106 protein-coding genes, 6 tRNA genes and 1 pseudogene (2 of these 113 running past the window's edge) are annotated in these 111,926 nt (G+C 66.4%); 67 read left to right on the forward strand and 46 right to left on the reverse strand.

Going from position 1 to position 111,926, the window contains the following annotated elements:
* Positions 1-154, forward strand: the 3' portion of a protein-coding gene (locus ACYKG1_RS07760) for a hypothetical protein (protein WP_262084672.1). 83 nt of this gene lie to the left of the window's left edge; the window shows 154 of its 237 coding nt (coding positions 84-237); its start codon lies beyond the left edge, outside the window; its stop codon occupies positions 152-154.
* Positions 155-163: 9 nt separating this feature from the next.
* On the opposite strand, the gene ACYKG1_RS07765 is transcribed toward ACYKG1_RS07760, so the two are convergent.
* Positions 164-1,207 carry a 4Fe-4S dicluster domain-containing protein gene (locus tag ACYKG1_RS07765; RefSeq protein ID WP_478472301.1) on the reverse strand — a complete coding sequence of 348 codons (1,044 nt, stop codon included), beginning with the start codon at positions 1,205-1,207 and terminating at the stop codon, positions 164-166.
* Between the two features lie 2 nt (positions 1,208-1,209).
* Positions 1,210-1,494 (reverse strand): hypothetical protein, encoded by a 285-nt coding sequence (locus ACYKG1_RS07770; protein WP_100471886.1) that lies wholly within the window; start codon positions 1,492-1,494, stop codon positions 1,210-1,212.
* Positions 1,495-1,673: 179 nt separating this feature from the next.
* On the opposite strand from ACYKG1_RS07770, the gene ACYKG1_RS07775 reads away from it, so the two are divergent.
* From ACYKG1_RS07775 to ACYKG1_RS07785, 3 genes are all read left to right on the forward strand, one after another.
* Positions 1,674-2,114: a group III truncated hemoglobin gene (locus ACYKG1_RS07775; protein WP_100471887.1), complete on the forward strand. Its 441-nt coding sequence runs from the start codon at positions 1,674-1,676 to the stop codon at positions 2,112-2,114.
* Positions 2,115-2,158: 44 nt separating this feature from the next.
* Positions 2,159-3,568 (forward strand): oxygen-independent coproporphyrinogen III oxidase, encoded by a 1,410-nt coding sequence (gene hemN, locus ACYKG1_RS07780; RefSeq protein ID WP_262084428.1) that lies wholly within the window; start codon positions 2,159-2,161, stop codon positions 3,566-3,568.
* A gap of 214 nt (positions 3,569-3,782) precedes the next feature.
* A complete protein-coding gene (locus tag ACYKG1_RS07785; RefSeq protein WP_100471888.1) occupies positions 3,783-4,253 on the forward strand; it encodes a GNAT family N-acetyltransferase in 471 nt (156 codons plus the stop codon).
* A gap of 514 nt (positions 4,254-4,767) precedes the next feature.
* On the opposite strand, the gene ACYKG1_RS07790 is transcribed toward ACYKG1_RS07785, so the two are convergent.
* Positions 4,768-4,854 (reverse strand) — tRNA-Leu (locus ACYKG1_RS07790).
* A 131-nt stretch (positions 4,855-4,985) separates the two neighbouring features.
* Between ACYKG1_RS07790 and ACYKG1_RS07795 the strand changes: the two genes are divergently transcribed.
* The 4 genes from ACYKG1_RS07795 (at position 4,986) to ACYKG1_RS07810 (ending at position 9,013) form a co-directional block, all read left to right on the forward strand.
* Positions 4,986-5,420: a BLUF domain-containing protein gene (locus ACYKG1_RS07795; protein WP_100471889.1), complete on the forward strand. Its 435-nt coding sequence runs from the start codon at positions 4,986-4,988 to the stop codon at positions 5,418-5,420.
* A 143-nt stretch (positions 5,421-5,563) separates the two neighbouring features.
* The gene (locus ACYKG1_RS07800; protein WP_478472303.1) at positions 5,564-6,850 is read left to right on the forward strand and encodes a nucleotide sugar dehydrogenase; all 1,287 of its coding nucleotides are present in this window, start codon (positions 5,564-5,566) and stop codon (positions 6,848-6,850) included.
* A gap of 55 nt (positions 6,851-6,905) precedes the next feature.
* A complete protein-coding gene (locus ACYKG1_RS07805) occupies positions 6,906-8,528 on the forward strand; it encodes an FMN-binding glutamate synthase family protein (RefSeq protein WP_478472304.1) in 1,623 nt (540 codons plus the stop codon).
* Between the two features lie 23 nt (positions 8,529-8,551).
* Positions 8,552-9,013: a GNAT family N-acetyltransferase gene (locus ACYKG1_RS07810; RefSeq protein WP_478472305.1), complete on the forward strand. Its 462-nt coding sequence runs from the start codon at positions 8,552-8,554 to the stop codon at positions 9,011-9,013.
* A gap of 78 nt (positions 9,014-9,091) precedes the next feature.
* Here ACYKG1_RS07810 and ACYKG1_RS07815 read toward each other — a convergent pair whose 3' ends face one another.
* Together ACYKG1_RS07815 and ACYKG1_RS07820 are read right to left on the reverse strand one after the other, a co-directional pair.
* Positions 9,092-10,339 (reverse strand): TIGR03862 family flavoprotein, encoded by a 1,248-nt coding sequence (locus ACYKG1_RS07815; protein WP_478472306.1) that lies wholly within the window; start codon positions 10,337-10,339, stop codon positions 9,092-9,094.
* The gene (locus tag ACYKG1_RS07820) at positions 10,326-10,760 is read right to left on the reverse strand and encodes an FKBP-type peptidyl-prolyl cis-trans isomerase (RefSeq protein WP_100471893.1); all 435 of its coding nucleotides are present in this window, start codon (positions 10,758-10,760) and stop codon (positions 10,326-10,328) included. The genes ACYKG1_RS07815 and ACYKG1_RS07820 overlap by 14 nt, the downstream gene beginning before the upstream one ends.
* Positions 10,761-10,830: 70 nt before the next feature.
* Here ACYKG1_RS07820 and ACYKG1_RS07825 point away from each other — a divergent pair, with 70 nt between their 5' ends.
* From ACYKG1_RS07825 to ACYKG1_RS07840, 4 genes are all read left to right on the forward strand, one after another.
* Complete coding sequence (locus ACYKG1_RS07825; protein WP_100471894.1) at positions 10,831-11,196, forward strand: DUF6164 family protein; 366 nt, start codon at positions 10,831-10,833, stop codon at positions 11,194-11,196.
* A gap of 348 nt (positions 11,197-11,544) precedes the next feature.
* On the forward strand, positions 11,545-12,312 hold the full coding sequence (locus ACYKG1_RS07830) for a sulfurtransferase (protein WP_478472307.1): 768 nt from the start codon (positions 11,545-11,547) through the stop codon (positions 12,310-12,312).
* Positions 12,313-12,464: 152 nt separating this feature from the next.
* The gene (locus tag ACYKG1_RS07835) at positions 12,465-13,460 is read left to right on the forward strand and encodes an LLM class flavin-dependent oxidoreductase (protein WP_100471896.1); all 996 of its coding nucleotides are present in this window, start codon (positions 12,465-12,467) and stop codon (positions 13,458-13,460) included.
* 68 nt (positions 13,461-13,528) lie between these two features.
* Positions 13,529-14,026, forward strand: coding sequence for a pyridoxamine 5'-phosphate oxidase family protein (locus ACYKG1_RS07840; RefSeq protein WP_100471897.1), 498 nt, complete (start codon positions 13,529-13,531; stop codon positions 14,024-14,026).
* A gap of 88 nt (positions 14,027-14,114) precedes the next feature.
* On the opposite strand, the gene ACYKG1_RS07845 is transcribed toward ACYKG1_RS07840, so the two are convergent.
* Positions 14,115-14,774 (reverse strand): exopolysaccharide biosynthesis protein, encoded by a 660-nt coding sequence (locus ACYKG1_RS07845; protein ID WP_262084424.1) that lies wholly within the window; start codon positions 14,772-14,774, stop codon positions 14,115-14,117.
* Positions 14,758-16,062: a hemolysin family protein gene (locus tag ACYKG1_RS07850; RefSeq protein WP_100471899.1), complete on the reverse strand. Its 1,305-nt coding sequence runs from the start codon at positions 16,060-16,062 to the stop codon at positions 14,758-14,760. Before ACYKG1_RS07850 ends, ACYKG1_RS07845 begins: the two co-directional genes overlap by 17 nt.
* A 292-nt stretch (positions 16,063-16,354) precedes the next feature.
* Between ACYKG1_RS07850 and ACYKG1_RS07855 the strand changes: the two genes are divergently transcribed.
* Together ACYKG1_RS07855 and ACYKG1_RS07860 are read left to right on the forward strand one after the other, a co-directional pair.
* Positions 16,355-16,981, forward strand: a complete 627-nt coding sequence (locus tag ACYKG1_RS07855) for a DUF47 domain-containing protein (protein WP_004152833.1) — start codon at positions 16,355-16,357, stop codon at positions 16,979-16,981.
* Positions 16,982-16,994: 13 nt separating this feature from the next.
* On the forward strand, positions 16,995-18,116 hold the full coding sequence (locus tag ACYKG1_RS07860) for an inorganic phosphate transporter (RefSeq protein WP_014036730.1): 1,122 nt from the start codon (positions 16,995-16,997) through the stop codon (positions 18,114-18,116).
* A 310-nt stretch (positions 18,117-18,426) separates the two neighbouring features.
* On the opposite strand, the gene ACYKG1_RS07865 is transcribed toward ACYKG1_RS07860, so the two are convergent.
* The 3 genes from ACYKG1_RS07865 to parE form a co-directional block, all read right to left on the reverse strand.
* Positions 18,427-19,923, reverse strand: a complete 1,497-nt coding sequence (locus tag ACYKG1_RS07865; protein WP_262084423.1) for a S10 family peptidase — start codon at positions 19,921-19,923, stop codon at positions 18,427-18,429.
* A 110-nt stretch (positions 19,924-20,033) separates the two neighbouring features.
* Positions 20,034-20,612, reverse strand: a complete 579-nt coding sequence (locus ACYKG1_RS07870) for a GNAT family N-acetyltransferase (RefSeq protein ID WP_262227069.1) — start codon at positions 20,610-20,612, stop codon at positions 20,034-20,036.
* Between the two features lie 127 nt (positions 20,613-20,739).
* A complete protein-coding gene (parE, locus tag ACYKG1_RS07875) occupies positions 20,740-22,629 on the reverse strand; it encodes a DNA topoisomerase IV subunit B (RefSeq protein ID WP_478472309.1) in 1,890 nt (629 codons plus the stop codon).
* Positions 22,630-22,801: 172 nt separating this feature from the next.
* Between parE and ACYKG1_RS07880 the strand changes: the two genes are divergently transcribed.
* The 10 genes from ACYKG1_RS07880 to truD all read left to right on the forward strand — a co-directional run bounded on the left by ACYKG1_RS07880 (position 22,802) and on the right by truD (position 30,695).
* Positions 22,802-23,035, forward strand: a complete 234-nt coding sequence (locus ACYKG1_RS07880) for a hypothetical protein (protein ID WP_478472310.1) — start codon at positions 22,802-22,804, stop codon at positions 23,033-23,035.
* 400 nt (positions 23,036-23,435) lie between these two features.
* On the forward strand, positions 23,436-25,100 hold the full coding sequence (locus tag ACYKG1_RS07885; RefSeq protein ID WP_478472311.1) for a CTP synthase: 1,665 nt from the start codon (positions 23,436-23,438) through the stop codon (positions 25,098-25,100).
* Between the two features lie 89 nt (positions 25,101-25,189).
* Positions 25,190-26,020: a 3-deoxy-8-phosphooctulonate synthase gene (gene kdsA / locus ACYKG1_RS07890; RefSeq protein ID WP_100471903.1), complete on the forward strand. Its 831-nt coding sequence runs from the start codon at positions 25,190-25,192 to the stop codon at positions 26,018-26,020.
* Positions 26,017-26,364, forward strand: a complete 348-nt coding sequence (locus ACYKG1_RS07895; RefSeq protein WP_100471904.1) for a hypothetical protein — start codon at positions 26,017-26,019, stop codon at positions 26,362-26,364. Before kdsA ends, ACYKG1_RS07895 begins: the two co-directional genes overlap by 4 nt.
* Positions 26,364-26,693 carry a hypothetical protein gene (locus tag ACYKG1_RS07900; protein WP_478472312.1) on the forward strand — a complete coding sequence of 110 codons (330 nt, stop codon included), beginning with the start codon at positions 26,364-26,366 and terminating at the stop codon, positions 26,691-26,693. Before ACYKG1_RS07895 ends, ACYKG1_RS07900 begins: the two co-directional genes overlap by 1 nt.
* A gap of 96 nt (positions 26,694-26,789) precedes the next feature.
* Positions 26,790-28,082 (forward strand): phosphopyruvate hydratase, encoded by a 1,293-nt coding sequence (gene eno, locus ACYKG1_RS07905; RefSeq protein WP_100471906.1) that lies wholly within the window; start codon positions 26,790-26,792, stop codon positions 28,080-28,082.
* Between the two features lie 4 nt (positions 28,083-28,086).
* Positions 28,087-28,440, forward strand: a complete 354-nt coding sequence (ftsB, locus tag ACYKG1_RS07910; protein ID WP_100471907.1) for a cell division protein FtsB — start codon at positions 28,087-28,089, stop codon at positions 28,438-28,440.
* Complete coding sequence (gene ispD / locus ACYKG1_RS07915; protein WP_100471908.1) at positions 28,437-29,135, forward strand: 2-C-methyl-D-erythritol 4-phosphate cytidylyltransferase; 699 nt, start codon at positions 28,437-28,439, stop codon at positions 29,133-29,135. Before ftsB ends, ispD begins: the two co-directional genes overlap by 4 nt.
* Before the next feature lie 34 nt (positions 29,136-29,169).
* Positions 29,170-29,667 (forward strand): 2-C-methyl-D-erythritol 2,4-cyclodiphosphate synthase, encoded by a 498-nt coding sequence (ispF, locus tag ACYKG1_RS07920; protein WP_094000066.1) that lies wholly within the window; start codon positions 29,170-29,172, stop codon positions 29,665-29,667.
* On the forward strand, positions 29,664-30,695 hold the full coding sequence (truD, locus tag ACYKG1_RS07925) for a tRNA pseudouridine(13) synthase TruD (RefSeq protein ID WP_478472313.1): 1,032 nt from the start codon (positions 29,664-29,666) through the stop codon (positions 30,693-30,695). Before ispF ends, truD begins: the two co-directional genes overlap by 4 nt.
* Positions 30,696-30,764: 69 nt before the next feature.
* Here the strand turns inward: truD and ACYKG1_RS07930 are convergent, their stop codons facing one another.
* Positions 30,765-31,304, reverse strand: a complete 540-nt coding sequence (locus ACYKG1_RS07930; RefSeq protein WP_014036743.1) for a Smr/MutS family protein — start codon at positions 31,302-31,304, stop codon at positions 30,765-30,767.
* 219 nt (positions 31,305-31,523) lie between these two features.
* Here ACYKG1_RS07930 and surE point away from each other — a divergent pair, with 219 nt between their 5' ends.
* The 6 genes and pseudogenes from surE (at position 31,524) to ACYKG1_RS07960 (ending at position 35,656) form a co-directional block, all read left to right on the forward strand.
* Positions 31,524-32,303: a 5'/3'-nucleotidase SurE gene (surE, locus tag ACYKG1_RS07935; RefSeq protein ID WP_010485979.1), complete on the forward strand. Its 780-nt coding sequence runs from the start codon at positions 31,524-31,526 to the stop codon at positions 32,301-32,303.
* Positions 32,300-32,977: a protein-L-isoaspartate(D-aspartate) O-methyltransferase gene (locus ACYKG1_RS07940; protein WP_100471910.1), complete on the forward strand. Its 678-nt coding sequence runs from the start codon at positions 32,300-32,302 to the stop codon at positions 32,975-32,977. Before surE ends, ACYKG1_RS07940 begins: the two co-directional genes overlap by 4 nt.
* 18 nt (positions 32,978-32,995) lie before the next feature.
* Positions 32,996-33,610 carry a YqaA family protein gene (locus tag ACYKG1_RS07945; RefSeq protein WP_100471911.1) on the forward strand — a complete coding sequence of 205 codons (615 nt, stop codon included), beginning with the start codon at positions 32,996-32,998 and terminating at the stop codon, positions 33,608-33,610.
* Entirely contained in the window at positions 33,607-34,392 is a 786-nt protein-coding gene (locus ACYKG1_RS07950) for a peptidoglycan DD-metalloendopeptidase family protein (RefSeq protein WP_100471912.1), read from the forward strand. Before ACYKG1_RS07945 ends, ACYKG1_RS07950 begins: the two co-directional genes overlap by 4 nt.
* Positions 34,393-34,737: 345 nt before the next feature.
* A pseudogene (locus ACYKG1_RS07955) lies at positions 34,738-34,839 on the forward strand (peptidoglycan DD-metalloendopeptidase family protein); the annotation flags it as partial.
* A 328-nt stretch (positions 34,840-35,167) separates the two neighbouring features.
* Complete coding sequence (locus ACYKG1_RS07960; RefSeq protein WP_478472315.1) at positions 35,168-35,656, forward strand: hypothetical protein; 489 nt, start codon at positions 35,168-35,170, stop codon at positions 35,654-35,656.
* A gap of 27 nt (positions 35,657-35,683) precedes the next feature.
* Here ACYKG1_RS07960 and ACYKG1_RS07965 read toward each other — a convergent pair whose 3' ends face one another.
* Complete coding sequence (locus ACYKG1_RS07965) at positions 35,684-36,058, reverse strand: Mth938-like domain-containing protein (RefSeq protein ID WP_100471914.1); 375 nt, start codon at positions 36,056-36,058, stop codon at positions 35,684-35,686.
* A gap of 13 nt (positions 36,059-36,071) precedes the next feature.
* Positions 36,072-36,377 carry a ribosome assembly RNA-binding protein YhbY gene (yhbY, locus tag ACYKG1_RS07970; RefSeq protein ID WP_004152868.1) on the reverse strand — a complete coding sequence of 102 codons (306 nt, stop codon included), beginning with the start codon at positions 36,375-36,377 and terminating at the stop codon, positions 36,072-36,074.
* A gap of 65 nt (positions 36,378-36,442) precedes the next feature.
* Between yhbY and rlmE the strand changes: the two genes are divergently transcribed.
* The 15 genes from rlmE to ACYKG1_RS08045 all read left to right on the forward strand — a co-directional run bounded on the left by rlmE (position 36,443) and on the right by ACYKG1_RS08045 (position 51,669).
* Positions 36,443-37,075: a 23S rRNA (uridine(2552)-2'-O)-methyltransferase RlmE gene (gene rlmE / locus ACYKG1_RS07975; RefSeq protein WP_005409014.1), complete on the forward strand. Its 633-nt coding sequence runs from the start codon at positions 36,443-36,445 to the stop codon at positions 37,073-37,075.
* 69 nt (positions 37,076-37,144) lie between these two features.
* Complete coding sequence (gene ftsH, locus ACYKG1_RS07980) at positions 37,145-39,079, forward strand: ATP-dependent zinc metalloprotease FtsH (protein ID WP_478472316.1); 1,935 nt, start codon at positions 37,145-37,147, stop codon at positions 39,077-39,079.
* Between the two features lie 102 nt (positions 39,080-39,181).
* Complete coding sequence (locus ACYKG1_RS07985; RefSeq protein WP_100471916.1) at positions 39,182-39,367, forward strand: hypothetical protein; 186 nt, start codon at positions 39,182-39,184, stop codon at positions 39,365-39,367.
* Positions 39,368-39,832: 465 nt separating this feature from the next.
* Positions 39,833-40,729: a dihydropteroate synthase gene (gene folP / locus ACYKG1_RS07990; RefSeq protein WP_478472318.1), complete on the forward strand. Its 897-nt coding sequence runs from the start codon at positions 39,833-39,835 to the stop codon at positions 40,727-40,729.
* On the forward strand, positions 40,729-41,682 hold the full coding sequence (gene miaA / locus ACYKG1_RS07995) for a tRNA (adenosine(37)-N6)-dimethylallyltransferase MiaA (protein ID WP_100471918.1): 954 nt from the start codon (positions 40,729-40,731) through the stop codon (positions 41,680-41,682). The genes folP and miaA overlap by 1 nt, the downstream gene beginning before the upstream one ends.
* A 96-nt stretch (positions 41,683-41,778) precedes the next feature.
* Complete coding sequence (hfq, locus tag ACYKG1_RS08000; protein ID WP_004152891.1) at positions 41,779-42,054, forward strand: RNA chaperone Hfq; 276 nt, start codon at positions 41,779-41,781, stop codon at positions 42,052-42,054.
* A gap of 14 nt (positions 42,055-42,068) precedes the next feature.
* Positions 42,069-43,379 (forward strand): ribosome rescue GTPase HflX, encoded by a 1,311-nt coding sequence (gene hflX / locus ACYKG1_RS08005; RefSeq protein ID WP_478472320.1) that lies wholly within the window; start codon positions 42,069-42,071, stop codon positions 43,377-43,379.
* Between the two features lie 103 nt (positions 43,380-43,482).
* Positions 43,483-43,977, forward strand: coding sequence for a CinA family protein (locus ACYKG1_RS08010; RefSeq protein ID WP_005409020.1), 495 nt, complete (start codon positions 43,483-43,485; stop codon positions 43,975-43,977).
* Between the two features lie 34 nt (positions 43,978-44,011).
* Positions 44,012-45,694 carry a 2-polyprenylphenol 6-hydroxylase gene (gene ubiB, locus ACYKG1_RS08015; protein ID WP_478472721.1) on the forward strand — a complete coding sequence of 561 codons (1,683 nt, stop codon included), beginning with the start codon at positions 44,012-44,014 and terminating at the stop codon, positions 45,692-45,694.
* Positions 45,695-45,906: 212 nt separating this feature from the next.
* On the forward strand, positions 45,907-46,542 hold the full coding sequence (gene lexA / locus ACYKG1_RS08020; protein ID WP_005412936.1) for a transcriptional repressor LexA: 636 nt from the start codon (positions 45,907-45,909) through the stop codon (positions 46,540-46,542).
* 204 nt (positions 46,543-46,746) lie between these two features.
* Positions 46,747-47,784: a recombinase RecA gene (gene recA, locus ACYKG1_RS08025; protein WP_100471920.1), complete on the forward strand. Its 1,038-nt coding sequence runs from the start codon at positions 46,747-46,749 to the stop codon at positions 47,782-47,784.
* Between the two features lie 110 nt (positions 47,785-47,894).
* On the forward strand, positions 47,895-48,386 hold the full coding sequence (recX, locus tag ACYKG1_RS08030) for a recombination regulator RecX (protein WP_100471921.1): 492 nt from the start codon (positions 47,895-47,897) through the stop codon (positions 48,384-48,386).
* A 112-nt stretch (positions 48,387-48,498) separates the two neighbouring features.
* Positions 48,499-51,147, forward strand: a complete 2,649-nt coding sequence (gene alaS, locus ACYKG1_RS08035) for an alanine--tRNA ligase (protein WP_478472322.1) — start codon at positions 48,499-48,501, stop codon at positions 51,145-51,147.
* 147 nt (positions 51,148-51,294) lie between these two features.
* Positions 51,295-51,498, forward strand: coding sequence for a carbon storage regulator CsrA (gene csrA / locus ACYKG1_RS08040; protein ID WP_004152909.1), 204 nt, complete (start codon positions 51,295-51,297; stop codon positions 51,496-51,498).
* 78 nt (positions 51,499-51,576) lie between these two features.
* Positions 51,577-51,669, forward strand: a tRNA-Ser gene (locus ACYKG1_RS08045).
* Between the two features lie 119 nt (positions 51,670-51,788).
* Here ACYKG1_RS08045 and ACYKG1_RS08050 read toward each other — a convergent pair.
* A complete protein-coding gene (locus ACYKG1_RS08050; RefSeq protein WP_478472324.1) occupies positions 51,789-54,119 on the reverse strand; it encodes a TonB-dependent receptor in 2,331 nt (776 codons plus the stop codon).
* 141 nt (positions 54,120-54,260) lie between these two features.
* Between ACYKG1_RS08050 and ACYKG1_RS08055 the strand changes: the two genes are divergently transcribed.
* A complete protein-coding gene (locus ACYKG1_RS08055) occupies positions 54,261-54,503 on the forward strand; it encodes a hypothetical protein (protein WP_478472325.1) in 243 nt (80 codons plus the stop codon).
* A 17-nt stretch (positions 54,504-54,520) separates the two neighbouring features.
* Here ACYKG1_RS08055 and ACYKG1_RS08060 read toward each other — a convergent pair whose 3' ends face one another.
* The 4 genes from ACYKG1_RS08060 to ACYKG1_RS08075 all read right to left on the reverse strand — a co-directional run bounded on the left by ACYKG1_RS08060 (position 54,521) and on the right by ACYKG1_RS08075 (position 60,722).
* On the reverse strand, positions 54,521-55,615 hold the full coding sequence (locus tag ACYKG1_RS08060) for a YdcF family protein (protein ID WP_478472327.1): 1,095 nt from the start codon (positions 55,613-55,615) through the stop codon (positions 54,521-54,523).
* An 11-nt stretch (positions 55,616-55,626) separates the two neighbouring features.
* Positions 55,627-58,122 (reverse strand): TonB-dependent receptor, encoded by a 2,496-nt coding sequence (locus tag ACYKG1_RS08065; protein WP_478472328.1) that lies wholly within the window; start codon positions 58,120-58,122, stop codon positions 55,627-55,629.
* An 87-nt stretch (positions 58,123-58,209) separates the two neighbouring features.
* Positions 58,210-59,367, reverse strand: a complete 1,158-nt coding sequence (locus ACYKG1_RS08070) for an ROK family protein (RefSeq protein ID WP_478472330.1) — start codon at positions 59,365-59,367, stop codon at positions 58,210-58,212.
* Positions 59,364-60,722: an MFS transporter gene (locus tag ACYKG1_RS08075; RefSeq protein ID WP_478472331.1), complete on the reverse strand. Its 1,359-nt coding sequence runs from the start codon at positions 60,720-60,722 to the stop codon at positions 59,364-59,366. The genes ACYKG1_RS08070 and ACYKG1_RS08075 overlap by 4 nt, the downstream gene beginning before the upstream one ends.
* A gap of 61 nt (positions 60,723-60,783) precedes the next feature.
* Here ACYKG1_RS08075 and ACYKG1_RS08080 point away from each other — a divergent pair, with 61 nt between their 5' ends.
* Positions 60,784-61,266 (forward strand): LuxR family transcriptional regulator, encoded by a 483-nt coding sequence (locus ACYKG1_RS08080; RefSeq protein WP_100471929.1) that lies wholly within the window; start codon positions 60,784-60,786, stop codon positions 61,264-61,266.
* Positions 61,267-61,317: 51 nt separating this feature from the next.
* Here the strand turns inward: ACYKG1_RS08080 and aceE are convergent, their stop codons facing one another.
* Together aceE and ACYKG1_RS08090 are read right to left on the reverse strand one after the other, a co-directional pair.
* A complete protein-coding gene (aceE, locus tag ACYKG1_RS08085; RefSeq protein ID WP_478472333.1) occupies positions 61,318-63,990 on the reverse strand; it encodes a pyruvate dehydrogenase (acetyl-transferring), homodimeric type in 2,673 nt (890 codons plus the stop codon).
* A gap of 244 nt (positions 63,991-64,234) precedes the next feature.
* Positions 64,235-64,534, reverse strand: a complete 300-nt coding sequence (locus tag ACYKG1_RS08090; protein WP_100471931.1) for a hypothetical protein — start codon at positions 64,532-64,534, stop codon at positions 64,235-64,237.
* Between the two features lie 139 nt (positions 64,535-64,673).
* Between ACYKG1_RS08090 and ACYKG1_RS08095 the strand changes: the two genes are divergently transcribed.
* From ACYKG1_RS08095 to ACYKG1_RS08110, 4 genes are all read left to right on the forward strand, one after another.
* A complete protein-coding gene (locus ACYKG1_RS08095) occupies positions 64,674-65,189 on the forward strand; it encodes an RNA polymerase sigma factor (RefSeq protein WP_262227053.1) in 516 nt (171 codons plus the stop codon).
* A complete protein-coding gene (locus tag ACYKG1_RS08100) occupies positions 65,186-66,208 on the forward strand; it encodes a FecR family protein (protein ID WP_100471933.1) in 1,023 nt (340 codons plus the stop codon). The genes ACYKG1_RS08095 and ACYKG1_RS08100 overlap by 4 nt, the downstream gene beginning before the upstream one ends.
* A gap of 141 nt (positions 66,209-66,349) precedes the next feature.
* Positions 66,350-69,283, forward strand: coding sequence for a TonB-dependent receptor (locus ACYKG1_RS08105; protein WP_478472335.1), 2,934 nt, complete (start codon positions 66,350-66,352; stop codon positions 69,281-69,283).
* A gap of 10 nt (positions 69,284-69,293) precedes the next feature.
* Complete coding sequence (locus ACYKG1_RS08110) at positions 69,294-70,889, forward strand: alkaline phosphatase D family protein (protein ID WP_478472336.1); 1,596 nt, start codon at positions 69,294-69,296, stop codon at positions 70,887-70,889.
* A gap of 53 nt (positions 70,890-70,942) precedes the next feature.
* On the opposite strand, the gene ACYKG1_RS08115 is transcribed toward ACYKG1_RS08110, so the two are convergent.
* From ACYKG1_RS08115 to ACYKG1_RS08130, 4 genes are all read right to left on the reverse strand, one after another.
* Complete coding sequence (locus tag ACYKG1_RS08115) at positions 70,943-73,051, reverse strand: phosphocholine-specific phospholipase C (protein WP_478472337.1); 2,109 nt, start codon at positions 73,049-73,051, stop codon at positions 70,943-70,945.
* Between the two features lie 8 nt (positions 73,052-73,059).
* Positions 73,060-75,438 carry a TonB-dependent receptor gene (locus tag ACYKG1_RS08120; RefSeq protein WP_478472338.1) on the reverse strand — a complete coding sequence of 793 codons (2,379 nt, stop codon included), beginning with the start codon at positions 75,436-75,438 and terminating at the stop codon, positions 73,060-73,062.
* Positions 75,439-75,553: 115 nt separating this feature from the next.
* Positions 75,554-76,480, reverse strand: coding sequence for a c-type cytochrome (locus ACYKG1_RS08125; protein ID WP_478472339.1), 927 nt, complete (start codon positions 76,478-76,480; stop codon positions 75,554-75,556).
* The gene (locus tag ACYKG1_RS08130; protein WP_478472340.1) at positions 76,477-77,823 is read right to left on the reverse strand and encodes a c-type cytochrome; all 1,347 of its coding nucleotides are present in this window, start codon (positions 77,821-77,823) and stop codon (positions 76,477-76,479) included. The genes ACYKG1_RS08125 and ACYKG1_RS08130 overlap by 4 nt, the downstream gene beginning before the upstream one ends.
* A gap of 185 nt (positions 77,824-78,008) precedes the next feature.
* Here ACYKG1_RS08130 and ACYKG1_RS08135 point away from each other — a divergent pair, with 185 nt between their 5' ends.
* Positions 78,009-79,127 carry an alpha/beta fold hydrolase gene (locus tag ACYKG1_RS08135; RefSeq protein ID WP_478472341.1) on the forward strand — a complete coding sequence of 373 codons (1,119 nt, stop codon included), beginning with the start codon at positions 78,009-78,011 and terminating at the stop codon, positions 79,125-79,127.
* Between the two features lie 82 nt (positions 79,128-79,209).
* Here the strand turns inward: ACYKG1_RS08135 and ACYKG1_RS08140 are convergent, their stop codons facing one another.
* Both ACYKG1_RS08140 and ACYKG1_RS08145 read right to left on the reverse strand, forming a co-directional pair.
* On the reverse strand, positions 79,210-80,349 hold the full coding sequence (locus ACYKG1_RS08140; RefSeq protein ID WP_100471941.1) for an MFS transporter: 1,140 nt from the start codon (positions 80,347-80,349) through the stop codon (positions 79,210-79,212).
* A 288-nt stretch (positions 80,350-80,637) separates the two neighbouring features.
* On the reverse strand, positions 80,638-81,339 hold the full coding sequence (locus tag ACYKG1_RS08145) for a pirin family protein (RefSeq protein WP_049461316.1): 702 nt from the start codon (positions 81,337-81,339) through the stop codon (positions 80,638-80,640).
* 140 nt (positions 81,340-81,479) lie between these two features.
* Here ACYKG1_RS08145 and ACYKG1_RS08150 point away from each other — a divergent pair, with 140 nt between their 5' ends.
* Positions 81,480-82,400, forward strand: coding sequence for a LysR family transcriptional regulator (locus ACYKG1_RS08150; protein ID WP_100471942.1), 921 nt, complete (start codon positions 81,480-81,482; stop codon positions 82,398-82,400).
* Positions 82,401-83,072: 672 nt separating this feature from the next.
* Here ACYKG1_RS08150 and ACYKG1_RS08155 read toward each other — a convergent pair.
* The 10 genes from ACYKG1_RS08155 to ACYKG1_RS08200 all read right to left on the reverse strand — a co-directional run bounded on the left by ACYKG1_RS08155 (position 83,073) and on the right by ACYKG1_RS08200 (position 88,992).
* Positions 83,073-83,149 (reverse strand) — tRNA-Arg (locus ACYKG1_RS08155).
* Positions 83,150-83,181: 32 nt separating this feature from the next.
* A tRNA-Arg gene (locus tag ACYKG1_RS08160) sits at positions 83,182-83,258 on the reverse strand.
* A 69-nt stretch (positions 83,259-83,327) separates the two neighbouring features.
* Positions 83,328-83,404 (reverse strand) — tRNA-Arg (locus ACYKG1_RS08165).
* Positions 83,395-84,321 (reverse strand): alpha/beta hydrolase family protein, encoded by a 927-nt coding sequence (locus ACYKG1_RS08170; RefSeq protein WP_478472343.1) that lies wholly within the window; start codon positions 84,319-84,321, stop codon positions 83,395-83,397. The genes ACYKG1_RS08165 and ACYKG1_RS08170 overlap by 10 nt, the downstream gene beginning before the upstream one ends.
* Positions 84,318-85,127 carry a bifunctional hydroxymethylpyrimidine kinase/phosphomethylpyrimidine kinase gene (thiD, locus tag ACYKG1_RS08175; protein WP_478472344.1) on the reverse strand — a complete coding sequence of 270 codons (810 nt, stop codon included), beginning with the start codon at positions 85,125-85,127 and terminating at the stop codon, positions 84,318-84,320. The genes ACYKG1_RS08170 and thiD overlap by 4 nt, the downstream gene beginning before the upstream one ends.
* A 64-nt stretch (positions 85,128-85,191) precedes the next feature.
* Positions 85,192-85,860, reverse strand: a complete 669-nt coding sequence (locus ACYKG1_RS08180; RefSeq protein WP_049447181.1) for a YoaK family protein — start codon at positions 85,858-85,860, stop codon at positions 85,192-85,194.
* A 12-nt stretch (positions 85,861-85,872) separates the two neighbouring features.
* Entirely contained in the window at positions 85,873-86,379 is a 507-nt protein-coding gene (locus tag ACYKG1_RS08185; RefSeq protein ID WP_075674768.1) for a hypothetical protein, read from the reverse strand.
* Positions 86,376-87,776, reverse strand: coding sequence for a PhoH family protein (locus ACYKG1_RS08190; RefSeq protein WP_005416112.1), 1,401 nt, complete (start codon positions 87,774-87,776; stop codon positions 86,376-86,378). Before ACYKG1_RS08190 ends, ACYKG1_RS08185 begins: the two co-directional genes overlap by 4 nt.
* 84 nt (positions 87,777-87,860) lie before the next feature.
* Positions 87,861-88,340: a peroxiredoxin gene (locus ACYKG1_RS08195; RefSeq protein WP_262227042.1), complete on the reverse strand. Its 480-nt coding sequence runs from the start codon at positions 88,338-88,340 to the stop codon at positions 87,861-87,863.
* Positions 88,341-88,431: 91 nt separating this feature from the next.
* Positions 88,432-88,992 (reverse strand): glycine cleavage system transcriptional repressor, encoded by a 561-nt coding sequence (locus ACYKG1_RS08200; RefSeq protein ID WP_005409051.1) that lies wholly within the window; start codon positions 88,990-88,992, stop codon positions 88,432-88,434.
* Positions 88,993-89,155: 163 nt separating this feature from the next.
* On the opposite strand from ACYKG1_RS08200, the gene dapA reads away from it, so the two are divergent.
* The gene (gene dapA, locus ACYKG1_RS08205; RefSeq protein ID WP_478472346.1) at positions 89,156-90,049 is read left to right on the forward strand and encodes a 4-hydroxy-tetrahydrodipicolinate synthase; all 894 of its coding nucleotides are present in this window, start codon (positions 89,156-89,158) and stop codon (positions 90,047-90,049) included.
* A gap of 32 nt (positions 90,050-90,081) precedes the next feature.
* On the forward strand, positions 90,082-90,597 hold the full coding sequence (locus ACYKG1_RS08210) for a hypothetical protein (RefSeq protein WP_100471947.1): 516 nt from the start codon (positions 90,082-90,084) through the stop codon (positions 90,595-90,597).
* 119 nt (positions 90,598-90,716) lie between these two features.
* On the opposite strand, the gene fdxA is transcribed toward ACYKG1_RS08210, so the two are convergent.
* The gene (gene fdxA / locus ACYKG1_RS08215) at positions 90,717-91,040 is read right to left on the reverse strand and encodes a ferredoxin FdxA (protein ID WP_005409054.1); all 324 of its coding nucleotides are present in this window, start codon (positions 91,038-91,040) and stop codon (positions 90,717-90,719) included.
* A gap of 188 nt (positions 91,041-91,228) precedes the next feature.
* Between fdxA and ACYKG1_RS08220 the strand changes: the two genes are divergently transcribed.
* The gene (locus ACYKG1_RS08220) at positions 91,229-92,653 is read left to right on the forward strand and encodes a sugar porter family MFS transporter (RefSeq protein ID WP_100471948.1); all 1,425 of its coding nucleotides are present in this window, start codon (positions 91,229-91,231) and stop codon (positions 92,651-92,653) included.
* Positions 92,654-92,933: 280 nt separating this feature from the next.
* On the opposite strand, the gene ACYKG1_RS08225 is transcribed toward ACYKG1_RS08220, so the two are convergent.
* A tRNA-Glu gene (locus ACYKG1_RS08225) sits at positions 92,934-93,008 on the reverse strand.
* Between the two features lie 52 nt (positions 93,009-93,060).
* Here ACYKG1_RS08225 and pcnB point away from each other — a divergent pair.
* From pcnB to pgi, 7 genes are all read left to right on the forward strand, one after another.
* A complete protein-coding gene (gene pcnB, locus ACYKG1_RS08230; RefSeq protein WP_262083952.1) occupies positions 93,061-94,440 on the forward strand; it encodes a polynucleotide adenylyltransferase PcnB in 1,380 nt (459 codons plus the stop codon).
* Positions 94,441-94,443: 3 nt separating this feature from the next.
* Positions 94,444-94,929 carry a 2-amino-4-hydroxy-6-hydroxymethyldihydropteridine diphosphokinase gene (folK, locus tag ACYKG1_RS08235; RefSeq protein ID WP_100471950.1) on the forward strand — a complete coding sequence of 162 codons (486 nt, stop codon included), beginning with the start codon at positions 94,444-94,446 and terminating at the stop codon, positions 94,927-94,929.
* Between the two features lie 34 nt (positions 94,930-94,963).
* Positions 94,964-95,779, forward strand: a complete 816-nt coding sequence (gene panB, locus ACYKG1_RS08240; protein WP_478472348.1) for a 3-methyl-2-oxobutanoate hydroxymethyltransferase — start codon at positions 94,964-94,966, stop codon at positions 95,777-95,779.
* Positions 95,776-96,615, forward strand: a complete 840-nt coding sequence (panC, locus tag ACYKG1_RS08245; protein ID WP_087922225.1) for a pantoate--beta-alanine ligase — start codon at positions 95,776-95,778, stop codon at positions 96,613-96,615. The genes panB and panC overlap by 4 nt, the downstream gene beginning before the upstream one ends.
* Positions 96,616-96,836: 221 nt before the next feature.
* Positions 96,837-97,052, forward strand: coding sequence for a hypothetical protein (locus ACYKG1_RS08250; protein ID WP_478472350.1), 216 nt, complete (start codon positions 96,837-96,839; stop codon positions 97,050-97,052).
* A gap of 87 nt (positions 97,053-97,139) precedes the next feature.
* Positions 97,140-97,520 (forward strand): aspartate 1-decarboxylase, encoded by a 381-nt coding sequence (gene panD / locus ACYKG1_RS08255; RefSeq protein ID WP_006432456.1) that lies wholly within the window; start codon positions 97,140-97,142, stop codon positions 97,518-97,520.
* Positions 97,517-99,031 carry a glucose-6-phosphate isomerase gene (pgi, locus tag ACYKG1_RS08260; protein ID WP_478472352.1) on the forward strand — a complete coding sequence of 505 codons (1,515 nt, stop codon included), beginning with the start codon at positions 97,517-97,519 and terminating at the stop codon, positions 99,029-99,031. The genes panD and pgi overlap by 4 nt, the downstream gene beginning before the upstream one ends.
* A gap of 35 nt (positions 99,032-99,066) precedes the next feature.
* Here pgi and ACYKG1_RS08265 read toward each other — a convergent pair whose 3' ends face one another.
* The gene (locus ACYKG1_RS08265) at positions 99,067-99,636 is read right to left on the reverse strand and encodes a response regulator transcription factor (RefSeq protein ID WP_478472353.1); all 570 of its coding nucleotides are present in this window, start codon (positions 99,634-99,636) and stop codon (positions 99,067-99,069) included.
* Complete coding sequence (locus tag ACYKG1_RS08270) at positions 99,633-100,859, reverse strand: ATP-binding protein (protein WP_478472355.1); 1,227 nt, start codon at positions 100,857-100,859, stop codon at positions 99,633-99,635. Before ACYKG1_RS08270 ends, ACYKG1_RS08265 begins: the two co-directional genes overlap by 4 nt.
* A gap of 114 nt (positions 100,860-100,973) precedes the next feature.
* Here ACYKG1_RS08270 and ispG point away from each other — a divergent pair, with 114 nt between their 5' ends.
* The 3 genes from ispG (at position 100,974) to ACYKG1_RS08285 (ending at position 103,818) form a co-directional block, all read left to right on the forward strand.
* Positions 100,974-102,239 (forward strand): flavodoxin-dependent (E)-4-hydroxy-3-methylbut-2-enyl-diphosphate synthase, encoded by a 1,266-nt coding sequence (gene ispG / locus ACYKG1_RS08275; protein WP_087922229.1) that lies wholly within the window; start codon positions 100,974-100,976, stop codon positions 102,237-102,239.
* Positions 102,220-102,969: a phosphatase PAP2 family protein gene (locus tag ACYKG1_RS08280; protein WP_100471956.1), complete on the forward strand. Its 750-nt coding sequence runs from the start codon at positions 102,220-102,222 to the stop codon at positions 102,967-102,969. The genes ispG and ACYKG1_RS08280 overlap by 20 nt, the downstream gene beginning before the upstream one ends.
* A gap of 201 nt (positions 102,970-103,170) precedes the next feature.
* Positions 103,171-103,818, forward strand: a complete 648-nt coding sequence (locus ACYKG1_RS08285) for a response regulator (protein ID WP_005416124.1) — start codon at positions 103,171-103,173, stop codon at positions 103,816-103,818.
* Between the two features lie 324 nt (positions 103,819-104,142).
* Here the strand turns inward: ACYKG1_RS08285 and ACYKG1_RS08290 are convergent, their stop codons facing one another.
* The 5 genes from ACYKG1_RS08290 to zwf all read right to left on the reverse strand — a co-directional run bounded on the left by ACYKG1_RS08290 (position 104,143) and on the right by zwf (position 110,145).
* On the reverse strand, positions 104,143-104,802 hold the full coding sequence (locus tag ACYKG1_RS08290; RefSeq protein WP_262227035.1) for a bifunctional 4-hydroxy-2-oxoglutarate aldolase/2-dehydro-3-deoxy-phosphogluconate aldolase: 660 nt from the start codon (positions 104,800-104,802) through the stop codon (positions 104,143-104,145).
* Positions 104,803-105,007: 205 nt separating this feature from the next.
* Positions 105,008-106,924: a phosphogluconate dehydratase gene (edd, locus tag ACYKG1_RS08295; RefSeq protein ID WP_262083924.1), complete on the reverse strand. Its 1,917-nt coding sequence runs from the start codon at positions 106,922-106,924 to the stop codon at positions 105,008-105,010.
* A gap of 58 nt (positions 106,925-106,982) precedes the next feature.
* Positions 106,983-107,708: a 6-phosphogluconolactonase gene (gene pgl, locus ACYKG1_RS08300; RefSeq protein ID WP_100471959.1), complete on the reverse strand. Its 726-nt coding sequence runs from the start codon at positions 107,706-107,708 to the stop codon at positions 106,983-106,985.
* Entirely contained in the window at positions 107,705-108,712 is a 1,008-nt protein-coding gene (gene glk, locus ACYKG1_RS08305; protein WP_100471960.1) for a glucokinase, read from the reverse strand. Before glk ends, pgl begins: the two co-directional genes overlap by 4 nt.
* Positions 108,709-110,145, reverse strand: coding sequence for a glucose-6-phosphate dehydrogenase (gene zwf, locus ACYKG1_RS08310; RefSeq protein WP_049423530.1), 1,437 nt, complete (start codon positions 110,143-110,145; stop codon positions 108,709-108,711). The genes glk and zwf overlap by 4 nt, the downstream gene beginning before the upstream one ends.
* Before the next feature lie 352 nt (positions 110,146-110,497).
* Between zwf and ACYKG1_RS08315 the strand changes: the two genes are divergently transcribed.
* Entirely contained in the window at positions 110,498-111,580 is a 1,083-nt protein-coding gene (locus ACYKG1_RS08315) for an ABC transporter ATP-binding protein (RefSeq protein WP_100471961.1), read from the forward strand.
* Positions 111,581-111,699: 119 nt separating this feature from the next.
* Here ACYKG1_RS08315 and ygfZ read toward each other — a convergent pair whose 3' ends face one another.
* A protein-coding gene (ygfZ, locus tag ACYKG1_RS08320) for a CAF17-like 4Fe-4S cluster assembly/insertion protein YgfZ (RefSeq protein WP_478472357.1) crosses the window boundary here: on the reverse strand, positions 111,700-111,926 show its end. Its footprint extends 649 nt past the window's final position; 227 of the gene's 876 nt are visible here — the last part of the coding sequence; the start codon falls outside the window, past its right edge — the gene reads right to left on this strand; it ends in the stop codon at positions 111,700-111,702.

A 111,926-nucleotide genomic window follows, 5' to 3' on the forward strand; every position in this document is an offset into this window, starting at 1 on the left:
GTTCTGGGACACCTACCAGCAGGTGCTGGACCGCCTGGTCCCGCAGGGGACCGAGCGTACCGACGTCACCAATGAAATGGCGCTGATCATCGAGCAGCTTGGCATTGTCCGACGTGCGCAGCTTGTACCGCCGCACGCCAACGGGCCGCGCTGATCCGTTGATTCAAAGCAGGCGCCAGGCGCCACAGGCCAACAGCGCCAGCAGTATCGAAAGCAGTGCCAGGGTCCGCGGTCGCCACCATTGCCGCGGTTGGCCGGCCATGGCCTGCGGGCTGCAGTAGCGCACCAGCCCCGAGCCGAAACCGGCCTGGTGCTGCTGCCGGGAGCAGGCATCCAGACAGGCACCGCAGGCCAGGCAATCGGCGTGCGGTCCCTGGCGGATGTCCAGCTGCATCGGGCAGGCGCTGACACACGCTGCGCAATCGGTGCAGTCGCCCAGGCGATCAGCGCTGAAAGTGGGCATCTGTCCGGCCAGCAGCGGATGCGCCGCACGGAATACGTAGTCCTGCGCGGTGGTCGGGTCGAGCAGGCCGCGGCCGCGGCCGAGCACGCCACCCAGGCCCGACGGGCGCATGCCGCGCGGTTCGCCGCGGCGCGCGTCGTACAACATGCGGGGCGTGTGCGGATCGGTCAGCAGCGGCTGCATGCGTGCGAACGGGCACAGCGAACGGCACACCTGTTCGCGCAGCAAGCCGGCATTGGCCCAGGTCGTTATGGCATAGAACACTACCCAGAATGTTTCCCAGCCACTCCAGCCGGCGTTCGGCGCTGCGTCCACCAGTTCTCTGATCGGGCTGAACAGGCCGACGAAGGTGATGCCGGTCCACAGCGACAGCAACCCCCAGGCCACTTGAGTGGCAGGGCGCACAGCTGGCACTGGCAAGAGCCGGGCCATGCCGTGCGCGATCCAGTCGAAGGCGCGCCGCCACAGCGTCTGCGGGCAGGCGTGGCCGCACCAGACGCGGCCGGCGAGGTGCGTGAGCAACGCAAGGCCGACGGCCAGCACCGCCAGCAGGCCGATCAGTACACCGACGTCGCCGGGCCACAGTGTCCAGCCGAACAGGTCGAAGCGTCGTGCGTTGATGTCCAGCAGCAGGGCCTGCTGCCCGTTCCAGCGCAGCCATGGCAACGCATAGAGCAGCGCCAGCAGGAGCACGTTCAGCGCGCCGCGCCAACGCCAGGAGCGTGGAATTCCAGTGCGGGGCATGCTCATCCCAGCGGCAGCTCGTCGTCGTCACCGGGTATCGGGCGCTGCAGGTACCAGGTGACCGCGCTGGACAGTGCTGTCACCGACCAGAACATGAAAAAGCCTGCCGTGTAGCCCAGCTCACGACTGATCGGTGTGCCCGGGAAACTGATCGCCTGCAGCCGCAGCGGGTCGACGAAGGCGAAGAACACCACGCTGGCCAGGCCCGCGGCAATGAAGCTGGGCCAGAGGATGGCGCCCCAGTGCTGGATCAGCTGCTGGCGGCGGCTGGGAGAGGGTCTGTTCATGCTGTCCCGGATCGGAATGAGGGCGGCGCGTATACTCCGCCGAGGCCGGCGCAGCATCCGCAGGGCATGCTTCCTGCAAGCGTGCCAGCCTAGGTGCAGCGGACCGCGCCGACATTGATCTGGATCAACGGCGGTGCGGCCCGGCTGGGACACACTGCCGGCACGCTTTGGGTACCCCGATGAACGCAACACCTCCGCCTGCTCTTCCCGTCGCCTCGCCCGAGTTGTGCACCGAGCAGGAAGTGACCCGCCTGGTCCACGACTTCTACGCGCGCGTGCGCGAAGAAGAGCGGTTGGGGCCGGTGTTCGAGGCGCACGTCCACGACTGGACGGAGCACCTGGCGCAGCTGGTCGACTTCTGGTCGGCGATGCTGCGCGGCACCCGCCGCTTCAAGGGTTCGCCCATGTCCAAGCACATGGCCATCGAACTGGACAAGGACCTGTTCGACCGTTGGCTGGTGCTGTTCCGGATCACCACCGCCGAGTGCGGCAACCCGCCCATGCAGGAGCTGGCCAACGACGTGGCTGCGCGCATCGGTGACACGTTCTGGAAGCGCTACCAGATGCTGCGCTGGCCGCAGGTCGGCCTGCCGGTGCTGGGAATCCCCACCCGGGATTGATCTGGGTCAAGGCGGTCACGGCCGCCCGGCGCGATGCTGGCGGCATGGACACGTTCTCTCCCGCCGCCGGTGGCCTGGCCTGGAACTTCGACCCCGACCTGCTGCGCCGGCATGACCGGCCGGGGCCGCGCTACACCTCGTATCCGACCGCGCCACATTTCCATGATGGCTTCGACGCGCCGGCACTGCGCCAGGCGATCGCTGACAGCAACCAGCTGGCCCGGGCGCTGTCGCTTTACGTGCACGTGCCGTTCTGTTCCAGTCCCTGCTTCTATTGCGGCTGCAACCGGGTCATCACCCGTGATCGTGGCCGTGGCCACAGCTACGTCTCGCGCGTGCTGGCCGAGGCCGACCTGCTGGCGCCGCAGTTCGAGGATGGCCGCGAAGTCATCCAGCTGCATCTGGGCGGCGGCACGCCAAATTTCCTCGATGCCGAGGCGATGACCACGCTGGTGGAGGGGCTGCGCCGGCGCTTCGATTTCAGCGATTCGCCACAGCGCGACTTCTCGATCGAACTCGACCCGCGCTTCATCGATACCCGCGACGTCGCCATGCTGGCGCGGCTGGGCTTCAACCGGGCCAGCCTGGGCGTGCAGGATTTCGATCCGCAGGTGCAGGAATCGATCAACCGCATACAGGGCGTGCAGCAGACGCTGGATATCCTGCGCGCGTGCCGCGACAGCGGCATGCGTTCGGTCAACGTCGACCTGATCTATGGGTTGCCTGGGCAGAGCCTGGAAGGCTTCGGCCGCACCCTCGAACGGGTGCTGGCGCTGCGCCCGGATCGCCTGGCGGTCTACGGCTACGCGCACCTTCCGCACCTGTTCCGCGCGCAGAAGCAGATCGACGAAAGCCGGCTGCCCTCACCGGAAGAAAAGCTGGCGCTGCTGGGGCTGGCGGTGGAGCGGCTCTCTGCCGCAGGTTACCAGTACATCGGCATGGATCATTTCGCGTTGCCGGAAGAGGACCTGTCGCGTGCGCAGCGTGCGGGGCAGCTGCATCGCAACTTCATGGGCTACACCACCCATGCCGATACCGATCTGCTCGGCCTGGGCGTGAGTGCGATCAGCCACATCGGTGCCACCTACAGCCAGAATCCGCGCGACCTGCCATCGTGGGAAGACGCGGTGGACCAGGGCCAGCTGCCCGTCTGGCGCGGCGTAGCACTGAGCGCCGACGACCAGCTGCGTGCGGAACTGATCCAGCAGCTGATGTGCCAGGGCGAGGTGGATGGCACCGTGCTGGGCCAGCGCCATGGCATTGATTTCGAGCAGTACTTCGCCGAAGACCTGCACTCGGTGCAGCAGCTGCAGGAAGATGGGCTGGCCGAATACCGCGATGGTGTAGTGCGCGCCAGCGAGCCTGGGCGGCCGCTGCTGCGGCTGCTGGCGATGTGCTTCGATCCGTACCTGCGCGCCGCCCACGAGCAGCCGCGTTACTCGCGTGCGATCTGACGCTTCAGCATTTCTTGCCGAAGCCGCGCTCCCGATGCCGGGCCGCCACGCCACCGCTGGCGGTGGAGCGTTCGCGGGATATGGGGTCGCGTTTGCGCCTGATTGCTGTGGCCGCCTGTGTCATTCACCCGGGCCCCCAGGCCGGCTCATGCGCGGAAACAGATAAGATTGGGGCTGAATCCTTAAAGCGTAGATGGACGGTATGAAGCAATCAATGCAGTTCATCCCACTCAATCGAAGCAACGTTGATGAGTTGTCCGAACTTGCGGTTCGAGAATCCGAGCAGCACTTGATCTGCTCGAACCCCGAGTGGCTTGCGCAAGCGGCATTCGTTGCGGAATCCCTGACGTTCGGCATCTTCAAGGAAGGTCGACCCGTTGGAGTTATCTCCTTCATCGATCCTCGCCTGGTGGATGAGGATGACGAGGACCATGATCACTATCAGGAGAATTGCCTGTACGTGTGGAGGGTGATGGTCGACAAGAGTTCCCGGGGCGCCAACGTTGGCGTTCAGGCGATCGAGTTCGCCTTGGGTTACGCCAGGCTTGTGGGATTGCAGGGTGTCTCCCTGACAACGATGGATCGAGAAGCCGGCAATGCGCTTCCCTTCTACGAGCGGCTCGGGTTTTCGGCTACGGGCCGTCGATTGGACGACGAGGCGGAACTTGTCTTCCGATTCGGTTGAGTGGAGCAAGCTGTCAGGCATTTCGCGTGCGACCGTTCCGACCTTGACCTGCTTCAGCCTTCTCGCCAAGCGATGAGGTCTGAATTGTTGACTGTCGCAATTCGCCTGTCCAAACGGTGCAGTGATCGTTCCCAGGCTGCGATGCGGACCGACGCCCACCGCTCGCCCATTCGCTTGGACGCCTCCCGTTGACCTGGCGGCACATCGCTTTGCGTAGCGACCAATCTGGCGGTTTTCGATCACGCCGCTCAGCTTCGCGCTCACGAGTCCACTTCGCAGCGTTCTGCTGCGCATGCTTGGTGGTGGAGTCGTGAACGCCGGCTGCGTACACCTGTACGCGCCACTTGTTCCCTGATCGTTGGATGCTGGCCGTGGCCGCAGCATATGGGGAGTTCTTGGGAAGACTGGCCGGGCAAGTCCGGGCAAATCGTCGTGATCGCGAAAATCCAGATCACCCCAAGTGTCTGATTCGCGCCGAATCGTGGCGAACACGTTGGCGCCCCAAAACATGCGATGGTGCCCGGAGCCGGAATCGAACCGGCATGGGGTTGCCCCCGGCGGATTTTAAGTCCGATGCGTCTACCAGTTTCGCCATCCGGGCCTGCAGCGCGGCGCCGATTGTAGCCCACCTTCAGAACAGAGGCTGGTTTGCGCCAGGAGAGCGGCGTGCTTAACTGTCGTCCCTGTTCATGTCATAGTCCATGCCATCGTTCCCAGGGGGGGAGCCACCTGATGTCGCTGCACGCGATTGCCTATGCCAGTGAGGCCCGCGCCGATCTGCAGACAACCGATCTTGACCGCCTGCTGGCCGATGCCACGGCTTTCAACCGTGTAGCGGGTGTCACCGGTGTGCTGATGTTCGATGGCAGCCGTTTCCTGCAGTATCTGGAAGGTCCGGAGGATGGCGTCGATTCGGTGTATCAGCGCATCGTCAACGCGCGCAGCCATGGCCAGCTGAGAGTGCTGTGCCACGCGCCAGTGGCGCAGCGGGCGTTTCCGCGTTGGTCGATGGGAACCCGGCGCATCGATGCGGACCTGCTGGCACAGATCGTCGACGCGGCGTGGCCGGGCTTCCTGCTTGGCAGTGGTGGTTTCGAGCGCCTGCTGCAGGCCTGGACCGGCGCTGATGGTGAACTGGAACCGGCCGCGGTCGCGCTGGGCTCCTGACCCCACCTTGGCGGCCGGGCACCCGGGCCGTTAGGCTGTAGCCTTTCTGGTGTGGATTTGCCCGGAGTGGTGCAGCAAATGAGTAGGTTGGCCGAAGCCAAGGCAGCACGCATGCAATTTCATCCGTTGCGCAGGACGTGCCGGTGAGCGCATCCCTTGCTGCAGCGGAGACCCCTCGCTTCGCGGTGATCGGGCTGGGCTACGTCGGCCTGCCGCTGGCGGTGGCCTTCGGCAGGCACTGGCCGACGCTGGGCTTTGACATCGATGCCGATCGCATCGCCGAGCTGCGTGATGGCCGGGACCACACGCTGGAAGTGGAGGCCGACGAGCTGGCCAGTGCACTGCAGCTGCGGTATGGCAGCGATCCGGCCCTGCTCGATGCGTGCAACGTCTACATCGTCACCGTGCCCACCCCGATTGATGCCTACGAGCAGCCCGACCTGGAGCCGTTGCGTTCGGCCACGCGGCTGATCGCCAGCCACCTGCGCGCGGGTGACCTGGTGATCTACGAATCCACGGTGTACCCCGGGACCACCGAAGAGGTCTGCGTACCGTTGCTGGAAGAAGGCTCGGGCCTGTGCTTCAACGAAGATTTCTACTGTGGCTACAGCCCGGAGCGGGTCAGTCCCGGCGACCGCCAGCGGCGCCTGGCCGACATCCGCAAGATCACCTCGGGGTCGACTGCGGAAGTGGCGGCGGTGATCGATGGTCTGTACCAGCGCATCATTGCCGCCGGTACCTTCCCGGCGCCGTCGATGCGAGTGGCCGAAGCGGCCAAGGTGGTCGAGAACATCCAGCGTGACGTCAACATCGCGCTCGTCAATGAGTTGGCGCTGATCTTCGACCGCCTCGGCATCGATACCCAGGATGTGCTGGATGCGGCTGGCAGCAAGTGGAATTTCCTGCCCTTCCGGCCGGGCCTGGTCGGTGGCCACTGCATCGGCGTGGACCCGTACTACCTGCTGCACAAGTCCGAGAGCGTGGGCTACCACCCGGACCTGATCCACACCGCGCGGCAGGTCAACAACCGCGTTGGTGAGCATGTGGCGTCGCGGGTGCTGGCGATGCTCGCCGAACGCGGTCGCGCACCTGCGCAGTCGCGCATCCTGGTACTCGGTGTGACCTTCAAGGAAGATTGCCCGGACCTGCGCAACAGCCGTGCGCTGGAACTGGCGCAGCGCCTGCACGATGCCGGTGCACAGGTCGAGGTCAGTGATCCCTGGGTCGGCCCGGCGGCATTGGCCGATGAGGGCGTGCATTGGCTGGCCGAACCCGTCGCAGGTGCCTATGACGCAGTGGTGCTGGCGGTGGCCCATGCCCGCTTCAAGGCGATGGACGAGGCCGGCATCCGGTCGCTGCTGGCGCCGGGTGGCCTGGTCTACGACGTGAAATCAACCTGGCCACGCAACGTGGTTGACGATCGCCTGTAAACCCGGGCGGCGGGCAGCGCGTTAGACTCGCAGGCAGTTGCAACCAAGGAACGCCATGCACCGGTATATCGTCTACCTGCTCGCCATCCTGATGTTCCCCATCTGCCTGTGGTTGGCCACGATCTGGCCGGCCTGGTATTGGGGCGTCGGCCTGACTGCCGCGATGGTGGCGCTGGGGACCTGGGATCTGCTGCAGAAGCGCAGCACGCTGCGCCGGAACTATCCGGTGATGGCGCACTTCCGCTACGGCCTGGAATCGATCGGCCCGGAGATCCGCCAGTACTTCGTGCAGAGCGACCTGGAGGACGTGCCATTCTCGCGCCAGCAGCGTGCGCTGATCTACCAGCGCGCCAAGAACGAGATGGACACGGTGCCGTTCGGCACCCTGCGCAGCACCTATGCTGTCGATTACGAGTGGATCAATCACTCGCTGGCGCCGACCGCCATCGCCAAGCATGATTTCCGCGTATTGGTTGGCGCCAACTGCGCCAAGCCCTATTCGGCCAGTGTGTTCAATATATCGGCGATGAGCTTCGGTTCACTGTCGGCCAATGCGATCCGCGCCCTGAACGAGGGCGCGCGACGCGGCGGCTTCTATCACGATACCGGCGAAGGTTCGATTTCGCCGTACCACCGTGAGATGGGGGGCGATCTGGTCTGGGAGATCGGATCGGGCTACTTCGGTTGCCGTGACGAGAAGGGCGGTTTCAGTGAAGAGCGCTTCGTCGCCAACGCCACCCATGACCAGGTCAAGATGATCGAGATCAAGTTGTCGCAGGGCGCCAAGCCCGGCCACGGCGGCGTGCTGCCGGCGCCGAAGGTGACCGCGGAAATTTCAGTGACCCGTGGCGTGCCGATGGGCGTGGACTGCGTATCGCCGTCGCGTCATTCGGCATTCTCGACGCCGGTCGAACTGCTGCAGTTCGTGGCCCGGCTGCGCGAGTTGTCCGGTGGCAAGCCGGTCGGTTTCAAGCTGGCCATCGGCCACCCGTGGGAGTGGTTCGGCATTGCCAAGGCGATGCATGAAACCGGCCTGCTGCCGGACTTCATCGTGGTCGACGGTGCCGAGGGCGGCACCGGCGCAGCGCCGGCCGAATTCGTCGATCATGTCGGCGTGCCGATGCACGAAGCGCTGCTGCTGGTGCACAACACCCTGGTTGGCCTGGATCTTCGCGAGCGCATCCGCATCGGAGCCGCCGGCAAGATCACCAGCGCATTTGATATCGCGCGCACCATCGCGCTCGGTGCCGACTGGTGCAATGCCGGCCGTGGCTTCATGTTCGCGCTGGGCTGCATCCAGTCGTTGAGCTGCCACACCGACAAATGCCCAACCGGCATCGCCACCCAGGATCCGGCGCGCTGGAAGCACCTGGATGCACCGGACAAGGCCACCCGCGTGTACAGCTACCATGAGCACACGCTGCATGCCTTGAAGGAACTGCTGTGTGCCGCCGGCCTGAACGATCCGGCCGAGCTGGGGCCGGAGCACATCCTGCGCCGCGTCTCGCCGGTGGAAATCCGTTCGCTGGCGTCGCTATACCGCTACCTGGAACCGGGCGAGCTGCTGCACAAGGTGCCGGACCATGCGGTGTTCCACGCGTTCTGGGCCGATGCACGCAGCGATTCGTTCCAGCCGCCGCCGAAGATCCAGTCGCTGCGCGCCAGCAAGTCGCGATAACCGTTGTTGTAGAGGGGGAATTCATGCAGTTCAGGACCGGCACCATCAACGACGTGGCCACACTGTGGGCCCTGCGCACGCGCTGCGTGCGCGAGACCTGCAGCAGCCACTATCCGGCGGAGGTCATCGCACCGTGGTCGGCCTCGCCGCCACCGTCGCAGTACGCACGGCTGCTGGGGCAGGGCGGTTGCGTGGTGGCCGAGGACGATCAGGGACGCCTGCTCGGTTTCGGCGTGTTCGATGCCAACGCCAATGAAGTCGATGCGCTGTTCGTCGATCCGGATCGTGGCGGCAAGGGGATCGGCCAGGCGCTGATGCAGCGATTGCTGGCGATGGCCGATCGCGAGCGTGAGGTGGTGCTGTCGGCCTCGCTCAATGCCGTGCCGTTCTATCAACGGCAAGGCTTTGTCAGTGTGCGCGAGGAAGCCTATGCGCATCCCAGCGGTGTGGCATTGGCCTCGGTGAGCATGCGCAGGCCGTGGTGAGCATCCGGCATTTGTAGCGCCGAGCCTGCTCGGCTGCTTCTGGAGAGTCGAGCAAGGCTCGACTCTATAACGCAGGCGTCACTGCTCCGCCAACCACCCGATCACGCCCTCGGCAGCACGCAGGCCGCTGGCGTAGCACGCCGTCAGCAGGTAGCCACCCGTGGGTGCCTCCCAGTCCAGCATCTCGCCGGCACAGAACACGCCAGGCACTGCCCGCAGCATCAGGCGGTCATCCACTGCATCCAGGCGCACGCCGCCGGCGGTGCTGATCACCTCGGCCATCGGCCGTGGCCGTTGCAGGCGCAGTGGCAGGCGCTTGAGCGTGGCGGCCACCGCAGGCAGGTCGTGGCCGGCTTCCCTGCCGAGAATCTCGAACACCAGCGCGGCCTTTACCGCATCCAGGCCGGCCTGGCGGCGCAGGTGTTCGCCGAAGCTGCGACCCTTGCGCGGGCGCGACAGATCGGCCAGCAGGCGTGCTTCATCGCGTCCCGGCACCAGGTCCAGCCACAGCATGGCGTGGCCATCACGGTTGATGGCCTCGCGCAGGTCTGCGGCCAACGCGTAGATCAGGCTGCCTTCGATGCCGTACTCGCTTGCCACGCATTCGCCTTGCAGCGACTGCGGTTGTCCAGCCAGGTCGAGCCAGTGTGCGACCACCGGCTTCAACGGCGCGCCTGCATTGCGTTGGGCGAAGAACGGCGTCCAGTCGATGTCGAAGCCGCAGTTGGCCGACTGCAGCGGTGCGATGTCCACGCCTCGTGCCTGCAAGGGGGCGATCCAGGCGCCGTCGCTGCCCAGCTGCGGCCAGCTGCCGCCACCCATCGCCAACACGGTGGCATCGGCGTGGACTCCGATCTCGCCCGCTTCGGCGGCGAAGCGCAGCGCGCCGTCGTCGCCCCAGCCGATCCAGCGGTGGTTGGCGTGCAGGCGCACACCCTGTTCTTTCAGGCGGCGCACCCAGCCGCGCAGCAGCGGGGCGGCCTTGCGGTCGACCGGGAACACGCGGCCGGAACTGCCGACGTAGGTTTCCACGCCGAAGCCGGCGGCCCAGTCACGCAGCGCCTGCGCGTCGAAGCCATCCAGCCAGTGGCCAACGGCTTCGGCCTGCTCGCGGTAGCGGCTGTCGAACAACGGGCGCGGGTCGGAATGGGTAAGGTTGAGGCCACCCTTGCCGGCGATCAGGAACTTGCGGCCGGGTGAACCCTTGGCCTCGTACAGGTCCACGTCCAGCCCCGCGGCGCGCAGGCGCTCGGCGGCGAACAGGCCGGCCGGGCCACCGCCGATGACGGCGACCCGATGGGGCGTTGCGGTATTACGGTTTGACATCGAGCAGCTCGACATCGAACACCAGCGACGAGCCGGCCGGAATCGTGCCGGCCCGGCGGTCGCCGTAGCCGTAGTCCGGCGGGATCATCAGCGTGCGCTTGCCGCCGACCTTCATGCCGGCCACGCCTTCATCCCAGCCGCGGATGACCTGGCCGGCGCCGAGCGCGAAGGTGAACGGTTCGCCACGGCCGACCGAACTGTCGAAGGTCTTGCCATGCTTGGTCTCGGTGCGGTTGTCGTAGATCCAGCCGGTGTAGTGCACGGTGACCTTGCTGCCGGGGACGGCCTCGGCGCCGGTGCCGGGAAGGGTATCGATGCGTTCGAAGGTGGTCAGCGTACCGCCCGGCGGCGGGCCGGCGGGCTCGCTCGAGCAGCCAACGGCGGCGAGGGACAGCAGCAGGGGGAGCAGCAGGCGGCGCATCGGGCGTCTCCGGTAGGGCGCAGGGCGAGGGCGGCAAGGGTAGCGCATCGGCGCCGGGTATCATGGGTACATGGCAAAACTCCTGCTCAATCTGCGCAATGTCGGCGACGACGAATATGCCGATGTCTGCACGCTGCTCGACCAGCACGGCATCGCCTGGTATCGCACCGAACCCAGCCCCTGGGGCATTTCCAATGGCGGCCTGTGGCTGCGCGAGGATGCTGATCATCCGCGTGCGAAGGCGCTGATGGCCGAGTACCAGGCGGCGCGCGGCATACGCGTGCGGGCCGAGCGCGAGCAGGCGCTGCGCGACGGCACGGCGGAGACGTTCGGCAGCCTGTTCCGGCGGCGGCCGGTGTTCGTGGTGCTGGTACTGCTGGGAATGGCAGTTGCGGCGGCGCTGGTGCTGCTGCCGTTCATGCTGTTGCGGGGGTAGGTGGCTTCTGGCCGGGTTGCACCCGGCACCCGCAGAGGCAACGACAACGGCAAAAGCTGGTTTCCGTGGGATGGCGTGGCGGTGTGGGCAGGCGGGGGACGGCAAAAACTGCTCCTGCGTGCCTCGTAGAGCGCCTTGCTCGTGTGCGCTGTCCTGCGCATACGGCAAGACCGGGGTTGGGCGTCCTGCCCAACCCGCCCGGCGCATGCCCCGGGCCCATGGCGCTCTGCGCCCCCGCCTGCCCATACCGCCACGCCTCTGACAGGTTCATGAGCTCTGTAGATCCACGCCATGCGTGGATGAACGGGCAAGTCTGCTCCTGGGGTGGTCTGGCGCTAAAATAGCGGGATGATCGCCAATACCGCTGCCTACCATTTCGCCGTCATCGACGCCCCCCAGGCCCTGTGCGACCAGTTGCTGGCGCGCGCCGAGGCGGCGGAGCTGCGCGGCACGATCCTGGTGGCCGGCGAGGGGCTGAACCTGTTCCTGGCCGGTGCGCCGGAGGCGGTCGAGGGCTTCTACGCCGCGTTGCATGCCGATGCGCGTTTTGCTGATATGCGGGTCAAGACCAGCCTGAGCGAGCATCATCCCTTCGCGCGGCTGAAGGCCAAGGTGAAGGACGAGATCATCAGCTTCCGTCGCGATGACGGCCAGCCGCTGGACTATCCGCGTGCACCGGCGGTCGATCCGGCCACCGTGCAGCGTTGGTTGCGGCAGGGACATGACGACGCCGGCAAGCCGGTGGTGATGCTCGATACCCGCAACCTGCAGGAAGTGGAGTACGGCACCTTCAAGGATGCGCTGGTATTGCCCATCCACAAGTTCACCGACCTGCCCGAGGCGCTGGCGCCACACCGCGACGCGCTGAAGGGCAGCACTGTGGTCAGTTTCTGCACCGGGGGCATCCGCTGCGAAAAAGCAGCGTTGTGGATGGTCAACGATGGCATGGACAACGTGCTGCAGCTCGACGGCGGCATCCTCGGCTACTTCGAGGAAGTGGGGGGCGAGGGCTACGAGGGTCGTTGCTTCGTGTTCGACGAGCGCGTCGCGCTGGATGCCGAACTGAAGCCGATGGTCGACCAGCCGCTGCCGGAGCCGCGCCCCAGCGCGTTCTGACGCGGTCGCGCCGGGCCATGCCTGGCGGAAGTATCGAATCAAGCGCGGCCAGCCCTGAACCCGTCCCGCGGGAATCAGCATCCCGCCACCGTCACTGGCCGCCGCGCCTGGACGACCCCATGCATGGGGGATCCTGTAACGGAAAACCGCTGATGATCCCGTTGTCGATCCTTGACCTGGCCCCGGTCTGCGAGGGCAGTGACACCACCGCCGCGTTCGCCAACATGCTGGAACTGGCGCAGCACGCCGATGCGCTGGGCTACCGCCGGTACTGGCTGGCCGAACACCACAACATGCCCGGCATCGCCAGCGCGGCCACCGCCGTGCTGATCGGCCATGTGGCGGGCGGCACCACGCGCATCCGCGTCGGCGCAGGCGGCATCATGCTGCCCAACCATGCGCCGCTGCAGGTGGCCGAGCAGTTCGGCACGCTGGCCTCGCTGTATCCGGATCGCATCGACCTCGGCCTGGGCCGTGCCCCGGGCACCGACCAGCCGACCGCGCGTGCCCTGCGCCGCTACTTCGACAGCGCCGACCAGTTCCCCCAGGACGTGCGCGAGCTGCTGCACTACTTCGAGCCGGTGCAGCCCGGGCAGGCGGTGCAGGCCGTTCCCGGTGGCGGCCTGCGGGTGCCGACCTGGATCCTCGGTTCGAGCCTGTTCGGCGCGCGCATGGCCGCCTCGATGGGCCTGCCGTATGCGTTCGCCTCGCACTTCGCGCCCGACGTGATGGACGAAGCGCTGGCGGTCTATCGCCGCGAGTTCCGCCCCTCGGCCACGCTGAAGCAGCCCCACGCGATGCTGGCGCTGAACGTCGTTGCCAGCGACAGCGAAGCGGAGTCGCGCCGCCTGTTCACCAGCCAGCAGCAGAGTTTCGTGAACCTGCGCCGTGGTCGACCGGGCAAGATCCCGGCACCGATCGACGATATCGATACTTTCTGGGAACCGCATGAAAAGCTGGGTGTGGAGCGGGCATTGGCCTGCACCGTGCTGGGTGATCCTCAGCAGGTGGCCGACGGTATCGCCGCCTTTGTCGAGCGGCACCAGCCCGACGAGCTGATGCTCACCGCCAACCTGTATGACCACCGCGCGCGACTGCGTTCGTTTGAACTGGCCATGCACGCCTGGCATGCCCGCCACGCGGGCTGAACAATTGCGTCACGGCCCATTGCGGCCAAACCGCGTCTGATGGGGGCTCACACCGATGGAGCCCCCACATGGCTGATACCCGCGCCGAACACATCGCCCAGCTGGCCGAGCTGATCAAGGACGTGGAGGTGGCGATGTTCACCACGACCGGCGTCGATGGACGACTCTACAGCCGGCCGCTGGCTACCCAGCAGGTCACCTTCGATGGTGATCTGTGGTTCGTCATCACTGCCGACAGCCCCAAGGTCGCCGAGATCGCGCTGGATCCCTACGTCAACGTGGCCTATGCCTCGCCTTCGAAAAACACCTATGTGTCAGTGGCAGGGCGTGCGTGCATCGTCGACGACCGCGCGAAGATCGAGGAGCTGTGGTCGCCGGCGATGAAGTTGTTCTTCCCGGGCGGCAAGGACGACCCGAACCTGCGCCTGATCCAGGTGCGCGCCGACTCGGCCGAGTACTGGGATGGCCCGGGCACGCTGCTGGGGACGGCGCTGAGTTTCGTGCTGTCGGCAGTGCAGGACGAGCCCGCGCCGTTGGCTGACAATGGCTTCATCGACCTGCGCTGATCGTTCCATCCACGCGTGGCGTGGATCTACTGCATCCCGGTAGATCCACGCCATGCGTGGATGGGGTAACCCCGATGAGTTCCGGTGCTCAGAACCAGCGCTGGAACAGCTCCACCGTGTAGCCCACCAGCTGCCCCGAACTGAAGCCGAAGAACGCGATCGCCGCCAACGCCGCGATCCAGTTGAACAGCATCAGCGCACCGTCGCGTTCCAGCAGCGCCAGCGAGAACAGCAGCAGCTGGAAACCGAACAGGAAATTGGTGAACGGAATCGGCAGCGACAGCAGCGCGCCCAGCAGCACCAGCAGCAGGCCGGTGAAGGCATGCGCCGGCAGCGGTGTCAGCAGCTGCGGCAGGCGCGGCTTCAGCATCTTGTCCAGGCGCCGCAGCGGGCGATCGATGCGGTCCAGGAAACGGTGCATGGTGCTGCGCTTCGGTCCGCGTCGGGCAATGAAGCCAGGCAGCCAGGGCCGGCGAAGGCAGCACAGCATCTGCAGGCCGATCAGCATCACCAGCGGGCCGCTGACCGCGCCACCCATGCCCGGAATAGGAATGAACGAGGGCAGGATCGCCACGAACAGGAACACGCCGAACGCGCCCTGCTGCAGGTTGCACAGGATCTGGCCGAGCGGCATGTGCTCGGCCGGGTCGCCGGAGGCGAACATCTCCAGCAGGGTCCTGATGCCCTCGTTACGGTAGGCCGGGCGCTCCGCGCCCGGACCCTGGCCGGCCTCAGGCGGTGAGCTCATCGGCGTGCTCGTCGGACAACGTACGCAACAGCAGCTTGTCCACCCGCGCACCGTCCAGGTCGACCACCTCGAAGCGCCAGCCGGCCCAGTCGAAATACTCGCCCGCGTGCGGGATGCGGCCGAAGTAGTGGATGCACATGCCGGCCAGCGTGTAGTAGTCGCCGTCCTCGGCATCAGGCAGGTCGTTGCTGCCGATCAGCTCGCGCAGGTCCTCGATCGGCAGCGAACCGTCCACCAGCAGTGAGCCGTCTTCGCGGGTCACTACCAGCGCATCCTCGTCGGCGTTCTCCACCGCCTGCAGGCGGCCGACCACGGCGCCCATCAGGTCGCTGATGGTCACCAGGCCCTGGATCTCGCCGTACTCGTCCACCACCAGCGCCATCGACTGCTGTTCCTCGCGGAAGATCTCCAGCAGCTTCATCGCGTGGGTCGATTCAGAGACGTACAGCGGTTCGCGCAGGGTCTGGAACAGCGCGTTGTCACCGCGCGCCATGCGCGTGGCCAGCGATTTCAGTTCAAGCACGCCGACCACGTCCATGTCGTTGTCGCGGTATACCGGGTACCGCGAGAACTCGTGCTCGGCCATGATTTCCAGGTTGCGCTCAAGCCCGGCCTGGGTATCGAGCCAGGCGATGCGGTTGCGCGGGGTCATCAGGCTGTCGGCGGTGCGGTCGCCCAGGCGCATGACGCGGTTCATCATGTCGCGCTCGTGGGCGTCGATCACGCCGGCCTCGTGGCTCTCGGCCACCAGCATGCGGATCTCTTCTTCAGTCACCGAGGCCACTTCATCCTTGCCCAGGCCGAACAGGCGCAGCACCAGCTGGGTGGTCCTGGACAGCAGCCAGACGAAGGGCAGGGCCAGCTTGGCCAGCCAGCTCATCGGCATCGCGACCAGGCCGGCAATGGCTTCCGAGCGGGTCAGCGCCAGGCGCTTGGGCACCAGCTCGCCGAAGATCAGCGTGATGAAGGTGATCAGGCTGACCGCCAGCGCGGTACCGATGTTGCCGGCGTAGGCAAAGCCGGGCATCAGGCCCTGGATCCAGCCGGCGAAGGCCTCGCCCAGCGCTTCTCCGCCGAGGTAGCCGGTCAGCACGCCGATCACGGTGATGCCGATCTGCACGGTGGACAGGAAGCTCTCCGGCTTCTCCGACAGCTCCAGTGCCTTGGCGGCGCGCTTGGAGGTGGCGGCCATCTGCTTCAGGCGGCTCTTGCGCGAGGTCATGACCGACATCTCGGACATGGCAAAAAAGCCGTTCAGCAGAACAAGCGCGAAGACAATCAGGATCATTTCAAACACGGGCGTCGTCCCCGGTTGGTGGCAGGGAGGGCGGGTGCTTGCGATGGCGGCAGGCGCTCAGGAGCAGGGTCCGGCGCGGCGCAGGGGGATAAGGGTCGTCGTCCATAAGGTGCGCCCGGAGGCGCGCTGGCATCTTAGCAAAGGGGCGTGGCAGGGTGGCAACCGCCTGTTCAGGTTGGGGGTTCCAAGCCCTTGAAAGGGGGCAGGGATACCCGAGATGGTCATCTAGCCGTCATAATTCCGTCTGGTGCCGTCCTTCCCGCGACGGCTGACAGGTTTCTCAATGTTCTCTCTGCAGACCATTTTCGGTTCCGGCAAACAGTTCTACACCCTGCTCGATGAGGCTGCCGTCGCGGCTTCCGATGCTGCCAAGGCGCTGCATTCCATGTTGCGCGAGGCCGACCGCCAGCCTGCGCTGGATGCTTTCAAGCTGGCCCGCCTGCGCGAACGCGCGGCCTCGGACAAGATCAGCCAGGCGCTGGTGGACAGCTTCATGACCCCGATCGAGCGCGAAGACATCGAAGCGCTGGGCTCGGCGCTGTACAAGATTCCCAAGCAGATCGAGAAGTTCGCCGATCGCTATTCGCTGGCCACGACCCACCTGGAGCACATCGACTTCGCGCCGCGCGCGGCGATGCTGGAACAGGCTGCCGGCGTGGTGGTGGAGATGGTGGCCGACCTGCGCCACATGAACCTGGACCGGATGACCGCGCTCAACGAGAAGCTGCGCTCGCTGGAGAACGAAGCCGACCGCCTGATGCTCGAGCTGTACCGCGACATCTATTCGGGCCGCCTGGACAACCTGCAGATGTTCCTGCTGAAGGAATTCTTCGAGATCCTGGAAAAGGCCATCGACCGTTGCCGCGAGGCCGGCGTGGTGGCGTACCAGATCGTGTTGAAGAACAGCTGACGGACGCCGCCGCATGTTGACCCTTGTCCTGGTGGTGATCCTGGCCGCGCTCGTCTTCGAGTTCATCAACGGCTTCCACGACACCGCCAACTCCATTGCCACCGTGGTGGCGACCAAGGTGCTCTCGCCCGGCTGGGCGGTGATGCTGGCCGCCTTCATGAACCTCATCGGTGCACTGACCGGTACCGCGGTGGCGCTGACCATCGCCTCGGGCCTGCTCAACACCAACGTGGTCGACGTCACCCCGCAGGTGATCCTGTGCGCCCTGCTGGGCGGCATCATCTGGAACCTGATCACCTGGTGGAAGGGCCTTCCGTCCTCGTCCTCGCACGCACTGATCGGTGGCCTCTGCGGCGCCGGCCTGGCCGCCGCCCACAACAACTGGGACGCACTGATCTGGTCCGAGCGCCTGGGCAGCTGGGCACAGAACAAGGGCCTGCTGTGGAAGGTGTTCGTGCCGATGATCACCTCGCCGATCGCCGGTTTCCTGCTTGGCATCGTGGTGATGGTGCTGCTCTGGGCGCTGATCGCCGGCCTGGCCAAGATCGGTGGTGCCATCGGTCGCCTGGCCCGTCCGCGCATCGTCAATGCCTTCTTCGGCAAGGCGCAGATCGCCTCGGCGGCCTACATGGGCTTTGCCCACGGCCACAACGACGCGCAGAAGACCATGGGCATCATCGCCATGACCCTGATCGGTGCCGAAGCGACCGGCGCACTGAATGACCTGCCGTCCTGGCTGGCCTTCATGCACCCGGACGCGCATGCCGGTGACGGCATCGCCATGTGGATCGTGCTGACCTGTGCGGTGGTGATGGCCGCCGGTACCGCATCGGGCGGCTGGAAGATCATCAAGACCCTGGGTCACAAGATGGTCAAGCTGCACCCGATCCACGGCTTCGCTGCGGAGACCAGCTCGGCCACCATCCTGACCCTGGCCGCCCACTTCGGCATGCCGGTCTCGACAACGCACAGCATTTCCACCGCGATCATGGGCGTTGGCTTCGCCAAGAACCCGCGCTCGCTGAAGTTCGGCGTGATCGAGCGCATCGTCTGGGCCTGGATCCTGACCATCCCGGCGGCAGGCGGCTGTGCCTACCTGATCCTGAAGCTGTTCGAACTGTTCGGCTGGACCTGATCGCCACGCCAAGGTTGCAACCGAAAAAGCCCGCCGGATACCGGCGGGCTTTTTTCATGGCCAGAGAATTTTCCGCATCCAGCATGCTGACCAACGGTCGGCACCCACCAACAGCAGCAGGAACCTGTCAGCGGCGGGGTGGGGTGGGGATGCAGGACCGTTGGCGCCATGGATGGCGCCATCGAGCCCCCAGGGATGGGTTTACGGCGTGTCCTGCATCCCCACCCCGCCTCGCCAGCGCATGGAAACCCGGATTTTGACGTTGCCGTTGATCCAGCGGGTGCCGGGCCGCAGGCCCGGCCGCACCCCCTCAATTACGCTGGAACAACGCCTGCACATCCCTGCGGAACGCCGCCTGGCTGTCGGCCCGGCTGTAGAACATGTGCCCCCCCGGATAGCTGCGTACCTGCACCCGGTCCGGATTGCTGCCCATCGTCGGCATCTGGTCCACCGTCAGGATCGAGCCCATGAACGGGCACGACAGGTCGTTCCAGCCATGCACGATCAGCACCTGCAGGTGCGGATCGATCGCCACCGCCTGGCGCAGCTGGGTCACCGCGCCCTGGCGCAGCTCGCCATTGCGGTCCCACAGCCGGTTCACGTCGTAGTTCAGCGCCTGGTAGCGCGCATCCACTTTCCAGCCAACCACCCGCGTCACGAAGTCGACCATCGCCGTGGTGGTCGGCGCAATGATGCTGTCCAGCAGCGGATCGTTGGCGCGCTGCTCCGGATCGTTCGGGAACGGATCGAATGCGGTCACGTTGGAGTCGTAGCGGCTGCCCAGCGTGCCCTTGTCGCGGAACACCTCACGCAAATAAGCCTGGGTTTCCAGGCGCCCGCCGGCACGGCGCACGAACTGCGGGTCCAGCCCGGTCAACTCGGTCACCCGGCGCAGCATCGCCTCGGTCGCCTGCGGATCGCTGCGGCCCTTCATCAACGCGGTGGCGTAGTCGCCACGGGTGTAGTCCACCACCTCGCGCATCGCCGCATCGGTCAGCTTGCCCTGGCGCTCCAGGTGCGCTGCAGCGATCGACGGCAACGTCTGCATCCACGCCATCGGCGAGACGTCGGCGTTGTCTTCCAGGGTCGGGCTCAGGTAGGGCGACACCAGCACCAGGCCGTTCATCGCCACGCCCAGCCGGGTCTGCAGGAAGTGCGTGATGCGTGGGCCACGGTAGCCACCGTAGCTCTCGCCAGTCAGGTACTTGCGCGAGGCCATGCGCTGGTTGCGAAGCAGCCAGTCGTAGATCGAGCGCGACAGGTACTCGATGTCGGCGCTGGGGTTGTAGAGCGCCTTCTTGGCTTCATCGTCGCCGATGCGCGCGCGGCTGAAGCCGGTACCGACCGGGTCGATGAACACCAGATCGGTGAAGTCCAGCCAGGTGCCCGGGTTGTCGTGCAGGGTGGCCGGCGCCGAGGCGCTGTCACCCTCGGAGCCGAAGGTCACCACCTTGGGCCCGATCGCGCCCATGTTGAGGTAGACCGACGACGCACCGGGGCCACCATTGAGCGCGAAGGTCACCGGCCGGTCCTTGCCCGGCATCGTGTAGGCGGTGAACACCACGTCGGCGATCATCTTGCCCTTGGCATCGCGTACCGGCAGGGTGCCGACGGTGGCGGTGTAGTCGAGGGTGCGGCCGGCCAGGCGCATGCTCTGGCGGGCCGACGCATCGGCGGGTAGCGCGGGCGCTTCGGTCTTGTCGTCTTTCGGATCGGGCTTGGCCTCGGCGTCAGGCGCGGCCAGCGCGCTGGCGGGGGCGATGAGCAGGCCGACGCAGAGCGCGGCAGTATGCAGCAGGGACTTCATGGCACCGGATCGGCAGCGGAAGGGGGTTCCGATGCTAGGTCGGTTGCGGCCCATGCCGTATGTGTCCAAAGGCATGGCCGGGCGTTGAGGCCGCTAATGGCCAGATCGGGTCAAGCGGGCAGGGTGGTTGCCGCTTCGTCATCGGCCAGCAGGCCATAGACGGCCGAGTCGGCCAGTTGCCCCTGGATGCGCCAGCGCTGGCGCAGCACCCCCTCGCAGTGGAAGCCCAGGCGTTCGAGTACGTGCGCGGAGGGCGCATTGCGCGGGTCGATCTCGGCTTCCACGCGATGCAGGTGCAGGGTGCGGAACAGGTAGGCCAGTACCCGTTGCAGGGCCTCGTGCATGTAGCCCTGGCCCTGGTGATCGGGTGCCAGCAGATAGCCGATCTCAGCGCGCGCTGCATCGCGGTCGAGCGCGAATACCACGCAGATGCCCAGCAGCGGACCTTCCAGCGATTCGCGCACCGCCAGCTTCAGCTGGGAGCCGATGGCATGGGCGGCGAGGTCATCGTCGATCTGTTCGCGTGCCTCGGCCTGCCGCGTCCAGGCTGGATGGTTCCACCAGCGCATCACGTCCGGGTCGGACTGCAGCGTGAACAGCGCGGCAGCGTCGTCACGGCGGATCGGGCTCAGGACCAGCCGTGCACTGTGCAGCGGCAGGCCGGGGAACAGCAGCGAGTGGCTGGCCAATACGGTGATCCACACGGATGGACGCGCATTATGCCGCCGCTGGGTTTGCCGATGGGGGCGTAATGCCCCGGGGCGCATGGGGTCGGACCCGTTTCCGCAGGAAAGGGCTCCGACCCCACGCCGGGGATCAGACCTCCAGCGAAGCAAGGTCGCCCTTCGACTCCAGCCAGCCCTTGCGGTCGGAGGCGCGCTTCTTGGCCAGCAGCATGTCCATCAGCGAGCGGGTCTGTTCGCCATCGTCCACGGTCAGCTGCACCAGGCGGCGCGTATCCGGGTGGATGGTGGATTCACGCAGCTGCGGCGGGTTCATCTCGCCCAGGCCCTTGAAGCGGGTCACGTTGATCGCGCCCTTGATCTTCTCGCGCTCAATCCTGTCCAGCATCGTGCGCTTCTCTTCCTCGTCCAGGGCGTAGAACACCTGCTTGCCCACGTCGATGCGGAACAGCGGCGGCATCGCCACGAACACATGCCCGGCATCGACCAGCGCGGGGAAATGCTTGAGGAACAGCGCGGTGAGCAGGGTGGCGATGTGCAGGCCGTCGGAGTCCGCGTCGGCCAGGATGATGACCTTGCCATAGCGCAGGCCGGTGATGTCGTCCTTGCCGGGATCGCAACCGATGGCGATGGCCAGGTTGTGCACTTCTTCCGAGGCCAGCACGCTGTTGGACGAGACTTCCCAGGTGTTCAGGATCTTGCCGCGCAACGGCATGATTGCCTGGAAATCCTTGTCCCGTGCCTGCTTGGCGCTGCCACCTGCCGAGTCACCTTCCACCAGGAACAGTTCGGTGCGCGACAGGTCCTGGCTGATGCAGTCGGCCAGCTTGCCGGGCAGGGCAGGGCCTTGCGTGACCTTCTTGCGGACGACCAGCTTCTCGGTCTTCAGGCGCGCACTGGCGCGTTCGATGGCGATCTGCGCGATCTTCTCGCCCAGTTCCACGTTCTGGTTCAGCAGCAGGCTGAAGGCATCGTGCGCGGCGCCCTCGACAAAGCCGGCGGCCTGGCGCGAGGACAGGCGTTCCTTGGTCTGGCCGCTGAACTGCGGGTCGGTCATCTTCAGCGACAGCACGAACGACACACGGTCCCACACGTCTTCCGGAGCCAGCTTGACGCCGCGCGGCAGCAGGTTGCGGAAGTCGCAGAACTCGCGCAGTGCCTCGGTCAGGCCGGTACGCAGGCCGTTGACGTGGGTGCCATGCTGGGCGGTGGGAATCAGATTGACGTAGCTTTCCTGGACCAGCTCACCTTCCGGCAGCCAGGCCACGGCCCAGTCCACCACTTCGGTGTCCTTCTTCAGGTTGCCGACGAACAGGTCGACCGGCAGCGATTCGCGCTCGCCCAGTTCGAGCTTCAGGTAATCGCGCAAGCCGTCTTCGTAGTACCAGGTATCGACTTCACCGGTGGCTTCGTCGGTCAGCTTGACGGTCAGGCCCGGGCACAGCACGGCCTTGGCGCGCAGCAGGTGCTTCAACGCGCGCACCGCGAACTTCGGCGTATCGAAGTACTTCGGGTCCGGCCAGAAGCGCACGCGGGTACCGGTGTTCTTCTTGCCGACGGTGCCGACCACTTCCAGCGGCGTGGCGCGGTCGCCATTGCGGAAGGTGATGCGATGTTCGGCACCTTCGCGCTTGATGTGCACTTCCACCAGCGTCGACAGCGCGTTGACCACGCTGACACCGACGCCGTGCAGGCCGCCGGAGAAGGTGTAGTTGTTGTTGCTGAACTTGCCGCCGGCATGCAGGCGGGTCAGGATCAGCTCGACGCCCGGGATCTTCTCTTCCGGGTGGATGTCCACCGGCATGCCGCGTCCGTCATCGCTGACCTCCACGCTGCCGTCCTTGTACAGGGTGATCTCGATCGAGCGGGCGTGGCCGGCGAGGGCCTCGTCCACCGAGTTGTCGATCACTTCCTGCGCCAGGTGGTTCGGGCGCGCGGTGTCGGTATACATGCCGGGACGGCGCTTGACCGGGTCAAGGCCGGACAGGACTTCAATATCGGCGGCGTTATAGCGGGCGTTCATCTATCTTCTAAAGCGCGGAGCGACGCGCAAGTGTGCGGTCTGGACGGCGAATTTGCACGCCTGCGGTTCAGCCTCGGCGCCGGGGAGGGGGTAAAATGGCAACCGCTGGAATCTGAACGCCGGCGACCCCCGTTGGATTGAAACGTCCAAGCCATACCGCGAGGAGGACTCCATGAAGAAGTTGCTGACCATTGCAATCCTGGCCACTGCCGCTGTTGCAGTGCCGCTGGTGGTGGCGCAGAACGCCGGCCAGCCGGCCCCGCAGCAGGGTGACCAGGCCGACAAGGCGCAGGCCGAGGCCGATGCCAAGGCCAAGCGTCGTGCCCAGGCCAATGCCGAGATGAAGGCGCAGGGCCAGCCGGCCCCGCAGAAGGAAGAAGAGGAAGAGGCGCGGAAGAAGCGCTGATCCCGCAACCTGCCAGGCGCCCTTGCCACAAGGGTTGCGCACCGGAACGCCCCGCCCAGCGGGGCGTTTTTTGTTGGATCGGCCGTACAAGCCCCTTGGGTTGGCGGCCATCAATCTGTAAACTATGGCTTTCCGGGAGTAAGTGCGTGTCCACCATTTGCGAATGGGCTGGAGCGGCCAAGCGTGGCTTCCAGCATGGCGGGTCGCAGGTGACGGTCGATTTGACCGGCACGGTCGCCCCGACCTCGCACGATGGTCCCCGTCCGGCGCCTGCCGCCGCACGGATCGGCACCTCCCTCGCTGTCCCAGCGAACCGGAAAACCCCTTCCGAGCACCATGCCCGCCCCCTGGGTGCGCGTGGTGCTGCCGTTTTCCATTTCCAGACAGGATGCTTGCAGCCATGACTCCCTTGATTTTCGTAACCGGCGGCGTGGTGTCCTCGCTCGGCAAAGGCATTGCCGCCGCGTCGCTGGCCGCCATTCTCGAAGCCCGTGGCCTGAAGGTCACGATGATGAAGCTCGACCCGTACATCAACGTCGATCCGGGCACCATGAGCCCGTTCCAGCACGGTGAGGTCTATGTAACCGACGACGGCGCCGAGACCGACCTCGACCTTGGCCACTACGAGCGCTTCGTGCGCACCCGCCTGAGCCGCAAGAACTCGGTCACCACCGGCCGCATCTACGAGAACGTCATCCGCAAGGAGCGCCGCGGCGACTACCTGGGCGCGACCGTGCAGGTCATTCCGCACATCACCGATGAGATCCGCCGCTGCATCGATGAAGCCACTGAAGGCTATGACGTGGCGCTGGTCGAGATCGGTGGCACTGTCGGCGACATCGAGTCGCTGCCGTTCCTGGAGGCGATCCGCCAGGTGCGCACCGAGCGTGGCCCGGAGAAGGCGCTGTTCATGCACCTCACCCTGGTGCCGTACATCGGCGCCGCCGGCGAGCTGAAGACCAAGCCGACCCAGCACTCGGTGAAGGAACTGCGCTCGATCGGCATCCAGCCGGACGTGCTGCTGTGCCGTTCCGAGCAGGCGGTGCCGGACTCGGAGCGCCGCAAGATCGCCCAGTTCACCAACGTTTCCGAGCGCGCGGTGATCAGCGTGCCGGACGTGGACGTGCTGTACCGCATTCCGTCGGGCCTGCACGCGCAGGGCCTGGACGAGATCGTGGTCAACCAGCTGAAGCTGGCCGACAAGGCTGGCCCGGTCGATCTGTCGATGTGGGAAGACGCAGTCGATGCGACCCTGCACCCGCTGGACGAAGTGACCATCGCCGTGGTCGGCAAGTACGTCGACCACCAGGACGCCTACAAGTCGGTCGGCGAAGCACTGAAGCACGGCGGCCTGCGCCAGCGCACCAAGGTCAACCTGAAGTGGCTGGAAGCACAGGACCTGGAAGGCACCGACATGGCCGCACTGGCTGATGTCGACGGCATCCTGGTGCCGGGTGGCTTCGGTGACCGGGGCTTCGAAGGCAAGGTGCTGACCTCGAAGTTTGCCCGCGAGCAGCGCGTGCCGTACTTCGGCATCTGCTATGGCATGCAGGCGGCGGTGGTCGATTACGCGCGCAACGTGGTCGGCCTGGAAGGCGCCAACAGCACCGAGAACGACCGCCAGTCGCCGAACCCGGTGATCGGCCTGATCACCGAATGGCGCACCGCCACTGGCGATGTCGAAAAGCGTGACGACAAGAGCGACCTGGGTGGCACGATGCGCCTGGGCCTGCAGGAGCAGCGCCTGAAGCCGGGCACGCTGGCCCGTGAGCTGTACGGCAAGGACGTGGTCGCCGAGCGCCACCGCCACCGTTATGAGTTCAACAACCGCTACCGCACCCAGCTGGAAGATGCGGGCCTGGTGATTGCCGGCAAGTCGATGGACGACACCTTGGTGGAAGTGGTCGAGCTGCCTCGCGATGCGCATCCGTGGTTCCTGGCCTGCCAGGCGCACCCGGAGTTCCTGTCCACGCCGCGTGATGGCCACCCGCTGTTCATCGGTTTCATTCGTGCCGCGCGCGAGCGCAAGGCCGGCGGCAAGCTGCTCCAGGAAGCCCGCGCCTGACTTGTGATGGGGGCCGCCGGCCCCCATCTTGCACGCTTCAACCCCCAGCGCGCCGGCCCGGCCGGTGCCGCGGACAACAAGGAAACGCCATGAAACTGTGTGGATTCGAGGTCGGGCTGGACCAGCCCCTGTTCCTGATCGCCGGCCCCTGCGTGATCGAGTCGATGCAGCTGCAGCTCGATACCGCCGGCAAGCTGAAGGAAGTCACCGGCAAGCTCGGCGTCAACTTCATCTTCAAGTCCAGCTTCGACAAGGCCAACCGCACCTCGGGCACCGCGTTCCGCGGTCCGGGCATGGAAGAGGGCCTGAAGGTCCTGGCCGAGGTCAAGAAGCAGATCGGCGTGCCGGTGCTGACCGACGTCCACGAATACACCCCGATGGACGAAGTGGCTTCGGTGGTGGACGTGCTGCAGACCCCGGCGTTCCTGGTCCGCCAGACCGACTTCATCCGCAAGGTGTGCTCGGCTGGCAAGCCGGTCAACATCAAGAAGGGCCAGTTCCTGGCGCCGTGGGACATGAAGCCGGTGGTGGAGAAGGCCAAGGCCACCGGCAACGAGCAGATCATGGTCTGCGAGCGCGGTGCCAGCTTCGGCTACAACAACCTCGTCAGTGACATGCGCTCGCTGGCGGTGATGCGCGATACAGGTTGCCCGGTGGTGTTCGACGCCACCCATTCGGTGCAGCTGCCAGGCGGGCAGGGCACCAGTTCCGGTGGCCAGCGCGAGCACGTACCGGTGCTGGCCCGCGCTGCCGTGGCGGTGGGCATCTCCGGCCTGTTCGCCGAGACCCATCCGGACCCGTCCAAGGCCCTGTCCGATGGCCCCAATGCATGGCCGCTGGACCAGATGGAAGCGCTGCTCGAGACCCTGATGGAGCTTGATGCGGTGACCAAGAAGCACGGCTTCTCACGCTTCGCGTGAGTCGTGACCCGTGGCTGGCGCTGGAGGCCCAGCGTCATCGCCGGCACTGGAAACAGTGGCCGTGGGGCCTGATCGCGCTGGGCCTGGCCGTGCTGTTCACTGTGGGCATGTTCGGCCTGCTCCTGATCGGCGCTGCGTCGGTGCGGCCCCCGGGTGATGGCAGCAGCACGCTCGATCTGCGGGCGTACTTCATTGCGCTGCTGGTCGCAGAGCTGCTCGGTGCCGCGGGATGCATCGCTGCCGCTGTGCTGGCCTGGCGACTGAATCGCGGCAAGGTGGCGGCTGGCCTGGCGATCATCCTGCTCTCGCTGTGGCTGGGCGTCCTGTTCTACGGGGTGATTTGATGAATACGAGCGCGGTGGCGCGCGGATGGCCCTGGGGCCTGATCGCGCTGGGGCTGTCCGTGTTGACCTGGATGGCCCTGGTGGTGGGCGTGCTGGCCTTCACGTCCGGTTTCCGGCCGCCGGGGGACGGAAACAACAGTGATCAGGCCACGCAGTGGTGGTTGCTGGGTGCGATGGTCACGATGGTGCTGTCCTTTCTGGGTAGCCCGGTAGCGATGGTGCTGGCCTGGCGGCGGCGCCGTGGCCCCATCCTGGCGGCGATTGCCGGTGCGTTGCTGGTGATGCTGGTGTCGATGGTCCTGATCGTGATTGGGTCCAGCTGGGGCTGATGCTGCCCAGGCCATTTGGCAAGTGGCGGGCAGCCGGGGATAATCACGCGGCATTCGTTTTGTCGCCCCCTCTCCAGACAGGTAACCGGCCCGACCATGAGTACGATCCGCAGCATCCACGCCCGTGAAATCCTCGACAGCCGTGGCAATCCCACGCTGGAAGCCGAAGTCATCCTGGAGGACGGTTCGTTCGGTCGTGCCGCGGTTCCCTCCGGCGCCTCGACCGGCACCAAGGAAGCGGTCGAGCTGCGTGACGGCGACAAGACCCGTTACCTGGGCAAGGGCGTGCGCAAGGCCGTGGACAACGTCAACGGTGCCATCGCCGCCGCGCTGAAGGGCATGGACGCGTCCGACCAGGCTGCCCTGGATCGCCGTCTGATCGATCTTGACGGCACCGAGAACAAGGGCCGCCTGGGCGCCAATGCACTGCTGGGTGTTTCGATGGCCACCGCGCACGCCGCCGCCGCCTCCAGCAAGCAGGCGCTGTGGCAGTACCTGGCAGGCAAGACCGGCGTCACCCCGTCGCTGCCGGTGCCGATGATGAACATCATCAACGGCGGCGCGCACGCCGACAACAACGTCGACTTCCAGGAGTTCATGGTGCTGCCGGTGGGCTTCACCTCGTTCTCGGAGGCACTGCGTGCCGGTACCGAAATCTTCCACTCGCTGAAGTCGGTGCTGAAGGGCCACGGCCTGAGCACGGCGGTCGGCGACGAAGGCGGCTTCGCGCCGGACTTCCGCAGCAACGTCGAAGCGCTCGACACCATCCTCGAAGCGATCGGCAAGGCCGGATACACCGCCGGTGAAGACGTGCTGCTGGGCCTGGACGTGGCCTCCAGCGAGTTCTTCGAGAACGGCAAGTACAATCTGGTCGGCGAGAACAAGCGCCTGACCTCCGAGCAGTTCGTGGATTTCCTCGCAGATTGGGCGGCGCAGTACCCGATCATCACGATTGAAGATGGCCTGGCCGAGAACGACTGGGCCGGCTGGAAGCTGCTGACCGACCGCATCGGCAAGAAGGTGCAGCTGGTGGGTGACGACCTGTTCGTGACCAACCCGAAGATCTTCCAGGAAGGCATCGACTCGGGCACTGCCAACGCGATCCTGATCAAGGTCAACCAGATCGGCACCCTCAGCGAAACCCTGGAGGCGATCGCCATGGCGGATCGCGCCGGCTACGCCGCCGTGGTCTCGCATCGCTCGGGCGAAACCGAAGACACCACCATCGCCGATATTGCTGTGGCCACCACCGCCACACAGATCAAGACCGGCTCGCTGTGCCGCAGCGATCGCGTGGCGAAGTACAACCAGCTGCTGCGCATCGAGGAAGCTCTCGGGGCCGGCGCGCGTTACGCCGGTCGTGACGCGTTCGTTTCGCTGAAGCGCTGAGCCGATGCGCGACTGGCGCTGGATGCTGCTGGTGCTGGCCCTGTTGCTGGGCTGGCTGCAGTACCGCTTCTGGTTCGGTCCGGGCAATTCGGGTGAAGTGATGATGCTCGAAGCCCAGGTGGCCAACCAGGAGCGGGACAATGAGGGTCTGCAGCAGCGCAACGACGCGCTGGCTGCCGAAGTGAAGGACCTCAAGGAAGGCCAGTCTGCCATCGAGGAGCGCGCGCGCAGCGAGCTGGGCATGATCAAGCCCGGCGAGAAGTTCTATCGCGTGGTCGAGGATGCGCCGGTCCATCCGGCGCAGCCTGCGGCGGGCGTCAGTGCCCAGGCCGGCGAACACCCGGCGGACGTCCCATGAGCGCGGCGATCTGGGTGGTGGTTCCGGCCGCCGGCCGTGGCACCCGCTTCGGCGCGCCGCTGCCCAAGCAGTACCTGCAGGCGGGCGGGCAGATCCTGCTCGCCCACACCCTGGACGCACTGCTGGCGCATCCGGCCGTGGCTGGGGCGATGGTGGTGATCGGCCAGGACGACGCTGACTGGCCGGGCTGGAATGAGTGGTCAGGCAAGCCGGTGCTGACCTGCATCGGCGGCGCGACCCGTGCCGCCTCGGTGCTGGCCGGGCTGCAGGCGTTGCCGGATACCGTGCGTGCCGATGAGTTCGTGCTGGTCCACGATGCCGCGCGCCCGAACCTGTCGCTGGCCGATCTCGGTCGTCTGCTTGAAGTGGGTCGTGCCGATCCGGTCGGGGCGATCCTGGCCGCACCGGTGCGTGACACCCTCAAGCGCGCCGGCGACGACGGCGGCATCGACGGTACCGAGCCACGCGAGCGCCTGTGGCGGGCGCTGACGCCGCAGCTGTTCCGGCGCCACCAGCTCAGCCGTGCGCTGGCTGAAGCCGCCGCTGCCGGTGTTGATGCCACCGACGAAGCCATGGCCATGGAGCGCCAGGGACAGCGCCCGCTGCTGGTCGAAGGCAGCGAGGACAACTTCAAGGTCACCACACCGGCCGATCTGGACCGGTTCGAATTCGTACTTTCCCGCCGCGCCGGCTGACTGTCCGCGTGGCCCTGTAGCAAGGGTTGCATCCATGAGTACCGCACCGTTCCCGCCCGTCCGCATCGGCCAGGGCTACGACGTCCATGCCTTCGGTGAAGGCGACCACATCATGCTCGGCGGAGTGAATGTGCCGCACAGCTGTGGCGTGCTCGCACACAGCGACGGCGACGTGATCCTGCATGCCCTGTGCGATGCCATGCTCGGCGCGCTGGCGCTGGGGGACATCGGCCAGCACTTCCCGCCGAGTGACGATCGCTGGAAGGGCGCCGACAGCAGTGACTTCGTGCGCCACTGCGACAGCCTGCTGCGTGAGCGCGGCTGGCGCGTCGGCAACACCGACATCACCGTGATCTGCGAGCGACCCAAGGTTGGCCCGCATGCACTGGCGATGCGCGAGCGCATCGGCGGGCTGCTGCAGCTGCCGATGGACGCGGTCAGCGTCAAGGCCACTACCTCGGAAAAGCTCGGCTTCACCGGCCGCGGTGAAGGCATCGCCGCACAAGCGGTGGTCCTGCTGGTGGCGGCATGATCCCGGTTCCGCTTGCGTTCGGTGCGCCGTTGCTGACGGCGCGCATCCGCACCACGCCGGAAGATTTCCAGGTCGACGAGCTGCCGGCCTTCGAAGCCACCGGCGAAGGCGAACACCTGCTGCTGCACATCCGCAAGCGTGGTGCCAACACCGTGCATGTGGCAAAGGTGCTGGCCCAGTGGGCCGGCCTGCCGGAAATGGCGGTGAGCTATGCAGGGATGAAAGACCGCCATGCGGTCACCACCCAGCGTTTCAGCGTGCACCTGCCCAAGCGCATTGCGCCGGACCTGGCCGAGCTGGCCAGTGACGAGATCGAAGTGATCGAAGCGACCTGGCACAACCGCAAGCTGCAGCGCGGCGCACTGGCTGGCAACCGCTTCAAGCTGGTGATGCGCGAAGTGCAGGGCGATGCTGCAGCGATCAGCGAACGCCTGCAGCAGATTGCCGGGCGTGGCCTGCCGAACTGGTTCGGCGAGCAGCGCTTCGGTCGCGACGGTGGCAACGTGCCGGCGGCACTGGCGATGTTCGGTGGCCGCCGTATGCGCAAGGACCAGCGTTCGCTGCTGCTGTCAGCCGCCCGCTCGGCATTGTTCAACCGCGTGCTGGCCGCACGCGTGGAGCAGGGCAGCTGGGACCAGCCGCTGGATGGCGAAGTGTGGATGCTCGATGGCAGCCGCAGCGTGTTCGGTCCCGAGCCGTACACCGATGTGCTGGCCGAGCGCCTGGCGCGTTTCGACATCCATCCCAGTGCGCCGCTGTGGGGCGAGGGCGAACTGCGCAGCACCGGCGCGGCACGTGAGCTGGAACTGGCCGCGCTGGACGACGAAGAGTCGCAGGCGCTGCGGGCCGGCCTGGAAGACGCGCGCCTGAAGCAGGAGCGCCGCGCGCTGCGCCTGCGCCCGGCGCTGCTGCAGCACCAGTGGCTGGCCGGTGACGTGCTGGAACTGTCGTTCGCGCTGCCGCCAGGCTGCTACGCCACCGCCGTGCTGCACGAACTCGGCCCGGTCGAAGACGCCTCGCAGGCCTGACAGAAAAAGGGGACGGAGGGAATTAAGTCGTTTGTGGCACAAACGACTTAATTCCCTCCGTCCCCTTTTTCATCTACGCGCCAGCAGTACCAGTACCGCACCGGTGCCGCCTTGTCCGGTGGGCGCCGAATGGAATGCCAGCACGTCATTGCGCAGCCGCAGCAGGCGATCGACCAGGTTCTTCAGCACCGGCGCACCGCCATCGGACTGCAATCCCTTGCCGTGGATGATGCGCACGCAGCCATATTCGTGTGCATGTGCTTCCAGCAGGAACTGGCGCAGCAGGGCTTCGGCCTGCGCGGCGGTAGCGCCGTGCAGGTCCAGCTCGTCCTGCACCGAATACTGGCCGCGCTTGAGGCGCTGGAACAGGCGTGGTGGCAGGTTGTCGCGGCGATAGCTGGCCACGTCGCCGGCTTCCAGCGGCGTGCTGTCGCGCAGCAGCCGGGCGAATTCGCCGGCTGCTTCGGCCTCGTCACGTTCGGCCATGCGCGCGCGCGGCTTCGGCCGGGGCGCGGCAGGCGCCGGCTCGGCATCCTTGCGCAGCGGCGTCACTTCGCCGATGGCCGCACGGAACAATGCGGCCGGATCTTCGTCTTCAGGGTGCGACATGCGCACAGGGTAAACCGCCGGCGCAGGTCTGCCTATGAAGGTCCGATGCCGGTCATGGTCGGTCATGACCGCCGACAGGGTAGGACCGAGGGCTCGCATGCGGCACAATAGACGATGCCCTTGCAGGGTCGACCGCTTCCGCAGGGGAGCGCGACGGTCCCGCCCACACTGCACGGTGATGGAATCGAATTCTTGGAAAATCAAGCGGTTAAATCGAAGATGCGAATCCTGGTCAGCAATGACGATGGTGTCGACGCCGCAGGCATCCGGATGCTTGCCTCGGTCCTGCGCGAGGCCGGTCATGAAGTCACGGTGGTCGCGCCCGACCGCGATCGCTCCGGCGCCAGCAACTCGCTGACCCTGGACCTGCCGATCCGCCTCAAGCGCATCGACCATTACACCGTCTCGGTGGCCGGTACCCCGACCGACTGCGTGCACCTTGCGCTGACCGGGCTGCTCGAGTTCGAACCCGACATTGTCGTGTCCGGCATCAACAATGCCGCCAACCTCGGCGATGACGTGATCTATTCCGGCACGGTCTCGGCGGCGATGGAAGGCCGCTTCCTCGGCCTGCCAGCGGTGGCGGTCTCGCTGGTTACCCGCAACCACGATCCGAAGCACTTCGAGACCGCCGCGCGCGCCGCAGTGGAGATCGTTGCCCGGCTCAAGGCGGATCCGCTGCCGGCCGACACCATTCTCAACGTCAACGTGCCTGATCTGCCGTGGAGCGAGGTCAAGGGCTTCGAGGTCACCCGGCTCGGCAACCGCCATCGCGCCGAAGGCTGCATCGCGCAGAAGGACCCGCGCGGCAACGAGGTGTACTGGATCGGCCCGGCCGGCCGTGAGCAGGATTCCGGCCCCGGCACCGATTTCCACGCGGTGCGCACCGGCCACATCTCGATCACTCCGATCCAGGTGGACCTGACCCGCTACCAGGCGCTGGAGAAGGTCGCCAGCTGGGTGGGCGGCCTCAGCGCCGCGCTGGACCAGCCGGCATGAGCCCACGCCTGCGACTGCAGCCGGAAGCCGTTGGTATCGGCATGACCTCGCAACGCGTGCGTGATCGCCTGGTCGATCGCCTGCGTGAAGCGGGCATCGCCGACGAATCGACCTTGAATGCGATCCGGGTGGTGCCGCGCCATCTGTTCATCGACGAGGCACTGGCGTCACGGGCCTACGAAGACACCGCACTGCCGATCGGCCATGGCCAGACCATTTCGCAACCCTGGGTGGTTGCGCGGATGACCGAGGCGGTCCTGCAGGTGGCACCGAAGCGGGTGCTGGAAGTTGGCACCGGTTCCGGTTACCAGGCGGCCATCCTCGGTGCGCTGGGCCTGGAGGTCTACACCGTGGAGCGCATCGGCGATCTGCTGCGCCAGGCCCGCAAGCGCTTCCGTGCGCTGGGTATGAACATCCGCACCAAGCATGACGACGGCCGCGTCGGCTGGGCCGAGCACGGTCCGTTCGATGCCATCGTGGTTACTGCGGCGGCACCGGCATTGGTCGACGCACTGATCGAGCAGCTGGCCGAGGGCGGCCGGCTGGTGGCGCCGGTCGGGGGCCCCGGGGCGCAGTCGCTGGTACAGCTGGACCGCAAGGCCGACGGCAGCATCGAACAACACGTGCTGGCGCCGGTCACGTTCGTGCCGCTGCTGTCTGGCATGCTCGACTAATCCACGGAGCAGGGTTGCATGAAGATTTTCGGGCCGCTGTACGAGCGGGCGATGAAGTGGGCGGCGCACGAGCGCGCGCCGACCTACCTGACCGTATTGAGCTTCTTCGAAGCGATCATCTTCCCGGTGATGCCGGAGGTGATGCTGGCACCCATGTGCGTGGCCCAGCCCAAGCGCGGCTGGTGGTTCGCCACCCTCAGCCTGGCCGGCTCGATGGTCGGCGCGCTGGTCGGCTACGCGCTGGGTCACTATGCCTTCGAGGCGATCAAGCCGCTGTTCGAGGCGCTGGGCATGCTGCCGGCGATCGAGCAGGGCATCACCACCGTGCAGGCGAAGATGGCCGAGTCGCCGTGGGCGGTGTTCACCTTCCTGGTGCTGGGCGGCTTCATGCCCATTCCAATGAAGGTTTTCACGTGGGCATCGGGTATCGTCGGCGTACCGATGCCGCAGTACCTGTTGAGCATGCTGATCGGTCGCGGCAAGCGCGTGTTCGTGCTGGCCGCGGTCATCCGTATCGGTGGTGTGCGTGCCGAAGCGGCATTGCGTCGCTGGATTGAACCGCTGGGCTGGATCGCCACCGCGCTGGTGGTGGTGCTGATCGCCTGGCTTGTATGGAGGTCGAAGTTCGCATGAGTCCTGATCGTCTGAGCAAGGGAGTGCGCATCGGCGCGCTGGCGTTGCTGGTTTCCACCCTGGCCGCCTGCGGTACCGCCACTGTGGTTCGTCCTGGTGGTGGCAGCCCCGGCGGTGGTGTGACCACGCCGAAGACTTCGGTGCCCAAGCCCGGGCAGACCGTGGTGGTGCGCAAGGGGGACACCATCTATGCGCTGGCCCGCATCCATGACATCACTCCGGCTGACCTGATCGCCTGGAACAGCCTGGACAATCCTTCGACCATCTACCCCGGCCAGGTGATCCGCCTGTACCCGCCGGGTGCGGGCAGCGGTCGTGCGCCGACCACGGTGGTCACCCCGCCGCGCTCGGGTGGCAGCAGCGCCGGCAGCACCGCGCCGACCACGGCGCCGACTGGGCCGGTGAAGAGCAACATCGCCTGGCGCTGGCCGGCCGATGGCGCGATCGTCGGGCGCTACGTTGCAGGCGACGCGACCAAGCAGGGCGTGGACATCGCCGGCACCAGCGGCCAGGCGGTCAAGGCCACCGCCAATGGCGTGGTGGTGTATTCCGGCGCCGGCCTGGTCGGCTACGGCGAGCTGATCATCATCAAGCATAGCGACCAGTGGCTGTCGGCCTATGGCCACAACCGCAAGCGCCTGGTGAATGAAGGGCAGAGCGTGAAGGCCGGCGAGCAGATCGCCGAGATGGGGCGCACCGGTGCGAACCGCGACATGGTCCACTTCGAGATCCGCTACAACGGCAAGCCGGTCGACCCGCAGCAATACCTGCCGGCGCGTTGATCGCCGATTCGCCATCTGGGCGGATCCCCGGCCCGGCGCAGCGCGCCGGGCGTTCGCCGGCGGCGCGGCCCATGGCCCGCAAGCGCCGTCGGCTCACCCGCTACAACGGCAAGCCGGTCGACCCGCAGCAATACCTGCCGGCGCGTTGATCGCCGATTCGCCATCTGGGCGGATCCCCGGCCCGGCGCAGCGCGCCGGGCGTTCGCCGGCGGCGCGGCCCATGGCCCGCAAGCGCCGTCGGCTCACCCGCTACAACGGCAAGCCGGTCGACCCGCAGCAATACCTGCCGGCGCGTTGATCGCCGATTCGCCATCTGGGCGGATCCCCGGCCCGGCGCAGCGCGCCGGGCGTTCGCCGGCGGCGCGGCCCATGGCCCGCAAGCGCCGTCGGCTCACCCGCTACAACGGCAAGCCGGTCGACCCGCAGCAGTACCTGCCGGCGCGTTGATCGCCGATCCGCCATCTGGGCGGATCCCCGGCCCGGCGCAGCGCGCCGGGCGTTCGCCGGCGGCGCGGCCCATGGCCCGCAAGCGCCGTCGGCTCACCCGCTACAACGGCAAGCCGGTCGACCCGCAGCAGTACCTGCCGGCGCGTTGACAACGTTGGATCTGGTATCGCCGGGCATTGCCCGGCGTTCCTGACCTGTAGCGTCGAGCCGTACTCGACTCGGGTACCGGAGAGATGCGGTCATTTGCGATCTTGTGTGTCGCAGGCTCACCTTCACGGCGAACGAAAGACCCGGCATTCTTGAGCGGTTCCATCCGCTCCGGTGCCCCATGTTCCGCTTTGCTTCCACTCTCGCACTGCTCACCGTCGCGCCGCTGGCCGCAGCAGCCAGCGATCCGCGTGACGTGGTCACCCGTCTCTACGACGCGCTCCAGGCGCCGACTTCGAACGAAGCGGCCATTCCGTCACTGCTGGGCGATGCCCTGCGCTCAGCCTTGGACGCGCAGAGCGCTTACGAGCGGACCTGTGCCGCGTTGGCCGCGCACGACGAGAAGCCGCATATGCTCGACCAGAGTCCGTATCTGCTGGCGCCGGATCGACCGGAAACGATATCCGTGGGAACGCCCGGATCCAGCGGCGACGCCACCTGGATCCGCGTCGACATGGCGGTGGGCGACCATCGTTGGACCGACCGGGTCCTGCTGCAGCGGAAGGACCCGGACTGGAAGATCATGGATATCCGCTGGGGGCAGGGCGGCAGCCTGATCGAACGGCTGCAGCAGTTTTCGGCCTTCCGCTGCACGCCTTCGGGCGGCTAGCGCCGGGACGCGCCCGGCGACCCGAACTCAGCCTTCCAGGATGAAGGCGGCCGCGACCTTGCGGCCTTCGCCGGCCAGGATGTTGAAGGTGCGTGCGGCGGCTGGGTTGTTCATCACTTCCAGGCCGATCCCGCGTGACAGGCAGGCGGCCATCACCACCGCCGGCGGGAACACCTGGCGGTCACCGGTGCCGAGCACGATCAGTGCCGGATTCAGCGCCAGGATCGGCTCCAGGTCCGACAGTTGCAGTGCAGCGGCACTCGCCACCGGCCAGTGCGTGACCAGCTGGTCCGGGGTCAGGAAAAAGCTGCTGCCCAGCACCTGGTCGTTGACCTTGGCCGAACGGCCATCGGCGGCGCGCAGGCTGTAGGCGTAGTCAGGCGGTTCGTGGTTCAGCTGCATGGGGTCAGGGCGCTCAGCCGCGCGGCAGCACGATCTGGCGCTGTTCCTTGCTCGGGCGGTACAGCACGGCAACGTGACCGATGCGCTGCACCAGCGCGCTTTCGGTGGCTTCGACGATCTCGCCGATCATCACGTCACGGGCGTCGCGATCCTCGGCAGCGACCTTCACCTTGACCAGCTCGTGGCGCTCCAGCACTTCGTTCAGCTCCGCGATGAAGGCCGGGGTCACGCCCTTGCCGCCGGTCTGCAGCAGGGCCTTCAGGTCGTGGGCTTGGCCGCGCAGGAAACGGGTCTGGGAGGCGGTCAGGGCGATGGACATGCAGGAAAACACGGTTGAATGGGGCGATCAGGGTATCATGAGGACCCCATCAGCCCCTATTTTCAATGGCTACCCGCAGCAAAAGCAGCCAGCGCTGGCTCAAGGAACACTTCTCCGACCCCTTCGTGAAGAAGGCGCAGGCCGAAGGCATGCGCTCGCGCGCCGCCTACAAGCTGGAGGAGCTGCTCGAACGTGACCGGTTGCTGAAGCCACACATGGTGGTGGTCGACCTGGGCGCGGCGCCGGGTGGCTGGTCTCAGCAGGTTCGGAGACAGATTGGCGACACCGGCCGCGTGCTGGCCCTGGACATCCTGGACATGCCGCCCCTGGCCGGCGTGGAGTTCCTTCATGGTGACTTCAGGGAAGAAGCCGTCCTATCGCAGTTTGAAGCCATGCTCGGGGATCAGCCGGTAGACCTTGTGCTGTCGGACATGGCCCCCAATAAGAGTGGTGTGGGCGCGGTCGACCAGCCGCGGATGATGCACCTGGCGGAGCTGGCCCTGGATTTTGCCGACAACCACCTGAAGACCGGTGGGGCATTCCTGATCAAGCTGTTCCAGGGCGAAGGTTTTGACGACTACGTGCGCGACATGCGCCGCCGGTACGACAAGGTCTCCATCCGCAAGCCGGAAGCCTCGCGCAAGCGCTCTCCCGAGGTGTATGCCTTGGGTCAGGGAAAACGCGCCCACATGAAGTAAGCTCGTAACGTACGCAAGTTCGACCCCAACGCAACGCCAGCACTGAGAGGAACACCGGAGCCAATGAGGATGAACGACTTGACCAAGAACCTCCTGCTATGGGTGGTCGTCGCCGTCGTGCTGATGGTGGTCTTCCAGAGCTTCTCGCCCAAGACCTCCGGGGCTGGGGCGCAGGGTGCGTCGTACTCGCAGTTCCTGGACCAGGTGGACAGCGGCAACGTGCAGAAGGTCGCCTTCGGCGGCGATATGCGCGGTGGCACCAGCCAGCTGACCTACACCACCCGGGGTGGGCAGTCGTCCACCATCACCGCACCGTTCGATCGTGACCTGATCAACGTGTTGCGCACCAAGAACGTGGAAATCGTGCAGGAGGAGCCGTCCAGCGGCATCTCGCTGGGCGCGATCCTGATGAATTTCCTGCCGGTCATCCTGATCATCGGCTTCTGGTTGTTCATCATGCGCCAGATGCAAGGCGGTGGCGGCGGTGCCAAGGGCGCGATGTCCTTCGGCAAGTCGCGCGCCAAGCTGCAGGGCGAAGACCAGATCAAGGTTACCTTCGCCGACGTCGCCGGCTGCGACGAGGCCAAGGAAGAAGTGGGCGAGCTGGTCGACTTCCTGCGCGACCCGTCCAAGTTCACCAAGCTGGGCGGCAAGATTCCGCGCGGCGTGCTGATGGTGGGCCCGCCGGGTACCGGCAAGACGCTGCTGGCCAAGGCCATCGCCGGCGAAGCCAAGGTGCCGTTCTTCTCGATCTCCGGTTCGGACTTCGTGGAAATGTTCGTGGGCGTGGGCGCCAGCCGTGTGCGCGACATGTTCGAGCAGGGCAAGAAGCATGCCCCCTGCATCATCTTCATCGACGAAATCGACGCCGTCGGTCGCCACCGTGGTGCCGGCCTGGGCGGCGGTCATGACGAGCGCGAGCAGACCCTGAACCAGCTGCTGGTCGAGATGGACGGTTTTGAAGGTGGCGAGGGCGTGATCGTGATCGCCGCGACCAACCGTCCGGACGTGCTGGATCCGGCACTGCTGCGTCCGGGCCGTTTCGATCGCCAGGTCGTGGTCGGCCTGCCGGACGTGAAGGGCCGCGAGCACATCCTGAAGGTGCACATGCGCAAGCTGCCGTTGGCCGACGACGTCGAGCCGATGGTGATCGCGCGCGGTACCCCGGGCTTCTCCGGTGCGGATCTGGCCAACCTCTGCAACGAGGCCGCCCTGTTCGCAGCGCGTGGCAACGAGAAGGAAGTCCGGATGGACCACTTCGACCGTGCCCGCGACAAGATCCTGATGGGCGCCGAGCGCCGCTCGATGGCCATGAGCGAGGACGAGAAGACCCTGACCGCTTACCACGAAGCCGGCCATGCCATCGTCGGCCGCCTGGTGCCTGAGCATGACCCGGTCTACAAGGTCACCATCATTCCGCGCGGCCGTGCGCTGGGCGTGACCATGTACCTGCCGGAGGGCGACAAGTACTCGATGAACCGCGTGGCGATCCAGTCGCAGCTGTGCTCGCTGTACGGTGGCCGCGTCGCTGAAGAGCTGATCTTCGGCGAGGACAAGGTCACCACCGGTGCCTCCAACGATATCGAGCGTGCCACCAAGATGGCCCGCAACATGGTCACCAAGTGGGGCCTGTCCGAGCAGCTCGGCCCGATCGCCTATGGCGAAGAGGACGACGAAGTGTTCCTGGGCCGCTCGGTCACCCAGCACAAGAGTGTGTCCAACGACACGGCGCGCCGCATCGACGAGGAAGTACGCAACATCCTCGACAAGGCCTACGCCCGCACCACGCAGCTGCTGACCGACAACATCGACAAGCTGCATGCGATGTCGCAGCTTCTGCTGCAGTACGAAACCATCGACGCGCCGCAGATCGACGCCATCATGGAAGGCCGCGATCCGCCGCCGCCGGCCGGCTGGAACAAGTCGAACAAGGACGGTGGCAACGACAAGGGCGGCGACGCCCGTCCGCTGCCACCGATCGCAGGCCCGGCCGAGTCGCACTGACGGCCCGCTGCACGTGACACCAGACGAGGCCGGGGCGACCCGGCTTCGTCGTTTCCGGGCCACTGGCCCATTCCGAAGAACCGAACTGACGCTGGAGCCCGCATGTCCGCCCCGAAGCCCGAACCGATTTCCCACAAGGCCGAAATGGTCATCGCCACCGTGGTCGGCGTGGGTGTGGGCCTGGGGGCCGACAACCTGCTGCTGGGCTGCGTGGTAGGTATCGCGGTCGGCATCGTGCTGAGCATCGCCAAGACCCTGTACGTGGACCGCAAGCGTCGCCGCCGTTGAGGGGTATCGGCAGGGCTGCGCCCTGCACCTGCGGTAGTGCCGGCCGCTGGCCGGCAACCTCAACAGCAACAGCAGAAGCGGGCATTCCTCGGGGGACGGGGCGGTGTGGGTGGGCAGGACATGCCGTAAACCCGTCCATGGCGGCTCGATAGCGCGATCCATGGCGCCAACGGTCCTGCCCACCCACACCGCGCCACCTCTGACAGGTTCACGCGGCTGTGGGTAACGGCGACTGTTGGAACGCGCGGTTGTTGGTAGGTGTCGACCTTGGTCGACACATCTGTCAGATATCGAATTCCAGATTGGGGTCAGAGCCCGTTGCGCAGCAACCGGATCCACCCCGGCTACCCTCAGGAAACCAGCTTCTGCTGTTGCTTGGGCTCTTGCTGTGGCCATTGCCTTTGCGGGTGCAGGGCGCCGCCCTGCCGAACTAAACTACCCGCCGTTGTCCCTGCAGGATTGCCCATGTTCGATACCTCGCCCCAGCTCGATTGCGCCGGCCGCATCCTGCGCCTCGACCGTGCCCGTGTCATGGGCATCGTCAACGTCACCCCGGACTCGTTTTCCGATGGCGGCGCGCACGACACCACCGCGGCCGCGGTCGCGCATGGCCTGAAGCTGGTCGAGGAGGGCGCAGATCTGCTGGATGTCGGCGGCGAATCGACCCGCCCGGGCGCCGCGCCGGTATCGGTCGAGGAAGAGCTGCGCCGGGTGATCCCGGTGATCGAGCAGTTGGCGGCCCGGACCCAGGTGCCGATCAGCATCGACACCTTCAAGCCGGAGGTGATGCGTGCGGCGGTGGCTGCTGGTGCCGGCATGGTCAATGACATCTATGGCCTGCGCCAGGACGGGGCGCTGGACGCCGCTGCTGAGGCCGGCGTGCCGGTGGTGCTGATGCACATGCAGGGCGAGCCCGGCCACATGCAGGCCGATCCGCACTACGACGACGTGGTTGCCGAGGTGCACGGTTTCCTGGTGCAGCGCCTGTTCGCTGCAGAAATGGCCGGCATCGCGAAGAAGAACCTGCTGATTGATCTCGGTTTCGGCTTCGGCAAGACCACTGCCCACAACATGACTCTGCTGGCGCGCTCGGACCGCTTCGTGGAACTGGGTGTACCGATGCTGGCCGGCCTGTCGCGCAAGCGCAGCCTCGGTGAACTGACTGGCCGCGACATGCCGTCCGAACGGGTAGCGGCCTCGGTGGCCGCGCATCTGATCGCGGTGCAGCGCGGCGCACGCATCGTGCGCGTGCATGACGTGGCGCCCACCGTCGATGCGCTGAAGATCTGGCAGGCGGTCGAGGCGGTGCCTACGCCGCGCGCCGACGACACGCCGACGATCCGCTGGCCGGACGAAGACTGATGGGCATCGACCGGCGGCCATTGGCGATCGCCGTGATGGGCCCGACCGCCAGTGGCAAGACCGCCACCGCGATCGCCCTGGCGCAACAGCTGGACGGCGAGATCGTCAGCGTCGATTCGGCACTGGTGTACCGCCACCTGGATATCGGTTCGGCCAAGCCCGATGCGGCCGAGCGCGCGCAGGCACCTCACCATCTGCTGGACCTGCGCGATCCCTGGCAGACCTACTCGGCGGCGGAGTTCGCTGCCGATGCCGGCCGGGTCGTGGCCGACATCGTGGCGCGTGGCAGAACGCCGATCCTGGCCGGTGGCACCGGCCTGTACTTCCGTTCGCTGCTGCAGGGCCTGTCGCCGATGCCCGAGGCCGACCCGGGGATGCGTGCGACGTTGGCAGCCGAAGCCGCCGAGCGCGGCTGGGCCGCGCTGCATGCCGAACTGGCCAGGGTCGATCCGGCCGCTGCCGCACGCATCCATGCCAGCGACCCGCAGCGCATCCAGCGGGCGCTGGAGGTCTATCGCCTGACCGGCACCCCCATCACTGAATGGCAGCGCCGGCCGGGTGTGGCGCCGTTGCCGGTGCGCACGCTCAAGCTGATCCTGGCCCCGCGTGAACGTGCGGTACTGCACCAGCGCATCGAGGCGCGCTTCGACGCCATGCTGGCGCAGGGTTTTCTGGACGAGGTACGGGCGCTGAGGGCGATGCCGGAAATGGCCGCCGTGGAGGCGCCGTTGGACCTGCCAGCGGTGCGTGCGGTCGGCTATCGCCAGGCCTGGGAGTACCTGGACGGGGAGGGCGATGCCGCCCGTTTCCGTGACAAGGCGATCTTCGCCACCCGCCAGCTGGCCAAGCGCCAGCTGACCTGGCTGCGCGGCGAGCTTGATGCGCGCTGGTTCGACCCCCATATCGACCAGGAGCGCCTGGCCGGCGCGGTGTCGACCTTCGTCGCACGCTGAAGCCCCGCCAGCCGTGTAACATCATCGATCGGCGGGCGGCTCGGGGGCCGTGGCAACCGTCGGCAACCCAATAAGAACAATAATCAGGAGTGTGCAATGTCCAAGGGGCAATCGCTGCAGGATCCTTTCTTGAACGCACTGCGGCGCGAGCGCGTGCCGGTTTCGGTGTACCTGGTGAACGGCATCAAGCTGCAGGGCACGATCGAGTCGTTCGACCAGTTCGTGGTCCTGCTGCGCAATACGGTCAGTCAGATGGTCTACAAGCACGCCATTTCCACGGTCGTTCCGGCACGCAATGTGAAGGTCGGTCCGGGCGGTGGTTACGTGCAGTCGGGTGAAGGTGGTCAGGCAGGTGATGAAGCAGACGAGTAATACCGGAGCGGTGAATGTTTGACCGCTCGAAAAAGGGCGAACACGCCCTGTTGATCCAGCCCCATTTCGGCAAGCTGGAAGACGATGTGCTTGAAGAGTTCGGTGATCTGGCCCGCTCGGCCGGGGCCAGCATCGCCGCGACGATCACCGCGCGCCTGGATCGTCCGAATCCATCGACCCTGATCGGCAGCGGCAAGCTGGACGAGATCAAGGCCGCGGCCGACGCCAGCGGTGCCGACCTGATCCTGGTCAACCATGCGTTGAGCCCGGGCCAGGAGCGCAACCTGGAACGCTTCCTCGAGCGCCGGGTGATCGACCGTACCGGCCTGATCCTGGACATCTTCGCCCAGCGTGCGCACAGCCACGAAGGCAAGCTGCAGGTCGAGCTGGCGCAGCTGCGCCACCTGGCCACGCGGCTGGTCCGCGGCTGGACCCACCTGGAGCGCCAGCGCGGTGGTTCGATCGGCCTGCGCGGCCCGGGTGAAACCCAGCTGGAAACCGACCGCCGCCTGCTGCAGAAGCGGGTCGAGCAGCTGCAGAAGCGCCTGGAAAAGGTGGAAGTGCAGCGCACCCAGATGCGCCGTGCGCGCGTGCGCAGCGAACTGCCGCGTATCGCCCTGGTGGGCTACACCAATGCCGGCAAATCGACTCTGTTCAACGCCATGACCGGCGCTGAGGCCTACGCCGCCGACCAGCTGTTCGCAACGCTGGATCCGACCGTGCGCCGCATCGCGGTGCCGGGCGGCAACGTGGTGCTGGCCGACACCGTCGGCTTCGTCCGTGATCTGCCACATGATCTGGTCGCCGCGTTCCGCTCGACCCTGTCCGAGGCGCGCGAGGCCGATTTCCTGCTGCACGTGGTCGATGCTGCCGATCCGCATCGCGAGGAGCGCATCGCGCAGGTGGACGAGGTGCTGACCGCGGTCGGTGCCGGTGATCTGCCGCAGCTGCTGGTGTTCAACAAGATCGACCGCATCGACGGTGCCGACGTCCGCCACGATGGCCAGGATGGCGTGCCCGACGAGTCGCGTCGTGAACGCGTCTGGATTTCCGCGCGTGACGGGCAGGGCCTTGAGCTGCTGCAGGCAGTGCTGGGCAGGCGCCTGGGCTTGCAGCACGTGACCGGTGAACTGCGCCTGCCGCCGGATGCCGGCCGCCTGCGTGCGCGCCTGCACCAGCTGGAAGTGATCCGCAGCGAACAGGCCGATGAAGAGGGCTGGCTGCTGCAGGTGGACCTGCCGATTGCCGAAGCCGAGAAGCTGGCCGCCAGTGCCGAAGGCGCGCCGATCCGGGCGCTGCTGCCGGAGAAACTGCCGGAGTGGTGAGGTAGCGCCGGGCCACGCCCGGCCGCTGCCATCGCGGCGGCCCGCGACATCAACCTGTCATCTGCGGTACAACGTGCAGGTTCTTCACCCCACCGTCATGCCGATGTCCATCCCCACCGACGCCGATCTCAACGCCCAGTCCGCCGCGCTCGGGCAGCGCCTGCAACAGGCCTCGCTGCAGCTGGTCACGGCCGAAAGCTGCAGTGGCGGCTGGATCGCCAAGTGCATGACCGATATCGCCGGTTCCTCGGCGTTCTTCGACTGCGGCATGGTGGTCTACAGCTACGAGGCGAAGCAGCGCCTGCTCGGTGTGCGCGCGCAGACCCTGGAGCAGTTCGGTGCGGTCAGCCGCGAAACCGTGCTGGAGATGGTGTCTGGCGCACTGGTCAATTCCGGTGCCGGCATCGCCGTGGCGGTGACCGGTATCGCCGGCCCCGGCGGTGGCAGTCCGGACAAGCCGGTCGGCAGTGTCTGGATCGGTTGGAAGCGCCGTGGCGGCTACGCCCGTGCCGAACTCTTCCAGTTCGACGGCGACCGCGAAGCCATCCGCCGGCAAACCGTGGCGGCGGCATTGCGCGGTATCGACGCCCAGCTGTGACATGCTGCTCCGGTAATCGTCCGGAGCACGCATGATGTGGGAAACGCTGGGCACGGTCCGTGACCTGGGCCGACTGCAGGAAATCGCCGTCGTCCTGATCCGCTATGGCTTCGGCGACGTGGTGCGGCGCATCGGCCTGGCCACCACGCTGGAGCGGGCAGGGCGCCTGCTGCACTGGAACGAAGAGCGGCAGGAGCTGCTGCGGATGACCGCGCCGGTGCGCGTGCGCAGCGCGATGCAGGATCTCGGCCCGACCTTCGTCAAGCTGGGCCAGGTGCTGGCGACGCGCGTTGACCTGCTGCCGCCGGAATGGATCGCCGAACTGTCCGAACTGCAGAACGCGGTGCCGGCGCTGCCGTATGCCGACATCCGCGAGCAGCTGGAGGCCGACCTGGGCGCATCGCCTGCAGAGGTGTTCGCCTTCCTCGATGAAACCCCGATGGCCGCCGCCTCGCTGGCGCAGGCCCATCGTGCGCGCCTGCATGACGGCCGCGAGGTGGTGCTGAAGGTGCGGCGGCCCGGCATCCGCGATGTGGTCGAGGCCGACCTGCGGCTGCTGGCGCGGCTGGCCGAGATCGTCGAGGCGCGCCTGCCGGACCTGCGCCGCTATCGCCCGGCCGAGGTCGTGCAGCAGTTCACCGTATCGCTGCGCCGTGAGCTGGATTTCGCCGCCGAATGCCGCAATGCCGAGCGCATCGCGCGCAACTTCAAGGGCCGCGACGACATTTTGATTCCCGGCGTGCACTGGCAGTGGACCTGCGAAAGCCTGAACGTGCAGGACTTCGTCGACGGCATTCCCGGGCGCAACCTGGCCGGCGTCGACGCGGCGGGCCTGGACCGGCGCGAGCTGGCACGGCGTGGTGCCGACATCGTGCTGAAGATGGTGCTGGAGGACGGCAGCTTCCACGCCGATCCGCACCCCGGCAACATCATCTACCTGCGTGACGGCCGCATTGGTGTGATCGATTTCGGCATGGTCGGTGCCTTGTCGGAAGTGCGCCGCTTCCAGGTCGCACAACTGCTGCATGGCCTGGTCGAGCAGGACCCGCAGGGCGTGGCGGACGTGCTGCTGGACTGGGCCGGTGGCGTGGAAGTGGACGAGAACCGGCTGCAGCACGACATCAGCCAGTTCGTCGATCAGTACCGCGGCGTGCCGCTGAAGGACCTGCGGATCGGCCTGATGCTGGGTGACATCACCCAGCTGCTGCGCAGCTACAGCCTGACCCTGCCGGCCGACCTGGCATTGATGATCAAGGCGTTCCTGACCCTGGAAGGGATGGGTCGGCAGCTGGACCCTGATTTCGACATGGCCAGTGCTGCGCGCCCGTTCCTGGAGCGGGTGGTTCTGCAGCGTTATGCGCCCAAGGCGCTGCTCAAGCGTGGACGGCGCAGCCTGCTGGGCCTGGTCGACTTCGCCGGTGAGCTGCCCCGCGACCTGCGCAAGCTGGTCCAGGCGGCGCGCCGAGGACGCCTGCAGTTGAAGGTGGAAACCAGTGCATTGGAGGGCTTCGGCGAGCAGGTCAACCGCGCCGCGAACCGGCTGGTGGTGGGCATCGTCACCGCCGCATTGATCATCGGCTCGTCGATCGTGATGCACAGTGTTGGTGGCGTCTCGAGCCGTTGGCTGCTGGCGCTGGGCGTGTGCGGCTTCATCGGCGCCGGCGTCTGCGGCGTGTGGATCCTGGTTTCGATATGGAGAAGCGGCAAGCACACATGAGTGTGTTTACCGCATCTGTTCCCAACGGGGAACCGCGGAATCGCTGCGCGATTGCTAGAGCCGACCGTTGGTCGGCTGCTTTTGCTCTCGCCTTTGTCTCTGCCGGCCGGGCCAAGCCGGCGACGATTGCCTCGCGTGGCTGGGCACGACGGATGTTGCCGTGTCGCCCCCGGCACTTGCAGTCCTGTTAGTTAGTAGTAATACTACTAACCATGGACCTGACCGACACCCAGCAGGCGATCCTGCAGTTGATCGCCGAGCGTATCGAGAGCGAAGGCGCCCCGCCGTCGCAGACTGAAATCGCACGTGCGTTTGGCTTCAAGGGCGTGCGCGCAGCCCAGTATCACCTGGAAGCCCTGGAGCAGGCCGGTGCGATCCGTCGCATCCCAGGCCAGGCTCGCGGCATCCGCCTGGTGCAGGCGCCGCCGGTCGAAAAGCTGGCCGAGCCGGGCCTGCCCGACAGCGTCCTGCGCCTGCCGGTGCTGGGCCGGGTCGCGGCCGGCCTGCCGATCGGCGCCGACATCGGCTCGGACGATTTCGTAGTGCTGGACCGGGTGTTCTTCTCCCCAGCGCCGGATTACCTGCTGAAGGTGCAGGGCGATTCGATGATCGACGAGGGCATCTTCGACGGTGACCTGATCGGCGTGCACCGCACCCGAGACGCCCATTCCGGACAGATCGTGGTGGCCCGCATCGATGACGAGATCACCGTGAAGCTGCTGAAGATCGCCAAGGACCGCATCCGCCTGCTGCCGCGCAACCCCGACTACAAGCCGATCGAGGTGCTGCCGGATCAGGACTTCGCGATCGAAGGCCTCTATTGCGGCCTGCTGCGGCCCAACCGTTGACCTGCTCCATAGCGCATTACCCCGCGGTCTTTTGTGGCGATTCTCTGGTTCCACTGAGGTTGGTACGGATGTCCGATAATTCTTTTCAGAGCGCCGGGCAGAATCTCAGCCTGTGCGATACGTCCGACTTAAAGTGAACCCATGGCAAAGAAGACCCCCAAAGACAGCACCCCCAACGACACGACCTCTGCAAGGACCAATCCGATGGACGAGAACAAGAAGCGCGCCCTCGCTGCAGCTCTGGGCCAGATCGAAAAGCAGTTCGGCAAGGGCTCGGTGATGCGCATGGGCGACCGCGTGGTCGAGCCCGTCGAAGCCATTCCGACCGGTTCGCTGATGCTCGACATCGCGCTGGGCATTGGCGGTCTGCCGAAGGGCCGTGTCGTTGAAATCTACGGGCCGGAATCCTCGGGCAAGACCACGCTGACCCTGCAGGCCATCGCCGAATGCCAGAAGATGGGCGGCACCGCGGCCTTCATCGACGCCGAGCACGCGCTGGACCCGATCTACGCCGCCAAGCTGGGCGTGAACGTGGACGACCTGCTGCTGTCGCAGCCGGATACCGGTGAGCAGGCGTTGGAAATCGCCGACATGCTGGTCCGTTCCGGTTCGGTCGACATCCTGGTGGTCGACTCGGTTGCCGCGCTGACCCCGAAGGCCGAAATCGAGGGCGAGATGGGTGATCAGCTGCCGGGCCTGCAGGCTCGCCTGATGAGCCAGGCGCTACGCAAGCTGACCGGCAACATCAAGCGCTCCAACACCCTCGTGGTCTTCATCAACCAGCTGCGCATGAAGATCGGTGTGATGATGCCGGGCCAGAGCCCGGAAACCACCACCGGGGGCAACGCGCTGAAGTTCTACGCCTCGGTCCGCCTGGACATCCGTCGTATCGGCGCGATCAAGAAGGGCGACGAGATCATTGGCAACCAGACCAAGATCAAGGTCGTCAAGAACAAGCTGGCGCCTCCGTTCAAGCAGGTCATTACTGAAATCCTGTACGGCGAAGGCATCAGCCGCGAAGGCGAGCTGATCGACATGGGTGTGGACGCCAAGCTGGTCGAGAAGGCCGGTGCCTGGTACAGCTACGGCGAAGAACGCATCGGCCAGGGCAAGGACAATGCCCGAGGCTATCTGCGCGACAACCCGACGGTCGCAGCCAAGCTCGAAGCCGAGCTGCGAGAGAAGTTCCAGCCGACCGAAGCCAGCCGTGAGGAAGGCGACGACGAAGGCGACGACGAGTAAGGCTTGCTGTGGGGCAGGGCGGCGCCGTCAGTGACGTCGCCCTGTCCCGCAGGTTCGAATCGCCCAGGGATGGGCAGGGCGCCATGGATGGCGCCACCCTTGGAGTACCGATGTCCGACGCTGACGACATTCCCACCGGCCGCAAGCGCCGGCCGCGTGAGCAGACGCCCGTGCAACGGGCACTGGGCCTGCTGGTCCGCCGCGAGCACTCGCGCAAGGAACTCGCCCGTAAGCTGACCGCCCGTGGGATCGAAGACGAAGCCGCGCAGGCCGCTGTCGACAAGCTGACCGAAGCCGGCTGGCAGGACGACACCCGATTTGCCGAGAACCTGGTCCGGATGCGCGCCAACACCGGCTATGGCCCGATCCATGTCCGTGCCGAGCTGGGTACCCATGGCCTGGACAGCGCCGCGATTGCGGCAGCGATGGACAGCTACGAAGGCGACTGGCAGGAAAATGCCCGTGATCTGGTTCGCCGCCGCTTCGGCGAGGCCGGCCCGCAGGACCTGACGCAGCGGCGCAAGGCCGCCGATCTGCTGGCCCGGCGGGGCTTTGACGGTGACAGTATCCGCCGTGCGACCCGCTACGACCCGGATGACTGAGACTGGCGGCGCCGGGCCTGATACCCTTTAGGTTTTCGGCGGTCCCTCGTGGACCCTGGCCAACGCGGCCGGTGGTCCCCGGGTCCGTCGGCCCGCAGACTGCCAGCCCCCAATGAACGCATCCGCCAAATTCACGACTTCCCAGATCCGCAGCGACTTCCTTGAATTCTTCAAGGGCAAAGGCCACACCATCGTGCCGTCGGCGCCGCTGGTGCCGGGCAATGATCCGACCCTGCTGTTCACCAACTCCGGCATGGTGCAGTTCAAGGACGTGTTCCTTGGTGCGGAGAAGCGCAGCTATGTGCGCGCGGCCGACGTGCAGCGCTGCCTGCGCGCGGGCGGCAAGCACAACGACCTTGACCAGGTCGGCTACACCGCACGCCACCACACCTTCTTCGAAATGCTGGGCAACTGGTCGTTCGGCGATTACTTCAAGAAGGACGCGATCGCCTGGGCCTGGGAGCTGCTGACCCAGGTCTGGAAACTGCCGGCCGAGCGCCTGCTGGTGACCGTCTACCAGACCGACGACGAAGCCTACGCGCTGTGGCGCGACATGGTCGGCGTGCCGGAAGAGCGTATCGTGCGCATCGGCGACAACAAGGGCGCACCGTTCGCCTCGGACAACTTCTGGCAGATGGCCGACACCGGCCCGTGCGGCCCGTGCACCGAGATCTTCTATGATCACGGCGACCATATCGCTGGTGGCCCCCCGGGCTCCCCGGATGAAGACGGCGACCGCTTCATCGAAATCTGGAACCTGGTGTTCATGCAGTTCGATCGACAGCCCGACGGCACCCTGGTGCCGCTGCCGGCACCCTGCGTGGATACCGGCATGGGCCTGGAGCGCCTGGCGGCGATCCTGCAGCACGTGCATACCAACTACGAGATCGACCTGTTCCAGGCACTGATCCGCAAGGCTTCCGAGCTGACCGGTACTGCTGACCTGGAAAACAAATCGCTGCGCGTGATTGCCGATCACATCCGTGCCTGCTCGTTCCTGATCGTCGATGGCGTGCTGCCGTCCAATGAAGGCCGCGGCTACGTGCTGCGCCGTATCATCCGCCGTGCCCTGCGCCATGGCTGGATGCTGGGCGTGCGCCAGCCGTTCTTCAGCAAGCTGGTGCCGACGCTGGTCGAGCAGATGGGTGAGGCCTATCCGGAACTTCCGGCGGCGGTGGACACCGTCACCCGTGCGCTGCAGGCCGAGGAAGAGCGCTTCGCTGAAACCCTCGATGCGGGCATGAAGATCTTCGAGGACGTGGCCGGCAAGGCCAACGATGGCGTGATTCCAGGCGTTGACGCCTTCCGCCTCTACGACACCTATGGCTTCCCACTCGACCTGACCCAGGACATCGCCCGCGAGCGCGAGCTGACGGTCGACATCGCCGGCTTCGATGCCGCGATGGAACAGCAGCGCGAGACCGCACGCGCCGCGGGCAAGTTCGGCGGCGGCGTGACCCTGCCGGCCGAGCTGGTGGCCACCCTCAGCCCGACCGTGTTCCTGGGCTATGACCGCCTGCAGGCCGACGGACTGAGCGTGCTGGCCCTGCTCAAAGGCGGTCGTCCGGTGCAGTCGGCCGATGCGGGTGATGCGGTCATCGTCATCACCAACCAGACTCCGTTCTACGCCGAATCCGGTGGCCAGGTCGGCGACACCGGCGTTCTGATCGGCAACGGCGTGCGCCTGGCGGTGGAAGACACCCAGAAGTTCGCCGGCCAGTTCCATGGCCACGTCGGCACCCTGTCCGAAGGCGGCCTGAAGGTCGGCGACGTGCTGTCCGGCCAGGTTGATGGCGAGCGCCGTGGCGCCACCATCCTCAACCATTCGGCAACCCACCTGCTGCACGCCGCGCTGCGCGAAGTGCTGGGCACCCATGTGCAGCAGAAGGGTTCGCTGGTCGCTCCGGACCGCCTGCGCTTCGACTTCTCGCACTTCCAGCCGATCAGCGCCGAAGAGCTGGCCGTGATCGAACGCAAGGTCAACCAGCAGGTGCGCGCCAACAATGCCGCCGAAGTGCACACCATGGGCATGCAGGAAGCGCTGGACTTCGGCGCGATGGCCCTGTTCGGCGAGAAGTACGGCGAGCATGTGCGCGTGCTGAAGATGGGTGACTACTCCACCGAGCTGTGCGGTGGCACCCACGTCAGCCGTACCGGCGATATCGGCCTGTTCAAGATCACCTCCGAGGGCGGTGTTTCCGCCGGCGTGCGCCGCATTGAGGCCGTCACCGGCCAGGGCGCCCTGGACTACGTGGACGCCGAAGAGGCCCGCCTGGCCGAAGCCGCCGACCTGCTCGGCGGCAGCGCTGCCGACGTGGTCGAGAAGATCCGTGCGCTCGGCCAGCGGCAGAAGCAGCTGGAGCGCGAACTGGAGGCCGTGAAGGCCAAGGTCGCCGCCGGTGCCACGGCCGACCTGTCCGGCCAGGCCGTCGAGGTCGCCGGTGTGAAGGTGCTGGCCGCGCGCCTGGAGGGCTTCGACGCCAAGGCCCTGCGTGATGCCATGGACCGCCTGAAGCAGCAGCTGGGCGACGCGGTGATCGTGTTGGCCGGCGCCCAGGACGGCAAGGCCGCCTTGGTCGCCGGTGTGAACGGCAGCGCAATGGGCAAGGTCAAGGCCGGGGAACTGTTGTCCCATATTGCCGGTCAGATCGGGGGCAAGGGCGGCGGACGCCCGGACCTCGCCCAGGGTGGTGGCGAGGACGGGCCCGCCCTTGCTACTGCGCTGGCTGCAGTCGTCGAATGGGTCAGCCCCCGCCTGTGATGAACCCTGCCGTCCCCCTCCTTGTAGGAGCGGGACGGCTGACGGTACCATTGCGAATCTTTTCCCTTTGTCGTGGTAGCGCTTCTTGACGGAGCGTCAAGCCGGTGGGGGATACCCTTCCACACGGTTCCATGGAGACTTACAAAAATGTTGATCCTGACTCGCCGCGTCGGCGAAACCCTGATGATCGGTGACTCGGTGAGCGTCACCGTGCTTGGCGTCAAGGGTAACCAGGTGCGTATCGGCATCACTGCGCCGAAGGACGTCGCTGTGCATCGCGAAGAGATCTACCAGCGCATCCAGCGTGGTGATGAAGCCGGTGGCACCGGTAGCGAAAATTCTGCCGAATAACGCTTTACCTTCGCACCCGATTAACGTTATGATTCACGCCCCGCTGAGGTGCAACGCACCAGGCGCGGAGAAAACCCCGGAGTGATGCCCGAGTGGCCGAAGGGGCTCCCCTGCTAAGGGAGTATAGGGTCAAAAGCTCTATCGAGGGTTCGAATCCCTCTCACTCCGCCAGATACAAAGAAGCGCCTGCAGATCCTCGATCTGCAGGCGTTTTTCTTTGCGCTTCTGCAGGATCCCGGCGTGCCATCCAGCGATCATTGATCGCTGGATGGCGGCCGAATCGGCCCTGCTCAGAGCTTCACCGTCACCCCTACCTGGAAGCCCCGCCCCGGCAGCGGCGCGATGTACTTCAGCGGCGAGTTGTGCGGGCGTGCTTCTTCATTGAGCAGATTGCTGCCGTTGACGAACACCTCCATGCCGGCGATGTAGCTGTTGCGTACCGGTAGCTCACGGCTGACCTGCAGGTCGACCAGGTTGAACGCATCCAGCGGTACTTCCTCGCTGACGTTGCGGCCGAGGTACTTCTGCGTGTCGTAGTAGGTGCTCGACACCTGCGCCTTCCAGCCTTCGCGCTGCCACCGCAGGTTGGCGCCATAGCGGTTGGTCGGCATGTTCGGCAGGTACTCGCCATCGTTGTGGGCGCGCAACGAATCGGGGTGGTCGGCCTTGTTCTTCACCAGGTCGGCGAAGGCGGAGACGTTCAACGTGCCGTAGCGGCCAAGGTCCAATACCTGCGACGCGTCGATCTCGAAGCCCTTCACCGTGGTGTCGGTCTGCTTCCAGTACTTCAGCGGCAGGCGATTGGCGGTCTGCAGTCCGGAGTAGCCGAGGTAGAGGTAGTTCTCGTACCGCATCTGGTACGCGGTGGCGGACAGCTCGAAACCGCCGAGGTGGAACAGTCCGGTCAGTTCCAGGTTCTTCGCGCGCTCCGGCTCCAGGTTCTGGTTGCCTTCTTGCTGGGTCATCACCGAATAGTGCGCATTGCTGGCATACAGCTCGTTGATTTCCGGTGCGCGCTGCGAGGACGAGTAGCGCACCTTGGCGGCGAACAATGGACCGAGCTCGACATACGATCCCAGGCTGTAGCTGTTGAGCCGGTAGTTGCGGTCCTGCAGTTTTGTGTTGGCGGCATTGCGCGCGGTCTTGAAGCGGCTGGGTTGCAGATCATGGTCAACGCGCTCGTGGCGCACGCCAGCGTCGAAACTGGCCCAGCCGAAGTCCAGCGTTTCCTTCAGGAACACCGCGTTGCTGCGGGTGTCGACGTCAGGCAGGTAGCGCAGCGAGCCGCTGCCGGTGACATCGCGCGACTGATGGCTGAAGCCGAGCACGCCGCTGAGCGGGCCGACGCGCTGGTGGCTGAGCAGCAGCTCGGCCTGGGTGCTCTCGAAATCGTAGTCGTTGGCCCGGGTGGCACCCAGCCGTTCGCCCGAGGTGTTGTCGAGCTTGGAGACACGCAGTTCGGCGCGCTCGAACAGCGGCAGCGGATCGCGCAACAGGGCTTCCAGTGCGTAGCGTTCCTGCTTGATCACCACGCCCACCGGCAATGCGTTGGCGTAGTTGGAACCGAACGACAGGTTCTGCATCGAGAACCCCGGCACGCCGTACTCGCTGTCCTTGGCATCGATGCTGACACCGACGTAACCGCGGTCGAAGAACAGGGTCGACCCGAACGCCACCTGCGAATTGCGCGCGTAACTGTTGCCCAACCGGTGGTGATAGTCGGGTGTGACATCGTTGTTGATCTGCTTCTGTACGTATGACGGCGTGCCGGCAACATAGGCCGGGTTGACCGGATTGATGTAGGTGCGGCGCTGCCAGACCGAGGTGGGATTGTTGGTGTAGAACGAGAAATCGCCGTCGGCCCAGTCCGGGTTTTCGGTCATGAACTGGTCGATGTACGGCTGCGAGGCCTTGTTGTAGAGCTGCTGGACGCGTGCTTCCTTCTGGCAGCTGTCGGCCAGCGCCGAATTGACGCCACCGCCGACCGGGAACAGATCGCTGTTGCAGACACTGGCCTTGCTGTTGCCGGGAATGTCGTAGTGCGAGATGCGCTGGCGCGAGACCTGCAGGTTGGTGGATAGATTGCGCTGGTTGTTGAAGTTCATGCGGAAGCCCTGCGCGTCGGCGGCGTTGAAGCCCTTGCGCAGGACCAGTTCCATCGACTGGTCCTTGTCTTCCATGCTGCGCGAGATCAGGCCCGAATCGATCTCCACGCTGCCACCGATCGCATTGCCGCCATAGCGCACGGTGTCGGAGGACTTGTTGACGGTGACGCTGCGTACGAACAGCGGATCGAACGGAATGTTGATGTCACCGCTGATCGCGTTCATGCCCAGGATGGACTGGCCGTCCTGCAGGATCTGCACGCGGTTGCCGCTGAGGCTGCGGATGATCGGAGCGCCCGCGTTTGGCCCGAAGGCGCTGCTCTGCACGCCGGAGACGTGTTCGAGCAGGCTGCCGAGGGTGCGGTTCTGCGCCTGCGGATTGTCGATGGTGACCCGGTTGTCGATGCGGGAAGGCTGGGTGGCCTGGACCTGCAGGGTGGGGAGGGTGGGTTCGTCCGCAGCCTGGGCGGTGTGGACGGCGAGCAGAATGGCTGCAGCAAGGAGATGGCGACGCATGACTCGATTCGTGACGTTGATGTAAAATGTTATAACGTAACGATTCGAGTCGACAAGGGTGGATTGGGCCTTGCCGAAGAGCCGGATATGGAAGAGCCGGATATGAAAGCGGCTCTCATACGGGATTCTTCACGAGCGCACATGCACAGCCCCGCCCTTGCCGACCTCGACGGCCTGGGTAGCGGCAGCGGCTTCCCGCTGTTGGCGAGCTATCTGGACTGCACGGGCCGGATGGCGCTCTATCCGCTCAGTTCCAACGTGTCGGCGGCGGTCAACATCAACAACCTGTTTGACCGCCACTACTGCTCGCAGATCGGCTTCTACAACCAGGGCTGGTACGGCGCGCCGCGAAACGTGATGTTCACGCTGAAGGTCGGCTATTGAGGCGGCAGTGGCGAGGTTCAGGGATCCAGTGGATCCATCGGGTCGATGCGAAGTGATTCGGGCGCTGGCACGAAAGTGATCGCGTACGGTGAGATGCGTGGACCGACCTTGCCGGGAACGTAGCCCAGCTCACGACGGTTGCGGTCACCGAATCCGCTGCTGGCGACCGAATCGATATGCGACGGACTGCTGACGACCAGCGCCGGTTGCTGCGGCGGTGCCTGCAGCGCGGCCAGCAACCGGGCCGCGTTGCGCAGGTTGGTGGTGGTGTGGCGCGCATACGGCTCGATGATGATCGCGTCTGCGGGAACGCCGAAGCGTGCGATCAGCGCTTCGCGCATCTGCACCGCTTCGACGCTACGGGTGCCGCGTGGATGCACGGCGCCACCGGAGACGATGATGAATGGCGCATCGCCTGCCGCGTAGCGCTGCGCGGCCGCCTTCAGGCGCAGCTTGCTGCCAGCGCTGAGCGGGGTGGTCAGTTCGTCCGGGCCCTGCCCAAGCACGATGATCGATGTGTACGGATGCGCGTACCAATCGAGCTGCCGCGCGCGCGCGAATGGCGCGGCGTTCATTCCTGCGTTGATGGGCTCGAAGCGGATCGCATCGAGGCGGTCATTGGCATCGAGCAGGCCCACCGCCACCGCGATGCTGCGATCGAATGCGGTGTAGGCCGCGCTGGCGTCGACCTCGCTCATCTGCATGGCAATGGCTACATCGGTCGCCAGGCGCGTGCTGCCTGCCGTGCCGATCGGGCCGTCGATGGCGTCGTAGCGGGGCCGCTGTCCATGGCCGTAAACGGAGAGGACGTTGTTGAGGCCCGCCAGCTCCCGCGCGATCGCCTCGGCACGCGCCGGAACCGTGGCGGCCAGCATATCGGCCTGCGCCGGTGTCCAACGTGCCGCGTCGAGTGTGCAGGCCGCGGTCCGGCAGCCGGTCATGTGCTGCGCGCGTTCGAGCATCAGGGCGCGCGCAGGCGCGGGCAGTGCGCCGTGCTTCAGCTGTACAAGGGTCGGGAACAAGCGTCCGGCCAGTGCAGCGCTGTCGCGGTCGTCGGCGGCTGCCGCAATCGGCAGCATGGCAGTCGCCAGCAGGGCGAGCGACAAGCTCAATCTTCGATGCATCACCAGCTCCTGCTGACCATCAGGCGGACGTTGCGGCCAAACAGCGGCCGTCCATAGATTGCCTCGGCCGAACCCTGGCCCGCCAGGGCATCGGTGCGGGTGTTGCCTTCGGTGAGCCCCTTCTCATTGGTGAGGTTGTCGCCTACCAGCTGTGCACCCCAGTTGCCGCGCTTCCATGAAACGCCCAGGCCCAGGGTCTGGTAGGCCGGCAACGCGGTCTGGTTGAACAGGTCGACGTAGGACTTGCCGACCACGTCGTAGCGCAGCCAGGTCTCGAACTGGTCCTGGCCGTGCTGGAAGCTGAAGGTCGGGCGGAGGTTGCCGTAGAGCTTGGGCTCGCGAACGATCTGCTTGCCGTTGACCGCGGCCGGATCGGCGCCGGAATCATTTTGCAGGCTGTCGTACTGCGGATCGCTGACCGTGATCGAGCCGGCGATGCTGAACCAGTCCAGCGGCCGGAACAGGCCGTCCAGTTCGATGCCCTTGGAGACGGCGGTGCCGATGAAGGGCACCGACTGGTCATTGCGGCCGGTGGTTGGGTTGAACGCCACGAACGAGGCATTGAGTGGATCGAACTTCGTGTAGAACGCGGTCAGGTAGAGATAGGACCGGCCGAAACCAGCCTTCAGGCCCAGCTCGTACTGGTCCAGCTGGGTCTGCACGATGGTGGGATCGATCGAGCGTGCGACCGACGAGTTGGGAACGATCTCCATGTGCGACACGCGGGCATAGGCGCCCATCGAAGGGGTGAAGTCGAAGTTCGCACCGACCGTCCAGTTGGTGGCGGACGGATCCAGGCGATGGTTCTGGACGACGCCGGTGAACCGGCGCGTGGTGTTGTCGGCGAGTGTGCCGCGATCGCCGAGGTCGACCTGGGCGGTCTGCTCTGCATAGCCTTCATAGCGGTAGCGCTCATTGCGGATACCGGCGTCGAGCTTGAAGCGGTCCGTCAGTGCCCAGGTGTCATTGGCATACACCGCGAACATGCGGGCATCGACCTTGCCGCGATTCAGGGTGGTGGTGTAACGCAGTGTGCCCTTGTCGGTGACATAGCCCAGCGGGGTGCCATCGTTGCCGTAGGCCACCAGATCCAGCAGGCGTGGCCTGCCGCGCATCTCCATCAGCATGTCCTGGTACAGGCTGAAGGACGTGGTGCCGAAGAAGGCGGTGTACGCACCGATGTTCAGATCGTGGCTGCCCCAGGCCGTTTCAAAAAGCCGTGTCGCACTGAAGTCGGCCTGGCCGGAGTAGAAGTCCGAATCCGCTGCCCGGTACTGGGCCGAGACCACCAGGCCGGAGTCGGCGTAGGGATCGTAGGCGTTGGCGCCGTTGCTGCCGGCCAGGGCGTAGCCCATCCGCGCGACACCGGCGCCGAAGGCGCTGCGGGCCGCGCCCAGATAGCTGTTGGCGAAGCTGCGTGCGTCGACCGGGTTGGTGGTCGAGTACAGTGCGTCGAAGGTATTGCGGCCCTTGGTGTAGCCGGATTTCAGGGACAGGGTCCACTCGCTGGCGGTGTTCTCGTACTGGAAGCCGATGTTGCCGAAGCGCATGTGGCGGCCGTCGGCCAGATCGCGGTTCATGCCCTGCAGGACACCGCCGCCATCGAGGTACTTGAGGTTTACGCTGCGCAGCGATGGCGAGTTCAGGGTGCCGTCGAAGTAGTCGATGTAGGGATCCAGCGGAACGCTGGGATTGCGCGGGTCGGCGACCGGAATCGGCAGGTAGAACGTATTGTGATCATCGACGAAGGTACCGCTGACCTTGAACCAGCTGGTGTCGTCGAAGTAGTGCTTGATGTTGCCGCGGATCTGCCCGCCCTTGTCGTTCGGGAAGCCGTTGTCGCGGTAGCCGTCATGCTGGCGCAGGAAGCCACCGACGGCATAGAAGGTGTCCTTGCCGAGCGCGCCCGACTGGTACGCCTCGCCGCGGTACAGGCCGGTATCGCCGATGGTCAGCTGGGCCTTGCCGTGGGTCTCTTCGGAGCCCTCGGCCAGGATGTTGTTGACGATGGCGCCGCCGCTGCTCGCATAGATCGGCGCCGGGCCACCGCGTACGATCTCCACCCGCTGGTTCATCACGTCGAAACGGTTCATGCCGTCGCCGGAATTGAAGAAGTGGCCATCCAACTCCTGGTAGAGCGGCAGGCCATCCTGCTGGAAGGCGATGAAGCCGCGATCGGTGGGAATGCCGCGCAGCCGGGTGATGTTCTGGACCTCGCCCCCGGTGGCTTCCACATGGATGCCGGGCACTGAGCCGAGCAGATCGGCGTAGCTTTTCGGCGCGAGCTTCTGCACGTCTTCGCGGCTGAGTGAATTGACGGCGAAGGATGCATCGAAGCGACGCTGGGTGCGTGCCGCTCCGGTGACCACCACCGCATCCAGCGTTGCGGCGTCGGTGCTGTCCTTGCTCTGGACCGGCGCGTCCTGGGCGGAAGCGATGCCATGCAGGGAGATCAAGGCCAGGGAGATACCCAGGACCAAGGGGTTGACGTTCATCGGAGGGCGACCATGCAGGGAAGGGGGACCCGCTGCACGGTAGGTCCGGGCGATGACGGAATTGTTTACTTCGGCGGAAATAAACAATTAAACGATGGCATCGGCACCCAGCTGATGGATGGGCAGCAGGGCCGCGCCCACCGATACCGCAGACCCTCCCAGTCGTGACACATGCACCTGCGGCAGGCGCAGGCTGTCCAGCGCACTGCTCCAGCGTGCCGGCTGCCGCAGGTATTGCCCCAAGGCGTCAAGCACCTGGCGGGGCAGTGAACCGGACAGGATCACGGCACCCGGATCGAGCCAGGCGACGCCCGTATTGGCCGCTGCGCCCAGCTGATTTCCGGCGCGTTCGGCCCAGGCACTGATGATGCCGGCATGGCTTTCCAGGCAGGCCTCCAGCTCGAACAGCGAAGGAATCCCGGCGCCGGCGTCGCGCAGGGTGCCCAGCAGGTCGATGCCCGAGGGGCGCGGTGCGTCCATGCGGAACAGGCGGCCGATATCGCCGGCATTGCCGAATTCACCGCGCATCACATCGCGCCGATGGATCACGCCACCGCCGACGCCGTGACCGACATAGAGCAGCAGCGCCGACGCGCAGCCGCGGATCAGCCCGCTGTCGTAGTACTCCGCCAACGCCGCCAGGGTCGCATCGTTCTCCACCCAGACCGGGAAGCCGAAGTAGTTTTCGAAGAACTGGTCGTTGTCGATATCGCGCCAGCCATGCAGCCAGTCCACCGCGTGCCGGCGTGCCGGACCGGTTTCGACCACAGGCCCAGGAACGGCCACGCCGAGGCCCAGGAAGCGGGCGCGCATCAGTCCGGTGCTGCTGGTGAGGCTGCGCAGGCGCTGGTCCACGCGATGGACGAAATCGCGGGGATCTGCGCTGTCGAATGCGGTGGCGTCACGGGCGATGACCTGGCCGGCGAAATCCACCAGCGCGATCTCCAGCCAACCGGGATGCACCGTGGCACCGGCGGCATAGCCACCCCGTCCAGACAGCGCCAGTGGCACCGAGGGACGCCCACGTTGGCCGTCGGACAGTTGACCCTGTTCCTCGATCACCTCAAGCATCAACAGTTCGCGCGCGAGGCGGGTCAACGCGCCGTTGTGCATGCCCAGCTGGTGGGCGATGGTGATGCGGGGAACCGCACCCATCGTGCGCAACAGCCAGATGATGCGCTTGTGGTCGGCATCCAGCGCGATCAGCGGTTTGCGGCGCAACCGCGATGTGGGAGCCAGGCTCATGGCTGCAGGCCCTCGCTACGGGGCAGCGCGCTTGGCCAGGCCAATGCGGCCAGCGCCAGCAGGCTGCCGACGGCGACCAGCGCGATCAGTGCGGCGGCTGTGCCCGGATCACCGGCCTGTATGCCGGGCAGCAGTTGGCCCAGCAGCAATGAGGAGGCGGCGATGGACAGTTTCATGGTTCCAGTGAGCAGGGCAAAACAGCTCAGGTCATCCTCGCGTCCGCTGCGGGCGGCATGGCGACGGGCGATCAGCGCGGTCCGCCGCCACAGCACCAGGCCGACGCTGGCCACAGCGGCTCCATGGGCGGAAGCACATGCAATTGCTACAGGCAGGGAGGGCCTGGCCTGGTATCCGCCGACAGCAGCGACGGCCAGCACCGACATCAACGCGATCATTCCTGTCTCGCTGTGTAGCGAAGAATGCAGGCGAAGGCAGAGCCAGGGCGCGACCACCATGCCTGCCACCATGGCGAAGGTCAGCGTCGCGCCCTGGTCGGCAAAGGGAAACAGACGCCCGGCCAGGCCAACCAGCGCCGTCTCTGCCGCTGCGGCCAGCAGAACCGGCAGCAGTGCCGGCAGGGGCAGGGCGCCGGTACCGGGCATCCTGGCTGCGGAGAGCCGTGAGGGCGTGGAAACGCAGGCGAGGGGAAGCGCGGCGCAGGTAATCAGGACGCCGATGATCATGCCGATCAGCAACTCGTTGCCACTGCCTGGGGAGGCAGGTGCGCCGACCACCCCGAACAGTGCTGCGGCGATGCACAGCTTGGAGATCGGCACCACCACAGCGCGGGTGGAGACATAGCGCATGGCCTCGTCTTCGTCGCGGGGCAGCAATGACGTCAGCGCGTTCTGGGCCACGTCGTAGACCGCATAACAGGTGCGGAACAGCAACGACGCGGCCAGCAACGGCAGCAAGGCGGACCCGTTTGCAGGACCTGGGCTGAACAGCAGGCAGGCACTGGCGGCGGTGCCAAGGCCGCCGATCAGCTGCAGGCGCAATGCGAGGCGATGCTGGTTGCGCAGGCGTGTGAACATGGCGGCCAGCAGCAGATCCAGAACACTGCTGTAGGCCAGGGAGATCGCCAGCAGCTGGCCGGTGTGGGCAGCCGACAGTCCGAGCCGGGCGTGCAGGTAGAAGCCCAGCGCGAGGTCCACGAACGACCAGGCCAGAGTGCGGGCGAAGTGGCCGGCGGCATAAAGATGCCGCAGCGAGGGCTGCGCGTTCAACGCCGTGTGGGGGAAGGATTGCCGGAGATTTGGGATCGTTCTACTACCCGTGTGTGACAGGGGCCTGACATGACGCGTGGTCGGCCATTCAGCAAGTGGCTTGCACCACAGGCCGTGGGCGCGCAGCATTCGCCTTGCTGCGCCCGGCAACGCGTCACGCAGCGCTTTCTTCACTGGAACGGAGCAACGTATGAAACTGTTGTCCGCTGTGTTGTTGTCTGCGCTTTCGCTACCTGCTGTTCCGGCACTGGCAGTGGAGGCTTCGCCCTCACCGCTGCTGGGGCGCTGGTCGCTGGATATCGCCACGTCCGCGCTGCCAGAGGCGCAACGCCCGAAGCAGGTGGTGCTCGAGTTCAAGGACGCCGGTGCGGGGCGTTGGAGTTCACATGTGGACATCGTCCTGCACGACGGCAAGACCATGAAGTCCGACGGCACGCTGGCGCTGGATGGCACGCCGGGGCCCTTGTCCGGCACCTATGGCGCAGACAAGGCCAACCTGAAACTGCCGGCGCCGAACACGCTGGTGATGCAGCTGGTGGACCACGGTACGCCGGCCTCCACCCGCATCTATACCGTGGCGGCCGACCGTACGACGATGACCGAGACCAAGGCGTTCTACGGCCACGACGGTACGCCGATCCTGCAGACCAACCTGTTCAAGCGGATGCCCTAGCGTTGCCGCCGGCACCACGCCCGCAGAACGGGCGTGGTGAACGCAGCAGCCTTACACCGCGGCCGGATCGCGCTTGCCGGTGTCGATGCCGTACTTGTCGATCGCCTCCTGCATCCGCGAGCGCTCGATGCGCCCTTCGTCGGCCAGCGACTTCAGGGCCGCCAGCACGATGAAGTGGCGATCCACTTCGAAGAACGCGCGCAGCGACTCACGCGTGTCGGAACGGCCGAAGCCATCGGTGCCCAAGGCGGTGAAGCGGCGGTCGTTGATGAAGGGACGGATCTGGTCGCCGACGATCTTCATGTAGTCGGTGGCCACCACCACAGGCCCTTGGTGGCCCCACAGGCACTGTTGCACGTACGGCACGCGCGGTTCCGCGGCTGGATGCAGCAGGTTCCAGCGCTCGGCGGCCAGGCCTTCGCGGCGCAGTTCGGTCAGGCTGGTGGCGCTCCACACATCGCTGGCGACGCCGAAGTCCTGCCGCAGAAGTTCGGCTGCGGCTTCCACTTCGCGCAGGATCGAGCCACTGCCCACCAGCTGCACGCGTGGCTGCGAGGCGGCATCGGCGGCTGCCGGATGCAGCAGGTACATGCCCTTCAGTATGCCGGCCTCGGCGCCTTCGGGCAGTGCCGGCTGCGGGTAGTTCTCGTTGAGTACGGTGATGTAGTAGTAGATGTCTTCCTGGTCGACGTACATGCGGCGCAGGCCGTCGTGGATGATCACCGCCAGCTCGTAGTTGTAGGTCGGGTCGTAGGACACGCAGCTCGGGATCACCGACGACAGCACGTGGCTGTGGCCGTCATCGTGCTGCAGGCCTTCGCCCATCAGCGTGGTGCGGCCCGATGTGGCACCGAGCAGGAAGCCGCGGGCACGTGCATCGGCTGCAGCCCAGGCAAGGTCACCCACGCGCTGCAGGCCGAACATCGAGTAGAAGATGTAGAACGGAATCGTCGCCAGGCCGTGGTTGCTGTAGGCGGTGCCGGCGGCGATCCACGAGCAGATCGCACCGGATTCGTTGATGCCCTCCTGCAGGATCTGGCCGTCCTTGGCTTCCTTGTAATAGCTCAGCTGGCCGGCATCCTGTGGGGTGTACAGCTGGCCCAGGTACGAATGGATGCCGATCTGGCGGAACAGGCCTTCCATGCCGAAGGTGCGCGATTCATCAGGCACGATCGGAATCACCAGCTTGCCCAGCTCCGGGTCCTTCAGCAGGCTGGTGAGGATGCGCACGAAGCCCATGGTGGTGGACTGGCCACGATCACCATTGCCCTGCAGTTGGGTATTGAAGATCGACAGCGGTGGCAGCGGCAGCGGATCGACCCTGGCCAGGCGCGCGGGCAACTGCCCGCCCTGGATGCGGCGGCGTTCGGCGAAGTAGGCGGCCTCGGCGCTGCCGGGTTCCGGGCGCAGATAGGGCATTTCCTCCAGCTGATCGTCGCTGACCGGCAGGTTGAAGCGGTCGCGGAAGGCGCGCACCGCATCGGTGCTCATCTTCTTCAGCTGGTGGTTGATGTTCTGGCCTTCGCCGGCTTCGCCCATGCCGAAACCCTTGACCGTCTTGGCCAGGATCACTGTCGGCCGGCCGCTGGTGTTCACCGCCTGCTGGTAGGCGGTGTACACCTTCTGCGGATCGTGGCCACCACGTGCCAGCGCCCAGATGTCGTCGTCGCTCATGTGCGCGACCAGCTCCAGCAACTCGGGGTAACGGCCGAAGAAGTGTTCGCGCACGTAGGCGCCGCTCTGCGACTTGAAGGTCTGGTAGTCGCCATCCACGCATTCCATCATGCGCTGGCGTAGCAGGCCGCTGTGATCGCGGGCCAGCAGGTCGTCCCAGCCGCTGCCCCAGATCAGCTTGATCACGTTCCAGCCGGCCGCGCGGAAGGTGCCTTCCAGTTCCTGGATGACCTTGGCGTTGCCACGCACCGGACCGTCCAGGCGCTGCAGGTTGCAGTTGACCACGAACACGATGTTGTCCAGCCGCTCGCGCCCGGCCAGCGAGATCGCCGCCAGCGATTCGGGCTGGTCCATCTCACCGTCGCCGAGGAAGGCCCAGACCCGGCGGCCCTGGTGTTCTTTCAGACCGCGGTACTCGAGGTAACGCATGTAGCGCGCCTGGTAGGCGGCGGTCAGCGGCCCCAGCCCCATCGACACGGTGGGGAACTGCCAGAACTCCGGCATCAAGCGAGGGTGCGGATACGAAGACAGGCCTTCGCGGCCGGCTTCGCGGCGGAAGTTGTCCATCCGCGCAGGATCGATGCGGCCTTCCACATAGGCGCGTCCGTAGATGCCTGGCGCTGAATGACCCTGGATGTAGATCATGTCGCCGTCGAAGGCGTCGGTGCGGCCTCGGAAGAAATGATCGAAACCCACGTCGTACAGCACTGCCGCCGATTGGTAGGTGGCGATGTGGCCGCCCACGTTGGACTGCTTGCCAGCACGCAGCACCATCACCATCGCATTCCAGCGGATCATCGCGTTCAAGCGGTGCTCGATGGCCAGGTTACCTGGATAGGCCGGCTGGCGCTCGGGTGGAATGGTGTTGACATAGGCGGTCCACGCGCGCGTATGCAGGTCGCCGTGCTGCTGCGCGTCCAGTTCGCTCAGCTGGTCGATCAGGTAATGCGCACGCGGTCGACCGCCGGCCTGCATCACCGCCTCCAGCGACTCGCGCCACTCCTGTGTTTCCAGTGGATCGGTATCGAAGGGAATGAGGACTTGATTCATGGCTGTCTCCAGAAAGCGCCAGTTGGACTTCGGCCTGGGCGACAACACCGGCAGGGCGCACAGCACTGGAGCGGGGTCGCAACGGCGGAGCCGTGACGCGAAGGGCGACCGTCGTAGTCACCGAGGAGACAAGCGTAGGCCTGGCCCTGTGCCTTCGATAGGCGGGCCCGGCTTGGGTCTCTGGCAAGCAAGGGTTGGCACGGCGCGCCGTATCATGGGCGGGCGTGCTGCGTGCGGCCGCTGATCAGGCCGGGGACAGGCCCGGGAAGAACATCGGGATGACCGCCACGCCGACGCCCAGCAGGCACCAGGCCACGATCGGCAGCCAGCCCGAGAGCTGCTGGCAGCGTTCCGGCAAGCGGCGTCCTCCGATCCACAGCAGCAGGGTGAGCAGGCCCAGCGCGTAGGCGAGGGCGACGACCACCGGATGCACGTGGACGACCCGGCTGGGTGGCCACATCTGCTGCTGGTAGGCGGTGGTGTGGGCGACCAGCAGCAGGAACATCAGGCTGCTGAGGGTATTGATGGCGGTGCGGGCGTTCATTGCGGGGCGCTCCTTGTGCCGGCTGCCGGGACAAGGCAGGGGCGGCATTCTAGCCGCTGCCTGTGGGCTGTTGAAACGCCACTGTCATCGATGGCCGTCACCCTGCAGGGCTTTCCAGCCTCGGGGTGGTTGGCCGGCCGTGAACAGCGTGAGGATCTGGGAGAAGGGCTATGCGCTGCGGCGGCGGCTGCTGCGTGGCTTCTTCCTGCGCCGCGGTTCTGCCAGCGAAGATGCCGAGGACCTCGCGCAGGAGGTTTACCTGCGGTTGCTGCGGGCCACCGGCGAGAATGCCGCAGCGATCGAGAACCCCGAGGCCTACCTGTTCACGGTCGCGGCCAATCTTGCACGGGAGCATGCACGCTCGCGTTCGTCCCTGCCGCCGCTGGAGGACGTCGACCTTCTGGCCGAAGTGCTGAAAAGCGAAGAAGACATCGAAGGTGCATTCGAGCGCGCGCAGCGCTGGAACGATATCCGCGCCACCATCGCACGGATGCCGACGACCACGCGGCGGGTGATGGAGCTGCACTACCGCGACGGGCTGGACTGCCCCGCAATCAGCCAGCAGCTGCAGGTGTCGGTGCACATGGTGCGCAAGCACATCGGCAAGGGGCTGGAGGCGTGCAGGAAGGCGCTTGGCGCCAGGGAGCACACATGAACCGGAACCCATCCCCCGTGGTCGACGACATGATCGCCTGCGAGGCCATGGACTGGTTCCTGCGCAATCGCGACGGAATGCTGGGCGAGGCCGAGCGGGGTGCATTCCTGGACTGGATGAAGCGCTCGCCGGAACACGTGCGCGCGTACATGCACGCCCTCGCGCTGCATCGGCAGGTCGGTGAGGCGCTGCAACCGCCATTGCCGGAAGAGGCGCCGCTGCTGCCACGGCAGGCTGCCGCCAAGGTGGTGCCCCTGTTCGGTAGCGCACAGGCCGCGCCGCGCGCTGCGCCGCGTCGTCGCCACGCGCGCTGGTGGGTGGCGGCTGCCGTCGCCAGTGTTGCACTGCTTGGCGTGGGCCTGGTTCCGCAGCTGATGCCCACCGACCAGCTGTACAGCGCCAACCATGGTGAACTGCGTGTGCTGGTGCTGCCCGACCAGACCCAGGTGCGGCTCAACGCGGACAGCCGGCTGCGGGTACGCATGGGCTGGTTCAGCCGCAGGGTGGAGCTGCTCCAGGGCGAGGCCTCGTTCGACATTGCACGCGACCGACGGCCGTTCAACGTGCAGGTGAACGGGCTGGAGATCCGCGACATCGGCACGGTGTTCGACGTGTCCCGACGGCTGCAGGGGACGCGCATCGGCGTGGTCTCCGGCGAGGTGGAGGTATGGAGCCAGGGCGAGGGCGCCCGGCGCCTTGCGCAACTGGGCGAAGGCCGGGTGGTACAGGTCGACGCGCGAAGTCAGGCCGTGGAGACGCTGGATGTGCCGTTGTCGATGCTGCTGGACTGGCAGCAACGCAAGGTGTCCTTCCTGGACGAGCGGCTGGATGAGGTGGCCGCCGCCTTCAACCGGCACAACCAGGTGCAGGTGCGGGTGCTGGATGAAGGTGCGGCGTCGGCGCGGCTGTCCGGCAGCCTGGATGCGCATCGCATCGGCGCGCTGCAGGCCTTCCTCGAACGCGATCCACGCTTTGTCGTCCGTCGCGAAGGCGACACGGTGCGGGTTGGCAGTCGCTGAGGGCGACGTGGCCGTGCACTGTCAGAAAAGATTCATCGAATCCGCATTCTCCACTTCGGTGGAAGCGGGCTCTTACTTGGAAGAAGCCGCTGCCGATCCGCGCAGTGGCACCTGCTGCCTTCTCTCTTCCAAGGACCCGTGATGCGCAACACGCTCTACCTGTCGATCCTCCTCGCTCTGTCTCCCTGCGCCGTTCCGCTGGCGTCCGCGGCCACTGCCGATGGCCTGGAGGCCCGCGTATCGGCGCCGATCGCAGCACAGCCCCTGTCGCGTGCGCTGGAGCAGTTGTCGCGCAGCTCCGGCGTGCAGTTCCTGTATTCGGGCAGCGGTGAAGCGCACATGGCCGGGGCGGTGCCGCGTGGTGCGACCGTCAAGCAGGCGCTTGACTCACTGCTGGCAGGGACTGGACTGGGCTACACCGTGGTTGACGGCAACGTCATCGCCATCGATCCGGCGCCCGCACGCAACGAACCGAAGCCGGTCGCGCCGAAGCCGCGCGAGGCCGAGGCAGTGGTTGCGCCGACCCTGGGCACGGTGAAGGTGATCGCCGCGCACGAGGTGATCGACCAGAAGAAGACTTCGCCGGTGATCAAGGATTCGGTGATCTATGACGAAATGGACAGCTACGGCGACGAAACCCTGGCCGAAAGCCTGATGGCCGCGCCGGGCCTGAGTGCGGTGGAAGATGCCGGCGAGCCCCGTTACGTGACTGTGCGTGGCGTGCAGGCCAACCTCAACTACACCACCATTGATGGCATTGCGATTGCCAGCGTGGGCGGCAGTGGCTCGGGTGAGCGCATGAACAACCTGCAGCTGATTCCCAGCGATATCGGTACCCGTACTGACATCTACAAGAGCTTCAGTGCAGAACAGGCGCCGGATGCGATCGGCGGTGTGATCGACATCATCAGCCGCAGCGCCTTCGACCGTTCCGGCAAGTATGTGTTCGCCGATGTGGCCGGCATCTACTCCACGGCCGAAACCAATGTCGAGCGCAGCGCCGGTGGGAACCACGAGACCCTGGGTCACTTCGGCAAGAGCGCCAAGATGGTGTTCTCCAACCAGTTCGGTGCCGACCAGGACTTCGGCATCGTTGCGGTGGCGCGCTATGAGCAGCGTTCGCGCAACAGCGTCAAGCGCTGGGTGGAGTCGAACTACTACTACAACGACACCGGCAAGTACCTCACCGACGGCACCACCGGGCCGGACGAGGCCAAGGGCTGGAACGGGCTGCGCGCGCCGGGCAATTTCAGCACCGGCACCTACACCAACTTCATCACCAATTTTGGTGGCTCGGCCAAGCTGGAATGGAAGCCATCGGATGATCCGTTCTACGCATCACTGCTGCTGTACTCGTACCGGTTCTATGAGAACTCGACGATGAACAAGACCGATCTGTACGGCAATGCCAAGTTCCCGATCCGCAACCAGACCGAGGACAGCGGCACCACCCAGATCAACAGCATCTACATCAAGAACCGGCACGACCGCTGGGACCGCAGCAACCGCGGTGCCATCGCCAGCTTCAACTGGGATATCGGTGATCGCTCGCGGCTGACCCTGCGCGGTGGCCACACCGAAGAAACCTTCCACAACAATCAGGTCTACTGGGGGGTACGCGCCTACCCGAGCAACCTGTTCGTCGACTACGAGAATGACAGCCATGGCTTTCCCAATGCGGTGGCGGTTTCCGATTCCAGCCTGCTGACCAGCTCGGCGTTCAAGCTCAATCCTGCCCAGGCCTATATCTCGCCGCGTGATGCCAAGGAGAGCATCGACAACCTGCGCGCCGACTTCAGCTACAACATTGATGCCGATGCACGTGGCTTCGGCCTGGCTGCTGGTGCGGAATACCGCCACCTGAAGATCTGGCAGGACATCGACTTCGACTACTACAAGAGCAGCGCGACGCTGAACGATTACCTGTACCCGGGTTCGACCCTGCTGGGCAGCGTGCCGGGTTTCCCGCTGATCGACAACCGCAAGTGGAACGAGGAACTGCTGCCGGAACTGGGCAACAACAATGCGGCGTATCCGAATGCCAACTTCACCAGCGACTACAAGTACGTGGAGGACATCACCAATGCCTACGTCTCCGCGCACTACGCCTGGGACAGGCTGCTGCTGATCGGCGGCCTGCGCTACGACCACACCCGCTTCGATGCCTACAGCCCATTCAGCGATGATGGCGGCGCTACGTATACCTCCGCCTTCCGCAACACGAGCGGTGGCTACAACAACCTGCTGCCCTCATTGAATGCGACGTTCAAGCTGAGCGAGGACCAGCGCCTGCGCTTCTCCGCCAGCCGCACGCTGGGCCGGCCGACGCCGAGCAACATCGCCCAGGCCACCAGCACCAGCTGTGGCGATGACGAGGAGGGCAGGGGCTTCTGCACCATCAAGCAGGGCAATGCCGATCTGCAGCCGCGCCGTTCCACCAACATCGACCTGGCGTGGGACCTGTACTTCAACGGCAACAACGGCCTGGTCTCGGTCGCGCTGTTCGACAAGGTGATCAAGGACGACATCTACACCCTGACCACCTTCGAGAACGTGGGTGATACCCGCTACCGGGTGACCCAGCCGATGAACACCGATGAGTCCAGGCTTCGCGGCGTCGAGTTCGCAGTGGCCAACCGCAACCTGCAGTGGGGCCGCCAGCGCTTCGACATGTACTTCAATGCCACGCGGCTGGATGGCCAGACCAACTACCGCATCAGTGATGGCACCGAGCGTCGCCTGGACCGCCTGCTGTACCAGCCGGACTGGTCGCTCAATGGTTCGGTGATCTGGCGCATGCCGTGGAAGAGCGCGCAGCTGCGCCTGTCCGGCACCTACCGCAGCCGGATGCTGGTCGACTTCGGCGATACGCAGTGGCTGGATTCGTACTACGACCCGTACATGACCTTCAACATGGCCTTCAGCCACAAGGTCAGCAGGCACGTGACGCTGAAGTACGAGGCCAAGAACCTGTTCAACACCCAGCCGACCTACAGCACTGGCCCCAATGGGCGCTTCCGTACCGAGATCGACGACTACGGCCGCTTCTTCTACTTCCACATCATCTATAACTGAGGACGCAGCCGTGGATACGATCAATCGCAGGCGATTCCTGGCCCTGGCTGGCCTGTCCGCCGCCGGCGCCTGGATGGGTACGGCGCGCGCGCTGGCCGCACGGGCCGATGCCACCGCGTTGAACCCGCGCAACCTGCTGGCCTCGCCGCGGTTTGCCAGCTCTCCGTTCACCCTGGGCGTGGCCTCGGGTGATCCTTCGGCCGATGGCATGGTGCTGTGGACACGGCTGGCGACCGAACCGCTGGTGTTCGGCGGTGGCATGCCGACCCGGCCGATGGTGGTCGAATGGCAGTTGGCTGCAGACGAGCGTATGCGCAGGGTGGTGCGCCAGGGTTCGGCGATGGCGCATCCCGAGCTGGGCCATGCCGTGCACGTGGAGCTGGAAGGACTGGCACCGGGCCGACCCTACTGGTATCGCTTCACGGTGGGCGGCCATGCCAGTGCGGTGGGTTGCACGCGCACGCTGCCCGCAGCCACGACGGCGGTGGATCGGGTGCGCTTCGCGGTAGCGGGCTGCCAACACTACGAAGAGGGCCACTACACCGCGTGGCGGCGCATCGCCGAGGAACCGCTGGATTTCGTTTTCCACTATGGTGACTACATCTACGAGGGCGAAAGCCAGCCGGGCCTGCGGAAGATGAACGGACAGCCGTTCACCAACCTGCGCAATCATGTCGGGCCGCAGACCTACACGCTGGACGACTACCGCCGCCGCTACGCCCAGTACAAGAGCGATGCCGACCTGCAGGCCGCACATGCGTCTGCACCGTGGTTCATCACCTTCGATGACCATGAAGTGGACAACAACTGGGCCGGTGCCGAGGACCAGGACGACACGCCCAGCGAAGTCTTCCTGCTGCGCCGCGTGCAGGCTTTCCAGGCGTACTACGAGAACATGCCACTGCGACGATCGGCGTTTCCGCGCGATGGCCACATGCAGATGTACCGGCGTGCGCGCTACGGCACGCTGATGGACCTGCACCTGCTCGACACACGCCAGTACCGCAGCAAGCAGGTGAACATGGCGCTGCGTGAGGAAGTGGAATCACCGGCGCGCAGCATTGTGGGTGCGAAGCAGGAGCGATGGCTGTTCGACGGCCTGGCCGATGCCACGCCGCGCTGGCACACCATCGCCCACCAGGTGGCACTGGGCAACTACATGCGCGAGAAGGACGGGGCGGTGCAGTCGTCCGATGACCAGTGGTCGGGTTATCTGGACAGCCGCCGGCGCCTGCTCGACCACATCCAGGAGGTCGGCTTCGGCAACGTGGTGACCGCCTGTGGCGACGCGCACCGGCATTACGCCAGCGACCTCGTGCAGGACCATCGTGATTCGGGCGTGGTCTCCAGCGAATTCCTCGCCACCTCGATCAGCTCGGGCGCCGATGGACAGGGCGTGGACGCGTATGCGCAGAATCAGCTGCGGCACAGTCCGCACCTGAAGGCGACCATCGACAAGCGCGGCTATGTGCTGTGCGATGTCACCCGCGATGCGTGGATCGGCGACATGAAGACGCTGGATGCCGTGATGCAGCCGAATGGCGCGCTGCAGAGCTGGAAACGCTATGCGGTGGAACACGGTCGGCCGGGGCTGCAGGAGGCCTGATCAGTACAGCCGCACTGTAGGGCCGAGCCTGGGCCCGGCTCTACAGAGATCCATCAATCGTGTTCGAAGCGCAGCGGTTCGCTGCCCATCGCCGGGTCGCTGGTGCCGGGGCGTCCATCCTCGGCCCGGCCTGCCAGGCGCAGCACGCTCTCACCCGCGCTGACGCGCAGGTCATACCAGCCGGCGGTAGGCATCGCATCCCACGCCAACGATGTCTCTGCATGTGCGGGCAGTGCCAGCGTCTGCTCGGGCATGTGCCCGGCATAGGCACCGGCATGCACGCGCACCTGTTGTGCGCTGTCACCCAGGTTGCGCAGGTTCAGCCGCAGCTGGTCGTCCGCACGCTCGACCGCCGCCTGCACGGCGGGTGCCTTGGCCGCCCCCTGGAAATGGCGGTGGAAGCCGTTCGGGCCCAGCAGCCACAGGTCGTAGCGACCGTGTGCATCCAGCGGCCAACGCGCCTGCAGTGGCATGCCCGGCACCAGCGTATAGCGGCGTGGCACCGCATCCAGCCTCAGCCGGTCGTAGACATGCAGCACCGCCGCCGCACCTTCGCAGGACAACCTCAGGTCCACGCCCGAGGCGTCGATCGCAGCAATCGATGCCTGCGGCCGGTAGGGCAGGGCGCGCGCTGGGCGTACGCCGCTTTCCTGTTTCGCCGGCTTCAGTCCGTCAGGCAACGTCGGCACGGTGCGTCCCGGCAGGGCGGCGGCACGTGCGGCCACCGCGCTCACGTCGGGCAGGCCGCGTACGAACGGTCGGGTATCGCGCTGGGCGAAGTCGAAGGCATTGCTCAGGTCACCGCAGACCGCGCGGCGCCAGGGCGAGATGTCCGGTGCAGCCACGCCGAAGCGGCGTTCGATCAGGCGTATGACCGAGGTGTGGTCGTACACCTGCGAATCGACCCAGCCACCGCGGCTCCAGGGCGAAATCACGTACAGCGGCACGCGCGGGCCCAGCCCATACGGACGGCCGCGCAGTTCGGCCGCGTCGTACTTTTCGTCGCCCGGGGCCGGATGGTGGTGGTACTCGCCCTCGGTGCTCACCGAGGACGCACCCGCCCAGCCCCCGCCCACCGGCGAAGGCGGTGCCGGTGGCGGCATGTGGTCGAAGAAGCCGTCGTTCTCGTCGAACATCAGCAGCAAGGCGGTGCGGCTCCACACTTCCGGATCGGCAGTCAGCGCATCCAGCACGCGCGCGGTATAGGTCGCGCCCTGGGCCGGGCTGGAGGGGCCGGGATGCTCGCTGCCGGCCGCGTCGGCGATGATGAAGCTGACCTGTGGCAGGCGTCCGTCGATGACGTCCTGGCGCAGCTGCGCCAGTCCACGCGTGCTGACCCCGCGTGCGCGCAGCTGCGGGTCATGACCGGGTGCAGCGCGGTAGGCCTGGCGGAACGCCTCGAAGCCAGCCAGCGGGTTGTCGGTGAAGTTGTCGGCCATGTCCTGGTAGATCTGCCAGGAAACGCCTGCCTTCTGCAGGCGTTCGACATAGCTGGTCCAACGGTATGACGCCGGATGCCCGCCATGTTCCGGGAAGTTGTCGTGCGAGTTGGCGATCACCGGGCCACCGGCGCGCGCGGCGGCATCGTTGTGGCCGGTCCACAGGAACACCCGGTTCGGGTTGGTTCCGGCCTGCATCGCGCAGTGGTAGGCGTCGCAGATGGTGAAGGCATCGGCCAGGGCGAACTGGAACGGCAGGTCGCTGCGCTGGAAGTAGCCCATCGAGTGGTTCTGCTTGGCCTTCGGCCATTGCCCCATCCGTCCGTGGTCCCAGGCCCGCTGTGCATCCGGCCAGGTGTGCGGCGTGCCTTCCACCCGCATGTAGCCGAAGTGCGCAGCGGTATCCAGCGGGAACGGAGCGATTTCACGCTGGCCGTTGGCATCGGGTTGCAGCCACAGGCTGCGCGCGCGGCCGCCGGCCTGCAGTGCCTGCGCCGGAGCGACGAAGCGATCGCCGAAACCCCGTACACCCGGCAGTGTGCCGAAATAGTGGTCGAACGAACGGTTCTCCTGCATGAACACCACGATGTGCTGCAGGTCTTCGAGGCTGCGTGTCTGCGCGGCGGGGGCGATCGCGGCGGCCCGGGCGATGCTGGGCAGCAGCGGGGAAAGGCCGGCGGCAACGCCGGCCTGCAACAACCGGCGTCGGCCGATATCGGTCACGGGCTCACTCACAGGTCCACACGGAAGGAGATGCCGACGGTGCGCGGGGCGCCGATGAAGGCGTTGTCGCGGCCGTCCACCCCTGCAAGATACCGCTTGTCGGTCAGATTGCTCACCACCAGGTTGGCGCCCATCCCCTTCAGGCGCGGCGACAGGCCCTGCAGGTCGAAGCCGATGTTGGCGTTGAACACCGTGGCCGAAGGCAGCTTGTTGACGTTGGCGGCATCGAGGTAGCGCGTGCCCAGGTAGCGACCGGACAGGCCGAAGTTCCAGTTCTCACCCTGCCAGTCCGCCGACAGCACCAGGGTCTGTTCGGGCTGGCCGATCACCTTGGCGCCGTCGACGATGCCCAACTGGGTATCACGTGCGGCGTCGCCACTGCCCAGGTACTTGGAGCGGTTGTAGGTATAGGCAGCGTTGAGTCGCCAGCCGTTGTCCCAGCCGTAGCCGAAGGCGGCCTCCAGGCCGTTGCTCTCCACGCCGCCGAAGTTCTCGTAGACGCCGTCGGTCTCGCCCAGGTAGTCGATGCCGCTGACGAATCCGGCCGGCAGGTAGACGATGCGGTTGTCGAACTTGATGTTGTACAGGGTGACCGAGGCGGTCAGCGGCCAGCGGCTGATGCGCATGCCTACTTCGATGTTGTCGGCGGTCTCCGGCTCGACGTTACGGAAGCGCTGCGGGTCGGTCTCGCCGAGAACGCCGGAAGGAATGGCGGCGAAGTTCTGCGAGAAGCCAGCGAACAGCTCCATGCCTTCCACGCCCGGCGCCCAGGTGAAGCCGGTGGACAGCAGCGGGTCGGACTTGGAATCGGATTTGACGTGCTCACTGGCACCGATCACGCGGCGGCGCGACTGGTCGACGAAGAACTGCTTCACGCCCAGGCGTGCACTGAACGGGCCGAAGCGGGCCACGTCCTCGACGTAGTACATCTGCTCGTCGACCTTGTACTTGTCCTCGAACTGGACCCAGTAGGGCTGGTGGTCGAAGCCGATGTCCTGGCCGACGTTGAGCAGGCGATGCCAATCGCGGCGGGCAGAGCGGTCCAGCTTCTCCACCCACAGGCCGCCGCGGATCGTGTTGTCGACCGCACCGAAGGTCTGCCGCCACTCGACGTCGGCGGTCACGCCCATGCGGTCATTGTCATAGTGGGTGTGGCGATACGACTGCGCGCCCAGCACGTTGCCGGCATAGCAGTTCGGATCGTACTCGGCAGTGAAGCCCAGCCGCGGCGTGCAGCTGGCCAGGCGCTGCGCAGCGCTGCCGTCGGGATTGACGAAGAAGATCTGGCCGCGGTTGCTGCCTCCATACACGGTCTTTCCACCGATGTACTCCGACTCGGGGCGGCCGGCACCGTCATCGCTGACCTGCGCCAGGTAGGGTGGCAGCCAGTCGCCACGGCCTTCCATGCGGTGCCCGTAGGCCGCCACCGAGGCCTTGAAGCCGTTGCCGCCGTCGAAGGCCGCGCGCAGGTAGCCGAAGGTGTTCTCGCGCAGCGCACGCGAGCCGGAACGGTAGTTCTGGTCCAGGTAGGGAATGCCGGTGAGGGTGCCGACCAGGTTGTCGCGGTCCGGATTGGTGGCGAAGCCCTTCGGCGAGACGCTGGTGTACTCCGGCTCGTCGGCATCGTTGTAGGACAGGTAGCCGGTCAGCGTCCAGCGATCCAACTCGGTGATGAACTTGCCGGCGATGTGGTCGTTGCTGGTCTTGCCGCTGCCGTCGATCCAGTCATGCACGCGGGCCGAAGAGGCACTGACCCAGGCGCGCGTATGGCCGCCCAGCAGGCCAGTGTCGTAGCGCACGTAGTACTTGCGTGCTTCGTTGTCACCGGCACCGACCACGAAGCGCAGGCGGCTGTCCTGCAGCGGATCGCTGGTGAGGAAGTTGAGGGTGCCGCCCAGCGCTTCGTTCGAGCGCGAGGAAATGTCGGCGGTGCCCTGGCTGACCTCCACCGTTTCCAGATCGAGGGTGTCGATGTAGCGGTTGGCCAGCGAACCGCCGCCGTAGCCCGAGCCTCCATTGGGCAGGCCGTCGATGGTGGTGCCGATCTGCTGGGTATCGCGGTTGGTGACGAAGCCGCGCATGCTGATCTGCGTGCCCCACACCGACGAACCGGTGGCGTCGGCTTCGCTGACCACCACCCCGGGTACTTCGTTGAGCGCGTCGTTGACGCTGCTCATCACGGTCTGCCGGTTCAGTGTTTCCGCGCGCACCGAGGTCTTGGCGTAGCTGGTGGCCTGGCCGATGACCTGCACCTGGTCGAGGGTACGCGCCTCGCTGCTGCGCGCCTCGGCCGCCGCGCCCTGCGGTGCTTCGGCCAGGGCGTCCAGTGCGGGGGCGATCAGCAGGGCAAGCAGGGAGACACGGGGAAAGCGCGCGAACGTTCGCATCGAGACCGGACCTTCAGGGGTGGGAAGCCCCGGAGTGTCAGCAATGCCAATGACATCGGCATGACGTGAATATGCAGGAACCGTGTTGTGGGACGGCCGGCACCCGCCACTTGCTTCAGTAGCGCGCGTCCTTGGGTTTCGGGTCGCGCGGCCAGTCCTTGGCCTTGTTGGCGAAGTCCGGCCGCGGCTGGTTGATGAAGTAGCTGGCGATGTCCACCGCATCCTGGTCGGGCATCACCTGCTGCCCCAGTGGCGGCTCGCGGCTCACCGCCGGCGGCATGTTGTGCTTGACGAAACCGGCCGCTTTGTACAGGCGCGCCATGCCGGCGCCAATGTTGAAGCTGTGGTCGCCCCACAGCGGCGGGAAAGCGATGTCTCCGCTGGCGTCGCGCCGGCCTTCGCCGTTGTCGCCGTGGCAGGCAGCACACTGCGCGGCGTACAGTGCCTGGCCACGGATCGGGTCCGGCGTCAGCGTGTTGTTGATCGGCCCTTCGCTGGGAGCAGCCACGCGCGCGCCGTCCGGCACCGGGCTGCTCAGCCATGCCATGTAATCGAGCATCGCGCGCATCTGTGGCGAGTCCTTCGGCAAGGGCTTGCCGTTCATCGAACGCTGCAGGCAACCGTTGATGCGCTCGGTCAGCCCGATGACCTTGCCGGGGCGCGGCATGTAGCGCGGATAGGCACCACCACCGGTATTGAAGTAGTGGTTGCCGAAGGGCCTCTTGCCCTCGGCCATGTGGCATGAATTGCAGTTCAGATCGTTGCCGACGTTGTCCGGCAGCAGGCGCGCGGTTTCGTTGAGGATGCGGCGGCCGAGCATCACCGATTCGGCATTGCCCAGCCCGGCGATCTCCTCGGCGCTGGGTGCGTGGTAGTGCCCGACCACCTTGCCCTGCGCATCGAGGATATCGATCGTGCTGGCTACGGCAGCATCCAGGTCCGGGTACAGGTGACGGTAGGCGAGGGCGCTGGCACCGGCCAGCAGCACCACGGTGATCGCACTACCGATCAGCCGGCGGGAACGTTTGCGCGAGCGCTTCATCGTGCAGTCTCCTGCGGAACGTAATGCACCGGCTTGTCGCGCACCACCCGGCGCATGCGCGCCACATCGACCTCGCTCACCGCGCCGGCCTGGTTGCCCCAGCTGCTGCGGATGAAGGTCAGGATCTGTGCCAGTTGTGCATTCGGCAGCTGCTCGAAGCCAGGCATGGTGAAGGCCATGCGGTCGTGCGGGGTATGCGGCGTGCGTCCGCCGATCAGGGTCACCTGTACCAGTGAACTGGGATCATCGGCGAACACGATCGAGTTGCCGGCCAGGGCCGGATAGACGCGGGGCATGCCACGACCGTCGGCACGGTGGCAGGCCTGGCAGTGCTCGGCATAGGCGAGCGAACCGGCAACACGGTAGTCGCCGCTGCGCAGTGCGGCCGTGGTGGTGTCGGTACCGGGTGACCACTGGGCACTGCGGCCCTCACGCGCGGGCAGCTGTTTCAGGTAGCGCGCCATGGCCAGCAGGTCAGCGTCGGACAGGTACTGCGTGCTGTGCTCGACCACGTCGGCCATGCCACCGAAGGCCGCCGAGCGATCGGTGCGTCCGGTACGAAGGAAGTCGACGATCTCACCCTCGCTCCAGCTGGCCAGGCCGGTCGATTCATTGCGCAGGTTCTTCGCGTACCAGCCTTCCAGCACCGAGCCGGACAGGAACTGGCGGCTGCCATCATCGGCCATCGCCTTTTCCTGGAACGCCAGCCCGCGTGGCGTGTGGCAGGCGCCGCAGTGGGCCAGGCCTTCCACCAGTTCGGCGCCGCGCTGCTGGACGGCATCCAGCGCTGGATCCGGGCGGAAGCTGCGCGGGCGTGCAAACAGCATTTGCCACCAGGCCAGTGGCCAGCGCATGTTGGCCGGCCATGGAATGGTGCTGTCGGCGTTGTCCTGTTTCACCGGCTGCACCGAACCCATGAAATAGGCGTACAGCGCCTTGATCTCGGCATCGCTGGCGATCACGTACGAGGCGTACGGCATCGCCGGATACAGCGGCTGGCCATCATGGCGGATGCCACGGCGCACCGCGCGTTCGAAGTCGGCGTAGTCGTAGGCACCGATGCCGGTGTCCGCATCGGGCGTGATGTTGGTCGAGTAGATCGTGCCCATCGGTGTCTGCATGCCCAGGCCACCGGCGAACTGCTTGCCGCCCGGCGCGGTGTGGCACGCCGCGCAGTCGGCGGCGCGCGACAGGTACTGCCCCTGCGCGATCAGCGCCGGGTCGTGGATGTCGACCTGCGCCATCTGCCGCGGTGCGAACCAGTAGGGCGTGCTGCGGGCGATGCCGTAGGCGGCGGCCACCGTGGCGGCCAGGGCAATGGCGAGCTTGAACGAGGTGCGCATGGCGGCACTGTGGGCAATCCCGCATGCGTGTTCATTGATCCGGATCAATGACTGAACGGATACGGCTTGTACACCAAGCTGAATCGTTCCTGCGCTGTCATCAAGTCGTCATCCGTGCGCGATAGATGACCGGCCTATCGGGGAGTTAACGTCTCGGCCTGCCTGATTCACCCCTATGACGTCATATGAAACGCCTGCTGCTGTTGTTGCTGGCGTGCGCCGGCCTGTGGCTGGCTGCATGCTCCTCCTCGATGAATGCCGCATCCACCTCGCTCGCCGATCGGCTGATTGCGCCAGGTGGTGTGTCGACCCTGCTTGATCGCCCGCGCATCGCCGCGGCCATTGCCGAACTACCGAACCGCCATGGCTTCGCGCCGGGCCGCGATGGGGTGCCGATCTTCTGGCGTGTGTTCGATCCCGGCGATTACGGCGCGCGTTACCACTACCTGCCGCAGCGCCACGAGAACGGCCTGCCGCTGGATACCGGCCTGCGCGTGGCCGTGCCGCAGCCGTTCCAAGCGCAGGCGCCGCGCGGCACCGTGGTGCTGCTGCATGGCTGGATGATGAATGGTGATTCGATGCTGCCATGGTCGCTGCAGCTGGCCGAATCCGGCTATCGCGTAATCACCCTCGACCTGCGCAACCATGGCCAGTCCGGTGCCGGCCCCTCCGGCTATGGCACCTATGAATCCGATGACGTGGTCGATGTGATCGGTGAGCTGCGCGCGCGCGGCGAAGTGACCGGGCCGCTGTACCTGTTCGGTGTGTCCTACGGCGCGGCCACGGCGGTTTTCACCGCCGACAAGCTGGGCGACCAGGTGCAAGGCGTGGTGGCGATGGAATCGTTCGCCAACGCTGGCGTGGCGATCCGTACCATGATCCCGCACCTGATGGGGCTGCAGCCGGAGGGCCTGAAGGCGCAGGCGGTGGCCTCGTACGCGCGCTGGCGCTATGGCGGCCAGGACATCAACCAGGTGATCGCCGCCGCCAGCCGCCGCATCGACGTCGATCTGGACCGCGTGGACGTGGCGCGTGCGCTGGCCGATACCCACGCCTGCGTGCTGCTGCTGCACGGGCAGGGCGATCAGCATATCCCGGTCAGCCAGGGGCGCGAGCTTGCGCAGGCCAACCCGCGCGCGCACTACATCGAAATGCGCGGCGAGGACCACATCACCCTGCCGTTGCGGCTGGACCTGCTGGCGGGAGTGGTCGATGACTGGATGGCGCGCGACGAGCACCATCCGCAGGGTGCCTGCCCGGCCCCACAGCTGCCTGCCCAGGCCGAGTGGCTGGCGCGCAGCTGAGAAAAAGGGGACGGAGGGGATTAAGTCGTTTCCCGCACACTTGCGCTAGAAACGACTTAATCCCCTCCGTCCCCTTTTTCTGTCAGGCCACCCGTCTTGCCAGCGAGCGCGCAGACGCCGCGACGCCCAGCAGCAGCGCGGCCACGCACAGGAAGGCGAAGCCGAGGCTGGTGGCGTGTGCCAGTGCGCCGATCGCTGCCGGGCCGGCGAGGATGCCGGCGTAACCCAGCGTGGTCACCGCGGTGATGGCGATGCTCTCCGGCATCACCCGCTGTTGCCCCGCCATCGAGAACAACGCCGGCACGATGTTGGCGCAGCCCAGCCCGACCAGTACGTAGCCGGCCAGCGCCACCGGGAACGACGGTACCAGCGTGGCCAAGGTGAAGCCGGCTGCAGCGGTGATGCCACCGATGACCAGGGTGCGGGTCCGGCCGAGGCGCTCGACGATGCCGTCGCCGAGCAGGCGCATCGCGGTCATCGCCAGGGTGAACAGCGCGAAGCCGGCACCAGCCTGGTCACGCGGCACCTGCCGCACGTCGGTGAGGAACACCGCGCTCCAGTCCAGCATCGAGCCCTCGGCGAGGAACACCACGAAGGCCAGCACGCCGATGAACAGCACCACGCCGTGCGGCAGCGCCAGCAGTGGGCCTTCGTGCAGTATCCGTTGCGGGCGCCAGTGCGGTGCCGACAGCACCGCGACCAGCAGCAGTGCCGCCACCGAAACCAGCGCGGCCAGCCACAACGGCGTACCCAGGATCAGCAGGCCGGTCATGCAGCCGGCACCGACGAAACCGCCGATGCTGTAGAAGGCGTGGAAGCCGGACATCATCGCGCGCCCTGCATCGCGCTCGACCGCTACGGCCTGCATGTTCATCGCACAATCCAGTGCACCGACGCCGGCGCCGAACACGAACAGGGCCGCACCCAGTGCCACCGGCGAGGGCGCCAGCACCAGCAAGGGCAGGGCACACAGCATCATCGCGCAGGTGATCACCATCACCCGGCGGCAGCCCAGCCGCCCCGTCAACGCACCTGCCAGCGGCATCGCCAGCAACGAGCCCAGGCCGAGGCACAGCAGTACCGCGCCGAGGCTGGCATCGGACAGCCCGGCCTTGGCCTTGGCAAAGGGCACCATCGGCGCCCATGCGGCCGTGGCGAATCCGGGAATGAAGAAGGCGGCGCGGGTGGCGTGCTGCTGGGCACGTGGGGATGAAGGCGTCATGCGCGATGCGAAGCTCCAAGGATCATCCATGAAAACGTTTTCAGGCCGTGTCGGCAAGTGCCATACGTGACATCGGGTGACGCATACGAATGCAGTGACCTGAACACGTGACCCGAGATTGACGCACCGTGCGGACAGTGGCGACACGGTCGGCATTCCGCCGGCCGCTGTCGGAGGCCTGTACATGAGCACGACGGTGGTGATCCGGAAGGCGCCGCTGGCCAGTACGTCCGGTGATGTTCTGCACAGAAGCGCCCGCGATGTCCTGCAGCATCGCGGGCGTTGCGGTTACAGCGGCAGGTCGAACACCAGCACTTCGGCATCATTGCCGTTTTCCAGGGTCAGCTGTGCTTCGTCGCTGACCTGCAGCGCATCACCGGCTTCCAGGGTGATGCCATTGACCTGCAGCTGGCCGCGGGCTACCTGCACATAGGCGCCACGGCCGTTGCCGAGCGCGTGGTGCAGCTTCTGGCCACCATCGAGGATGGTGGCGAAGATGCGGGCATCCTGGTGGATGCGCAGCGAACCATCGGCACCGTCTGGCGAGGCGATCAGGCGCAGCTGGCCGCGCTTGGTCTCCGGCGCAAAGTGAGTCTCCTCGTAGGACGGCGTGATGTTCTCGGTGTCCGGGAAGATCCAGATCTGCAGGAAGTGCACGGTCTCGTCGGCCGAGTGGTTGAATTCACTGTGGCTGACACCGCTGCCGGCGCTCATGCGCTGCACGTCGCCGTAGCGCAGCACCGAGCCGGTGCCCATCGAGTCCTTGTGCTCCAGCGCGCCGCCCAGCACATAGGAAACGATCTCCATGTTGCTGTGGCTGTGGGTGCCGAAGCCCTGGCCGCCAATCACTTTGTCTTCGTTGATCACCCGCAGCGGGCCGAAGCTGACGTAGCGGGGGTCGTAGTAGTTGGCGAAGGAGAAGGTATGGCGCGAGGACAGCCAGCCATGCTCGGCCAGGCCACGGGTAGCGCTCTTGCGGATCTGCAGCATGATGGAATCTCCTTGTTCGATGTTTTCGATGGGGCGGGGTGGGCTGGTAATCGCCGTGTTTCCCCGTTGGAGAGAAGTATCCGCTTGCGCCTGGGGTTTGAAAAACGGATAGTTTTGACAGCCATCATCGAAAAATTCGAATGCTCAAGCTCAGCCTCGATGCCCTGCAGATCCTGGACGCCATCGACCGCCGCGGCTCGTTCGCCGGCGCCGGCAAGGCCCTGCACAAGGTGCCTTCGACCATCTCCTACACCGTGGCCAAGCTGGAGGAAGACCTCGGCGTCCAGTTGTTCGACCGCGTCGGCCCGCGTGCCGAACCGACCGAGGCCGGACGCGCCCTGCTGGACGAGGGGCGGCATCTGCTGCGTGCGGCCCGCGAGCTGGAGCTGCGGGTGCGCCGGGTGGCGTCGGGCTGGGAGACCGAACTGACCCTGGCGGTGGACTCGGTGTTCCCGACCTGGCTGCTGGGGCCGGATATCGCGGCGTTTCGTGAGGCGGAGGCGCCGACACGGCTGCGGCTGATCGGCGAGGCCCTGTCCGGCACCTGGGAGGCCCTGCTGGACCGCCGCGCCGACCTGCTGGTCGGTGCACCGGGCGAGGGACCCAGTGGCGGCGGCTATGTGGTCGAGCCGCTGGGCACGGTGGAGTTCGTGTTCGCGGTCGCGCCGGATCATCCGTTGGCCAACGTGCCGGGTGTGCTCGGTCGCGAGCAGCTGGTCGAGCATTGCGCGATCGCCGTTTCTGATTCGGCGCGGCGGCTGCTGCCGCGCACGGTGGGCCTGTTGATGGGGCAGGAGATGCTGACCGTACCGGACATGGCCAGCAAGCTGAAGCTGCAATGCCAAGGCGTGGGCTTCGGCTTCCTTCCCGAGCCGTGCGCGCGCGCGGCGGTGGCGCGGGGCCAACTGGTGATCCGCGAGGTGGAGGAGCACAAGCCGGAGGAAACCTTCTGGCTGGCCTGGCGCACCGGTGAGGATGGCGCCGCACTACGCTGGTGGCGCGAGCGCCTGCGCAGGCCTGGGCTGTTGTCGCAGTGGTGGCAGTCAATGGCCAGGGGGTAGGGGTACGGCAGGGCTGCGCCCTGCACCCGCTACGAGCTGGAGCAACAGCAACAGCAGAAGCTGGTTTCCTGTGGGGAGGCGGGGTGGGTCCGGTTGCGGGGGCCGCTGCAAGTACGTCCATGTAAGCTCGGTCGCCGCATCCATGCGGCTCACGCCCCCGCAACCGGACCCACCCCGCCTTCGACAGTTTTCCGCGATCTGTCGGAACGGCGTACTGCTCTGGCAGGTGTCGACCTTGGTCGACACGGTAGATCCACGCCATGCGTGGATGCTCTTCTCTTCGATCAATTATCGAAATACTCGAACTCGATGGAGATTCATCCACGCATGGCGTGGATCCATCAGATCGCGGGAATCTGTCAGGGGTGGGGCGGTGTCGGAGTGCGGGGTGTCAGCCGCATGGGCCGGAGGCATGCCTTGGGCGGGTTGGGCAGGACGCCCAACCCCGGTCTTGCCGTGTGCGCAGGACTGCGCACACGAGCAAGCGGCTGCCAAGCCTACAGGGACGTACTTGCGGCGTCCCCGCACTCCGACACCGCCCCCACCAACCCACGGAATGCCAGCTTTTGCTGTTGCCGTTGCCTTGGCTTGAAGCATCTGGAGGTGCAGGGCGCAGCCCTGCCGAAAAACACAAAAAAAAACAGCAGGTCGAGGCCTGCTGTTTCGGTGTAATGGTGCGCCCGGAGAGATTCGAACTCCCGACCGCCTGGTTCGTAGCCAGGTACTCTATCCAACTGAGCTACGGGCGCCAATTACATAAACTTGTTGTGCTGACTGTGTATGGTGCGCCCGGAGAGATTCGAACTCCCGACCGCCTGGTTCGTAGCCAGGTACTCTATCCAACTGAGCTACGGGCGCGCGGTACACAATCAACGTGTTGCCAAATTTTACTGCATTCCCAGCGGCGGATGCTGGAAACCTGTCGAGTGGTGCGCCCGGAGAGATTCGAACTCCCGACCGCCTGGTTCGTAGCCAGGTACTCTATCCAACTGAGCTACGGGCGCCCTGCGACAGGAGCGGAATTATGCGGATGTCGGCGCGCATCGTCAACAGTTTTGTGAAAATTTTCATCCAACTGAATGAAAAAACTGTCAGCCACGGCGTCCGGGGCCTTCAGCCAGGCGAAATGATCCGCGCGCGTGCGCAGTTCCTGCGCGGACAGCACGCGCAGCTGCGCGTCCACATTCGGCAGCTTCGCCAGCAACGTCTGCATCGATCCGGTCGGTGCCAACCAGTCGTGCTCCATCAGCACCGCCTGCGCGCTGCCATGCACGCGCGCCATCTGCGCATCGAGGTCTTCGTCCATTCCGACTGCGGCGTAGTGGTTGTTCAGGCCCACGCGCGCCCAGTCGGCGATCAGTCCGCGCGCTTCGGTGCCACCGAAGCCGAGGCGCCGACCATGCAGCACGCCCTGGCGCTGCGCGATCCACGGCAGGAAGCGGTAGACCAGCGGCAGCAGCCAGCCGCGCGGTGGCGGGAAGCCGCGCCAGAACGGTGAGCCGCTGGCCGCCAGCCACAGCCGGTTGAAATGCTGCGCATTGCGGCCGGCATGCACGCAGGCCAGCTGACCGCCGAGGCTGTGGCCACCGATGATCCAGGGCAGGGCGCCCGCCTCATCATCCGCCGCGGCAAGGACCGCCTGGCTGGCCGGCAGATCCTGTTCGAGTACTTCGCGATAGCCCCAGTCCTGCATGCGCGATGGGCGTAGCGAGCTGCTGCCATTGCCCCGCCACTCATGCAGGTACACCGCCACGCCTTTCGCCGCCAGCGCCAGCGCCAGCGGCAGGTAGTGGCGCGCGGCCACGCCCAGCGCCGGCAGCCACAGCAGGCGCGCGATGGGCTGTGCAGGCACGCACGCGATCACTTCGTAGCGATGGCCATCGTCGCACTGCACGGCAAGGAGGGTCGGTGCCAGGCTCATGCGTGCGGTGCCGCGCCGAAGTGATCGAGCACCAGCACCTCGCTGCGGCCGGGGGCATAGCCCTGCTGCAGGCCGCGTGCAACATGGTCGATGCCGGCTTCGCAGGCGTTGGCCAGGCTCAGGCCGTTGCACAGCTGCGCGGCGATGGCCGAGGCCAGCGTGCAGCCGGTGCCATGTGCATCCAGTGGCAGGCGGGCGTGGATGAATTCTTCGCTGCTGACGCCGTCGAAGTAGCGGTCGATCACACGGTTGCCTTCCTGCAGATGGCCACCTTTCAGCAGCACCGCACCGGCGCCCAGGTCGAGCAGGGCGGAAGCGGCGCGCTCCGCGTCATCGCCGTTGCCGATCTTCCGTCCAACCAGCAGCTCTGCTTCCGGCGTGTTCGGGGTGATCAGCGTGGCCAGCGGGATCAGGCGCTCGCGCATCGCCTGCAGGGCGCTGTCTTCCAGCAGGCGTGCGCCGCTGGTGGCGACCATCACCGGGTCCAGTACCACGTGCGGCGGACGATGGCGCTCCAGGACGTCGGCGACGGTGTTGATCACCTCGGCGTTGGCCAGCATGCCGAGCTTCACCGCGTGGATGTCGAAGTCGTCGAAGCAGGCGTCCAGTTGCGCGCGCAGGAAATCGATCGGCGGCACATGCACTGCGATGACGCCTCGGGTGTTCTGTGCAGTCAGCGCGGCGATCGCGGAGAGGCCGTGCACGCGATGTGCTGCAAACGCCTTCAGGTCGGCCTGGATGCCTGCGCCGCCGCCGGAGTCGGAGCCGGCGATGGTGAGGGCGGAGACGGGAGTGGTCGGGCTCATCCAGCGATTGTGCCGTGGTCCCGCTGGGGAAGGTAGATCCACGCCATGCGTGGATGTCCTTGATTCAATGCCGCCAACGCGCCCATTGCTGGTACAGCACATAGCCCAGCCCGGTCAGGCCGGTCAGCAGGGCCGGGGCGAGCAGGGCGTCGTACTGCCAGCGCATGAACAGCCAGGCACCGATCATGCCGCCGGCGAGGAAGCCGCTGATGATCAGGCCGCTGAGGGTCAGTCGTCGGACCTGCAGCGGCAGTCCGCGCAGCAGGTGGCCCAGGCCGATGCCGAGATCGGTGAACATGCCGCTGAGGTGGGTGGTGCGCACCACCGCGCCGCTGAAGGTGGTGGCCATCGCATTCTGCAGGCCGCAGGCCATGGCGGCGGCCAGTGCGCCCCAGATCTGGTGCCGTTCGAACAGCGGAATGGCCACCAGCAACAATGCCGATTCCAGCGCCAGCGCCACGCCGTAGCGGCGGCCCAGCTGCAGGGTGCTGTCCTGGATCAGCAGGCCGCTGAGCATCGCGCCCAGCGAGAACGCGATCAGCAGGCCCCACAGGTGGCCGACCGCGCGCCAGTCCCCCTGCGCCAGTGCCATGCCGAGCTGGCTGGTACTGCCGGTCATGTGGCTGACCGCCTGGTGCTCGAAACCGAGGAAGCCGACCACGTTGACCATGCCGGCCACGCACGAGAGCGCGACCGCGCCGATCCAGACCCAGGTGGGCAGGCGTATTCCCATCGGCGGGGCCCCTCAGGGCCCGCCGAAGCCGCCGTTGAACTGCAGCTCGCTGAAGGTGTTGCTGGCCGGGTCGAACACCGCGCCCCAGAACTGCGTGCCGCCATCGCAGACGCGGATCGCTTCCCGTGCTGGATTGATGCCGCTGTCGTCGGGTAGATGGAAGGCGTTGATGTAGATCAGCCGCTGGCCGGCGCTTTCGATACCGACGTACTGGCGGTCAAAGTCGAGCACCTTCGGCACCTGGGCTTCCAGCGAAGACAGTTTCGCTTCCAGCTGGTCGACCTGCTGCCGGCTGGGCGCCCAGTAGCCGCTGACCCGCCCGGCCTCGCGGCCGGGGCTGGGTCGCGAGCAGGTGTCGAGCACCTGCGCGGCGATGATCGGGCGGGTGACCACCCAGGACTGGCCGGTACGCTCGGCGGTCGGCACGCTGGCCGGGCCGCGCGTGGTGGTGCAGGCACCCAGGGCGGCTGCGAGCGCGATCGCAGCCGTGGGCAGCAGCAGGCGGGTGCAGCGGTTCACAACACCTCCGAAGCGTAATCGGCCAGGCGCGAGCGTTCGCCACGGCGCAGGGTGATATGCGCACTATGCGGCCAGTTCTTGAAGCGATCCACCGCGTAGGTCAGGCCCGAGGTGGTCTCGGTCAGGTAGGGGGTGTCGATCTGCTCGACGTTGCCCAGGCACACGATCTTGGTGCCTGGGCCGGCACGGGTGATCAGCGTCTTCATCTGCTTCGGGGTGAGGTTCTGTGCCTCGTCCAGGATCAGGTAGCGCGACAGGAACGTGCGGCCACGCATGAAGTTCATCGAACGGATCTTGATGCGGCTGGCAAGCAGGTCGTTGGTAGCCTGGCGCCCCCACGTGCCGCCTTCCTGATTGTGCGTGAGCACCTCCAGGTTGTCGGTCAATGCGCCCATCCACGGCGTCATCTTCTCTTCTTCGGTGCCGGGCAGGAAACCGATGTCCTCGCCGACGCTGACCGTGGCGCGGGTCATGATGATTTCGCGGTAGCGCTGCTGGTCCATCGTCTGCGCCAGGCCGGCGGCCAGCGCCAGCAGGGTCTTGCCGGTACCGGCGGTACCCAGCAGGGTCACGAAGTCGATCTCCGGATCCATCAGCGCGTTGAGCGCGAAGTTCTGCTCGCGGTTGCGTGCACTGATGCCCCACACGGCGTGGCTGCCATGGCGGAAATCATCAACCAGCGACAGCACCACCTTGCCGTCGCCGACCACACGGCTGACGCGCAGCTCGACTTCATCTTCGCCGGGCAGGTACACGTACTGGTTCGGGTACCACTCCTCACCGTCCTGCGCCTGGATCTCGTAATGGCTGCGGCCCTTGTCGCTCCAGCTGCGCAGGTCATCGCCGTGGCGCTTCCAGAAGTCTTCCGGCAGCTCGGTGGCACCGGTGTAGAGCAGGCTGAAATCGTCCAGCGCGCGGTCGTTCTCGTAGTCCTCGGACACGATGCCGGCGATGGCGGCCTTGATCCGCAGGTTGATGTCCTTGGAAACGAACACCACCGGCAGGTCCGGGGTTTCTTCCTTCAGCGCCAGGATCGCGCCAAGGATGGCGTTGTCCGGGATCACCTTGCCGAAGCTCTTGCCGGCGTCGAAATGGCTGGTCTGGAAGCGCAGCTTGCCGGCGCTCTGCTTGCCGCGCAGCTGCAGCCCATTGGGGCGCTGCAGCGGAATGCCGTCGGCAAGGTTGTCCAGGCCGGAGGCCTGCACCAGCTCGTTGAGGAAGCGGCTCACCTGGCGGGCGTTGCGGCTCGCTTCGGAGGTGCCCTTCTTGCCGTTGTCCAGCTCCTCGATCACCTGCATGGGCAGGTAAACGTCGTGCTCCTCGAATTTGAACAGCGCGGTGGGATCGTGCATCAGCACGTTGGTATCCAGCACGTAGATGCGCTTGCCTCGGGTCATCGTCGATTCCTGGTTACGGACAGGGAAAAACCACCACGGCCTGCTGCGGGGCAGGGTGATGGCAGACACAGTAGGCAGTGGGACTCACTTGGACTGGGAGGCCTTCAGTTCGGCGAGAACGGCATCGGCATGGCCGGCGACCCTGACCTTGCGCCAGGACTGCACGATGCGGCTGTCGGGGGAAATCAGGAAGGTGCTGCGTTCGATGCCACGTACCTGCTTGCCGTACATGTTCTTCATCTTGATCACGTCGAAGGCGGTGCACAGCGCTTCGTCGCCATCGCTGACCAGCGGGAAGCTGAAGCCCTGCTTGGCGCAGAAGTTGTCGTGCGACTTCACCGAATCGCGCGAGACGCCCAGCACGACCGCGCCGGCCTTCTTGAACTTCGGCAGCAGCGCGTTGAAGTCGATGCCCTCGGTGGTGCAGCCCGGGGTGCTGTCCTTGGGGTAGAAGTACAGCACCAGCCAGTGGCCGGCGTAGTCGCCGAGAGTGGCCTGGTCGCCACCGGACAGCGCCAGTGGCAGGGAAAGGGTGGTGCTGTCCAGGGTATCGCCGTTGTTCATGAGGTCCTTCTGTCGAGCCTGGGTTCTTTCCAAGACAATTGCATGAAACGCCACGCGCCCGTGAGAGGCGCGCGAAAAATCAGTAATTCATTCAGAACTTCATCGGGTCCATGATCGCGTCCAGGTTCAGGTGGTCGCAGAACTCAAGGAAATCGTCGCGCAGCGCGGCGATGTGCATGTTGGCCGGCACGCCGATGGTGACCTGTGCACTGAACATCTCCGCACCGGTCTGCATGGCGCGGTAGCGCGTGCTCTGCAGGTTCTCGATGGTGATGCCCTGGCGGTCGAAGAAATCGGCCAGCTGGAACAGGATGCCCGGCTTGTCGGCGGCGATCACTTCAACGATGTACGGCAGCAGGTTGGACTGCGCCTGCTTGGCGGCAGTGCGGTACCAGACCAGCTTCAGGCCTTCCTCGCGTTCCAGCCGGGTCAGCATCGCCTCGAGCTTGGCCACGGAGTCCCAGGAGCCGGTGGCCAGGGCGGTGACCGAGACATCGCGGCCGACCGTGGCCAGGCGTGCGTCCACCAGGTTGCAACCGCTGTCGGCGATGCGGCGGGTGACGGACAGCAGGGGGGACTCCGGATGCGTCGTATAGGCGTTGATCAGGAGGTGGTTTTCGCTCGGCGCGGGGCGCGGGGTGGTGTCGGTCAAGGCGATTCCGGGTAATGCATGCGTTAGTCTGAATGCCCGCCAGAGGCGGGGATCCACCGGTGTCCAGCATACTTGCCCGTGCTTTCGCGCCGCAAGTAACATTCAGGTCGCCCCCAGCCTTTCGTGGCGGGCGTTTCCCTTCCCAGCCAAGAGCAGCACGTCCTTGTCCCTTTCCGGCCTCATCACCGCGCTGGCGACCCCGTTCCGGGCCGACGGCGCCCTCGATCCCGATGGTTGGCAGCGCCTGCTGCACCTGCAACTGGAGGGTGGCGTCCATGGCGTTGTCGTGGCTGGCTCGACCGGCGAAGCGGCGACCCTGACCGATGCCGAGTACGACCTGCTGCTGGCCAGCGCGGTCGAACGCATCGGCGGCCGCATTCCGGTCATGGCCGGCACCGGCCTGTCCGGTACTGCCAAGACCATCGAACAGACCCGTCGTGCCGCTGTCCTTGGCGCCAGCCACGCGTTGGTGGTCACTCCGCCGTACGTGCGGCCGACCCAGACCGGCCTGATCGCGCACTACCGCGCGGTTGCCGACCAGGGCGGGCTGCCGGTCGTGCTGTACAACGTGCCCGGCCGCACCGGCTGCGACATGCAGCCGGAGACCGTGGCCGAGCTGGCCAGCCATCCCAACATCGTCGGCATCAAGGAAGCGGTGGGCGACACCGGCCGGGTGCAGGCACTGCTGGCGCTGCGCAGCCCGCAGTTCGCGGTGCTCAGTGGTGACGACGGCACCGCGGCGCGTTCGATCCGGGCCGGTATCGATGGCCTGATCTCGGTCGGTTCCAACGTTCTTCCAGGCGCCTATCGCCGGATGTGCGAACTGGCCGCCGCGCAGGACCACGAAGCCACCGAGTCGTGGGATGCGCGCCTGCATCCGTTCCATGATTTCTGTGGCGTCGAACCCAACCCGATCCCGGTCAAGGCGCTGCTGCGCCGCATCGGCATCGGTCATGACCTGCGCCTGCCGCTGCTGCCGCTGTCGGCGGCACATCATCCGGCGGCCGACCATCTTGCCGGCGACATCGCCGCCCTCGAAGCCCTTTCCAGCCACTGACCTTCCGTCTTGGTCTGACCCAGGAGATTCACATGCGTCAATCCGTTTCCACCGTCCGCGTGCTGTCCTGCGCCCTGCTTGCCGTGGCCGTCGCCGCCGGTACCACCGGCTGCTTCAAGCGCGGCGTCAAGGGCGACTACGCTCTGGCCCCGGAAATGCGTCCGCTGGAAGTGCCGCCGGACCTGAACCTGCCCAACGCCACCACCGACAACAAGGTGCCGACACTGGCTTCGGCCACCAAGCCGGCAGCCCCGGTTGCCGCAGCGCCGGCGGCGGGCAACACCGGTTTCACCATTGCCGGTGGCAAGGATGAAGCCTTTGCCAAGGTGGGTACCGCGCTGGAAGGCATCGCGGGCGTGACCATCGCCAGTCGTGCTCAGCTGCTGGGCTCGTACGATGTGGCCTACGAAGGCAGCAACTTCCTGGTTCGCGTGGTCGCTGTTGATGCCGGTGCCTACATCTCTGCGGTCGACCCGCGTGGCCTGCCGGCCACCGCCGAAGCGCCGGTGAAGCTGATCGCCGCGCTGAAGGCGAAGCTGGCCCAGTAAGGGCCGGTCGGGTAGAGGCCGACCCTGGTCGGCGCTTCTGTGCCAACCAAGGTTGGCACCTGCCGAAAACAGGAAAGGGCGCCGATGGCGCCCTTTTCCGTTGCCACTCCAGACGCTTCTCAGCGCTCCAGCAGCTTCAGCTTGTCCGGCTTGCCGTCCCATTCGCCGGCGTCGGCGGGTGGGTCCTTGCGCACGGTCAGCACCGGCCATTCCTTCGCCAGCTCGGCATTGAGGGCGACGAAGCCTTCCTGGCCGGCGGGCACATCGTCCTCCGGGAAGATCGCATTGACCGGGCACTCCGGCTCGCAGAGGGTGCAGTCGATGCACTCATCCGGGTCGATCACCAGGAAGTTCGGGCCTTCGTGGAAGCAATCCACGGGGCACACTTCCACGCAATCGGTGTGTTTGCACTTGATGCAGTTTTCGGTGACGACAAAGGGCATGGGCTGGGGGTGGATCGATTCCTGAACCCGCCAATTCTAGAACAGGTTGGCCCCCGGTGTCGGCGCGGGGCGGAAATCGGGCGTCTGGCAGGCGCGGCCGTGCCGTCATTGGCGGCACGGCAGGGCCTGTGCGACGCTGCGGGGTAACCGGTCCTGATGGCCGGGCTCCCTTCCCAGCAGGATCATCCATGTCCCAAGCCCAGCCCGGTACCGTCTCTCGCGGCGGTGAAAACACGGTGTTCATTGTTCTGGTCAGCTGTGTGGCCACCCTTGGTGGATTCCTGTTCGGCTTCGACAGTGGTGTCATCAATGGCACGGTCGATGGCCTGCGCCAGGCGTTCAACTCCAGCGAGGCAGCGCTCGGTTTTGAAGTCGCGTCGATGCTGCTGGGCTGCGCGATCGGTGCCTTCCTCGCCGGCTGGCTGGGCGATCGCCTGGGCCGTCGCGGTGTGCTGATCGCTTCGGCATTGATGTTCCTGGTCTCGGCGCTGGGCGCCGGTGCCGCTCACGCCTCGTGGCTGTTCATCGCCGCACGCGTGCTCGGCGGCTTCGCGGTGGGTGCGGCCAGTGTGATGTCGCCGGCCTACATCGCCGAAGTTGCCTCGGCGCGGTATCGCGGACGGCTGGCCACAGTGCAGCAGATGGCGATCATCTGCGGCCTGTTCGCCGCCTTCCTCAGCAATTACCTGCTGGCCCGTGCCGCCGGGGCGTCTACCGAGCCGCTATGGCTGGGCCATGAGGCCTGGCGCTGGATGTTCTGGATGCAGGCGCTGCCGTCGGCGCTGTTCCTGCTCTTGTTGCTGGTGATCCCGGAAAGCCCGCGTTTCCTGGTGTTGAAGGGACGGCAGGGGCAGGCGAGGGCGGTGCTGGTGCGGCTGTACGGCGAGGCCGCAGCGACGGCCAAGCAGGCCGAAATCGAAGCCAGCCTGGCCCGGGACCAGCACAAGCCGCGCTTCAGTGATCTGCGCGACACGGTCAGCGGCAGGCTGCGCCCGATCCTGTGGGTGGGCATCGGCCTGGCCATGTTCCAGCAGCTGGTCGGCATCAACGTGGTGTTCTACTACGGCGCGGTGCTGTGGCAGGCGGTGGGCTTCTCTGAAGGCGACGCGCTGCTGATCAATGTGCTGTCCGGCGCGCTGAGCATCGGCGCCTGCCTGCTGACCGTACTGTTGATCGATCGCATCGGGCGCAAGCCGCTGCTGTGGGTCGGCTCAGTCGGCATGTCGGTGGCGCTGGTGCTGATGGTGGTCGCCTTTGCCAGTGGCAGCCTGGCCGACGGCCGCCTGCAGCTGTCCGATGGCATGGGGCGGTTGGCGCTGGTCGCGGCCAACGTCTACGTGGTGTTCTTCAACATGTCCTGGGGCCCGGTGATGTGGGTCATGCTGGGCGAGATGTTCCCCAACCAGATCCGTGGCCCGGCGCTGGCGGTGGCGGGTGCGGCGCAGTGGACGTCGAACTTCGCGATCACCGTGACCTTCCCGATGCTGCTGGCCGGCATCGGCCTGGCGGGCGCCTATGGCATCTACACGGTCGCGGCGATCCTCTCGATCTTCTTCGTGGTGCGCTACGTACGCGAGACCAAGGGCAAGGAGCTGGAGCAGATGGAAGGCTGACCGCCGGCCTGTGTGTCTGCGCCTCCTTTCTTCGTGGGGAGGCGGCGGGCCAGCCGATCCAGGACACGCCGTAAGCCCATCCATGGGGGCTTACGGCGCCAAGGATGGCGCCATGGAGCACCATGGATGGGCTTTTGCGTGCCCAGGCCAGGGTGGCCCGCCCCCTCCCACGCAGGAACAGGAAGGCGCTGCTGCGACCAGGCCGACCGATGCCAATGCAAACCCCGGAAAACAGAAAAGCCCGCACAAGGCGGGCTTTTTCGGTTCCTGCTGCGGCGACTGGCGCTCCCTAGGGGACTCGAACCCCTGTTTTAGCCTTGAGAGGGCCACGTCCTAACCACTAGACGAAGGGAGCGTAACTGTGTCGCTGCCGAGGCAGGAGCGCTAGTATATGCACCTCGATGCCATTGGGCAATCCCGAAACTTCAACCGGAAGCGCCAACATCATTTCCTCTGCTACATCACCGTTCAGCCTGCGCGTCATCCCGCGCGACCAGCACACGATCTCCCGCAAGGACATCAGCCCTAACGCCCTGCGCGTGCTTTATCGCCTGCGCGATGCCGGCTTCGGCGCCTACCTTGTCGGCGGCGCGGTGCGTGATCTGCTGGTCAATGGCCAACCCAAGGATTTCGACGTGGCCACCGACGCCACGCCCGAGCAGGTCAAGCAGCTGTTCCGCAACTGCCGCCTGATCGGCCGCCGGTTCCGCCTCGCCCACGTTGTCTTCGGCCGCGAGGTCATCGAAGTCGCCACCTTCCGTGCCAACAGCGATGACGGCAGCGGCGACCGCGAGATGGAAAACGGCATGCTCGTGCGCGACAACGTGTACGGCACCATCGAAGACGACGCCATCCGCCGCGACTTCACCTGCAACGCCCTGTACTACGCCATCGAGGACTTCTCGGTGCGCGACTACACCGGTGGCTTCGAGGACGTGCAGGCGCGCCTGATGAAGCTGATCGGTGATCCCGAGCAGCGTTACCGCGAGGATCCGGTGCGCATGCTGCGTGCGGTGCGCCTGGCGGCCAAGCTTGGCTTCCAGATCGAAGAGGGCACCGCCGCGCCGATCCCGCATCTGGCCGGCCTGCTCAACGAAGCTGCGCCGGCACGCCTGTTCGAGGAAGTGCTCAAGCTGTTCCTGTCCGGGCACGGCGTGGCCAGCTTCGAAGGCCTGGAGCGCTACGGCCTGCTCGACGTCCTGTTCCCGGAAAGTGCCAGGGCGCTGAAGGCCAACCGCACCGGCGCGTTGCGCCGCATGCTGGTCGAGGGCCTGGCCAATACCGATGCGCGGGTGGCCAACGACGAACCGGTCTCGCCGGCGTTCCTGTTCGCGCTGCTGCTGTGGCCGGCGTTCTGCCGCGCTCAGGCGACCCTGCTCAAGCAGGGCGTGGCACCGGAAGAAGCGCAGCGCCGCGCCGCCGACCGCGTCACCGTGCAGCAGCTCAGCACCATCGCGCTGCCGCGCCGCTTCTCGCTGCCGATGCAGGAAATCTGGCTGCTGCAGTCGCGCTTCAGTTCGCGCCAGCGCAAGCGCGTGTTCCGCACCCTGACCCATCCGCGCTTCCGCGCCGCGTTCGATTTCCTCAGCCTGCGCCAGGTGGCCTCGTCCGAACACGCCGCCGATGTCGAGTTCTGGCGCGAAGCGCAGGCACAGTCCGGTCGCGAGCTGGAGTCGTCGCTGGATGCGATGCACGGCGAAGATGGCGAAGACGAGAGCGGGGCACCGCGCAAGCGCCGCCGCCGCCGCCGTCGCCCGGGTGCCCCGGCCGGTGCAACGGGCGAGTAAGCAATGACCCTTGCCTGGATCGGCCTCGGCGCCAACCTCGGCGACGCGGCCGCCACCGTCGGCGCGGCGATTGCCGCGCTCGACGGCCTGCCTTCGACCCGTCTGCACCAGGCGTCGCGCCTGTATGCCACGCCGGCCTGGGGCAATGAAGACCAGCCGCCGTTCGTCAACGCGGTGGCATCGGTCGAAACCACCTTGCAGGCCGATGAGCTGTTGCAGGCCATGCTGGCGCTGGAGCAGCGCTTCGGCCGCGTGCGCGATCCGGCGGTGCACTGGGGCCCGCGCGCGCTGGACCTGGACCTGTTGCTGTATGGCACGCAGGAACTTGACCAGCCCGGGCTGCGGGTGCCGCATCCGTACCTGCACGAGCGTGCCTTCGTGCTGGTGCCGCTGGCTGAAATCGCGCCGGAACTGACAATTCCTGGCCATGGACGCGTGCAGGATGCAGTGATGCGGGTCGATGCCTGCGGGATCGCGCCGATAGGGTGATAATGCCCGGGTTATCTCCCCCGGTTATCAGCACATGAGCACCCACGCAGACAGCAAGCCCTGGACCGTTCCCGCCCTGGCCGAGGCCAAGCGCAATGGCCAGAAGCTGGTCATGTTGACCGCCTACGACGCCGGCTTCGCCCGCACCTTCGATGCCAACGGCGTCGACCTGATCCTGATCGGCGATTCGCTGGGCATGGTGGTGCAGGGCCATGATTCGACCCTGCCGGTGACCGTGGCCGACATGGTCTACCACACCCGCGCCGTGGCCCGCGTGCTGCAGCGTGCGCTGCTGGTGGCCGACCTGCCGTTCGGCGCCGATGCCACCCCGGAGCGCGCGCTGGATGCCTCGCTGCAGCTGCTGCAGGCCGGTGCCGAGATGGTCAAGATCGAAGGTGCCGGCTTCAAGGTCGACATCATCCGCTACCTGGTCGAGCGCGAGATTCCTGTCTGCGCGCATCTGGGCCTGACCCCGCAATCGGTGCTGCGCCTGGGGGGCTTCAAGATCCAGGGCCGTGGCGATGCCGCGCGCCAGCTGGTGGTGGACGCCAGGGCCGTGGCCGCCGCCGGCGCCAGCATCATGGTGCTCGAATGCGTGCCGACCCCGGTCGCCGCCGAAGTGACCGCCGCGGTCGATGTGCCGACCATCGGCATCGGTGCCGGCCCGCAGTGCGATGGCCAGGTGCTGGTGCTGCATGATTTCCTGGGCCTGGACAGCGGCCATCGCCGTCCCAAGTTCGTCAAGGATTTCCTTGCCGAAGGCGGTTCGGTGGCCGGTGCCACCCGCGCCTATGCCGACGCGGTGCGCGACGGCAGCTTCCCCGACGAACAGCACGCCTACGCCCAATGATCCAGACCTTCAACGAGCTCGGCGCACTGCGCGAGCAGATCGCCCAGTGGAAGCGCGAGGGCCTGCGCGTGGCGCTGGTGCCGACCATGGGCAACCTGCATGGGGGTCACCATTCGCTGGTGACCCTGGCCCGCCAGTACGCCGACAAGGTGGTGGCGAGCATCTTCGTCAACCCCACCCAGTTCGGCCCCAACGAGGATTTCAGCCGCTACCCGCGTACGCCCGAGGCCGACGTGGCCGGGCTGGAGCAGGTCGGCTGCGATGCCGTGTGGCTGCCCAGCGTGGAGGCGATGTATCCGCTGGGCGTGGACAGGACCACGCGCATGCACGCGCCGGGTGTCAGTGAAGTGCTGGAAGGCGCCAGCCGTCCGGGTCACTTCGATGGCGTGTGCACGGTGGTGGCGCGCCTGTTCCTGCAGGTGCAGCCGGACGTGGCCGTATTCGGCCGCAAGGACTACCAGCAGCTTGCCGTGATCAAGCAGATGGTGGCCGAGCTGTCGTTCCCGATCCAGATCGTCGGTGCGGAGATCGTGCGGGACGAGGATGGCCTGGCCAAGAGTTCGCGCAACCAGTACCTGAGCGCCGAACAGCGCCCGGTCGCGACCACCATCCACCGCACGCTGCTGGGCATGCGCGAGGGCTACGTCGCCGGGCAGGCGCGCGAGCGCATCGAGGCCGATGCCACCGCTGCGCTGCAGGCCGCTGGTTTCCAGGTCGACTATGCCGTGCTGCGCACGCCGGAACTGGCCGAGCCGACCTTCGACGGCGGTGGCCGCGTGGCGCTGATTGCCGCGCGCCTGGGCACCACCCGCCTGATCGACAACCTGGAGTTCTGAGCCGCATGCGGCTCCGGGGCGCCCGCAATGGGCGCCTCTCACCATCCCACGGACGGGAGACTGGACATGGTGCCCTCCGCCACTGACGCCGCCCGCCTTGCCCAGGCGTCGGTCTGCAATGCCATTGCCGTGCTGTTGCCGATGGCGCTGATCCTGCAGTCTCAGCAGCGCCTGCGCCGGGTCGGTTTCGTCCTTGTGGGTTCGGCCTGGGCGGGCTGGCCATGGCGGCCTGCACCTGGCCGGGTGACGACGGCGGCCCGCTGCTGCAGCGCCTGCGCTACGTCGACACTTTCGATGTGATCAGCTACGGCCTGTCAGTGCTGGCCGCAGGCGGTTTCGGTGCGGTGGCCGGCTGGGCGTTCCATGCGGTGTTCCGCCTGTCGTTGGCAGGTACCGCTGGCCCAGCGCCGCCGGTGCTGCCGGGCGCACGCGCCTGAACGGCCTTCAGCGTCCTGCTGCAGCCCCCTGATGACGGCCAAGCGGGTGCTAGAATCCGCTCTTTCCTTTGCCGTTGCAGCGCCCCCATGCACCTGTCCCTGCTCAAGACCAAGATCCACCGCGCCACCGTCACCCATTCCGAGCTGAACTACGAAGGCTCGATCGCCATCGATGACAACCTGCTGGCTGCCACCGGCATCCGCGAGTTCGAGCAGGTGCACATCTGGGACGTGACCAACGGTGCGCGATTCTCGACCTACGCCATCCGCGCCGAAGCCGGCAGCGGTGTTGTCTCGCTCAACGGTGGCGCCGCGCGCCACGTGCAGGTCGGTGACATCATCATCATCGCCGCGTTCGCCAGCATGACCGAGCAGGAAGCTGACAGCTTCAAGCCGAAGCTGGTGTACGTTGATGGCAACAACCAGATCACCCACACCAACGACACGATCCCGACCCAGGCCGCATGACAACGAACAACGGATTCGACTCGCTGCATTCCCACGCCCAGCGCCTGAAGGGCGCAAGCATTCCCAGCCTGCTCGCCGCCGAACCCGGCCGCGTCCAAGGCCTGGCGCTGCGGGTCGGTCCGTTGTATGTCAATTTCGCCCGGCAGAAATACGATGCCGCGGCGTTGCAGGCGTTGCTGGCGCTGGCTGCCGAGCGTGACGTCGGCGGTGCGATCATGCGCCTGTTCCGCGGCGAGCAGGTCAATCTGACCGAAGGCCGCGCCGCGCTGCATACCGCGCTGCGTGGCGACGTGGTGGACGCACCGGTGGCGGCCGAGGCCTATGCAACCGCGCGCGAAATCCGCCAGCGCATGGGCGTGCTGGTGCGCGCGCTGGAAGACAGTGGCGTGACCGATGTGGTCAGCGTCGGCATCGGTGGTTCCGACCTCGGCCCGCGCCTGGTCGCCGATGCGCTGCGTCCGGTCACCGGTGCACGCCTGCGCGTGCATTTCGTGTCGAACGTGGACGGCGCCGCCATGCAGCGCACGCTGGCCACGCTGGATCCGACGAAGACGGCCGGTATCCTGATTTCCAAGACCTTCGGTACCCAGGAAACCCTGCTCAACGGCCAGATCCTGCACGATTGGCTGGGCGGCAGCGAGCGCCTGTACGCGGTCAGTGCCAATCCGGAACGCGCCGGCAAGGCCTTCGCGATTGCCGCCGATCGCGTACTGCCGATGTGGGACTGGGTCGGCGGTCGTTATTCGTTGTGGTCGGCGGTCGGTTTCCCGATCGCGCTGGCGATCGGCTTCGAGCATTTTGAACAACTGCTGGAAGGCGCGGCGCAGATGGATGCGCACGCGCTGGATGCGCCGCTGGAGCGCAACCTGCCGGTACTGCATGGCCTGACCGACATCTGGAACCGCAACCTGCTGGGCCATGCCACGCACGCGGTGATGACCTACGACCAGCGCCTGGCGCTGCTGCCGGCCTACCTGCAGCAGCTGGTGATGGAGAGCCTGGGCAAGCGCGTGCAGCGCGATGGCCAGCCGGTCACCACCGACACCGTGCCGGTGTGGTGGGGCGGGGCGGGCACCGACGTGCAGCACAGCTTCTTCCAGGCGCTGCACCAGGGCACCAGCATCGTTCCGGCCGACTTCATCGGCTGCGTGCACAACGACGATCCCTACACCGTCAATCACCAGGCGCTGCTGGCCAACCTGCTGGCGCAGACCGAGGCGCTGGCCAATGGCCAGAGCAGCGATGATCCGCACCGTGATTACCCCGGCGGCCGCCCGAGCACGCTGATCCTGCTCGACGCGCTGACCCCGCAGGCGCTGGGTGCGCTGATCGCCATGTACGAACACGCCGTGTACGTGCAGTCGGTGATCTGGAACATCAACGCGTTCGACCAGTTCGGTGTCGAGCTCGGCAAGCAGCTGGCCAGTGGCCTGCTGCCGGCGCTGCAGGGCGAGGATGTGGCGATTGCAGATCCGATGACCCGCGAGATCCTGGCGCAGCTGAAGGGCTGAGGTTCTGGTGCCGGCCAGCGGCCGGCACTACCGCGTCACCGGCTCGGGTCGCGCTCCGGGCTCGGCCGCTTGGCCAGCTTGCGTTGCAGCGAACGTCGGTGCATGCCGAGCAGGCGCGCCGCCGCCGAGACATTGCCGCCGGTCTCGTGCATCGCCTGCTGGATGTGTTCCCACTGCAGGCGGCTGATCGGCGTCATCGCATCGGGTACTTCCATTTCACTATCTTCTGCCGGGCCGTCATCCTCTTCGCCCAGTGCGCGCAGGATCATCGGCACGGTAGCTGGCTTGGGCAGGTAGTCGTCGGCCCCGAGCTTGATCGCCTCCACTGCGGTGGCGATGCTGGCGTATCCGGTCACCAGCAGGATGCGCATGTCCGCGCGCAGCGCGCGCAACGGCTGGATCAGGGCCAGGCCGGAATCGCTGCCCAGTTTCAGGTCGATCAGCGCGAAGGCCGGCGGATGCTGCCGGGCCAGTGCCAGTGCGCTGGCGGCATCCTGTGCGGTCTGCGTTTCAAGCCCCTTGCGGGCCAGGCTGCGTTGCAGGGTGCGCAGGTACAGCTCGTCGTCGTCGACCAGCAGGCCCAGGGTGGAGTGGTGAAGGCTCATGGGGTGTCCTCGCGTGGGGCCAGCGGCAGGCGGAAGCCGACGCGGCTGCCGGCCCCTTGGGCCGGGCGCATCCACATCTCGCCGTCGAGGCGTTCGATGGTGGCATGGGACAGGGCCAGGCCGACGCCCATGCCCTCGCTCTTGCTGCTGCCGAACAGCCTGCCCGGCAGCACCGCGGCACGGGCGTCGAAGCCGTGGCCGTAGTCGCGGACTTCGCCGATCAGGTCGTCGCCTTCGATGCGCAGGTCCAGGTCCACGCGCGGCCGGCCGGCCTGTTCGCCGGCATCGGCGGCATTGTTGAGCAGGACCATCAGCAGATGGCCCACGCCCGGGTCCAGTGGCAGCCGCAACGGTGCATCGTCGTTGCGATGCAGGTCGATGGTCGGCCGCACCAATCGCCATTGCTCCAGTACCTGCTGGGCGCTGGAGTGGCTGCGCCCCGGGGAGTCGGCCGAGGCCGGTGCGGCCAGCGCCAGCACACGCTCGCGGCACTGCACCAGCAGCTCGCGCAGGGTTTCCATGTCCTCGCGCACCTCCGGCTCTTCGCTGCGCTCGGCCACATCGTCGGCCAGCAGGGTCATGGTCGCCAGCGGTGTGTTCAGTTCATGCGCCACCGAGGCAGCATGGGTAGCCAGCGCGACGATGCCCTCGTTGCGGGCGAAGCGCTCGCGCAGTGCCGACAGTTCCAGTTCGCGCTCGCGCAGGGCAAGCGCCAGCCGGGTGGAGAAGGCCAGTACGACCGCAGCGGAAATCAGGAAGTTGGCGACCACACCCCAGCGGTTGAGGTCCCGCGCGCGGAAATAGCCGTCCGGCAGTGGCTGCCCGAAGATGCCGCTGGCGGCGTAGCCGAGCAGGCAGGCCAGCGCGACCGCCAGCGCCCAGCGCAGGGGCAGGGCGAACGCGGCCAGCGCGATCAGGATCAGGAACAGCGAGCTGAACGGGTTGGCCATGCCGCCGCTCCAGCCGACCATCCAGGTCAGGATGATCACGTCCACCAGGATGTGGCCGAACGCGGTCAGCGGCGCGGTGTCGGCCGCTTCCGGACGCAACTGGGTATAGATGTTGAACAGGGCCAGCACCGCCACGCCGGCCCATAGCGGCAGCTGCGGCAACGGCAGGCCCAGCACCCAGGTGGCAACCAGGATGGTGGCGGCCTGGCCGCCTACGGCAAGCCAGCGCAGGCTGCACAGGGTACGGAGAAACGGGGCGTCGGGACCGGTCATTCACGCTCATCGTATGCGTTCACGGGCGGGTGTGCCTGCGACAATCGGCCGCAGCCGTGCCGCCGGCTGAATGCGAGTCACCCGGAATGCGGGGGCGGGCGGTAGAATGCGCCCATGCACGACGCCGTCACCCGCCCGACTCCTCCCTCCGATGCCACCTCCTGGCCCCGCCGCCAGACCCATGCCGTGCAGATCGGCGGGGTCACCGTAGGCGGAGGCAAGCCGGTGGTGGTGCAGTCGATGACCAACACCGACACGTCCGACGTGGCCTCCAGCGTGAAGCAGGTGGCCGAGCTGTGGCGGGCCGGTTCGGAAATGGTGCGCTTGACCGTCAACACCGTGGAAGCCGCTGCAGCGATCCCGCGCATCGTCGACAAGCTGGCGATGATGGGCATCGACGTGCCGCTGATCGGCGACTTCCATTACAACGGCCACCAGCTGCTGACCGCCGAACCGGCGTGTGCCGAGGCGCTGGCCAAGTACCGCATCAACCCGGGCAACGTCGGTTTCGGCAAGAAGAAGGACCTGCAGTTCGCCCAGTTGATCGAGTTCGCGATCCGCTACAACAAGCCGGTGCGCATCGGTGCCAACTGGGGTTCACTGGACCAGGCCCTGGCAGCGAAGCTGATGGACGAGAACAACCTGCGCGAGCAGCCCTGGGATGCCGGTCGCGTGCTGCGCGAGGCGCTGATCCGCTCGGCGCTGGATTCGGCCGAGCAGGCGGTGGAGCTCGGCCTGCCGCGTGATCGTATCGTGCTGTCGGCCAAGGTCAGTGGCGTGCAGGAGCTGATCGCGGTGTACCGTGACCTGGCCCAGCGTTCCGACTTTGCCCTGCACCTGGGCCTGACCGAGGCCGGTATCGGCAGCAAGGGCATCGTTGCCTCGTCGGCAGCACTGAGCGTGCTGCTGCAGGAAGGCATCGGTGACACCATCCGCATCTCGCTGACCCCGGAACCGGGCCAGTCGCGCACGCAGGAAGTGATCGTCGCCCAGGAACTGCTGCAGACCACCGGCCAGCGCGCCTTCACGCCGCTGGTCACGGCCTGTCCGGGGTGCGGCCGCACTACCTCCGAGTTCTTCCAGGAACTGGCCAAGGTGGTGCAGAACCACGTGCGCGAGAAGATGCCGCTGTGGAAGATCCACCACCCGGGTGCGGAAAACATGACCCTGGCGGTGATGGGCTGCATCGTCAACGGGCCGGGTGAGTCGCGGCACGCCAACATCGGTATTTCGTTGCCGGGCACCGGCGAAACCCCGGCTGCGCCCGTGTTCGTCGATGGCGAGAAGAAGGTGACCCTGCGTGGCGAGAACATCGCCCAGGAGTTCGTCGCCCTGATCGACGATTACGTCGAACACAAATATGTCCGAAGCGCCGGATAAGCCCGCGATCCTCGCTGCGCCGGAGTCCGCTTCCGGTTTCCGCCACTGGATGGCCCTCAATGCCTGGCGCCTGGTGCTGCTGTTCGGTGGCGTGCTGCTGCCGTTGGCCGGTTTCGTCGCCCTGGCCGACGAGGTGCACGAGTTTGAATCGTTCCATTTCGATGCGCCGCTGCTGTGGCAGATGCATGGCCTGCATTCGCCCCTGTTGGACCGCTTCTTCGTGCTCATTTCCAAACTGGGCTACGAATGGTTCCTGATTCCGGCCGATGTGCTGATCATTGGCGTGCTGCTGGGCTACCGGCGTTGGCGCGAGGCCACGTTCGTGGCGGTCAGCTTCGTCGGCTCGGCGTTGCTGAACATGGGCAGCAAGCAGTTCTTCCAGCGCCAGCGCCCCAGCCTGTGGGAGTCGATCGCGCCGGAGTCGACGTTCAGCTTTCCCAGCGGCCACGCGATGGGTTCGATGACCCTGGCCGTGACCCTGGTCCTGCTGGCCTGGAACACCCGCTGGCGCTGGCCGGTGCTGCTGCTGGCGCCCTCGTTCAGCCTGCTGGTCAGCGTCTCACGGGTCTATCTGGGCGTGCATTATCCCTCCGACATCCTGGCCGGATGGTGTGCCGCGCTGGTTTGGGTGGTAGGGTGCTATCTGGTCATGTTCAGTCGCCGGCATCCTTGGCGACGTCATGATTCGCCGCCAGCGACGGCCAGCGAAGCATCATCACAGGGGGATTGACGTGGATGACCCCTCCGGGGCGTCTACGTAATAGTTCAGTTGTTTCGTTGCAGCAGGTTCTGCAAGACAGGGGGCAAGCACAACGCGCGGTACTGTGATGCGCAAGGCAGAATGCCTGCGTCGCATCTCGAACGCGCTTGCAGGGGTACCGGCGCCCTGCCTAGCTTGACCTGCAATGGCCGCATTCGAAGAGGTACGTGAATGACGATTCGAGTCTACCTGGTGGATGACCACGCACTGGTCCGCACGGGGATGAAGATGATCCTGTCGGGGGAGACCGACATCGAGGTGGTGGGCGAAGCCGAGACCGGCGAAGATGCGCTGCGCGACGTCCGCCAGCTGCTGCCGGACGTGGTGCTGTGCGACCTGCACCTGCCCGGCGTGAGCGGCATGGAAGTGACCGAGCGCATCGTCCGCAGTCACCGCAACACCCGCGTGGTGATCGTGTCGGTGTTGGAAGACGGGCCGCTGCCGAAGCGGTTGCTTGAAGCGGGGGCTGCCGGCTACATCGGCAAGGGCTGTGATGCACAGGAGCTGCTGCGCGCGGTGCGCGACGTGGCCATGGGCCGGCGCTACCTGGGCACCAGCATCGCGCAGAACCTGGCCTTGTCGACGGTGGAAGGCAACGGTTCGCCGTTCGACAGCCTGTCGCCGCGCGAGCTGGAAGTGGCGTTGCTGCTGACCCAGGGCCTGCGCCAGGAGGACATCGCCCGGCGCCTGAGCCTGAGCGCGAAGACGGTGAACACGCACAAGGCGCGGCTGTTCGAGAAGATGGGGATCCACGACAACATCGCGCTGGCACGCATGGCCAGCCAGTACGGACTGGTGGATCCGGCGCGGCCGCTGTAAGGGGTTCGGCCAACGGCTGAGCCCCCCGCGGTGTGCGGCAGGATTCGTGGGGTTGGCCCTGCGGAGGGATTGCGCAGGGGACGCCGTGAATCCATCCCTGGAGGCTCGGGCGCGCCATCCATGGCGCTTACGCCCCTGCGCAATCCCTCCGCAGGGCCACGGACAGGTTCCGTGCGTCCACCGCGGAATGAAGAAGGAAGAGCAGGAGCGGGTCGCGCGCTGTGCGCGCTCATAGCCTGGGATCGGATCCCTTTCCCTGCGGGAAAGGGCTCTGACCCCGTGTCGCGGAGCCGAGCATGGGCTCGGCTCTACACCTGCATCGGCTCAGTGGCCGCGCACGCGCTTGATGATCTTGGCGGCGTCGGCGGCGCTGGCGCGCACCTTGTCCCATTCGCCGTTGGCGATCCAGTTGCCCGGCACCATCCACGAACCGCCGATGCAGACCACGTTCTTCTGCTCGAGGTACTCGGCGGCGGTGTTTTCGGTGATGCCGCCGGTCGGGCACAGCTTGAGGTCGGCGATCGGGCCGGCCAGTCCCTTGATCATCGCCAGGCCACCCACGGCCGTGGCCGGGAACAGCTTGCAGACGCGGAAGCCGCGCGCATACAGCGACAGCAGCTCGGTCGGCGTGGCCGCGCCCGGCACCACGGGCAGCGGGGCGGCGGCCAGCGCATCGGCCAGCGCCGGCGGCGTACCCGGAGTCACCAGGAAGTCCGCACCCGCATCGATGGACTGCTGCATCTGCTCCACGGTCAGCACCGTGCCCGCGCCCACCACCACATCCGGCAGCTCGCGCTTGAGCATCGCCAGCGCTTCCATCGCCACCGGCGTACGCAGCGTCAGCTCGATGGCCGGCAGGCCACCTTCCAGCAGCGCCGCACTGACCGCACGCGCCTGGTCCAGCGTATGAATCGTCACCACCGGCAGGATGCCCGCCGCACGCAACAGCTCCGCCGCCTTCACCTGATGTTGTTCGATACCCATGCTTTTGCCCTTGCCTTTGCTCTTCTTGATTCAGTGGCCGCAGCGCAAATGACGCGCCGGGAATTGTCCAAGGGCAGTAGAGCGCCCTGGCCGGGACCGTGAGCGGCATGGATGCCGCGATCGAGCCCCCATGGATGGGTTTACGGCGTGTCCCGGCCAGGGCGCTCTACTGCCCAAGCCGGGAAGCCTGCCGCGGCTTTTCGCTTCAGGCGTCCTTCGCCTCATGCGGCGCCGCCGCCGCAGCGGCATCGTGCCCCAGCTCATACTCCGCGTCGTACTCCCACGGCCCGCCATCGGCCGCCGCAGGCCCGCACGAAATCGAAATCGCACCCTGGTCGGCCGGGCCCACCACGCGACGGTTGATCGCGAACAGGTTGCGGCCCAGGTCATGCGCGGCAGGCGCGGTGTTCGGCGCCAGCGGGCGTGCGGCCCATTCGGCCGCGTCCACCAGCACTTGCAGCGTACCGGCCTCGCCATCAAGGCGGATCATGTCGCCCTCGCGGACCTTGGCCAGCGGACCGCCGCGCGCCGCTTCCGGCGTCACATGGATCGCTGCCGGAATCTTGCCCGAGGCACCGGACAGGCGACCGTCGGTGACCAGCGCCACGCGCCGGCCCTGGTTCTGCAGCAGGCCCAGCAGCGGCGCCAGCGAATGCAGTTCCGGCATGCCGTTCGCGCGCGGGCCCTGGTAACGCACCACCGCCACGAAATGCTCGGGCAGCAGCCCACCGGCGTGCAGCTTGTTCAGCACCTGCGGTGCATCGACGACCACCGCCGGTGCTTCGATCGTGCGGTATTGCGGCTTCACCGCCGACAGCTTGATCAGCGACTTGCCCAGGTTGCCGCGCAGCAGTCGCAGGCCGCCCTGGTGCTCGAACGGATTGTCGACGCCGCGCACCACCTCGTCATCGGCGCTGCGTTCCAGGCCGGGCAGGTAGACCAGCTGGCCGTCGCGCAGCTGCGGTTCGCGTGCGTAGTCGGCCATGCCGCCGCGCGCCACGCTGACCAGATCGCCGTGCATCAGGCCGGCCCTGATCAGCTCGCCGAACACGAAGGCCGGGCCGCCGGCGGCCGCGAAACGATTCACGTCGGCGTCGCCGTTCGGATAGACGCGGGCCAGCAGCGGAACCAGCTGCGACAGTTCGTCGAAGTCGTCCCAGGTCAGCACGATGCCGGCCGCACGCGCCACCGCGATCCAGTGGATGGTGTGGTTGGTCGAACCGCCGGTAGCCATCAGCGCGATGACCGCGTTGATGATCGCGCGCTCGTCGATGATCCGGCCCAGCGGGCGGAAGTCGTCGCCGAGTGCCGTGATGTCCAGCGCACGTTCGGTCGCTTCGCGGGTCAGGGCGTCGCGCAACGGCGTGCCCGGATTGACGAACGATGCGCCAGGCAACTGCACGCCCATTGCTTCCAGCAGTACCTGGTTGGAATTGGCGGTGCCATAGAAGGTGCAGGTGCCGGCGCCGTGGTACGAGGCGGACTCGGCTTCCAGCAGTTCCTCGCGGGTGGCTTCGCCGGCAGCGTAGCGCTCGCGCACTTCGGCTTTCTGCTTGTTCGGGATGCCCGGGGTCATCGGACCGGCCGGCACGAACACCGCCGGCAGATGGCCGAAGGCCAGCGCACCGATCAGCAGGCCCGGCACGATCTTGTCGCACACGCCGAGGTAGACGGTGGTGTCGAACATGTCATGGCTGAGGCCGATCGCGGTGGCCTGGGCAATCACATCGCGCGAGAACAGTGACAGTTCCATGCCGCCGCGGCCCTGGGTGACGCCGTCGCACATCGCGGGTACGCCGCCGGCCACCTGTGCCGTAGCACCGAGCTCACGGGCGATCTCGCGGATCTGCTCGGGATAGGTCTCGAACGGCTGATGCGCCGACAGCATGTCGTTGTAGGCGGTGATGATGCCGAGATTCGGCGTCACGCCGCCGCGCAGGCGGCTCTTGTCGGTGCCGCCGCAGGCGGCGAATCCGTGGGCGAGGTTGCCGCAGCTCAGGCGGCTGCGGAACGGGCCCTCACGCAGGGAGGCGTCGATCGCGGCCAGGTAAGCGGCGCGCGAAGCGGCGCTGCGGCGGATGACGCGCTCAGTGATGGCTTGCAGTTGCGGATGGAGGCTCATTGGCTACCGGCGTTCGAGGTGGCGAGAGGCAAGCGGCGGCACGGCGCCGCCGCCAACATCAATCAGCCCAGTGGACGCGCAGGCGCGCGCCGTCCAGGTTGATCGCATTGAGGATCGGGTACTGCTGGGCATCGTTGCTGTCCAGCGCCTGGCGCAGCACCTGCAGCTTCTGCTTGCCGCGCAGCAGCAGCAGGCGCTGGCGGCACTGGCGCAGGCCGTGCGGGGTCAGGGTGATGCGCAGCGGCCACTGGTTCGCACCCGGGCAGCCGGTGGCATCCAGCGCCGCGTAGGGCAGGGTGCTTTCCAGTGCGCGGGCCAGGTCCTTCGAGCCCGGGAACAGCGAGGCGGTGTGGCCGTCGTTGCCCATGCCCAGTGCCACCAGGCTCGGCGGCTGGCTGTGCTGCGCCTGCAGGTTGGCGGTGTACACGCATTCGGGCAGGGGCTTGCCGATGCGCACCAGCGGATCGAAATGCGCACCCTCGGCGCGCTTGAGCAGGTGCTCGCGTACCAGCCAGGCGTTGCTGTCGCGATCCTGCGGCGACAGCCAGCGCTCATCGGCCAGGCTCACTTCCACGCGGTCCCAGTGCACGTCCAGTTCGGCCAGCGCCTGGTAGACCGGTGCCGGCGTGGTGCCGCCAGACAACAGGATGCGGGCGCGGCCCACTTCGTTGATGTCGTGGTTGAGGGTCTGCGCCATCTCGGCGGCCACCGCCTCGATCCAGCCATCGGCATCGCCGTGCTGGATGAACTCGATGCGGTCGTCGTGGAAAGTGGTGGGGCTCATGCGGCAACTCCTGGTGCGTCACGTTCGGCGTCGGCGGCATAGGCGGCGGCGCCCAGCAATCCAGCGTGGGGATGCATCACCGCCAACGATGGCACGCGCGCCATGATCGAAGAGAAGCGGCCCTTGTGTTCGAAGCGCTGGCGGAAACCGGAGTGCTGCAGCGAATCGAGCATCTTCGGGGTCAGTCCGCCGGTCAGGAACACGCCGTCCCAGGCGCCCTGGGTCAGCACCAGGTCACCGGCGATCGCGCCGAACACAGCGCAGAACACGTCGACGGTGCGCATCGCCTGCGGGTCGCCATGCAGTGCTCGGGCAGTCACGTCCACCGGCTGCAGCTGGCCCGGGTCGATACCGGCCATTTCGCATACCGCACGATGGATGTTGACCAGGCCGGGGCCGCAGATCAGGCGCTCGTTGGAAACGCGACCGAACTGCTCGGACAGGATCTCCAGGATGCGGATCTCCTCCGGGGTCCCCGGCGGGAAGCTGACATGGCCGCCCTCTGTTTCCAGCGGATAGCAGCGGCCGTGACGCAGGATCAGGCCACCGACACCCAGGCCGGTACCGGGGCCGATCACCGCGTAGTTGCGCGGCTGGCCCGGCTTGCCCGGGACCCAGGCGGCACCACCGACCTGGACCACGTCCTCGGGCTGCAGCAGTGAAATGGCCATCGCCTGTGCGGCGAAGTCGTTGATCAGGTGCAGTTCGTCGAAACCGAGCATGGCGGCGGTGCGGCTGCGCGAGATCACCCACGGATGGTTGGTGATGCGAGCTTCGTCACCATCCACGCGACCGGCCACTGCGAACACGCCGCGGCTGGCCGTGGCGCCGATCTGTTCCAGATGGTGGCGCGCGGCATCACCCAGCGACGGGAACTCCGCCACCGCGTACTCACGGATGCTGTCCTTCTGCAGTGGCGCGTCCTGGGAGGTGTCGGCCAGGGCGAAGCGGGCGTTGGTGCCACCGATGTCGGCGACCAGCACCGGCTGCGAGCTGGCACTCATGCCGACGCTCCGCTGTCCGGCGCATCCACGCCCTGCGGCAGGAACTCGCCCGCGTTGGCCGGACCCCACTGGCCAGCGGGGTAGGGCTCCAGCGGCAGCTTGGCGTCCTTCCAGGCGTCGGCGACGCTGTCGATCCACGCCCAGGCGGCACGCACTTCGTCGTCGCGCACGAACAGCGTGTGGTTGCCGTTGAAGGCATCCAGGAACAGGCGTTCGTAGGCGATGCGGCGGTGCAGGCCGGTCGGCACCGACAGTTCCAGTTCCAGCGGGTGCAGTTCCAGCGCGCCCCATTCCGGGCCGGCCAGGCTGCTCATCAAGCCCAGTTCGATGTTTTCCTGCGGCTGCAGCTGGAACACCAGGCGGTTCGGTGCGGCCTGCGCGCGCTGCGGGCGTTCGAACAGCCAGTGGGTGACCGGCTTCAGCGTGACCACCACGCGGGTGGTGCGTTCGGGCAGGCGCTTGCCGGTCACCAGGTGGAACGGCACGCCGCTCCAGCGCCAGTTGTCGATGTGCGCGGTGACACCGGCGAAGGTTTCCACGTCGCTGCCTTCCGGCGGCTGGTAGGCCTGCGCGGGCTGGCCATTGATGGTGCCAGCGGTGTAGCGGCCACGGATGCTGTCACGCGCGGCGTGCTTGGCATCGAGCGGGCGCAGGGCGCGCAGCACCTTGACCTTCTCGTCGCGGATGCGATCGGCTTCCAGCGAGGCCGGCGGTTCCATCGCCACCATGCACAGCAGCTGCAGGATGTGGCTCTGCACCATGTCGCGCAGCGCGCCGGAGCGGGCGTAATAGGCATCGCGGCCATCCACGCCTTCGCTTTCGGCCACCAGGATGTGCACCGATTCGATGTAATTGCGGTTCCACACCGCTTCCAGCAGCGTGTTGCCGAAGCGCAGCGCGATCAGGTTCTGCACCGCTGCCTTGCCCAGGTAATGGTCGAGGCGGAACACGCGGTCCTCGTCGATCCACTGGCCGATGGTGCTGATGATTTCCTCGGCGCTCTCGCTGTCGCTGCCGATCGGCTTTTCCAGCATCAGGCGTGCCGGTGCGGCGAGGGCGCCGCCCTTGGCCAGGCCTTCGCAGGTGGAGATGTATAGGCCCGGCGGAATGGCCAGGTAGCTGACGCACTTGCGGTGCACCAGGTCGGCGACCGCGGCGGCCACCGAGTCGACGTCGCGCAGGTCCACCGAACGGTAGTCGATGCGGCGCAGCAGGGCGCCGATGTCTTCCTGCGTGGCCATCGGCATGGCCTGTTGCAGTCGCGGCCGCAGGATGTCATGGAAGGCTTCGGTGTCATGCCCGGACAGGGCCAGCGCGCGGATGCGGAAATCCTCCGGCAGCAGGCCGTCGCCAAGCAGGCGAAGCAGCGAAGGGAACAGGTAGCGCTGGGCCAGATCACCTGTGGCACCGAACAGGAAGAGGGTGTCGTGCATCGCTCGAGTTTCAGATCCGGGTGACATCGTTGTCAATCGCTTCATGGCTGGGTTCGGGGGACATCCGCGCAACTGCCTGTCCGAGGTTCGTCAGGGGCGTTTTCCGGGGTGCCGGAAGACGGTTCCATTCGAAACCACTGCCTCGGCGGAACCTTCGTTCAACCGCCGACGCAGATCGGTGCGCACCGATCATCGGATAGTGCCACGTGAAAACGTTTACATGGCAGAATGGGCAACTGTATTCGATTGCAGTGCTCGCCGTCATGCGGCAGGCGCGCAATCATCACTGCCATCGGGAGGGCCGAGGCAGTCCCAAAAGACAGCCCGGCTTCGGGCGGACCGGATAGGTGATATGGCAAAAGTGCAGTTGCAGGGTGTGCGCAAGGTCTATGACAACGGCCAGGTCGCGGTGAAGGACGCCAGCTTCGAAGTCGCCGATGGCGAACTGATGGTGCTGGTCGGTCCATCCGGCTGTGGCAAGTCGACCCTGCTGCGGATGGTGGCTGGCCTGGAGGAGATCAGCGGCGGCACGCTGACCATCGGTGATCGCGTGGTCAACGACGTGGCGCCGAAGGATCGCGACATCGCGATGGTGTTCCAGAGCTACGCGCTGTACCCGCACATGACCGTGGCCGAGAACCTGGCCTTCGGGTTGAAGCTGCGTGGTCATGACAAGGCGACCATCGACAGGCGCATCGCTGAGGCGGCGCAGACGCTGGGCCTGACCGAGATGATGGACAAGCTGCCCAAGGCGATGTCCGGCGGCCAGCGCCAGCGTGTTGCGCTGGGCCGCGCACTGGTGCGCGAGCCGGCGGTGTTCCTGCTGGACGAGCCGCTGTCCAACCTCGACGCCAAGCTGCGCCACAGCGTGCGCACCGAGATCGCGCAGCTGCACCGCAAGCTCGGCACCACCATGATCTACGTGACGCACGACCAGGTCGAAGCGATGACCCTGGGCCAGCGCATCGTGGTGCTGAAGGATGGCGTCATCCAGCAGATCGATACGCCGATGGCGCTGTACGACCGCCCGGCCAACCTGTTCGTGGCCGGCTTCCTCGGCAGCCCGGCGATGAACGTGCTGCGCGGCACGCTGCAGGGCGATGCTGGTGGCGTGACCGTGGTCGACGGCGAGTGGCGTGCACCGCTGGGCCAGGCCAAGATCGATCCGGCGTGGCTGCAGAAGCCGATCGCGGTGGGTGTGCGCCCGGAACACCTGCAGCCGGCGGGCGCCGATGACGCGCACGCGTTCGTCGCACGCATCGAAGGCATCGAGCCGGTCGGCAACGAGATCTTCGTCAACCTGAGCAGTGGCCAGCACGCGCTGACCATGCGCGTGGCGCCGCAGGCGCTGCCCGCGGTGGGCCAGGACATCCGCGTGGCGATCCAGCCGCAGGGCCTGCATTTCTTCAACGCCGAGAGCGGCGTGCGCCTGTAACGGGTAGTGCCGGCCAGCGGCCGGCACTATCACTTCTTCGCCGGAGGCGTGCGGACCAACGGTCCGCCCCACCGGGTTCAGTTAGATCCACGCCATGCGTGGATGAGAACCCGACAGATTCAGCGCGCCAGCCCGTCCAGCAACGGCATGCGCTGCGCCACCGCATCACCCACCTGCAGATCAGCATCGCTGGCTTCCAGCGGCAGCACCGCCAGTGCCAGGTCACCGGCCACGCAGGCGATCGTGCCCAGCGCCGCGCCGTCCTGCTGGACGCGGTCGCCGGCCCGTGCCGGTGTGGCGGTATGCAGCAGCTGCACCGCACGCTTGGCTTTCCCGAGGAAGTGGG

It is taken from the genome of Stenotrophomonas sp. 85239_Sma (genome assembly GCF_056481725.1).

Coding starts and splice junctions, on each gene's coding strand:
- ACYKG1_RS08180 (WP_049447181.1), bottom strand. CDS start 85,860: ATGGGAATACGCCTGCCCACCTGGGTCTGGATCGGCGCGGTCGCGCTC.
- ACYKG1_RS07950 (WP_100471912.1), top strand. CDS start 33,607: ATGAGTCCTGATCGTCTGAGCAAGGGAGTGCGCATCGGCGCGCTGGCG.
- ACYKG1_RS08270 (WP_478472355.1), bottom strand. CDS start 100,859: ATGACCGGTCCCGACGCCCCGTTTCTCCGTACCCTGTGCAGCCTGCGC.
- truD (WP_478472313.1), top strand. CDS start 29,664: ATGATCCCGGTTCCGCTTGCGTTCGGTGCGCCGTTGCTGACGGCGCGC.
- ACYKG1_RS08130 (WP_478472340.1), bottom strand. CDS start 77,823: ATGCGCACCTCGTTCAAGCTCGCCATTGCCCTGGCCGCCACGGTGGCC.
- ACYKG1_RS07985 (WP_100471916.1), top strand. CDS start 39,182: ATGTCCGCCCCGAAGCCCGAACCGATTTCCCACAAGGCCGAAATGGTC.
- ACYKG1_RS08150 (WP_100471942.1), top strand. CDS start 81,480: ATGCTCAAGCTCAGCCTCGATGCCCTGCAGATCCTGGACGCCATCGAC.
- recX (WP_100471921.1), top strand. CDS start 47,895: ATGTCCGACGCTGACGACATTCCCACCGGCCGCAAGCGCCGGCCGCGT.
- ACYKG1_RS08070 (WP_478472330.1), bottom strand. CDS start 59,367: ATGAGCCTGGCTCCCACATCGCGGTTGCGCCGCAAACCGCTGATCGCG.
- parE (WP_478472309.1), bottom strand. CDS start 22,629: ATGAACGCCCGCTATAACGCCGCCGATATTGAAGTCCTGTCCGGCCTT.
- ACYKG1_RS08170 (WP_478472343.1), bottom strand. CDS start 84,321: ATGAGCCTGGCACCGACCCTCCTTGCCGTGCAGTGCGACGATGGCCAT.
- hflX (WP_478472320.1), top strand. CDS start 42,069: ATGTTTGACCGCTCGAAAAAGGGCGAACACGCCCTGTTGATCCAGCCC.
- ACYKG1_RS07815 (WP_478472306.1), bottom strand. CDS start 10,339: ATGTCAAACCGTAATACCGCAACGCCCCATCGGGTCGCCGTCATCGGC.
- ACYKG1_RS08290 (WP_262227035.1), bottom strand. CDS start 104,802: ATGGGTATCGAACAACATCAGGTGAAGGCGGCGGAGCTGTTGCGTGCG.
- ACYKG1_RS07940 (WP_100471910.1), top strand. CDS start 32,300: ATGAGCCCACGCCTGCGACTGCAGCCGGAAGCCGTTGGTATCGGCATG.
- csrA (WP_004152909.1), top strand. CDS start 51,295: ATGTTGATCCTGACTCGCCGCGTCGGCGAAACCCTGATGATCGGTGAC.
- ACYKG1_RS07765 (WP_478472301.1), bottom strand. CDS start 1,207: ATGCCCCGCACTGGAATTCCACGCTCCTGGCGTTGGCGCGGCGCGCTG.
- ACYKG1_RS08075 (WP_478472331.1), bottom strand. CDS start 60,722: ATGCTGCGCGCCCACGGCCTGTGGTGCAAGCCACTTGCTGAATGGCCG.
- ACYKG1_RS07865 (WP_262084423.1), bottom strand. CDS start 19,923: ATGAAGTCCCTGCTGCATACTGCCGCGCTCTGCGTCGGCCTGCTCATC.
- glk (WP_100471960.1), bottom strand. CDS start 108,712: ATGAGTGCCAGCTCGCAGCCGGTGCTGGTCGCCGACATCGGTGGCACC.
- ACYKG1_RS07900 (WP_478472312.1), top strand. CDS start 26,364: ATGAATACGAGCGCGGTGGCGCGCGGATGGCCCTGGGGCCTGATCGCG.
- ACYKG1_RS07830 (WP_478472307.1), top strand. CDS start 11,545: ATGATCGCCAATACCGCTGCCTACCATTTCGCCGTCATCGACGCCCCC.
- ACYKG1_RS07960 (WP_478472315.1), top strand. CDS start 35,168: ATGTTCCGCTTTGCTTCCACTCTCGCACTGCTCACCGTCGCGCCGCTG.
- ACYKG1_RS07945 (WP_100471911.1), top strand. CDS start 32,996: ATGAAGATTTTCGGGCCGCTGTACGAGCGGGCGATGAAGTGGGCGGCG.
- ACYKG1_RS07775 (WP_100471887.1), top strand. CDS start 1,674: ATGAACGCAACACCTCCGCCTGCTCTTCCCGTCGCCTCGCCCGAGTTG.
- eno (WP_100471906.1), top strand. CDS start 26,790: ATGAGTACGATCCGCAGCATCCACGCCCGTGAAATCCTCGACAGCCGT.
- hemN (WP_262084428.1), top strand. CDS start 2,159: ATGGACACGTTCTCTCCCGCCGCCGGTGGCCTGGCCTGGAACTTCGAC.
- thiD (WP_478472344.1), bottom strand. CDS start 85,127: ATGAGCCCGACCACTCCCGTCTCCGCCCTCACCATCGCCGGCTCCGAC.
- ACYKG1_RS07930 (WP_014036743.1), bottom strand. CDS start 31,304: ATGTCGCACCCTGAAGACGAAGATCCGGCCGCATTGTTCCGTGCGGCC.
- ACYKG1_RS08265 (WP_478472353.1), bottom strand. CDS start 99,636: ATGAGCCTTCACCACTCCACCCTGGGCCTGCTGGTCGACGACGACGAG.
- ispD (WP_100471908.1), top strand. CDS start 28,437: ATGAGCGCGGCGATCTGGGTGGTGGTTCCGGCCGCCGGCCGTGGCACC.
- ftsB (WP_100471907.1), top strand. CDS start 28,087: ATGCGCGACTGGCGCTGGATGCTGCTGGTGCTGGCCCTGTTGCTGGGC.
- ACYKG1_RS08090 (WP_100471931.1), bottom strand. CDS start 64,534: ATGAACGCCCGCACCGCCATCAATACCCTCAGCAGCCTGATGTTCCTG.
- pgl (WP_100471959.1), bottom strand. CDS start 107,708: ATGAGCCCCACCACTTTCCACGACGACCGCATCGAGTTCATCCAGCAC.
- lexA (WP_005412936.1), top strand. CDS start 45,907: ATGGACCTGACCGACACCCAGCAGGCGATCCTGCAGTTGATCGCCGAG.
- ACYKG1_RS07785 (WP_100471888.1), top strand. CDS start 3,783: ATGCAGTTCATCCCACTCAATCGAAGCAACGTTGATGAGTTGTCCGAA.
- ACYKG1_RS07880 (WP_478472310.1), top strand. CDS start 22,802: ATGAAGAAGTTGCTGACCATTGCAATCCTGGCCACTGCCGCTGTTGCA.
- fdxA (WP_005409054.1), bottom strand. CDS start 91,040: ATGCCCTTTGTCGTCACCGAAAACTGCATCAAGTGCAAACACACCGAT.
- surE (WP_010485979.1), top strand. CDS start 31,524: ATGCGAATCCTGGTCAGCAATGACGATGGTGTCGACGCCGCAGGCATC.
- ACYKG1_RS07770 (WP_100471886.1), bottom strand. CDS start 1,494: ATGAACAGACCCTCTCCCAGCCGCCGCCAGCAGCTGATCCAGCACTGG.
- aceE (WP_478472333.1), bottom strand. CDS start 63,990: ATGAATCAAGTCCTCATTCCCTTCGATACCGATCCACTGGAAACACAG.
- kdsA (WP_100471903.1), top strand. CDS start 25,190: ATGAAACTGTGTGGATTCGAGGTCGGGCTGGACCAGCCCCTGTTCCTG.
- ACYKG1_RS07805 (WP_478472304.1), top strand. CDS start 6,906: ATGCACCGGTATATCGTCTACCTGCTCGCCATCCTGATGTTCCCCATC.
- ACYKG1_RS07820 (WP_100471893.1), bottom strand. CDS start 10,760: ATGCGCCGCCTGCTGCTCCCCCTGCTGCTGTCCCTCGCCGCCGTTGGC.
- recA (WP_100471920.1), top strand. CDS start 46,747: ATGGACGAGAACAAGAAGCGCGCCCTCGCTGCAGCTCTGGGCCAGATC.
- folK (WP_100471950.1), top strand. CDS start 94,444: ATGACCCTTGCCTGGATCGGCCTCGGCGCCAACCTCGGCGACGCGGCC.
- miaA (WP_100471918.1), top strand. CDS start 40,729: ATGGGCATCGACCGGCGGCCATTGGCGATCGCCGTGATGGGCCCGACC.
- ACYKG1_RS08280 (WP_100471956.1), top strand. CDS start 102,220: ATGTCCGAAGCGCCGGATAAGCCCGCGATCCTCGCTGCGCCGGAGTCC.
- ACYKG1_RS08125 (WP_478472339.1), bottom strand. CDS start 76,480: ATGAAGCGCTCGCGCAAACGTTCCCGCCGGCTGATCGGTAGTGCGATC.
- ACYKG1_RS07825 (WP_100471894.1), top strand. CDS start 10,831: ATGGCAAAACTCCTGCTCAATCTGCGCAATGTCGGCGACGACGAATAT.
- ACYKG1_RS08135 (WP_478472341.1), top strand. CDS start 78,009: ATGAAACGCCTGCTGCTGTTGTTGCTGGCGTGCGCCGGCCTGTGGCTG.
- folP (WP_478472318.1), top strand. CDS start 39,833: ATGTTCGATACCTCGCCCCAGCTCGATTGCGCCGGCCGCATCCTGCGC.
- ACYKG1_RS07795 (WP_100471889.1), top strand. CDS start 4,986: ATGTCGCTGCACGCGATTGCCTATGCCAGTGAGGCCCGCGCCGATCTG.
- ACYKG1_RS08050 (WP_478472324.1), bottom strand. CDS start 54,119: ATGCGTCGCCATCTCCTTGCTGCAGCCATTCTGCTCGCCGTCCACACC.
- ACYKG1_RS07860 (WP_014036730.1), top strand. CDS start 16,995: ATGTTGACCCTTGTCCTGGTGGTGATCCTGGCCGCGCTCGTCTTCGAG.
- ACYKG1_RS07855 (WP_004152833.1), top strand. CDS start 16,355: ATGTTCTCTCTGCAGACCATTTTCGGTTCCGGCAAACAGTTCTACACC.
- ACYKG1_RS08065 (WP_478472328.1), bottom strand. CDS start 58,122: ATGAACGTCAACCCCTTGGTCCTGGGTATCTCCCTGGCCTTGATCTCC.
- ACYKG1_RS08055 (WP_478472325.1), top strand. CDS start 54,261: ATGCACAGCCCCGCCCTTGCCGACCTCGACGGCCTGGGTAGCGGCAGC.
- alaS (WP_478472322.1), top strand. CDS start 48,499: ATGAACGCATCCGCCAAATTCACGACTTCCCAGATCCGCAGCGACTTC.
- hfq (WP_004152891.1), top strand. CDS start 41,779: ATGTCCAAGGGGCAATCGCTGCAGGATCCTTTCTTGAACGCACTGCGG.
- ACYKG1_RS08080 (WP_100471929.1), top strand. CDS start 60,784: ATGAAACTGTTGTCCGCTGTGTTGTTGTCTGCGCTTTCGCTACCTGCT.
- ACYKG1_RS08250 (WP_478472350.1), top strand. CDS start 96,837: ATGGCGGCCTGCACCTGGCCGGGTGACGACGGCGGCCCGCTGCTGCAG.
- ACYKG1_RS07885 (WP_478472311.1), top strand. CDS start 23,436: ATGACTCCCTTGATTTTCGTAACCGGCGGCGTGGTGTCCTCGCTCGGC.
- panD (WP_006432456.1), top strand. CDS start 97,140: ATGCACCTGTCCCTGCTCAAGACCAAGATCCACCGCGCCACCGTCACC.
- pgi (WP_478472352.1), top strand. CDS start 97,517: ATGACAACGAACAACGGATTCGACTCGCTGCATTCCCACGCCCAGCGC.
- ACYKG1_RS08315 (WP_100471961.1), top strand. CDS start 110,498: ATGGCAAAAGTGCAGTTGCAGGGTGTGCGCAAGGTCTATGACAACGGC.
- ACYKG1_RS08145 (WP_049461316.1), bottom strand. CDS start 81,339: ATGCTGCAGATCCGCAAGAGCGCTACCCGTGGCCTGGCCGAGCATGGC.
- ACYKG1_RS07840 (WP_100471897.1), top strand. CDS start 13,529: ATGGCTGATACCCGCGCCGAACACATCGCCCAGCTGGCCGAGCTGATC.
- ACYKG1_RS07845 (WP_262084424.1), bottom strand. CDS start 14,774: ATGAGCTCACCGCCTGAGGCCGGCCAGGGTCCGGGCGCGGAGCGCCCG.
- ACYKG1_RS07850 (WP_100471899.1), bottom strand. CDS start 16,062: ATGATCCTGATTGTCTTCGCGCTTGTTCTGCTGAACGGCTTTTTTGCC.
- rlmE (WP_005409014.1), top strand. CDS start 36,443: ATGGCTACCCGCAGCAAAAGCAGCCAGCGCTGGCTCAAGGAACACTTC.
- ACYKG1_RS08210 (WP_100471947.1), top strand. CDS start 90,082: ATGCGTCAATCCGTTTCCACCGTCCGCGTGCTGTCCTGCGCCCTGCTT.
- ACYKG1_RS07835 (WP_100471896.1), top strand. CDS start 12,465: ATGATCCCGTTGTCGATCCTTGACCTGGCCCCGGTCTGCGAGGGCAGT.
- ACYKG1_RS07810 (WP_478472305.1), top strand. CDS start 8,552: ATGCAGTTCAGGACCGGCACCATCAACGACGTGGCCACACTGTGGGCC.
- ACYKG1_RS08120 (WP_478472338.1), bottom strand. CDS start 75,438: ATGCGAACGTTCGCGCGCTTTCCCCGTGTCTCCCTGCTTGCCCTGCTG.
- ACYKG1_RS08190 (WP_005416112.1), bottom strand. CDS start 87,776: ATGACCCGAGGCAAGCGCATCTACGTGCTGGATACCAACGTGCTGATG.
- ACYKG1_RS08100 (WP_100471933.1), top strand. CDS start 65,186: ATGAACCGGAACCCATCCCCCGTGGTCGACGACATGATCGCCTGCGAG.
- ACYKG1_RS08285 (WP_005416124.1), top strand. CDS start 103,171: ATGACGATTCGAGTCTACCTGGTGGATGACCACGCACTGGTCCGCACG.
- ispF (WP_094000066.1), top strand. CDS start 29,170: ATGAGTACCGCACCGTTCCCGCCCGTCCGCATCGGCCAGGGCTACGAC.
- panC (WP_087922225.1), top strand. CDS start 95,776: ATGATCCAGACCTTCAACGAGCTCGGCGCACTGCGCGAGCAGATCGCC.
- ACYKG1_RS08140 (WP_100471941.1), bottom strand. CDS start 80,349: ATGACGCCTTCATCCCCACGTGCCCAGCAGCACGCCACCCGCGCCGCC.
- yhbY (WP_004152868.1), bottom strand. CDS start 36,377: ATGTCCATCGCCCTGACCGCCTCCCAGACCCGTTTCCTGCGCGGCCAA.
- ACYKG1_RS08195 (WP_262227042.1), bottom strand. CDS start 88,340: ATGAACAACGGCGATACCCTGGACAGCACCACCCTTTCCCTGCCACTG.
- edd (WP_262083924.1), bottom strand. CDS start 106,924: ATGAGCCTCCATCCGCAACTGCAAGCCATCACTGAGCGCGTCATCCGC.
- zwf (WP_049423530.1), bottom strand. CDS start 110,145: ATGCACGACACCCTCTTCCTGTTCGGTGCCACAGGTGATCTGGCCCAG.
- panB (WP_478472348.1), top strand. CDS start 94,964: ATGAGCACCCACGCAGACAGCAAGCCCTGGACCGTTCCCGCCCTGGCC.
- ACYKG1_RS08220 (WP_100471948.1), top strand. CDS start 91,229: ATGTCCCAAGCCCAGCCCGGTACCGTCTCTCGCGGCGGTGAAAACACG.
- ftsH (WP_478472316.1), top strand. CDS start 37,145: ATGAACGACTTGACCAAGAACCTCCTGCTATGGGTGGTCGTCGCCGTC.
- ACYKG1_RS07965 (WP_100471914.1), bottom strand. CDS start 36,058: ATGCAGCTGAACCACGAACCGCCTGACTACGCCTACAGCCTGCGCGCC.
- ubiB (WP_478472721.1), top strand. CDS start 44,012: ATGTGGGAAACGCTGGGCACGGTCCGTGACCTGGGCCGACTGCAGGAA.
- ispG (WP_087922229.1), top strand. CDS start 100,974: ATGCACGACGCCGTCACCCGCCCGACTCCTCCCTCCGATGCCACCTCC.
- ACYKG1_RS08010 (WP_005409020.1), top strand. CDS start 43,483: ATGTCCATCCCCACCGACGCCGATCTCAACGCCCAGTCCGCCGCGCTC.
- ACYKG1_RS08105 (WP_478472335.1), top strand. CDS start 66,350: ATGCGCAACACGCTCTACCTGTCGATCCTCCTCGCTCTGTCTCCCTGC.